Raw genomic sequence first — 115,343 nt, 5'->3', positions numbered from 1 at the left:
GACAATCAACACGTCCAGCCCACCCCGCGCGTTGAGCAGGTCAAGGGCCCCGGCGATCTCCGCCGCCGCGCCCTCGCCCTGGACCTTCACCGGAGCGACCAGGAGATACAGGTTCGGGAAACGCCGGCCGAGGATGTTCAGCATGTCCTGGATCGCCGCGCCGGTCGGCGAGGTGACGATCCCGATCCGCCGCGGCAGCATCGGCAGCCGCTTCTTCCGCGCCTCGTCAAACAGGCCCTCGGCGGCCAGCTTCTTCTTCAGCTTCTCGAAGGCCTCCTGGAGGCTGCCCTTGCCCGCCTCCTCGACCTGCTTCACGATGATTTGGTACTGGCTGCGGGCTTCATAGGCGGTGATCTCGCCGAACGCCCGGACCTTCAGCCCGTCGCGCAGCTCGAACCGCACCGCGCCGCGGGAGCCCCGGAACAGCGCGGCCTGGATCTGCGCGCTCTCGTCCTTGAGCGTGAAATACACGTGGCCGGACGAATGCACGTGGACGTTGGAAAGCTCGCCCTCGACCCAGACACTGCCGAACTCGTTCTCCAGCGCGACCCGGATCAGGCGGGTGAGCTCGGAGACCCGGTAGACCCGGCGGCCGTCCGGAGGGGGTGAGGATTCAGGGTTCAGGGTTCGGGCGCTATTCATTTCTCCACGCGCTCCCGCACGCGCTTGACCTTCTGCGCCCGGCCGGTCTCCGCGTCCACGGTGACCAGCAGGCCCTCGAGCCGCACGTCGCCGGTGGCGACGTCGAACGGGGCCGGCATGCCCGTGGTGAACCTCTTGAGCACAGGCGCCACCTCCCGGCCCAGGACGCCATCGTGCGGGCCCGTCATGCCGAGGTCGGTCAGGTAGGCCGTGCCCTTGGGCAGGATGGTTTCGTCCGAGGTCTGCACGTGGGTGTGAGTGCCGACCACCGCGCTGACCCGGCCGTCAAGGTACCGGCCCAGCGCGATCTTCTCGGACGTCGCCTCGGCGTGAACATCCACGATGATGACCTTCCCCAGCCCGGCGTCCGGCTTGAGGACCTGGTCGGCGGTCCGGAACGGGCAATCGAAGTGCGGCGCCATGAAGACACGCCCGACGACGCTAAGGACCGTAACCCGGCCGCCGGGGGTGTCCACGGTGATCCACCCGCGGCCGGGGCAGGCCGGCGCGGAGTTCGCGGGGCGCAACACGCGGGGCTCCTTTTCCAGGAACGCCGCCAGGTCCTTCTGGTCCCAGGCGTGGTCGCCGAGCGTGATGACGTCCGCCCCCGCGTCCAGGATCTCGCGCGCCAGCGCGCCGGTGATCCCGCGCCCGCCCGCCGCGTTCTCCGCGTTGGCCACGACGAAGTCCACCTCGCCCTTCTGCCGCATCAGCCCGGCCACGCGGGCAAAGGCCGTCCGGCCCGGTGATCCCACCATGTCGCCCACAATTAGGATCCGCATGGCATCTCCTTCAACAACGAAATCCGAAATACGAATATCGAAATCCGAAACAAATCCGAAGTTTCACATGACCGAAACGGCGCGAACCCTTCGTTTTCCACTGGCCTGTTTTGAACATTCGGAATTCAACCATTTGAATTTGTTTCGGATTTCGTGCTTCGAATCTCGGATTTGCCTTACTTGGCGTACTCCACGCACCGGGTCTCGCGGATCACGGTGACCTTGATCTGCCCGGGATACTTCATCTCCTGCTCGATCTGCTTGCTGATGTTGCGGGCCATCTGCATGGCCTCGTTGTCGTCGATCTTGCCGGGCTCGACGATCACGCGGATCTCGCGGCCCGCCTGCATCGCGTAGCTCTTCTCGACGCCGCGGAAGCTGCTCGCGATCTCCTCGAGCTTCTCCAGCCGCTTGAGGTAGATCGCCGTCGTCTCCGAGCGCGCCCCGGGACGGGAGGCGGAGATGGCGTCCGCCGCCGTCGCGAGGACCGCGTAGGTGTTGCCGCCGGCCTCCACCTCGCCGTGGTGCGCCGCCACGGCGTTGACCACCGCCGCCGACTCGCCGCACCGCTTGAGCAGGTCGGCCCCGATGATCGCGTGGTTGCCCTCGACCTGGTGGTCGATCGCCTTGCCGATGTCGTGGAACAGGCCGACGCGCTTGGCGACCACGGGGTCCAGCCCGAGGTCGGCGGCCATCATGCCCATGAGCTGCGCGGTCTCGACCGAGTGCCGCAGCACGTTCTGGGCGAAGCTATGCCTGAACTTCAGCCGGCCGAGCGTCCGGACCAGCTCCGGCGCCACCCCCTGCAGGCCCAGCTCGAAGATCGCCTCCTCGCCGGCCTTGCGCGTGACCTCGTCCATCTCCTCGCGGACCTTGGCGACCACCTCCTCGATCCGCGCCGGGTGGATGCGGCCGTCGGCCATCAGCCGCTCCAGGGAAACCCTGGCCACCTCCCGGCGCAGGGGATCGAAGGACGAAATCACGACGACCTCCGGCGTGTCGTCGATCAGGAAGCTGACGCCCGTCGCGGCCTCGAGCGCCCGGATGTTGCGGCCCTCGCGCCCGATGATCCGCCCCTTCATCTCGTCGTTCGGCAGGTTCAGCGTGCTGGTCGTGACCTCGGCGACCTGCTCGGAGGCGTAGCGCTGGATGGCCGTCGTAATGATCTCGCGGGCCTCCTTCTCGGCGTTCGCCTTGGCCTCCTCCTGGTATTTCCGGATCATGGCGCCCGTCTCGGCGCGGAGTTCCTCGTCCACCTTCTGCAGCAGGATCCGCCGGGCCTCCTCGTGCGAAAGGCCGGCCACCTCCTGCAGCTTGGCCTTCTCCCGGTCCACCACGGCCTGGATCTCGGCCTCGCGGGCCTTCACGGCCTCCCGGCCCTTCTCGATCTCGGCCATCCGGTCGTCGAGCGCCTGTTCCTTCTTGTCCAGCACGCCCAGCTTGCGGTCCAGGTTCCCCTCGCGCGCGGCGATCCGTTCCTCGAGCGCCATCAACTCCTGCCGCCGCGACCGGATCTCCGCTTCGAACGCGTCGCGGGCGCGGATGACCTCGTCCCGGGCCTGGATCTGCGCCTCGCGGGCGATGACCTCGGCGTCCTTCTTCGCCTGCAAGAGAGTCAACTCGGCTTTTTTCTCAATGGTATGCGCGTGGGCGCGGGCCAACAGCGCCCGGGTGTAGAAGCCCAGGACCATCAGCAGGAACGCGAAGACGGTGGGCATCCACCAGTTGGTTGTCAGTTCTTCCATGTTCAGCTCCTGCCGGCTTGAAGAAGGCGGCCGGCGGTTTTTGGTTTTTGCTTCAGGATTTCATTCATCACGTACAGCCCTTCGTCCGTCGCCACGGCGTCCATGTTCACGTCGTGCGGGGCGCGGGGCACCCGGCGCACGAGCTGCGCCTCAAACGCCACGCCGATGCGCAGGCCCGCCGTGCGCGCCAACAGGCGGTCGTAGTGCCCGCCCCCGCGCCCCAGCCGCCGGCCCTTCGCGTCGAAGGCCAGGCCCGGGACCAGGACCATCTCGATCCTCCGCGGGTCCGCCGCCCGACGCCGGGCCGGCTCGGCGATGCCGTAGCGCCCGGCCTTTTCCGCCGCGCCCGGCGTCCACCAAGCCCACGCGTAGGCGCCCTTCGCGCCGTCGAACACCGGCACACAGACCCGCGCGCCCCGCCGCGCGGCCGCGCGCAAGAGCGGACCCAGTTCCACCTCGCCCGGCGTCGCCCGGTAGGCGGCGATCACCCGCGCCGCCCGGAAGACCGGCCACGAGGCCAGCCGCCGCCGAACCCGGCCGCTTCCCGCGCGCACCTTTGCCGCCGGCCAGCGGGCCCGGCGCGCGCGCATGCGCTTTCGAAGGATTTCCTTCATTCCGCCTTTTTCCCGCGGCGCGCCTTCTTGCGCTGTTCGTTCCAGTGCTCGATCCTCCGCTTGATCGTCTCCTCGTAGCCCTGCTCCGTCGGCGCGTAGTAAATCTTCGACGTCGGCGCGTATTCCTGGTCCACGAAATGCCCCTCAAAGCTGTGGGCGTATTTATAGCCGGCGTGCCCGAATTCCTTCGCGGCCTTCTTGGACCCCGTGCTGCGCAGCGGGCGCGGGACCGGCAGGACGCGGTCGTGCGTAACGTCGTCCATCGCCGCCTCGATGCCCAGGTACGACGCGTTGCTCTTGGGCGCCGTCGCCAGGTACGTCGTCGCCTGGGCCAGGATGATCCGCGCCTCGGGCATCCCGACGAAATCCACGGCCTCCAGCGCCGACGTCGCGACCGTCAACCCGCGCGGGTCGGCGTTGCCGATGTCCTCCGACGCCAGGATCACCAACCGCCGCGCGATGAACCGCGGATCCTCGCCCGCGTAGATCATCTTCGCCAGCCAGTAGAGCGCCGCGTTGGGGTCGGAGCCGCGCACGCTCTTGATGAACGCGGAGATCGTGTCGTAGTGGCCGTCCTCGTCGTGGTCGTAGACGACGGCCTTCTTCTGGATCGAGTCCGCGGCCGCGTCGCGGGTGACGAGCACGCTCCCGTCCGGGCCCTTCGGCGTCGTGAGCGCGGCGATCTCCAAGGCGTTGAGCGCGCGCCGCGCGTCGCCCTCGCAGACCTTCGCCAGGTGGTCGAGCGCCTCCGGCTCGGCCTTCGCCGGCAGCGCACGCAGCGCCTCGTCCCGCTCCAGCGCGCGGTCGAGCAGCACCCGGACTTGGCCCGGCGCGAGGGCCTCGAGCTGGAAGATCTGCGAGCGGGACGTCAACGGCGAGTTGATGAAGAAAAAGGGATTGTGCGTTGTGGCGCCGACCAGGATCACGGCGCCGTCCTCGACGTAGGGCAGCAGCACGTCCTGCTGGGCCTTGTTGAAGCGGTGGATCTCGTCGATGAACAGGATGGTCTCGACGCCGCTGGTCGCGCGGCGATTGCGGGCCGCCTCGAGGTGCGCGCGCAGCCCGGCGACGTTCTCCAGCACGCCGCTGGTCCGGACGAACTTGCGGCGGGTGACCCGGGCGATGACCTCCGCGAGCGTGGTCTTGCCGCAGCCGGGCGGGCCGTAGAGGATCAGGCTTCCGAGCCGGTCCGCCTCGATGGCGCGGCGGAGCAGCTTGCCGGGGCCGAGCAGGTGCTCCTGCCCGACCACCTCGTCGAGGGTCCGGGGGCGCATGCGCGCGGCCAGCGGCCGCTTCTTCGCCTGCTCCGGTTTCTCCTCCTGCTCGAATAGCTCGTCCATCGATCCGCTCCGGGGGTAAAAAAATACCCCGCCATAGCCGTTGGGGCGCTCATCTCTGAACCTCGCTTAACGAGGTGGGTGCTCCGCCGATCGGTCTCCAAGTCCCCCGGGTTTAGCAGGGGCATGTGGGCGCCGCCCGGACTTCGAGCTCCCTGATGGTTAATGTTGGGTCAGAGAATTCGGCCCGATCACGAACAAGGCAGGGTATTTTTTTACCCCCGGACCCCGCGGCCCGGAGGAAATCCCTTTTCTTTGGCAAAGAACACGCCGCCGGCTATCCGGCGGTCGGCCCGGGCGCCGGTCCTCGCGGACCCGGCCCCGCTCTCGGCCGAACCCCGGGCGCCGAAGCCCTCCGGGGCCGCGCGGGTTCCGCGTACTTCGGAAGGGGCTGCCAACTGTCCATTGGATTCACAGCAGCCCGCAGTCCCGCGCCTGCGAATACGAACACTATTTCATTCCATGACGGAATCATGGGAATCTACTCTGCCTTGTTCAAATTCTTCGTTCAGCCTTCGCGGATCTCCGCGTTCAGCTCGCGCTTCAGCGCTTGCTTTATAGCTTCATGATACCCGTTGGCTTCCTCGTCCGTCAAGGTCCGCGCGGCCGACCGGTAAGTCAATGCGTAGGCGAGACTTCGGCGGCCCGCGCCGATGTTTCCACCGGAAAATATATCAAAAATTTCGATGTTTTCCAGCTCCGCCGGCGCCGCTTTCCGGATCAGCCCCACCACATCCTCGTGCCGGATTGCCGCGTCCACGATCAGCGCCACGTCGCGCCGTACCGAGGGATAGGCCGGGACCGGCCGGCACGCGGGCGTCACGTGCGCGCGCCCGAGCAGCGGCGCCAGCCGCACCTCGAGCACCGCCACCGGCTGCGTCATGCGCCACTCGCTCCGCTGCTTCGCGTCCACCAAGCCCATCCGTCCGACCGGTTCGCCGCCGATGAACAGCGCCGCGGCGCTGCCGGCCTCGAGGAACGGGCACCTGCTGTCCGCGGACAGCGTCCACTCGATGCTTTGCGCGTCGGCCAACTCTTCCCAGACGCCCTTGAGCCAGAGATACATTTCCTGCGGCTCCACCGGCCGGCGGCGGTCCAGCCCCGTCCGCCCCGCCGGGCCCATCAGCCCGATCGCGAGCCGGTCCTCCTCGAACGGCTGCCCGTCCGGCCCCACGCCGAACACCCGCCCGATCTCGAAGAGCGCCGCCTCCTCAACCTGCCGCGCCAGGTTGCGGCCCAGCGTGTCCACCATCTGCGGGATCAGCGCCGTCCGCATGACCGCGTGGTCCTGGCTCACGGGATTCGGGATCACCAGCCTCCGCGCCGCGTCGCCGGGATCGAACAGGTCCAGGAACCGGGCCGACACGAAGCTGTAATTCAGTATCTCGCGCAAGCCGAGCCCCACCAGGTGCGCGCGGCAGGCGGCCACCGCCTGCCAATCCGCATCCTTCGCCCCCTCAACGATTTGCGCGTGCGGCGCGGGCGAAGGGATCTGGTCCAGCCCATGGATGCGCGCGAATTCCTCGGCCAGGTCCACCTCGACCTCAAGGTCCGGCCGGAAGCTCGGTACCCGCACGGTGCAGCCCTGCGCGTCCGCCTTCTCTACCGGCAGGGCGAGCGACTCGAAGACCTGCTGGATCCGTTCGCCGCCCTCGTTCAGGCCGAGCAGCGCGTTGACCTTGTCGAACCGGCAGAAGATCCGGCGCGGCTCGGGCTGTTTCGCGAAGACATCCACCACGCCGCGCGCGACGGTCGCGCCGGCGAGGTCGGCCATCAGCTGCGCCGCGCGGCGGCTCGCCCATTCCGTGCGCTCGATGTCCACCCCGCGCTCGAAGCGGTAGGACGATTCCGTGGAGAGCCCGAGCCGCTTCGACGTGCGCCGGATGTCCCGCGGCCGGAAGCACGCGCTCTCGAGCAGGACCGTGTGCGTCGCGTCGCGGATCTCGCTGCCCGCGCCGCCCATGATGCCCGCCAGGGCGACCGGCCGGCGCGCGTCGCAGATCGCCAGCATGTCCGGCGTTACCGCGCGCTCGATGCCGTCCAGCGTCGCGAGCTTCTCGCCCGTGCGGAGGCGCCGGACGACGATCCGCCCCTCCTCCAGCAGTTCCTGGTCGAACGCGTGGAGCGGCTGGCCGCACTCGAGCATGACGTAGTTCGTGATGTCCACGACGTTGCTGATCGCGCGGATGCCGGCCCGTTCCAGGCGCCGCTTCATCCAGGCGGGCGATGGGCCGATCTTCACGCCGGTCATCACGCGGGCCGTGTAGCGCGGGCACCCGTCGGCGTCCTCAACCTCCACGCGCGCAAGCTGTTCCACCGCCGGATCGGACTCCACGAAATGCACCTCGGGCCACTTCACGCGACTCCCGTACAGGGCCGCGACCTCGCGGGCCATGCCGAGTACGCTCAAGCAATCCGGCCGGTTCGGCGTGACGGAAAGCTCCAGCACGGCCTCCGGCGGGCCGAGGACTTCGGAGAGCGGCGTGCCCGGCGCCCAGCGCGCGTCGAGTTCCATCAAGCCGGTATGATCCTCGGAGAGGCCCAGCTCGTCCTCGGCGCAGAGCATGCCGTGCGACTCGACGCCGCGAATCTTCGCGGCCTTGAGCTTCATGCCGTTGGGCAGCGTCACACCGACCGGGGCGAACGGAACCTTCATGCCGGCGCGCGCGTTCGGCGCGCCGCAGACCACCGTAAGTTCGCCCCGGCCGGTATTCACCGCGCAGAGCGTGAGCTTGTCCGCGTTGGGATGCCGGTCCACGCGCAGGATTTCGCCGACGACGATCCCGTCGTAGGTCGAGCCGAAGATCTCGAGGCCCTCGACCTCGGTGCCGGAAAAGGTCAGGCGGTCGGCCAGCCCCCGCGGCGTGTCCTCGAACTCGACGTATTCCTTCAACCAACTGATCGGCAATCGCATGGCGCACCTGCCTGTTTTCCAATGATTGGAAAAATCCGGGGGGCATTTTTCCAAACATTGGAAAAAGTATCGAGCCTTTTCGGAGTGCGCGGGCAAGTCCCGATCGCGAAGCGCATCGGGATGCGACCGCGCTCCGATCAAATCCCCAGGTCGGCGCGGCGGCACTGGCCTTCGATGACGGCGCCGCTGCCGGTGGTGATCTGGATCTTGAGCATGATGGGCGACAGGGCCTCGAGCACCTTGACCTGGGCGCCGCGCTGGAGGATGCCGAGCTGGCGGGAGGCGTCCTCGAGGGAGAATACGGAGACGGTCTGCGGGGTGGTCACGGTCTGCCCGACTATGTCGGCCGGCGCCGCGAGGCCGGCGAGGCGCTGCTCGACGCGGGTCAGGTTCGGCGCCCAGCCGCCCAGCTTCTGGTTCTTGGCCTGCAGCTCGAGCCCCTTGAGCCGGCGGTTGAAGGTCGAGGAGCGGACCTCCTCGGGGACGTCCTTGTCCACGCCATGGATGCGGGCCAGGCCGTTGGCGATGAGCGCCTCGGCCAGGTCCTCGCCCGCCTTGTTCTTGACGACGCCGTAGAAGCGGTCGCGGTCGCTGCGGCCGCGCGCGTCCTCGCGCATGGTCTGGATGGAGAACCCGTCGGCGAGGAATTTCTCGGTGAACTTCTTCGCGTCCCGGCCCAGTTGAACCGTCGCCGCCTCGTCAATGCCGAAGTAGGCCGCCTGTTCCTTGATCCGCTCGGGCAGGCTCCATTCCGATTCCGGCGTGTCCACGAAGTAGAGCCGGAAGATGTAGTGGCGGTTTTTCCAGCGGACGTGGAAACTGTCGCCGTCGTTGGCGGGATTGTCGATGAGGGTGCACTCCTCCATCACGCGCCATTTCTTGGCCGCCCCGGCGCCGGGCGGGAGGAGGGCCAGCGCCGCGAGGGCCGCCGCGAGCCGCTGTCGCCATCCGAAGGTCATGGGTTGATTCTTACCACAGGTCCGGCACAATGTCATCCACCCGACGAAAAGGAGACGATCCGCATGAGCGCACCCGGCCGCCTGGTCATACTGTCCGGCCCGTCCTGCGCGGGGAAGAGCCCGCTGGACAAGGCCCTGGCCCGCCTCTACCCCGAGCTGCACGCGCGGCTGCGCAAGCTGGTGCTGTACAACAGCCGCGCGCCGCGGCCCGGCGAGCGGGACGGCGTGGACTACCACTTCCGGCCCCGGGAGCAGGTCGAGGCGCTGCGGGCCGATCCGCGGTTCGCCGTGCTCGACGTGCGCGGGGACCTGCAGGCGCTGGACCTGGAGGCGCTGGCGAAGCAGTTGGAGCGCGGCGACGCGTTTTTCGAGGGCAACCCGTTCGTCGGGCGCGTGCTGCTGACGCACCCGTCGCTGGCGGGCGTACGGAGGTTGAGCGTGTTTCTCGCGCCGCTGGCTCGGGAGGAGATCCTGGAACTCAAGGACCCGGCGCGGCGCGTGGCGCTGCCGGATTTCGTCACGGACGTCATGCGGCGAAAGCTGCTGCGCCGGACGCGCAAGCAGAAGGGCGAGCTGGCGCTGCCCGACCTGGAGAACATCGAGAAGCGGGCGGGCAGCGCGTACAGGGAGTTGAAGGAGTCCTACGCCTTCGAGCACGTCATCCCGAACCACGACGGCGAGGACAGCGAGAACTGGGACGCGTTCTACTGGCCGCTGGGCGACGCGCGCCGGGCGCTGCTCACGTTCGTCGCGCTGCTGGAAGGCCGCGCCGCGCCCGCGGCGGAGCGGTGGGAAGCCGGGCTGCTGCCCTGACGGGCCCGCTACTCGGAGGCCACGCCGACTTCAAGGCGGAGCGGCTCGCCGAACCGATCGTGGCCGGCGGCCTGGGGCTGCAGGGTCCAGGTCCCGGAGGCCGGCGCCCGCCAAGTGATCCACTCCCGGTCGGCCAGCCGCAGGGGACGCACCGGTAGCGAGGCCGGGGAAGGACCGCCGGCCACGGCGACGAAGACGCGCGGCCCCGCGGATCGCTCGCCCTCCCAGGACAGGAATCCGGAGTTTATCAGTTCGGCCTTGAGAATCTGCCCGCTGCGCAAACGTACCGGTTCACCGGGCCGCCGGGGCCGCGCGCGTCCGTCCACCTCGAGCCGGCCCCATTCGGCGTTCAGGTCGGACAGGTCGCCCTGCGGGTCGCGTTCCCGGCGGAGCGGCATAGCCTGCGCCCGGCGGAATAGCGGAAGGGCCGCCTGCCAGGCCTGGCCGGCCGGCCGCCAGACTCCGTCCGCGCCGGCGAGACCGATGTCCCTTTCGCGCGCGGGGCACCACCCGCCGGGGAAGGACCAGGCCAGCATGCCGGCCGCCTCGGTCCGCATGACCAGTTCCGCGAAACGCTGAAACCAGCGCTCCTGGTTCGAGAAGTCCGGCGCGCGCGGATGGGGCCCGACATCCAGTCCGCCGCCCTGCCAGACCAACGGTTTGCCGCCGCTGCGGAGCCGGGCCGATTCCGCCGCGGCCGCGATCGCGTCCCAGTCGGGCTCCCGCGGAAAGGGGCCCGCGAGCGAAAGGGACAGGAAATCCACGTGCGCGGCGCCGGGGAGCATGGAGGGGAAGAGCGTCCGTACGTCCTCGGCGAGCACCAGCACGGTAAGCATACGGGAAAAGCCCAGGTCCTGGAGATGCCGGCGGACCCAGCCGATGCGGCGGCTCATGAAGTCCTGCAAAAATTTTCCGTACAAGGCCGGGGACTCCGTATCGCGGCCGGGGGCTTCGGCTTGCCAGGCCCGCCAGGCCGGATCCAGCCGGCGCCGCAGATCGTCTCCCGCCAGCGCCTCGCCCGCCTCGAGAGCCAGGGCGACAACGGCGGGCTGGCCGGCCAGGTCGGCGGCCCGCAGCAGGCGCTCGATCCGGGCCTCATCCGGCGCCACGGGGTCCAGCCCGGCGAGGCCGAGCACGATCATGATTTCACGGCGGCGCGCCTCTTCCAGGACATAGCGCAACGGCGCCGCCTCGTTCTCGTCCGCGTATCGCAGGAACACCGTGTTGAACCCGGCTTCATTCAGGCGGTGGAGGTCGCGGCGAACCAGGTCCGCGTCGAAGAAGGCCGGGTTCAACCAGGATTCTCCGGCAACGGCGCCGGGCTCATAGCGAAAACCCGCCATGGCAAACGGGGCGCTGCGCCATTCGAAACGTCCGCCCTCCGTCGTCAGGGGCGGCGTGACGGGCAGCGGGTCAGGGAGCACCTTGAGCCCCTGCTCCACGCGGTCGTGGAAAAGCCCGGGCCGGCGCAGATCCTCCAGCACGATCACGACGCGGTGATCCTCCGGGAGCCCGCCCGCCACGGCCGCGAGGCCCAGGCTGATTTCGAACGGGCGGCCGGGCGCCACGGCGGGAAGCATGGCGCGGCGCAGGACCTGGCCGTCGCTTTCCCGTCGAAGCTCGGCGGACACGCCCACGCCGGACACGCCGCGCGGCCCGTCCCAGCAGGCCCGCACGAGAATCTCCTCGCTTGCCCGGTACACCCATTGCGGGCAGCCCGCATACCGGAAATACAGCCCTCCCGACAGGCGGCGAATCGCGTCCGCCGCCGCTCGCGCGGCCGCCGGCCGAACCGGGCCCGCGGGATCGAAGGCCATCCAGCCCCAGCGGCGCCAGGACTCCCCCGCGCGGCCCGCCAGGAACAGGGAGACCGGCCAGCCGAGAACCCGCCCGCGCTCGTCCTCGGCGGCGCGCATCGGAATCCAACGTCCGGCGGCCGTCTCCCGGACTCCGCGCGGCCATCCCGCCGGGCTGCCGCCCGGCGCCGCCGCCAGCCGCAGCACGCCGCCCTGCTCCAGGTCCCGGAGCGCGGAGAAGACCGTTTCGTAGCGCCGGTCCGGCGGCGAAACCATGGGCAGGTCGGGCCAGCCGAAGCTCTCCCGCGCGGGACGGTCGTCCGCCACCAGCCGCACCTCGCTTAAACCGAACGCGTGGGCGCCCGGCGACTGCGGGGCGCGGGCCATGTCGAGCCCGATGCGAATCGACGACAACTGCTCCAGGCGGAACCCGTCGCCGGCCACCCCGCGCCCCCGCCCCCCGCCGAGGTATCGGAACTGATCCTGGCGCCGCAAAAACGGACTCCACGATTCGCTCACCTCGATCGCCACGCCCCACCGTGAACCGTCCCGTTCCCGGCACTCGACGAACAGGCGCGAGGTGGGCGTGTCGCCGCGGGCGTAGAAGGCCAGGCTGTTTTCCCCCGTGGCCACAACGCCGGGCCGGATGCCGCGGTAGGTGACCGCGTCCCACTCGCGAAAACCCTCCACTTCGACTTCGATGGCGGGCCAGGGCGCCTCGCCGGACTCCGCCAGTCTCAAGCCGCCGCGCAGTTCGTCGGATTCGTTTTCATGGCGCCAGGTCCGGACACTGGAAAAAGCGCCCGCGGAGCGGGCCTTCGCCATCCAGCCGTCCAGCGCGGCGGCCCCGGTGAGAACGCGGCCGTCCTCCACGCGGAGGCGGTCCTCGAACGGCGCGCGCCCGCAGAACAGAACCGCGCCGCCCGCGGCGAGATGCTCTTCCAGCGGCGCCCACCAGTGCATGGGTAGGCCGCGCGCCTCCGGGATGACCAGCACGCGGTCGGGCCCCACGAGCGGCAGCACCCGGGCCGGATCGTCCGCGGCGGAAAACCGCTCCGCGCCGGGGAACAGGTCGGGACCCCAGGACGGGTTCGGCACGAGCGGGTCGAGGACGGCCGCGCCGCCGGCCGGGGCCGGCGGCGATTCCTTTCCCGGCCCGCACCCGGCGCAGGCCAGCGCCAGCGCGGCGGCGAGGCCCCGGGCTATGGTTCGGAGGGCGGACATGGAGAAAAACGAAAACCCAACGTCGCGATCTTCTGCGCCAGTCCCGGCGAGCCGTGCGCCAGGCGCACTGTAAACAGGGGAAATTCCCGGCGGTCCGCGTAGGCATGGCGGAGACGCCGGAACCGGTCCGCCAGCGACTCGCCCGGCGCGCCCCGGCGCAGCGCGGCATCGTCGGCTTCGATGTCATACGCGCGGCGGACGAGATCGCGCAGGATCTCCTCGTCGGAGCGTCCGCGGGCATCCGCCTCCAGGACCGCGCCCGGCGGCCCGGCCGTTCCGGCCGTATTCCAGGCGGCCGTCGTCTCGAAAAAACGGCAGGCTTCCCGGTACACGGCCACGGTTCCGTTCAACCGGCCGTCGTAGGAATAGCCCGCGATGTGCGGCGTGCCCAGGGCGGCCTTCTCGAGGAGCGCGGCCGGGATGTCCGGCTCGTTTTCCCAGACATCGAGCGCCGCGGCGCGAACCGCGCCGCGGCCCAGGGCCAGCAGCAACGCATCCGTCTCCGCCACCTCGCCGCGCGAGGCATTCAGGAAACAGGCCCCCGGCCGGAGCCGGGCGAAGAAATCGCAGTGGGCCATATGACGGGTGGGGAACGGCCCCGCGTCCGTCAGCGGGACATGCAGCGTCACCAGGTCCGCCTCGCGCAGCACCTCGGAAAGCGGCAGATAGATCGCCTCCTGCGTGGCGAGTTGAAGGGGCGGATCGTTCCGCAGGACGCGCAGGCCGAGGGCCCCGGCCTTGGCGGCCACGCGGCCGCCCACCTGCCCGACGCCGATCACGCCCAGCGTCCGGCCCGCCAGTTCGAAGCCGCCGCGGCGCGCCAGGGTCAGCAGCGCGGCGACGATGTACTCCGACACGCTGTTCGCGTTGCAGCCCGGCGCCGCGCACCACGCGAGGCCGGCGGCATCGAGCCAGGCCGTGTCGAGGTGATCGAAGCCCGCGGTGGCCGTCCCGACGAAGGCGACGGACGAGCCCTCCAGGAGGGCCCGGTTCACGCGGGTCTTGGAGCGCACGATCAGCGCGTCGGCGTCGCGCACGTCGGCCGGCCCGATCCGGTCGTCAGGACGCACCACCACATCGCCCAGGCTCCCGAACGCCTCCCGGCCTGCCAGCACGCTGGCCGCGCACACGGTTTTCACAAGGTGGAGTGTGAACAAGACCGGCGCACCGGACAAGCTTCAAGTGCCCGCGGCCAGGCGTGGCATCACCCAGCGGAACTCTGCGGCGACGCTTTCGACGGCGTCCTTCGGGCCGCCCGGCAGGGCATCGAAGCTGTAGGTTTCGATCTCGAGGTGCTCCGTGGCGCCGGCCCGGACCGCGCGGAAGAAACCCGGCGTCATCGTTTCCGCCGTGGACCGCAGCCCGGCCGCGCCCCCGAAGTGCAGCGGCACGTGAAAATGAACGCGAACGAGCGGCGGTTCCGGCAGGCCCGGTAATTCGGCCAGCGCCTCGGGCAGGTCGGGCCACGTGCGGACGCGGCTGTCATCCCAGCGGGCCGCCGCCTGGTGGAGATAGACCGGTTCCGCGAAGCGCGCCAGCTCTTTCACGCCCGCGCCGGACGCTTCCAGGGCCGCGCTCAACTGGATCTTGGAGACCCGGATACCGGCCTCCCGGTACTTCCGCAAGACGGCCTCCGGCTCTTCGAAGCAGAGCGCCATGTGGCAGGTGTCCAGGCAGACGCCGATGTGGCGCCGGCGAATCTCTTCCCCCGCGCCGCCCGGCCACGGCCGCCCGCGCAGGAAGCGGACCAACTCGGCCGGCGTTTCCCAGAGGCAGCCGGGCTCCGGTTCCAGCCCGATGTGGATTTCCCGGCCTGTTCGATCCCGGAGAGCCGCCACGTGCCTCGCAACCCGGCCCAGGTTCGCCGCGATGAGATCGACGTCCGCCGGGCCGCCGATCCAGGCCTTGAAGGAGCCCGGCACGGTGCTGATGCTTCCCGCGACCCCGGCGGGGAGCAGTTCGGCCAGTTGATCCGCGAGGCGGAGCGTGTACGCGACGCGCTCTTCCGTCCGCCAGTCGGGCGCGTAGACCCGCTCCTTGACCGGGCCGCCGCGGAAGCGGCCAAAGGGAAAGCCGTTGAGCGTGAAAACGTAGAGGTCGTTGGCCGCGAGAAGGTCCTTCAGCCGCGCGAGGGCGCTTCCGGTTCCCAGTTCCCGCGACACGGCGTCGCTGATCCGCAGGCCCAGCCCGAACGGGCGTCCCGGCCCGACCCGGTCCCGGACCGCGCAGGCGTGCCGCCGGATGGAAGCCTCCAGGTCGGCCAGGGTCTCGTCCGGATGGATGCTCAACCCGTACGTCAGGTGCAGCGGGGGCTGGTCCTGCAGTTTCATTCCGCTGCCGATGTACCGCGCGCGCGGGCGGCCCACAAGGCGAAACGAACCCAAACAAATCGCTTCACGGCTGTGAAGCGATTTGTTACAGATAAAAAGCAGCCACTGGAGACACCATGACCTGGAAATCGTTTCATCATCCCGACTTGAGCCTCAAGGTCCTCCGGCGCCAGGCCGGCGCGGCCCTGCTCGATTTCCTCGCGGAGACCGGCGTGGTCCTGATGACCCGAGGCCGGGCCCTGCTATGGGGCCGGGGCTTCAAGATTCCCACCGCCTACCGCATGGCCATGTCCCGCCTGCGAAAGCAGGGCCTGATCGCCTACCGCCGGACCGGCGGGCAGGCCCCCGTGCTGCAGGTCACGACGAAGGGCGAGGAGGCCCGCGCGCTCATCGCCCGGCCGGAGACGCTGTGGCAGCGGAAATGGAAAGGCATCTGGTGCCTGTTGTCCTACGATATCCCGGAAAAAAGCCGCTCGTACCGCGACCACCTGCGGTGGTTCCTCTCGAACCAGCGCATGGGCATGCTGCAGCAGAGCCTCTGGATCTCGCCGGACGACCTCCGCGCCGAGTTCCATGATCTCGTGCAGGCCGCCGCGCTCGACCAGTATGCCTTCCTGTTCGAGGCCCGCAACGTACTGGGCCGAAGCGACCGGGAGATCGCGGCGCGCGCCTGGCCGTTCGAGCGGATCGAGAAACTGCAGGCGTGGTATCTCTCGGTGTACGAGGAGAACTTTAACCGGCTGATCGCCCGGCCGCACGCGCCCGAGGAGGTCTTCGCGCTGGGCCGCGAATCGATGAGCGCCTACGCGTCCGTCATGCGCGAGGACCCGCTGCTGCCCGAGGCCCTCTGGCCCCCCTCGTACCGCGGCCCGCAGGTCGTCGAACTGCACCGCCGCCTTCTGCGAGCCGTCGGCGAACGGCTGTAACGGCGGCGCGCACGGCCCGCGGGGACAGAGAACCAGGATCTGAAGCGCAACAAAATGCTTCACGGCCGTGATGCATTTTGTTGCGATCAACCGATTGGCTCAACGCGGGTTATGCCCGCCGCGGGCGGGGGGCGGGGCCGCGGTGCCAGCGGGCCAGTTGCCGGACGCACGCTTCGACCTGCGCGGGATCGACGACGCCGACTTCGTGGCGGCGGCCGATCCCTTTCGGATAGGTGACCCACAACTCCCCTCCGAGATGCTCGCGGAACTCGTCGAGGCCCCGCATCAGCTTCAAGGCGCCCCGCGCGTCGCGATCCGCGAGGCGCGGATGCCACAGGACCAGGCCGCTGCGGAGCAGGCCCCGGCGGATGGCCCGCAGTTCCGCCTCGGTCAACCAGCTCCTCCGCCGGGCGTAGCAGGAATCGAGCATCAGGCCGATGGCCACCGCCTGGCCATGCCCGATCCGGAACCCGGTCATCGCCTCCAGCCTGTGCGCGACCCAGTGGCCGAAGTCCAGCGGCCGCGCGCGGCCCATTTCGAACGGATCGCCGCCGGTCCGGATATGGTCCAGGTGCAGCTTCGCGCACCGCCGGATCAGCTCCTCCATGGCGCCCCGGTCCCGGGCGCGCAGCCGCGCGGCGTGGGCGCAGAGCCACCGGAAAAAGCGCGCGTCCCGGATGAGGGCGACCTTGAACGCCTCCGCGATACCGCCTATCCAGTCGCGCCCGGGCAGGCTGTCCAGGAACGCGGCATCGTTGATGACGGCGAACGGGGGGCTGAAGGTGCCCACGAGGTTCTTGACGCCGCGCCAGTTCACGGCGTTCTTCACGCCGACCCCGACGTCGTTCTGGGCCAGCACGGTGGTCGGCACGCGGACCAGGCGCAGTCCCCGGTGGAAGAGGGCCGCGGCCAGGCCGACGGCATCGAGCATCGCGCCGCCCCCAACTGCCACGACGAAGGAATGCCGGCACAGGCGCCAGGACTGGAACCGCTCCAGCAGCCGGCCCACGAGGGCGCCATCCCGCTTCGCCCGCTCGCCGCCGGGCACGATGACGGGCGCGGCGACCAGGTCGAGGGCGGCCGCGCGCGCGGCGAACCAGCGGCGAATCCGGCCCGCGAGCGCCGGCCGCGCGAGCGCCACGCCGGCATCCAGGAATACGGCCACGCGATGCACCCGGCGCTCGCGGTTCCGCGTCAGGACCCGGAGCAGGCTCTCGTGGCCGGGGGCGAACAGGCCCCGCGTGAACACGACGGGGAACTCCACGGGCACCGTGAAGGCCTGGCGGAACGCGATGTCCTTCGGCGCGCGCGTGTTCATGGGTTGAGCGCCTGGTCCAGGCGCCAGGCCACGGCGCGCGCCAGGTCCAGCAGGTCCGCCGGCCCGGGATCGATGGGAAACGAAGCGGCCCAGGCCGCGGCCACGCCCGGACGCCCGTGGGTCCCCCGGATGCGCGCCGGATTGGAGCTGACCCGGCCGGGCGGCCAGCCGAAGAACAGTTCGCAGGGGTCGTACCCGGGCTTGTTATGGATGTCCACGTGCCCGGCATAGTCGGGCGCCTGGCGCGGCGAATCCCACCATGGATAGGCGAACCAGCGGCCCTTGTCCGCCAGCAGAACGTATTCCCCGGTGCGGGCGGGCCCCAGGCCCAGTTCCGCCTGCCGCCCGCGGTCCATGACTTCCGCCACGCCCTCCATGTCCCGCAGGACTTTCTCCAGGCGGGCCTCGCCGGACCCGCCGTCGGTGAACACGTGCGCGACCTGGTGATCCGCGAGGGCGAAGGCCCCGCTGGAGAAGAAGTCCGGGTACAGCCGGCCGCGCACGGGCCGCACGGCCAGCAGGCCGGCCTCGCGCAGCGCCCGGTTCGGGAACACCGGCGGCCCGGTCACGGGCTCGATGGCGTAGTCGCCGAAGAACACGAACTCGTAGCCCGCGCGTTCGCACTCGTCCCGGAGCCGGGCGAGATGGCGCAGGGTTTGCTCCAGCGCGCGGGCGGCGGCCGGGCTGTCCGGTCCGTGGCGCTGGAGATCGTAGTCCAGGTGCGGCAGGTACCCCAGCAGGAGATCGGGCGCGAGGTCCGGCGAGTTCATCACGTGGGCCAGGGCCTCGACGATCCACTCGCTGGACTTCGCGGAGGCGAGCGGGCCCCAGTAGTGTATGAGGTTGAAGGGCGCGCCGATCGCGCGGATCAACCGGTCGTAGAGATCCGCGGGCTGGCTGTAGCAGTCCTGGATCATGCCGCCGTGGTGCTTGTGGACCGGGCGCGGCGAGAGGACGAGGTCCAGGTCCTCGCCCAGGCTCTGCTGCCAGAACATCATGCCCACGCGGCGCCCCGCGCGGCGGAAGCGCCGCCAGAGGCGGGCCCCGGCCACCAGGCCGGCGGATTGTTCCCAGAACATCACGCGGCGCAGCTCGCGGAAGAACAGCCCGTTGCCGATCATCCCGTGGTCGCACGGGCGGGTGGCGGTGCGGAAGGAGGCCTGCGCCGTGCAGGTCAGCGCGGGGAAGACCGGCTGGAGCCGGCGGAAGCCGAAGCCGGCGGCCGCCGGACCGGCCCGGGAGACCAGGTCCCAGCCCAGGGCCGCGACGTCGACGACCAGCAGTTTTTTCTGCGCGCGCACGGGCCTCCTCAACTCATGTAGAACCGCCGCCCCAGTATGCGCGAGACCGGCCAGAGCGCAAGCAAGACCGCGCCCGCCCATCCGCCGGCCGCGCCCGCGCCGGCGCCCCAGGCCAGCGCGGCCTGGAGCGGCAGGAGGGCCCGCAGCAGGACGCCGACGGCCCCGGGGATCCGGCGCGCCCGGCCGGGCGGACCGGCCAGTCGCACGGCCACGACGAAGGCCGCCGAGCCGGCCATGAACCAGGGCACCACGAACAGCCCGGCCCCGCCGGTCCCGAGGCGAAGCGCCGCGGCGCCAAACACCATGAGGCCCAGCGTCAGGGCGCCGACCGGCCAGGACTTGGCGCGGCCCACCGGGCCGGGCTCCGTCTCCCGGCGCGCGAGGTTCGTGACCGACAGGATGTACAGCCCGAGCGCCGCGGCCCCGATGACCACGAGCGGCGGCCAGCCCGCCAGGCCGGGGAACGCCGCCGCGCCCAGCAGGAGGCTCAACGCGCGGCACACGCCCATCAGCGCGGATCCGAAGAAGGGCGCCCTTTTCCCCCCGGCGTCGTAGAGGACGATCGCGGCCGCGAGCGCCAGCCCGATCTCCCGCGCGCGCGGCCCGAGCGCCGCGCTGCACCCCAGGCCGGCGAGCAGCAGGATCACGGCTGCCGCCAGGGCGCCGCGCGGGCTCGCCCGGCCGGACGGCAGCGGGCGGCCCGGCCGTTCCCGGCGATCGGTCTCCAGGTCCAGCGCGTCGTTGAGCAGGAGGCCCCCGGCATAGAAGCACAGGGACGCCGCCACCGCCGCCACGAGTCGGCCGCCCGGCGCGGCCTTCGAGCCCGCCGCCAGGAGAAAGCCGGCCAGCGGGTCGCCCGGCACGGTGAGGAGGTTCGGGGCCCGCAGCAACTGGAGCCAGGCGAGCGCGCGGCCGGCCTGGGGCGGGTTATTCATTCGGCGCGGGGGGCGGCGCGGCGGCCGGCCCGATCCGGTACGTGTCCACCACGTCCATCAGCACGGGCCGGTATCGATCGAACAGTTCGGGGGGCGCGCCGCACATGATGTGGTGGGCGACCCGATCGCGGACGAAGTCCACGGAGAAAACCCGGCTGGCCACGAGCCCGGCCGTGCGGCGGATCGCGGGGCCCCCGAGAAGGAAGATCGCCTCGGACTGCGTGCGGATGCCGGCGTCCTTCTCCTTCCGCTCGATCTCGCGCACGAGATCGGGCAGTTCGTTGTACTCCACGCGCGTGGCGATGATGCTGATGGTGGCGCCGGACGGGCCGCGGAACACCACGTCGTACGGGCGGCTCTCCGGGGGCTTGAACACGGTCCAGCCGGCGGGCCGGACGATGGAAAACAAGCCCTCCGGGTCCTCGTAGCGGGGCCCGTCCAGGCCCAGCAGGACGGCCTGCATCTCGGCGGAGGGATCCACGTAGCCGAACGGCTTGCGGACCGGCATCCGCCGCAGGTCGACGATCAGCACGATCAGCAGGAGCAGGCCGCCGGCCAGTAAAACGATCCGTATGACGTTTTTGCTCGAAGGCTTCGGCGTGGGCGGCGCCGCGCCCCGGCGGGGCGCGCGGACACGGATCGCTGTTTTTTCCGGTGTCATCGCTGGTAGGTGGCCGGGTCCACGAACGGCAGGTCCAGTTGCGGCTTGAACCGCGGATGCTGGCCGTAGAATCGCATCGGGTTCTCGAAGAGAAGCTGCCGGACCTGCTCCGCGGAAAAGCCCTGCTGCCCCATGAAGCCGGCGACCTTCGGCAGGCTGACCGGGTCGGAGACGCCCCAGTCGGCCGAGCTGTTGACCAGCGTCCGCTCCAGGCCCCATTTCCGCAGGATGCCGCACACGCGCTCGGGGTTGAGCTTGGAATACGGGTACACGGTCAGCCCCGCCCAGACGGGCCGCTTGCGGGCGAGGTCCATGGTGTCCTCGGTGTTGTGATCCAGGATGATCCGGGCGTCGTCGTAGTCGAACTCGCGCAGGATATCGAGGGTCCGTTCGACGCCCTTCCGCTTGCTGACCTCGGGGGTGTCGTGGGGGGTGTGGATCAGGACCAGCAGCCCGCGCGCCCGGGCCATCTCCAGCTGGAGCTGGAAGACCTTCTCCTCGCCGGGCGTGATGCGGTTGAACCCGATCTCGCCGATCGCCACACACCGCTCATGGTCCAGGTACGGACCCATGCCGTCGAGCACCTCGCGCGCGAGGGGCAGGTTGTCCGCCTCCTTGGGATTGACCGAAACGCAGGCGTAGTGGTCGATGCCGAAGCGCCGGGCGCGCGCGGTCTCGAAATCCAGGATGAGCTGGAAGTAGTCGAAGAACGTGCCGGCGTAGCGGCGGGAGGTCCCGAGCCAGAACGACGGCTCGACGGCGGCTCGGATACCCTGCCGGTACATCGCCGCGTAGTCGTCCGTCGTCCGCGAATACATGTGGATATGGGGATCAATGATGGTCATGGTCTCATCACTTGGTACGAATCAACGGGTTCCGCGGCCCCCCTTCAAGCACTTTTTTTCCCGGGAGGGCCTCCGAAAGGATGAAGCGCTCCGGACCGCGTCAGGGTTCACCAATGCTGCGCAGCTGGTCCCGCAGCCGGGCGGCGTCCTCGTATTTCTCCTCGGCGATGGCGCGGGCGAGTTCCTCGCGCAATTCCTCGCCGCGGCTCCGGGGGCCCTGCCGGCGGATCCGGCCCAGCAGGTCGGTGAGGGCCTCGATCTCGGGGCTGCCGGGCGGGGCTTCCCCCTCGCCGTTCCGGCTCCAGAAGGCGCGGATATCCTGCACCGCGGCCTGGAGAATGGACACCGCCTCGGTTTCGCGCTGCTCGCCCATGCACTTCTCCGCCCGGGCGCGCGCGTTCATCATCCGGATGTAGGGATAAAACTGGAGGAACGCCCACGCGGCGTCCTCGTCCGCGATGCGCTGCTCGACGAGATCGAGGATCGCCAGGTTGTGCTCCGTGTCGCGGATCACGCCGTCGAAGTACCGCAGCGCATGGAACGCCAGGTAGCGGTAGTAATACTGCATGGCCTCCTGCTGAAGCTCGCTGCAGGCGACGGGGTCCAGGGTCGCCGCTTCGGGCGGCAGGGCGCGGTGGTAGTCGAGCAGCGACGCATGGCCGCGCGGACGCTTCCCGTCGGGCCGCCCTTCCGGCTCCATCTGCAGGAGGCCCAGATCGAGCCGCAGCTGGATACGGAGGCGCCCGTCCCGGCCGATGATCCATCGGGCCGACACGCTGCCGGGATCGTAGTTCCAGCCGTTCAGGAGTGGAGTAATGTCGCTGTTCATGTTTCTGTTCCACATTCAATATACCCGAAAACCGGGCCGGCTTCAAAACAAACGGAGCGGCCCGGCCGCCGCGGGCTGGCCACCGGCCGGGAACCGGCGTATACATGGAGTTATGAAACGCACACCGCTCCACGAAGCCCACCGGCAACTCGGCGCGCGCCTCGCCCCCTTCGGCGGCTGGGACATGCCCATCCAGTATGCAGGCATTCTCCAGGAGCACGAAGAGACGCGCCAGCGGGCCACCGTGTTCGACACCTGCCACATGGGCGAGTTCGAATTGAGCGGCCCGACGGCGCAGGCCGACCTGGAGCGCCTGCTGACCCAGTCCGTGGCGACGATTCCAGCCGGCCGCTGCCGCTACGGCTTCCTCCTGCGGGACGACGGCGGCGTGCTCGACGACCTCACCTGCTACCGGCTTGGTCCCGACCGTTTCATGCTGGTGGTCAACGCGGGCACGCTGGAGCGGGACCGCGATTGGGTGCGGTCGCATCTTTCTGCCACGACGGCATTTAACGATTTATCCGAAGCCACCGCCAAGCTCGACGTCCAAGGCCCGCTGTCCCGGCAGGCCGTGGATAAGGCCTTCCAGGGCATCCTGCCCGACCTGTCGTATTTCGGGTTTGCGGAAAGCGCGCTCGCGGGCGTCCCGTGCCTCGTCAGCCGCACCGGGTACACGGGCGAGTGGGGCTACGAACTGTACTTCCCGGCGGGCCGCGCGGTCGAGTTCTGGGACCGGCTGCTCGCCGCCGGCGTCCGTCCGGCCGGCCTCGGGGCGCGCGATACACTCCGGCTGGAAATGGGCTACCCGCTCTACGGCCACGAGCTGACCGAAACCCGCACGCCGGTCGGAGCCTCCCGGGGCAAGTACATCGACCTGACCAAGGATTTCATCGGGGGCCCCGCGGTCGCCCGCGAGATCGAGCAAGGCCCCGCCCGGGTCCTGGCCGGCCTGCGGCTGGAGACCCGGCGCGCGGCGCGGGCCGGCGACCGGGTGATGAAAGACGGCCGCGCGGTCGGCGAGGTGACCAGCGGCTCGCTGGCGCCGAGCCTCGGCGTCGCCGTGGCCCTGGCCTACGTCGAGACCCCGCTGGCCGAGGAAGGCGCCGTCCTGCAGCTCGAAAGCCGCGGCGCCGCCCTGGACTCGGTCGTCACCGCGCTCCCCTTTTACACCCAGGGCACGGCCCGCCGGAAGCCCGCGCCCTGATCCCGAGTTTGCCTTGGACATGGCCGGGCCAAACGAGTACACGTACACCATGATTGCCGAAGGCCCGTGGCACCTCAACATCACCGTCTGGTCCGGCTTTGCGGCCTGGATGCTGGCGCAGTTCATCAAGCTGTTCCTCTACATCCGGCGGACCGGCCGCTTCGACCCGGCCTTCATGCTGCGGTTGGGCGGAATGCCCAGCTCGCACTCGGCCACCGTAACCGCCGTGGCCCTTTCCGTCGGCCTGCGCGCCGGGTTCGGCAGCACGCTCTTCGCCCTCGCACTGACCTTCGCGGTCATCGTCATGATCGACGCGCAGAGCGTGCGCCGGGCCGCCGGGCAGCAGGCCCGCCTGCTGAACCAGATCGTGGACGAGCTGTTCCACGAGCACCATATTTCGCAACAAAAACTGGTCGAGTTCCTGGGCCATACGCGCCTGGAGGTGCTGTTCGGGATGCTGCTCGGGGTGTTCACCACCCTGCTCATCCACGGCAAGCTGGGCGGGTAGCCGGCCGCGAGGAGGGACCATGCTGACGACACTGCGCGTCAAGAACCTGGCCCTGGTGGAGAACGTCCGGGTGGAATTCCAGCCCGGCCTGAACGTCATCACGGGCGAAACCGGCGCGGGCAAGTCCATCCTCGTCGGCGCCCTCAACCTCCTGCTCGGCGACCGCGCCGACCACGACCTGATCCGCGCCGGGGAGGACGCCTGCGGCGCGGAGGCCTGCTTCCGGCTGGCCGACGCCTCCGCGGTGGACCAGGTGCTCGAGGCCTCCGGGCTCGACCCCTGCGAGGACGGGCAGTTGATCGTGCGGCGCATCGTCCGCGCGTCCGGCGCCTCGCAGGCGACGCTCAACGACAGCCCCGTCACGCTCCAGGTCCTGAAGCGGGTCGGCGAGCTGCTCGTGGACATGCACGGCCCCCACGACCACCAGTCCCTGCTCCATCCCGAGTTCCAGACCGACCTGCTGGACGCCTTCGGCCATTCCTGGGATCTGCGTGCCGCCTACGAGGAGGCCCACGCGCAGCTCCAGGCCCTGGAAGACCGCGTCCGCGAGCTGGAGCGGGACGGCGCCACGGCCGAGCAGATCGACCTGCTGACCTACCGCATCACCGAGGTCGAGCAGGCCGCGCCGGCCGAGGGCGAGGAAGAGAAGGTCGTGGAGGAACACCGCCTCCAGGGCAACGCGCAACGAGTCCTCGAGCTGGGCGGCGCCGCGCTGAACGCCATGAGCGAGGGGGAGGGCGCCGCCTTCGACGCCCTGGCGGCCGCCCAGAAGGCCCTGGAGGAACTCTCCCGCGTCACGCCCCGCGCGGCCGATTGGAGAGAGGAGGCCGGCGCGATCGCCGGCCGCCTCCAGGAACTTTCGGCCGACGTGCGGCATTTCCTCGAAGGGATCGAGGCCGATCCCGCGCGGCTGGCCTGGCTCGACGAACGCCTGGCGACCTACCAGCGGCTCAAGCGAAAATACGCCCCCACCGTGCCGGAGGTCCTCGCGATCCTCGAGCGGGATCGGAAGCGGCTGCACGATCTCAAAACGCGCGGCGAACAGTTGGCCGCGCTGGGCAAGGAGATCGAGCAGGCCCGGGCCAAGCGAGACCGCGCGGGCGCCGCCCTGCGGGCGCGGCGGAAGGAGCACGCCGGCCGCCTGGCCGACGCCGTCACCCGCGAACTGCGCGCCCTGGGCTTTTCCCACGGCGCTTTTTCCGTGGAGGTGCGCGAGGGCGAGCCCCGGCTGTCCGGGCTCGACGACGTGGATTTCGGCTTCGCGCCGAACGCCGGCGAGCCCATGCGGCCCCTGCGGGCCATTGCCTCGAGCGGCGAGATCTCTCGCGTGATGCTGGCCACCAAGGCCGTGCTCGCCGCCCACGACCGGATCCCCGTGATGGTCTTCGACGAGATCGACGCCAACGTCGGGGGCGAGATGGGCAGCGCCGTCGGCCGCAAGCTGGCCGAGGTCGCGCGAAAGCACCAGGTGCTCTGCATCACCCACCTGCCGCAGGTGGCGGTCTGCGGGGCCACGCACCTCGCCGTCAGCAAATCCGTACGGGACGGCCGGACGACGACGGACGTGCGCCCGCTCGACCCGCGCGAGCGGGTGGAGGAGATCGCGCGGATGCTGGGCGGGCGCGACCTGACGAGCGTCACGCTTAAGCACGCCCGGGAGCTGCTGGAGAAGGCCTCTCCGTCGTCACAAATCAGTTCACACCCGTGAACGTTAGTGTGACGAAACGCCATCTCTCATACCAGGTACGGGTAAGAGGCGGTACGAACGGCGTCGCAGAGCTCCGCCCTCCAGTGGCAGGAATCATGGAGGGGCGAGCTCCTGCGAGCCCGAAATCGACCCGCCTTCACCCGGATTTGGTATCATTTTTTGCAAAGGACCGTAGCGTCGCTTGCGACGCCCGCGGGCCCTGTAGTGAAGCAAAGCGTGTGCTACAGGGCGGGCGCCGGCCAGCGACGCCCCTACAGGAGCAAGGCCTTACCGGAGCGGGAAAGGATTTCGGGCGTCAGCCGGCGGAAGGCCGGCATACCACGCGCGTGCCGCCGCCCGGCGCAGCCGCGATCTCCAGTTGCGCCCCGACCGTTTTGGCGCGGTGGCGCATGATCCGGAGCCCCAGGCCGCCCTTCTTCGGCGCGTCCGGAGGCAGACCGCACCCGTCGTCCTCGATGACCAGCTTCCACCGGCCCTCCTCCTCGCCGAGATCCAGCAGGATCCGCCGCGGCTGCCCGTGCCGGGCCGCGTTGTGCACCGCCTCGCGGGCGATGTAGTACAGCTGCTCGGCCGCGGGCCCCGTCGGGGGATGACCGCCGGACGGCTGGAACACGCAGTCTACCCCGAACGTCTGCCGGGATTCGTCGGCGAGCCGGCGCAGGGCGTCCGCCAGGCCATCCTCGCCGATGGAAACCGGCGCCAGGCCGCGGGCCATGCGCCGCACCTCGGCGACGGTGTCCTTCAACGCGTCGTGCACCTGGCGCGCCGACGCCTGCTCGTCCCGTCCCGCCTGCTCCAGTTGCCGCAGCAGTCCGCGGCTCAAGAAAAGGGCGCCGGTCAGTTTCTGGCCCAGGGAATCGTGGAGGTCCTGGCCGACGCGCTGCTGCTCACGGGCGGCCGTGGAGTGAATTTCGTCCTCCAGCCGCATCCGCTCGTCCATCTCGCGGGCGATCCGTTCGTGCGCCTCGCGCAGCGCGGCGGTGCGGACGTGGACCAGGCGCTCGATCTGGCGGGTGCGCCGCCCGACCATGGCCAACTGCCACGAGATCAAGCCCGTCAGGCCCAGCCCGATCGCCAGGAACAGCCCGGATTCGCGCAGGCCCCGGGGCCGGGGATAGGCCGGCCCCGGGCGGCAGCGGAAAAACCACTGGCGGTCCGCGACGGGAACAGGATGCTCATAGGCCATCCCTTTCTCGTCGCTCCCGGCCGCGCGGCGCTCGACCAGTTCGACTTCAAACCGGAGGGCGGGTACACCGAGCAGGACACGGTCCAGGATTTCGGCGGGCTTGAGGAGGGCCGTGACAAAGCCGACCATCCAGCCCGGCGGCGGGAACACGACATCCTCGAGGGCGACGTAGTAGATGGGCGAGAACACGTACCATCCGGGCGGCGACCCGTCCGGCCCGCCCGTGGCGACGCCGCCCAGCACGGGCCCGTCGAGGGTCTCCATCGCCTCGATCGCGCGGGCGGCGGGCGGCCACGACGCGAAGTCATAGCCCGTGGGGAGCCCGAGCCGGTCCGGCTGGGTCTGGTAGGTCAGCACAAAACACTCCTCCCTCTCGGCCGCCGGCACGTAGCCGCCCCGGCCGTCGGACCCCACCACCCGGATGCCCGGCCTTCCGGCGGCATCCGGCTGCTCGAGCGCCGCCCGCTGTTCGGGGCGGAGACGCTGGACAAACCCGAAGGCGCCGAGCACGCGCTGCTGGTGGATCATGCCCTTGAGGACGAACTCCTCGAAATCCTCGTCGCTGATGCGGGCGGCGAGCGAGTGGAGGACCCGGATGGAATTCAACACCTCCATGAAGAGGCGGATTTCGCGGTCGGTCGCCCGCCGCAGCGTCTCGGCCTCCTGCCCGAAATCCGCCTCGAGCGCGCGGGCTTCGGACAGGACCCGCTGGCGCCATACCGAGAGGCTGATCGTCACGCCGAGGATCGCGATGACGGCGGACAGCGTCCAGAAGCGGCGGGCCACGCGGCCGGTGGGAGCGTCCTGACTCATGGCCCGAGCATAGAAGGATCGTCCCGCCGGGAAAAGCGCAAAGGGGGTGTCGTCACGGCGCGGCCGCGCGGGGCCGGCCCCAGCGGTGTTCCTCGCCGCGCCGCAGGCGGGCGATGTTCGAGCGATGCCGCCAGATCACGAGCAGGCCCAGCGCGGTCAGCACGGCCGGAAGAAGCCACCCGGCCCGGCCGTACAGGAACCAGGCCGCCGCCGGCACCGCGACGGCCGCGGCAATCGAGGCCACGGAAACGAACCGGGCGGCCGCGAAGACCGCGATCCAGGCCAGGAGCCCGATCCCGACCGCGGCGGGCGCCACGCCCAGCAGCATCCCCGCGCTGGTCGCCACGCCCTTGCCGCCCTTGAACTTGAGGAACACCGGCCAGCTATGCCCAGCGATCGCCGCGCAGCCGCCGAGCAGTCCCAGCCCCGGGCCGCACTCCACGCCCCATCGCCGGGCCAGGAGCGGGAACAGCCACGCCGGCACGAAGCCCTTGAGCGCGTCCGCCGCGAACGTGGCAATCCCCCACCCCTTGCCCACGGCCCGGAACACGTTGGTCGCGCCGACGTTCCCGCTCCCGACCTTCCGGATGTCCACGCCGTTGAGGCGGGCAAAGAGAAAGGCGAACGGCACGGCGCCCAGCAGGTACCCGGCCAGGGCGAAGGCCGCGCAATGGAGCCAATTCATGCGGGCAGTATACGGGAGCGCCCGGCCGATAGCGAATCGCGAATCGGGAGTGGGCGGCCCCTCGTCAGCGCGGGCTATCCATCCAGGCGGTGTCGCGGCCCGCCGCGGCCTTGCCACCGCACTCTATTTCAGGCGAAGCGCGGCGGGAAAGAAAAAGCGCCCCGGCCGGCCGGGGCGCTTTGCTCCGTCTCCCGATCGCTTACGGGATGTTGACGCTCGACCGGAAGAACTTCCGCGGCGTGTCGTTGGTGATCAGCAGGTCCAGCGCCCCGCCGTCGATCGCCGCGGGCGCGTTCAGGTTGTAGGGCGTCCACTCCTGCGGGGCGGCCATCAGGTTCGTGCTCCACCACACGTCATAGGTGCGGCTGTTGGTGGTGTTCGGGCCGACCTGGACCGCCATGACCGTTTTGCCCGCGAGATTAAGAATCTCGTTCCGGAACGAACGGGTGGCGTCGGTCGGATCGGTGTCCCCGGCGAACTCGTCGTCGTTCGGAGAGCCGTCCACGTCGATGTCGAACGCCGCGATGCGGTTGGAGGCGGCGACGCCGTACTTGTCCCACCACGCGTTCGGGATGCCGTCCGTCGTCCCGCCGCCGCGGGTGATGAGCAGATCGTTGGCGAAGAGGGCGAAGTTCGGGCTTCCGCCGTCGTGCCCGCCGTTGTAGAAGTTGACGCGGCCCACGGGCGCGGCCAGGCCCGTGGACACGACGTTGGTGGTCAGGCCGTCATTGCGGGTCAGCGTGACGCTCAACTGGTTGCCGGCCAGCTGCTCGGCCACGACCTGCACGACCGAGGTGGCGTTGTAGGGCCAGCCCAGGTCCACGGGGGCATCCAGGCCGAAACTGACGGCGCTGATGTTCTCGTAGGACAGGTCGAAGTTGAACAGCTTGTTGCCGGACGCGTCCTGCAGGTCGGCGCCGCGGTTGCCGCCGCTCCAGTTCATGCCCAGCAGGCACTCGAACTTGTCGCCCTCCGCCAGCGCCGTGTTCAAGTCGCGGTAGGCCGAGGCGTAGTTCGAATCCGACCCGCCGAGGAAGCCGAAGGACCGGTCGTTGAACGAATTCATCCAGGCGGTGGCCGTTCTCGAATCCGCGAGTTGGATGACCGCGCCGGCCGTCAGGGCGGAGAACTGCCACGCGCCGAAGCCCGCGCCGCCGTTGGACGTGTTCGTGAAGGTCGTCGGCACGATGAGCCCCGGGATGTAGTTGCCGGCGTCGTCAAACTCGGCCGGGAAGTCGAACACGTTGACCAGCAGCGGCGCGCCGACGTAGCCGTCGGCGTCGGCATGGATCGTGGTCAGGCTCTCCGAGACGCCGTTGGCCACGAAGCTGGTGACGGCCTGGCCGTCCGCGAACGTCACCGTCGCGGGCACGGTGACCACGCTGGGCGCGGCGCTGACCAGGTCCACGGTCAGCGGACCGGTCGTATCGCTGCGCTGAATGAAGATCGTCGTCGTCCCTCCGACGTCGATATTGATCACGCCCTCCATCTCGAGCGTTTCGAACTCATTGATGCCCAGGCGGTTGACGTAGAGGTTGTTCTCGCCGCCCTGCTCGGTGTTCCAGGCGTAGAACCGGGCCCGGTCCGGCACCTGGTGGTTGAAGCTCACGCCCTCCAGCAGCATGTATTCGGGCGCCGAACCCGTGCGGGTCAGGGCGATGTCATACTTGTCCTGCCCGACGCGCGTGACCGTGACGTTGATGGCCGAATCCGCCGCATAAACCCAGCCCAGGTCCTGCAAGGTCCCACCGAGCGCGTGATTCTGCCACGCGTACTGGTCCGCGGTGACGACCACCTCGAACAGCCAGGTGCCGTCGCTCTGGAGCATCATGCCCTTCGCCCCGTTGCGGAAGTTCACACCCAGGTCCACGGTCAGGCTCTGGCCCATGGCGAGCGCCGTGAACCCGCGGGTGGCCTCCACCATCGGCTCGTTGGTCCCCGTGTCTTCGCCGGCCTGGTTGGCATAGAGACCGAAGGCGTTATTGGAGACCGAGTTGACGTCGCCGCCGCCGGAGGCGGTGGAGTCGCCGAGGAAGGCGCCGGCGAAATTGGTATAGCCGTCGTGCGGGCCGTCGTTGTGGCTGATGACCCACGCATTGAGCCCGGCGCCGCCGTTGGCGTCATTGGTAAACGTCCCCGGCCCGTAGTAGGACGAGGAATCGTAGGCCAGGTCGTAGACTTCGATATCCGCCGTCACGTCCGTGAAGCCGGTGGCGGAGGCGGTGATGGTCGCCTGGCCGCGGCCCGCGCCGACCACGTCCGCCGTCGCGGTCGTCTCGCCGGTCCCGAGCGTCACCGGCGTCTCCACGGTCACCGCGCCCGTGTTGTCGCTGACCAGGGTCACCTCCACTTCCAGGTCGGTCGAGCCCGTGCGGCTGACCGTGAGCTTGTTGGTATGGTTCACCACCATGCCCTCCTGCCCCGCGAGGGACAGGACCGGGGTCTCCGCGCCGCTCCAGATCGCCAACCGGTTGAAGAACAGGTTGTTGCCGCCGCCGCCCGCGGTGTTGAAGTTGTAGAACCGGACGCGGTCCGGCGCGCCGCCGAGGTTCACGCCGGTGAGCTTGTTCGTCGCGGCCTGCGTCCCGCCGCGGATGATGCTGACGTCGTACAGGAACGACGTCTTGCGCGCCACCTCCACGCGGATCGAGGTGTTCGCCTCGTAGGTCCAGCCCAGGCTGGTCTGCGCGCCGCCGCCGCCGTGGTTCTGGTAGACGTAATCGTCGCCGACGACCGCGACCTCGAACAGCCACGTGTCGCCGCTCTGGATCATGACGCCCTTGGCGCCGTCGCGGAAGTTGACGCCCAGGTCCACGGAGAGCGTGTGGCCCGCCGCCAGTTCCGCCGAGAAAGGCCGGATGGCCTGCGACAGGGGATCCCCGCCCGTCCCAACCTGGTTGGCGTAGAGACCGAACGCGTCGCCCGTGGGCTGGGCGTTGACGTTGCCGCCGCCGTCGGCGGTGGAATTGCCGATGAAGCTGCCGGCGTAGTTGGTGAACCCCACGCCCTCGCCGTTGTTGTTGGTGAGGATCCAGGCCGCGAAGCCGCTGCCCTGGTTCGCGCCGTTGCTCCAGCCGCCCGAGGGATAGTAGGAGGAATCGTCGTAGGCCACGTCGAAGACCGCCACGGAGAGCGCGGCCGTCGGGAATCCGGCCGCCGTGGCCTGGATCAGCGCCGTGCCCGTGTCCACGCCGACGAGCTCGACGGGCGCCGAGTTGCTGCCGATCTCGATCGTCACGTTGGTGTCCACCGCGGCCACGGCTTCGTCGCCGCTCCACGCCCTGACGTCCAGCGCGACCGCCGTCGAGCCGTTGCGCGTGACCGTGAGCGCGTTGGTGAAATTCGCCGGCATGGCCGTGCGGCCGACGAGCGTCATGATCGGCGCGTCGCTGGCTTCAATGTGGAAATTGTTGGCGTACGGATACCGCTCCACTTCGGGGTCCATGTTGCCGGCGTAGAGACGGAACGCGTCCGGCGCGCCGCCGATCGTGAAGTTCTGGTCGTACGTCTCCACCCCGTCGCGGCCGACGCCGTAGACCCGCAGCGTCGCCGCGGCCACGTACTGGAAGTAGACCGTGATGGCCGCCGTGCCGTAGTTTACAAACATGGGCGAGCCATTGATGCTGATGTCTTCGTTGTTGGGCATGTTGATGTTGATCAACTGCGTGCCGTTGTAGCCGCCCGCGTAGAGGTTGATCCCCTTGTTCGCGCTATTCGTGCTGCCCGTGTCCCAGTTGTTGCCCCACTGCAGGCTGAAGGTGTCGCCGATGTTGAGCGGAGCGGCAAAGGCCCGGTTCGCATCCACGTAGCCGTTGGTGCCGCTCATGCGGAAGGAATTGGTCGCCATGCCGGTGATGCCCGAGTCCGCCGGATTCCCGAGGCCGTACGCGGCGTTGCCGCTGGTCGAGAGCGCCCACGCCCCGAACCCGGTTCCGCCGTTGGAGCCATCGGTCCAGCCGGCCCCGTAGTTGTCGCCGGTGTCATCCGCAACCACCGCCGCCCGCGCGGGCGCACAGAAACCACACAGCATGCCAAGCAGGCACACCGCCAAGATGTTAAAACGATTAACCCGGTTCATTGCACTTCTCCTTTTTGGACTGGCTTCTGACAAGGATTACTCCGGACTGAAATGTCTGCGCAAAATAGGCTTAACCGTTCCGGCAGGCAAGAGAAAAAGCAGCGCGATCGCGCGTTTTTCTACTCGCGCTCCGGCCGGGGATCGCGGCTCATGAGGTCCTCGACGGCCCGACGGGGACTCTTGCCTCCGTGGACGACCGCGCAAACCTCTTCCGTGATAGGCACTTCCACGTTCTTCGTCCGGGCGAGGTCCCGGGCCGCGCCACAGGTCCAGACGCCCTCGGCCACCTGCTGCATGCCCTGCAGGATGGCCTCCATGGATTCGCCGCGGCCCAACCGCTCGCCCACGCCGCGGTTGCGGCTCAACCGGCTGGCGCAGGTCACGACCAGATCGCCCAGCCCGCTCAAGCCCGCGAAGGTCTGCGGGTGCGCCCCCATCGCGACGCCCAGGCGCGCGATCTCCGCCAGGCCGCGGGTGATCAGCGCCGCCTTGGCGTTGTCGCCGAACCCGATCCCGTCGCACACGCCCGCCGCGATGGCGATGACGTTCTTCAGCGCGCCGCCGAGTTCCACGCCGATCACGTCGTCCGACGTGTAGACGCGGAACCGCGGCCCGTTGAACAGTTGCTGCAGGGCGGCGGCCCGGTCCGTGTCGGCGCACGCCAGGGTCACGGCCGCGGGGACGCCGCGCGCGACCTCGGCGGCCAGGCTGGGGCCGGAAAGCGCCGCCACGGACGTTTCGCCGAGGAGTTCGCCGGTCACCTCGGTCATGCGCCGGAGCGTCCGTTCGTCCAGGCCCTTCGTGACGCTTACGATCGGCGGGCGGGGCGCCGGCAGGAAGGGCGCCAGCGACGAGACGGTGGCACGGAAATAACGCGACGGCGTCGCCAGCACCACCGCCTCCGCGTCCGCCGCGGCCTCGTCCATCGCGGCCGTCCACCGGATCGCGGGCGGCAGGGGCACGCCCGGCAGGAAGGCGGGATTCTCCGCGCGATCGCGGATCGCGCGGATGTATTCAGGAAAGGGGCCCCAGACCGTGACCGCGTGCCCGTTCCCGGCCAGGACCAGCGCCAGGGCCGTGCCCCATCCCCCATCCCCGATGACCGTGACCTTCACGGAGAATCAGTGTAGCGCGACGAGGGCGTACAGCAATCCCGTAAACGCCAGCAGCCCGGAGACCCCCCCGACGATGGCCGCGACGCCGAACGCCGGGATCAGCACGAAGCCCGCGAGGAACGTGCCCGCGATGGCCCCGACGCTGCCCCAGGCATAGACATCGCCGACGGCGCGGCCGGTCCGCCCGTCGGCCCCGACCGCCACGCGGGCGGCCACCGGCCCGATCGTCCCCAGCAGCAGGGCGGGCAGCAGGAACGTGATCAGCACGTGCAGGACGATGCGCGCCGGCCAGGCCCGGTCGCGGAGCACGGACAAGCCGCCGGCGACCTCGTTCAGCCCGCGCACCGCGAAGCAGCCCGCGGCGGCCAGCAGGAACAGGAGGGCGAGCGTCCGGCGGGGCGCCCGACGGTCCGCCAGCAACCCTCCCGCATAGTTGCCCGCCGAGATGCCGGCCAACACGACCCCGATGATCGCGGTCCAGGTGTAGAGCGACTGCCCCACGTGCCGCGAGATCACGCGCCCGGCCAGCAGTTCCACGATCATGATGCTCGCGCCGGACACGAACACCGTGGCATTGGCCAGCCACCGGGTTCGATCAAGAGCGTTCACGGACAGCGGCCCGCTCAACGGCTTTTCAGCGCGTCGCGGATTTCCGTGAGCAGCTTCACCTCGTCCGAGATCACGGGCGCCGGGGCCGGCTTGGCCTCTTCCTTCTTCTTGAGCTTGTTGATCGCCTTGACCATCATGAAGACCGCGAGGGCCACGATGACGAAATCGATCGCCGTGTTGATGAACAAGCCGTACTTGAGCTGGACGGCCGGGGCCTCGCCGACGGCCTCTTTCAAGGTGATCACCTTGTCGGAAAAGTCCACCCCGCCCATCAGCATGCCCAGCGGAGGCATCAGCACGTCGCTGACCAGCGAGGAGACGATCTTGCCGAACGCCCCGCCGATGATGATGCCGACGGCCATGTCGATCATGTTGCCCTTGACCGCGAATTCCTTGAACTCCTTGATCATGCCCATGTTCCTCTCCTTCTATTTTCTGCCGCAAACAGGCGTACAACGTACTCCTATTGCGTTCGGTGTCAATCGATCCCGTGGCCGCGGGTCCTGTGGCCGCGGTCGGCGACCGCGGCTACAAGTCCTCCGGCGTGTTCACATTGCGCAACAGCCTCGGATCTTCCACAGGGATTCGCTCCGCGCGCTGCCGCACCAGGTCGTCAAGCCGCCGGTCGCCCGGCGGAGCGCGCTGCATTTCGTCCGCCAGCGCGCGGGAGACCCACAGCAGCTTGCCGTCCTGCCCGCGCCAGGTCGGGCGGACGGCGTGCGCGGCCCCGTCGCTCGCGCACGCCAGGACGGCGCGGACGGTTTCGGCGCGCAGCCCCACGGCATCCACGGGCAGGATGACGCAACCGTCGAAATCATCCAGCGCGCGGAGCCCGGCCTGGACGGAGGTGAAGCGGCCCTGCTCCCAGTCCGGATTCCGGACCACCTCCTCGCCCGCCAGCGCCGGGGCGATCCGGTCGAATTCCGAGCCCAGCACAATGACCACGCGGCCGCAGCCGCCGGCGCGCAGCAGGGCGGCCTGGACGGCGGCGAGCGGTTTCCCGCCGTCCGCCGGGAGCAGGGCTTTCGGCCGGCCCATCCGGGACGACGCGCCCGCCGCCAACACCATGCCGACGTGTTTCATGCCCGCCATTCTGCCTTTTCCGCGTGCAGAGTCCACCCGTAACCGTTATACATCCGGGACATGGGCCGGCGGCTTTCCATTCTCATCGTGGCCTTCAACGAGGCGCGGAACCTGCCGCGGCTCCACGCCGCCATCGCCCGGCTGCGAAGGCCCCCGGGCATGGACATCGAGACCGTGGTGGTGGACGGGGGCAGCCGGGATGGGACCGTGGAGGCCGCGCGGGCGTTGGGATTCGACCGCGTGATCGAGGCGCCCGGGGCCAGCATCCCCGCCTGCCGGAACCGCGCCTTGAAGGAGTCCGCGGGCGATTGGGTCGCGTTCCTGGATGCCGACTGCGAGCCGGCGGCGGACTGGCTGGAGCGGGCGGCGCCGTTCCTGGAGCAGGAAGCGCGGGTCGTCCTGGGCTGGCCCGTCGAGCCGCCGGAACCGATGACGTGGGTGCAGGCCGCCTGGCACTTTCACTGGCAGCACAAGAACCGGGTCGTCGAGGATTCGCCCGGGGGGCCCGTGGTACGGCGCGAGGCGTTCCGCCTGATCACGACACGCAACATGTACCTGGCCCGGAGCGCGGCGGATCAGCTCAACGGCTTCGACGAGCGGCTGGCCACGGGCGAGGACACCGACTTCGCCTTCCGGGCCTACCTGGCGGGCCTCCCGGTGCTGGGCGTGCCGGCCCTGCGGGTGATGCATCACGGGGAGCCGGCCACGCTGAAGGATTTCTATCGCCAGCAGCTCTGGCATGCCAATCGTTTGAGCTACGCCCGGATTTCGGGGAGCGGGCAAGCGGCCGGCGGAAATGCGCCGCGTTTCGCGCGCCTGTTCGCGGCGGCCCTCCTGCTGCTGGCGCTCGCGGTTCCGGCCGGACTCTTCTGGCATCCGGCCGGCTGGCTCCTGGCCCTGCCGCTGCCGATCCTGGTCGCCGGTCCGGCGGCCTGGACCTGCCGCAAGGGCGGCCGCTTCCGCCCTTTCCTTCCCCTCTGCGCCCTCTACCTCGCCTATGGCCTGGCCCGCGCCCTCGACCTGGCCGGCCTGCACCGCCGGAAGAACAGTTGGAAGAGCGCCCGCTGAAGGCGCCCCTGCCGCGCCCGCTTATTTCTGGATCACGTGATACAGCCTGTAGCGCCGGTTGCTGGACTCCGGATCCTCGTAGGTCAGGTCGCCGCCAAGGGTCGAGATGAAATTGGCCTGCTGGTAGGTTCCCGTTCCCGTCGGGGCATTGGTCCAGTGGATGACGATCTCGCGCCACTTGTTGGTTCCGACCACCACGTTGGTGCCCACGAGGTTGGTGTAGATATACGAGAGCACATTCGTCGTCAGGGACACGTTGGTGGCCAACTGGACCTGGTACTCCGCGTTCCACGCCCCGCGCCAGATGATCCGGTTGAGCGGCGGCTGCCGGTATTGCCGGCTTATCGCGAACTCGCCGAAGAAGATCTGGAAAGGCTCGTTGTTGACGTCCCAGTAGTTCGTGTCGGTGATGCCCACCACACGCCAGAATCCTCCGTACGTGTTGTAATACGGCGTGGTCGGCCAGACAATGTACTCCCTGTAAGCCGGCACGTTGTTGCTGATCGTCGTCCACGTGGCGCCGCCGTCGCCGGAATACTGCACGGCCACGGTGGTGTTGGTCGGCACGTTGCGCGCGTGCCAGATCAGGGGCTGCACGCTGTTGGACTCGCCGATGAAGAGGCTTTGGTTCAGGGTCCGCGCGTACAGGGCCGGCGTATCGTCGCCCTTGCTGGCATGGACCGTGCCCCCGTACGCCCCGAGGTTGGCCCGGAAGCCGTTCGGGGTCGGTTCGTTCGTCCACGACGACACCGGGTTGGCCTTGTCGATGGCCCACGAGGATTCCGCGTCGGTCGTCCAGCCCGAACCGTCCACCCACCGCCCGGCGGCGGACTGGAGGTGGAAATCCCCCTCGCCCAGGTTGGCGAACAGGGGATTGGTGATGGCGCTGCGGAAGTCCTTGTTCACGGCCAGTTGCCAGTCCATCAGGTTCGAGTACGCGCCCGCGATAGCCCCCGGCTCGGCGCCAAAGTAATAGCTGTTGTAATCCACCGTCGAGGAGTTCAACACATTGCTGTTGGAGAAATACAGCGCCACGCCGTTGCTGGAACTGAAATAGAAGATGTTGTTCTGGAGGGTGACTCCGACGGTATTCGTGGCCTGGATGCTCCCGCTCGTTCCCGATGCGCTGACAAGCGTGCAATGCTCGACCCGGGCCGTCCTGACCCCTTCCAACCAGAATCCGCCCTGGTTGTTGTTCCAGAACCGGCTGTTCCGCACCGTCAGGCCGTCGCTGGAGACCGCCACGACACCATAGGCGTTGGACATCGCCAAGACACGCTCGACCGTGATGGCGGCATTTGTTTCCAGCAACATCCCGTTGAGATTTCGCGCGACCGTCAGGTCGCGGAACGTCATGTGCGACGCCTTGACATCCAGCCCTGGCGTCAAGGGCGCGCCCGACCTGATCAGCACGGTGCCTTTCGCGGCGTAGTTGGTGCTGCCCTGGATCGTCACGGGCCCGTAGGCGGACTCGCCGCCGCGAGACCAGATGACGCGGAGGCTGGACGTGTTGGTATAGAACCCGGTGTCCATGTACACCACATCGCCCCCCTCCGTGTCATACGTGTTCAGGAGGGTCGCCAGCGAGGCCATGGGCGTCGCGGGCGAAAGCCCGTTGTTGGTGTCCGATCCCCGCTGGGTGGTGTACACGTCGTTCAGCGTATTGGAGTCGTTCACGTAGAACGGCAGGGGCGTGTTGCGGACGGCGAACGACTGTTCGGTGCGGCCCTCTACCGCCGTGTTGGTCTCCAGGACCACGCGCCACCACGCGAACAAGCTGGAGGGCACCAAGGTGGTATCCCAGCTATACTGGCCCTCGCTCGAGGGGATGCTGGCGGCAATGGTCACCGACGAAGCAAAGTTATTGGTGGAATATTCCAGGCGCACGAGGTCTCCAGGCCCCAGGTTGACCGAGGTCCAGCGGATGATATTGGTGCCCTTGAGCACCCCGCCGTCCCCGACAGTCAGCGCCATGAGCTGGGCCCCCGGGGGGCTCTTGCTGGCCTGCTCGGTGCCGCCGTAGGCGCCGAGGTTCACCCGGTCGCCGGCGGGGATCGGCTCGTTGGTCCAACTCGCCGTGAACGGATCGCCCATGTCGATGCAGGGCGAGTAATCGGCGTCGTTCGTCCAGCCGGAGGGAGTCCACCGCCCCATGGCCGACTGGAGATGGTAGTCGCCGCCCGCCTCATCGGCAAAGAGAGGATCGACGGACAGGCTGTGCGCGTCCAACCCGGTCGCCCGCTGCCAGTACAACAACTTTTCCCACCAGCCGATCCGGTTGCCGATCCAGGCCCCGTTACGCGCGACCAGGTTGTTGTAATCGGACTGGATCAACCCCTCCAGCCACTGGATGCAGAATCGATCGACCCCATCCGCCACCACGATGTTGTTCGTGAGAAACGCGTTGCCCAGGCCGGTCTTGCGGATCTGCGTGCCCGTGCCCACCAGCGTGTTATTCTGAACCTTCATTTCGCCGCCGGCCAGGGACACGGCGGGATTGGCCGAGCCGGCCACGAGGGAATTCAGCAGCCACACATTCGTTCCGCTCAAGGAGACCGAGCCCTGCTTCACGCTCAACCGGGTCAGGGTGTTGTACAACCCGGCGGCCGAGACAGTTCCGTTCTCCACCCGCAGAACCTCCGCCGTCTGGCCGTTGCCGGACAGGGAGACGTTGCCGTTGGTCGCGAACAGGTTCAGCAGTTGCACCCCGCCGCCGCTGACTTGCAACGGACTCTGCTGCAACACCAGGTCCCTCATCCGGACATACCGGGCTTCAACCGTGAACGGGTTGGGATCCCCGCTGACATTATGGATCACGGTCGCCAGGCTGTTGGTATTCCCGCGGAGTTCCACGGGCGCGCTCCGCAACCCCTGGTCCGCGGTCGTCCACTGCACCAGGTCGTTCGTGGTCAGGGAGTAGAGCCCCGTGTCCATCCAGATGATGTCGCCGCCCTCCAGGTCATAGGTCTCCAGCAGGTGGCGCAGCGTTGCCATCGGGATGCTGAAGTAGATCCCGAGGTTCGTGTCGCTGCCGGGCGCCGTGGTATAGATATCGCCCACCGGATTGGTGTCGTTGAGGTAAAAGTTGAAGGGCCCGTTGATGGCGAAGGAGGAATCCGTGGCATCCCACACGTTGGTGTCCGATTCCAGGACGATTCGCCAGCGCGCGATCGGGGAGAACGGCCAGCTCAAGCTGTTCCAGAAGTAGCCGCCCTCGGCCAACAGGACGTTGTTCGCCATGGGGCTCCAGGTGCCGCCGTTGTCGAAGGAGTAGTCCAGTCGGACCGTGTTCGTGGGGGTGTCGGCCAGACCGGCCCAGGTCAGCAGCACCAGACCTTCGCCGCGGCCGCCGGAGGACCCGGTCAACGCCAGCAGCCACTGGTTGGTCAGGCCCTTGCTCGCCTCGCCGGTGTTCCCGTACAGCCCGATGTTCCGGCGGCTCCCGTTGGGCTCCGGCTCCAGCGCATACGGGGAATCCGGGGCGCCCGTGTCAATGAGAAGCGAATGCTCGAGGTCGTTGGTCCAGCCTGCGCCCGGCACCCAGCGCCCCGCCACGCTGCGCAAGTGATAATCATCCCCTGCGGCATCGGCAAACAGCGGGTCCACCGACAGCGAGTTCAAGTCCTGCAGCGTACGCTGGTTCCACTGGAACAGCTTTTCGTAGACCGTGTCCTCGTACTCGGCCAGCGAGGCATCGTTGGCGAGGTAGTAGTTGTTGTAGTTGGCCAGGATGACGGAGCCGGTACTGACCATCAGGCAGACATTGGTAATGCCGTCCACGGACAGGACCGAGTTGCTGATCATCAGGGTGCCTTTTTCCAGCACCACGGCGGGCGCCCCGTTGGACCACAGCACGCACCCCTCGACCACGGTCTCGGCCAGGACATTGTTCAGCACCGAGCCGGACCCGCGGGTCACCACGCAGTTCTCGATGCGCGTGCCGGCCGTCTGCAGGAAGAAGCCGTACTGCCCGCCGCCGCGAAGCTGCAGGTTGCGGAAGAGATTGCCGCTGCTGAACAACGTGCTTTCTATGGACGTATCCAGATTCTCCAGCACGAAATTGCTCAACTCAATGTAGTTGGCCAGGACGAAGGTCATCCCCACGCCGCCCGCGAAAGGAGCGAACTGCCCGCGAAAGACCGTGCCGGTGCCGTCGCCATACGTGCTGCCCACCACCCGGACACGGGACGTCGCCGCCCCGGAATGAAGCGACGTGAACTCAATCGTGTTCGTGACGGGATACAGCCCCGTGTCCACGTAGAGGGTGTCGCCGCCTTCCAGGTCATACTGGAGGACGGCGTGCAGCGTATCCAGCGGGGTGGAGGCCGACAGGCCCGTATTCGTCGGATGGCCCGGCGCCGTGCAATACACATCGTTGTTCGTATCGGCGTCGTTCACGTAAAACGGGATGGGCCCGTTGCGGAGAATGAACGGCTTCGCGTTGACATCGAACAGGTTCGTATCGGACTGGAGCACCACGCGCCACCGCGCGAGGGGCGTCGAGGGCAACTCCGTGGCATCCCAGTAGTAGCCCGCCTGGGTCGCCGGCAGGTTGGAGACCACCGTGTTCCACGCGCCCCCGTTGTCCGGCGAGTATTCGAGCGTCACCAGGTCGGCCGCCGTCAAGCCGCGGCTCAACCAGTACAACTCCTTGGTCCCGGGCACCAGGCCGCCGTCGTCCAGGCTGGCGATCAGGAGGGCCCGGTCCGCCGCGTTGGTATTGCTCTTGCTCGCCTGCCCGCTGTTGGCGTACCGCCCGGCGTTCATCCGCCCGCCGTTCGGATTGAGCTCGTTGCCGAACGGCCCGTTGGCGGCACCGGCATCAATGGCCCAGGACGTCTGGGCGTCGTTGATCCACGTCGCCAGGGTGGGCGACCACCGGCCCGCCTGGCTCTGCAAGTGGAAATCCCCCATCCCGCCGGCGGCCAGGAGGGGATCGACGCGAACGCTGTGCGCATCCGCGTTCATCGTCCGCTGCCAGCTCTGGAGGGTGAGATGGTCGTACTCCCCATAGGCATCGCGGGCGAGAACCGCGGCCCCCTCGTTCCACAACACGTTGAAGTCAGCATTGACCGGGGAAAGGCTGACGCTGTAGAGCACGCTGGTCCCCGCGCCGTACAGGATGGAATTCGAAATCGCCACGGATCCCACGTTGGCCTGTATGGCGCCCGACCGGTTCTCCGAGAACACGCTGCGATCCCACGCGGCGTCGCTCTGGCCCTCGAGAATGAATCCCCAGGTCCGGTTGCTCCAGACCAGGCACCGATCGAAAAACGCGCCCTGCATGCCGGACGCGTCAATGCCCGTGCGGTTCTTGTAACTCTCCAGCCGGCGGAAGGTGATCTGCTCCACGTTCTCCACCTCCACCCCCTCCCCGGCAACCGTGATTTTCAGATCGCTGATCTCGATGTAGCGCGTGTCGTTCACGACCAGGCCCGAGCGGAAGTTGTTGTTGCGAACCAGCAGGCTTCCGTTGGTGCTGCCCAGGATGCGGATGGACATCGACGCCAACCCGCGGTTCAATTCGCCGAGAAACAGGTTGGTCGAGAGGTTGTACTCGCCCGTGTCAATGTACAGCGTGTCTCCCGCGGTCAGGGGATAGGTGGACATGGCGGCGACCGGATCATTCAAGGGCGAGTTGCTGCTCAAGCCGGAGTGGGCCGGGCTTCCCGGGGCCTTGCAGTACACGTCATTGAGCAGGCTGGCGTCGTTCACGTAGATCTTCAACACCTCGTTCTTGATGATGAACGGAGTGTCGCAGGCGTCCGCCACGTTGGTGTCCGCCTGGTATATCACGCGCCACCCGCCCTGCACGGTCACCGGCTGGGCGGACAAATCCCACGCGTATCGCCCCGTCCCGTTGACCACGTTGCTGGCAATAAGAAACCACTCCACCCCGTTATTCCGGGTGTATTCCAGCCGGACCAAGGCCCCGGTGGAGAGATTCCCGGAGGCCCAGACCAAGTCGCTGGTTCCCCGGACAATGCCTCCGGCATTCAGCGAGATGGCCAGCAGCCACGGATTGGTCGGGCTCAAGCTGGCCAGCGGGGTGTTCCCGTACGCGCCGATATTGATCCGCTGGCCGTTGGGATCGAGTTCGTTGGTCCACGCGGACGCCGGATCCCCGGTGTCGATCATCGGGGAGGTGACCGTGTCGTTGGTGATGGTTCCGTCCAGGCGGAAACGACCCGCCTTGCTTCTCAACCGGAAGTCGCCGTTGTCAGGATCGGCGAACAGGGGATCGTGGCTCAAGCTCTCGGGGTCCAAGCCCGCGGCCTGCCACTCGGTCAGGTTGCCGTAGAGATCGCTCCCGCCCACCAGCGTTTCCTTTTCCGCCAGGATGGCGCTGTCCTCGATCTGGTAGTTGTTGTAGTTCGCGGTCATGGAGGACGGCGATGTCGTGGGGTCCATCTGGAATACCCGCCGCCCGTACCCACTGGCCTGGAACACGCTGTTGCGCCACTCGTGCGAGCCCGCCGACGACAGGTCCACCGCATTGGCATTGCCCCAGATCACGCCGTTGATCCACAGGAGATCCGACTTTTCACTTTCGATGCCCACGCCGCCGGAGCCGCCGTTCTGCCACACGGTACACCCGCTGAATTCGAATCCGCTGGCCTCTTCCAGGCGCATTCCCTTGGACCCGTTGGCGATAAAGCGGACATTCTGGAAAGTGCAATCCTCGGACTGGAGCGCTTCCATTCCCGTCGCCGCGCTCCGCAAGGTCAGGTCGCGAAGATTGATGCCGGCCGCCGCCTTGAGGCGAATCACCGCGGTGTTGCCGCCGGAAATCTGGCGATTCAGAACCGTGCCCCCGGCCAGCCAGTTCGTGCTGCCCTGGATGGTTACCCGATTGGTGCCCGAGCCCGAATCCAGATCGTTGATGCCAATGTCGTCGGTCAGCAGGTACTCGCCCGTGTCCACGAAAATGATGTCCCACGGCTCAAGACGATACGTGTTGAGCACGTCCTGAATGGAGGCCTTGGGCCAGTACGGCGTGGTGCCGCGAAGACTGGCGTGCCCCGGCACCGTGGTATAGATGTTCCCGTTCGTCGAGGAGTCGTTTACAAAGTACCATATCGAACCCGAGGCGTCGCGAAGGGTGAACGGGACCCGGGAGGTTACCACGAGATCGGGATCCAGGGCGCTGATCAAGCGCCATTCGCCGGCGGCCGTTCTCTCGAACGGCGCCAGGTCCCACACGTAGGCCCCGGAGGAACCCAGCAGGTTCGTGGCAATGTTTGTCCAGTAGTTCAGGCCGCTCAACCGGTTGTAGTCGATGTACAACGAATGCCCCGCGGCGGCGCCCCCAGCCACCCAGTACAGGGTCTGGGTGCCCTGGATGGACCCGCCGTCGTTCAGTGTAATGAGCGTCAGCCAGGCATTGGTCGGGGTCTGGCTGGCTTGCCAGGTGTTGCCGTACAAGCCGATATTGATCCGGGCCCCGCTCGGTATCGGCTCGTTGAAATAGGACGAGGAAGGATTGCCGGAATCGATCAACTTGGAGAAGTCGTTGTCGTTCGTCCAGGTCCCGAGCAGGGGATCGTATCGGCCGCTCGGGCGCGTGGTGCGAAGGTGGAAATCGCCCTGGCCGGCATTGGCGAATTTCGGATCCTCGGTCAGGGTATGAGGCTCCGTCCGCGTGAAGGCGCCCCAGGCGTGAACGGATTCATAGCGCGACGTGCGGCCGCCACCTGTGAGAAGCCCGCCGGCCAGCGCGTTTTCCGCCAGGTAGATGTTGTTGTAGTCGGAGGACACCACCACACCTTGCTTGTACACGTGGGCGAGGGCGTCCTGCCCAAAGACCCCGATAACGCTGTTCTCCAGCGTCATCACGTGGATTCCGATATCCGCCGAATCCACGTACGTGCCGAGGTTGTTGGACCAGAGCACTCCGCTTCGCCAGGCCACGCCCCGGGTGTCGGCCAGGGCCAGGCCACGCCCGGCGTTGTTCCGGCTAACGCAGTGCCGCATGTCGAAATAGTCTGTTTCCTGCAGTTCGAATCCGTCGGCGCCGTTCTCCGCGTACACCCACTCGGCCCTCCCGTAATGGGCCCGGTAGGCCGAAAGGCCCGTGGCGCCCTCCCTCAAAGTGAAATGGCGCAACCAGGTCCCCGGCGCCGAATCGAGGTAGAAAAGATCCCCGGCGCCGAATCGCGTGAACACCGACCCGCTCGCCGCCTCGTTGGTGCTGCCATGGAACACGACGAAGTTGGTTTCGATCCCCTGGGCCAGCAGGGCTAGATTCGTGCCGTCGAAGGCGTCCAACCGGCCGATCCTTATCGCGTCCGACACCGTGTACTCCCCGGTATCCACGAAGACCGTGTCACCGGGCTCCAGATCCCACATGTCCAGCACCGCCTGGACCGCGTTCAACGGCGACGACGGCAGGGTGCCGGTGTTCAACGCGCTTCCCCGGGCCGCGGTGTAGACATCCCCGTTGGTCACCGGATCGTTGACGTAGAAGTTCAGCCGCTCATTCCGGAGCGCGAAGAGCGCCGCCGTCTGGTCCCACGCGGAGAGATCCTGTTCGCTCCAGACCCGCCACACGCCGCGAATGGAGGACGTATAGGACTGGCTGTCCCACACGTATACGCCGGATGCCGCGGGCACGTTACTGGCGATCAGGGACCATGAGGCGCCCGCATCGGCGGAGTAGTCCAGGCGCACGGTGTGACCCGTGGCGACGCCGCGCGCCAGCCAGAACAAGGGGATCACACCCTCCGCCCGGCCGCCGTCATTCAGGGAGATGACGGTCAGGACGGCGTTGGTCGGAGTGCGGCTGGCCTGGGCGGCATCGCCGTACAGCCCGATGTTGCGGCGGAACCCGTTCGGCGCGGTCTCGTTGGTCCAGGTCGACGACGGGTCCCCGGCATCGAGGAGCGGCGAGCTTTCTGCATCCGGGACCCAGTTGGTCAGCGCCACGCTGTATCTTCCGGCCTGGCTCTTCAGGTGGAAATCGCCCGTCCCGGCGTCCACGAAGAGGGGATCGCGGGTCAGGGTGGCCTGATCCTGGCCGGTGGCCCGGGTCCAGCGGGACACGGAATCGTAGATGGCCGGCAGGGGGGAGGCCGAGAGATAGGCGGCCTGCGCCCCATCGCCCAAGTACAGGGCGTTGTAGTCGGCGCTCACATTCCCGCCCACGGGATCATAGGAGTACACGTAGCTGTTGCTGCCGAACGCCCCGGCTACCGTCTCCATCATGGAGGCGCTGCCCGACGCGACGTACAGGGCCGTGGCGTTGGACCAGAGGATCCCGCTCTCCCAATCCACGCCGGGCGACGCCACGCTCAACCCGGCGCCGCTCAAGCCGCGGGCCACGCAATGCCGGAAGTCGGCTTCGGAAGACTCGCTCACCTGGAACCCCGTGGTCCCGTCCTCCACGCGCACCCATTCCGTCGAACACCTTCGGGCCGTGGTCAGGCGGACCCCTGTGATATAACCCCGCAACAGCAGATGGCGGAGGGATACGGCGTCGGTCTCATAGAGGTGGAAGCCGTTGGTGCCCCCGTTGCCGACAAACACGGAACCGCCAGCGGCCTCGTTGGTGCTTCCCTGAATCACTACGGGAATACTGTTGGAATAATTGCCGGCGTCGAGCTGTCCTATCACGGTCCCATTGCGGCTGGTATAGAATCCGGTATCCACGTAGACCACGTCGCCTTCTTCCAGGTCCCAGGCGTCCAGCACGGTCTGCAGCGAGAGCTGCGGCGCCTCGGCGGAGAGACCGGAATTAGTGGCATGGCCGGGCCCGGCGGCATACACGTCGCCGTTCGTCGAGGCGTCGTTGACGTAGAAGGAGAACGGTGCGTTGCGCAGGGCAAAGACCGTTTGCGAACGCGCCCATACGTTGGTGTTGGCCTCGCTGCGAACCTCCCACACGCCCAGCATAGTCGAGGGCTGCAACGTCGTATCCCAGGAAAACACGCCGGCGGCGGCCGGCAGTCCGTTGGTCAGCACGACCCAGGTCTGACCGCCGTTCCAGGAGAAGGAGATCTTCACGGTATGCCCGGTCGCCTCCCCGCCGGCGAGCCAGTACAACGGCTGGGCCGTTCCCTGGGCGCGCCCGCCGTCGTTCAGGCTGACGACCGTCAGGCGGGCATTGGTGGGCGTGAGGCTGGCCTCGGCGCTGTTCCCGTGCAGGCCGATGTTCAACCGTAAACCGTTCGGGGCCGGCTCGACGGAGAAATCGTCGCCCGGCCCGCCGGCGTCAATAAGCACGGATGTATTGGTGTCGCTGTAGACGTAGTTCGTCGTGGCCCGCGAGAAGCGGCCGCCCTGGCTGCGCGGGTGGAAATCCCCGGCGACCGGGTCCGCGAAAAGGGGCTCGTGCGACAGGCTATGCGCGTCGAGGCCGGTGAGCCAGGCCCATCGCGACGCGGTATCCACGATCTCCGGGATCCACAGGGTCGGCCGCAGCGCCGCGCGCGCGCCCTCGCGAAGCACAATGTCGTTGTAGTCCGCCCGCAGGGCGGCGTCGTTGCCTTGGTAGGCATAGCTGGACGGCCCCCAGGCCGCGATGACGCTGTTGGATACCGCCAGGCTGTTGATCAGTGTGCTGCCCAACCAGCTTGACAGGAGCACCCCAACGCGGTTCGACCAGAGAACACCGCCCGTCCACAGCGTGTTGCTGGAAGACCCGTTGAACAGGCCCACGGAGGTCATATCCGACGCCGCGCAGTTCCGCAGCGTCGTGTCTGCCGCCCCGCCCGCCAGGAATCCCACCGCTCCTCCACGGGCGATCACGCGCTCCAGGCGGACATCCTTGGCCTGCGCGACCAGCACGTTGGTTCGGGCCCCGCCGTCCAGGAACAGGTCCTGCAACTTCACGCCCGCCGCGGATGTCACGCGTACGCCTGCCGGCTGCCCGGCCACCTGCAGCACCGTCCCGCCCGCCCCGTAGTTCGTGCTGCCCCGGACCTCGAGCAGCAGCGGATCGTCGCGCCGCCCGCCGTCGGCCTGCCCGATCGACACCACGGCCGCGCTCCCCGTGTACACGCCGGTGTCCACATAGACCGTGTCGCCGGCCTCAAGGTCATACGCGTCAACAATCGACTGCACCGAGGGCTTCGGCTGTCCCTCGCGCAAGCCCGAATTGGTAGAGGAACCCGTCGCCGAGGTGTACACGTCGCCCGTGGGATTCGTGTCGTTGACGTAGAACAGGAAGTTCGTGTTGCGCAGGGCGAACGGGGTATCGTTGCGGCCCCACACGGCCGGCTGAATCTCGCTCTGCACGCGCCAGACGCCGAACAGCGAGGACGTGAAGCCCGTCGTGTTCCAGGTGTAGATCCCGTTCGTGGCGGGCAGGCCGGTGGCGATGACCTGCCAGTTGGTCCCCGAGTTCCATGAAAAATCCAGCCTCACGGTATGGCCCGTGGCATCGCCCCCGGCGAGCCAGCGCAAGGGAACCGCCGCCCCGGAGGCCACGCCGCCGTCGTTCAGGCTGATCACCTTCAGCACGCTGGCGGTCGGCGTCTTGCTCGCCCACGCGGTGTTGGCGTACAACCCGATGTTGACCCGCCGCCCGTTGGGATCGGGCTCCTCCACGTACGGCGCCGTGGCCAACCCGGCGTCCAGCAGGCGCGACGACTCCGTGTCCCCGGTCACGAACACGCCGGCCGACGGATCGTAACGGCCGGCCACGCTCTTGAGATGGAAATCGCCCGCGCCCGCGTCAAAGAAGCCCGGGTCGCCGGACAGGCTGTTGACATCCTGCGTGCTTCCAACCCTCCAGCGTTCCACCGAGTCGAACAGGTCATTGAAGATCGGCATGGTCCGCTCGGCCACGTAGGCGCCTCCCGCCAGGTGGATCCCATTATAATCGGCCGCCAGAGCGCCGGATTGGATGGAGTAGAGGCGCGCGGCAGACCCCCAGACGCTCGCAATGCTGTTCGACATCACCACGCGATTCTGCGGCGGCGGAATGTCCAGATTCCCGCGGGGACTTGAAGCCAGCAGCACGCCCACCCGGTTGGACCACAACACGCCGTTCTGCCACACGGTGTTCGTGGAACGCACGTTGTGCAGGCCACAGGTCGTCGCGTTCATGGCCACCGCGTGATCCAGCAGCACGTTGCGGGACGCCTCCACCTCGTACCCGTACCCCCCCGCCTCCACCCTGGTCCACTCGGCGAAGCAGTTGGTCACCACGTAGAAGAAAATCCCCGAGCCCGCCCTTCGCACGGTCAGGCGCTTCAGTTCGATCCCGGCGGTGTTCTCCACGCGAATCCCGGTGGCCTTGCCCTGAAAATCCATCACGGTGCCGCCGGCGGCCTCGTTGGTGCTGCCCTGGATGAGCACCGTGTTCGTGGCCGCGCCCACGATGGACGCCCCGATGGTGATCGTGCTCGGGGGATAATACGTCCCGGTGTCCACGAACACGCGGTCGCCCTCCTTGAAGTAGTACCGGGAGAGCAGCGTGCTCAAGCTGTCCAGGGGATAGTCCGGGCTGATGCCGTCGTGGGCCGACGAACCGGGCGCGTTGCAGTAGACGTCGCCGTTGGTGCTCGCGTCGTTGATGTAGTACGTCAGGGGCGCGTTGTTGACCGTGAAGAAGACGGCGTTGGAGGCCGTAATGGACGTGTCGGTTTCGTCCACGAAACGCAATCCCCCGCGCGGCGTGGACGGCACGAGGTCCGTGGCCCAATTCCATACCCCCGCCGCCGCGGACACGTTGGTGGCCAGGTTGGTCCAGGTCATGCCGCCATCCCACGAGTACTGGATGGTCACCAGGCGCCCCGTCGTCGCGCCGCCGGCCAGCCAGTAAATGTCGTTCGTCCCGCGGATGCTACCCCCGTCGTTCAGCGAAAGCACCAGGAGCCAGCCGTTGGTCGGACTCAAGCTCGCCTGCGGGTGGTGGCCGTACGGCCCGATATTGATCCGGCTGCCGTTCGGGACCGGTTCCTGGCTGAAAGCCCATGAGGGATTTCCCGCGTCCAGCAGCGGCGAGGTCTGGCCGTCCAGGATATCGAAGGCGCCCGTCGAGGGATTGTAGCGGCCCGCCTTGCTCCGGGGCCGGAAATTGCCCAGCAGCGGGTCGGCAAACAGCGGAGGATGGGTCAGGCTGAACAGGTCGTTGGTGGAGATCTCGCGCCAGCGGGCCATGTCGCGGGCCGTGTACAGGCCCGCGATCCCCAGGGTGGCCCCGGCATGCGCCAGGACGTCGTTGTAGTTCGCCTTCAACAAGGCGTTGGAGGCCAGGGTGTAGACAACCTTCCCCGAACCGGAGGCTTCGATGACGCTGTTGGTGATCGCGGCATCGCCGGCCGCGAGGTACACCCCGCCCGCCGTGTTGGACCAGACAACCGACTGATGCCATTGCAGGCCATCGGCTTGCTGGCCGAGCAGTCCGAGGCCCGTGTTGTGATGAGAGGCCGAGTGGCGGAACGTGACATTGGTGGAGTACCGCACCTCGACGCCCGCACCGCTGTGTCCCGAACTGCGGAGCCCGCTGAAGAAGACGTTGGCCGACTGCTCAATGCGGGCTCCCGTCTCGGCGCCCTGTAACGCCAGGTTCGACACCGCCGTCCACCGCGCGTAGAACGCGGACAGGGCGATGCGCGAGGAGCCCGAGCCGCCCCGGACCAGCAGGCTGCCGCCGGCCGCGTCGTTCGTACTGCCCAGGATGCGCAGGGCCGCGGCTTCCGAGCCGGAACGCTTTCGCGAGATCACGGCATCTACCAGGCTGGTATAGGTGCCTGTGTCCAGCCGTACCTGGTCGCCCGGCTCCAGGTCATAGCGGGCCAGGGCGGAGGCCAGATCGATCATCGGGGCGGAGACCGAGGCCTCCCAGTTGGTGGCATTCCCGGGGGCCGTGCAGTAGACGTCCCCGTTGGTCGAACTGTCGTTCAGGTAGATCGTCAGGGGCAGGTTGCGCACGGAGAAGAAATTCGTCGCCTGGTCCGAAAGCGCGGGTTCCGTGACGCTGACCACCCGCCAGAGCCCGGCGGGCGTGTCGGCCGAGGCCCGGGTGTTCCAGGCAAACAGCTCGGTGGCCGCGGGCACGCCGTTGGTCAGCGTCGTCCAGGTCCGCCCCCCGTTGCCGGAGAATTCGACCTTCAGCAGATGGCCCGTCGCCGCGCCGCCGGCCACCCAGTGCAGCGTGCTGGTGCCGCGCACCCAGCCGCCCTCCCGCAGGCTGGCGGCGTACAGCCAGTTGCTCGCGCTGCGCTTGCTCGCTTCGGCCGTGTTCCCGTACAGGCCGATGTTGATGCGCAAGCCGTTGTAGGCGGTCTCGTTGGTGAACGCCGCCGCCGGATCGCCCGCGTCAATCAACGGCGAGGTCACGGTGTCGAAACCCGGATTCCAGCCCACGCCCGGGATCCATCGGCCGTCGCGCTGGTTGGTCTGCGGATGGAAATCCCCATCGCCCGGATCGGCGAAGCGCGGATCGGCTTCAAGGCTTCGGCTTTCCTGCCCGCTCTCCGCCGTCCAGTCGGCCAGGGAGTCCAGGTTGCGGTTCAGGGTCCCGATATACCCGATCACCGCATTGCTTGCGGCATGAAGGGCATTGTAATTCCCCCAGATATTAGTGGCCGTGGCCGCGTGGTAGGCATAGGCGTCGGGCGCCTGGACCGCCACGGCGCTGTTGCTCAACACCACCCGGCCGGCCGTCACGCGCACCCCGAACCGGTTGGCCCAGAGCACGCCGCGCCCGAACTGGACCAGGGAGGACTCCCCGCCTACGGCCACCCCGTTGCTCGAGCAGTTCGCCGCAACGCACTGATCCAGCCACACGCCCGCCGAGCCTTGGATGTCAAAGCCGGTGCCCGCCCGGCGCACGGACACGCGGGACAGCCGGGTTCCCGTGGACCCCGCCAGTTGAATCCCCGCGCCCACGTTGGTGATCACCAGGTCACGGATAGCGTACCACGCCGCGTTGTTGAGCCGCAGCCCGGACCGCGTGATCACCGTCCCCCCCGCCAGCTCGTTCGTGCTGCCCTGGATCTCCACGGGCGCGTTGCTGACCCCGGAATACAGGGCGCCGATCTCCTGCACGCTGTTGAACACGTACGTCCCCGTATCCATGAAGATGATGTCCCCGGCCTGAACTTCATGCGCCGCCAAGAGGGACTGCAGGGTCAGCTTGGGCGCGCCCGCGGAGGTCCCCGCGTTGGCGTCGCTGCCCGGCGCCGAACAGTACACATCGCCGTCCTGGGACGGGTCGTTCAGGTAGTACTCGTACCGGCCGTACTGGTAGGTGAAGTTCGTCCGCGTCGTGGCGCTGATGACGTTGGTGTCGGCCTCGTATACCACGCGCCAGCGCGACAGCCGGCTGGAGGCGAAGTTCGTGCTGGCCCAGTCGTAGTAGCCCGTCGCGGCGGAGACATTGGTCTCCACCACTTCCCAGGAGGTCCCGCCGTCCCGGGACAACTCGATGCGCACCGTGGCGCCGGCCGCCATGTTGCCCGCCCGCCAGTACACCCGGTCGCCCAGCTCGGCGTTCAGCACGCCGCCGTCGTTGTAGCTCAAGGCCAGCAGCCAGGCGTTGGTCCGGCTCTTGCTCGCTTCCGCCGTGTTGCCGTACACCCCGATGTTCACGTTGGTGCCGTTCGGCCAGGGCTCGTTCGCGTACGGGGCCGAGGGCGGGCCGAAATCAATCATGGGGCTGTGGTTGGTGTAGACGACCCACACGCCGTTGGACCGCGTGCCGGTGACGCTGCGCGGATGAAAGTTCGTCCGGGCCGGGTCGGCGAACAGCGGGTCGCGGACGGTACAGTTCCACCAGCCGCTCAACCCGTCCTGCATCAGGGCCAGGTTGGGATAGGAGGCGTGCAGGACCGTGTTCCAGAAGATATTGTAATCGCCGGCCCCGGGCGGCGTGGCGCCGGCGAAGGCCGTGCCGCCCACAATGACGGTGTTGCTCACGCTCCACTGCGCGGGCGTGGACGGGAAGAACGCGGTCGTGTTGCTCCAGCACACGCCGTAGTCCCACGCAATGCGATCCACGAATCCGTTCACGCCGACGGTATTGTGCGCCGCGGCGCAGCGCAGGAAGGTGTGGTCGCTGGCGGAATTGCCCTGGAACCCGTTCACGTTTCCCCGGGCCGTCACGCGCTCCAGCGTGGCCCGGCTGGCGCCGACCAACCAAACCCCATACCGCCCGCCGGCGACCGTCAGGTCCCGCACGCGAACCCAGTTGGCCCCTTGCAATACCAGCACATCCGAGGCCGCGCTCCTCCGGTCCAGCACCGTGCCGCCCGCCGCGGCGTTGGTGCTCCCCTGGATCGTCATCACGAGGTTGGACCGTCCGCCGTACGACGAGGACACGGTCGCCGTCTGGCCCGTGTAGGTCCCGGTGTCCACGTAGATGATGTGGTCCGCGGACACGGGATACGCAGCTAAAACGCCCTGGATGCTGTTCTTGGGCGTGGCCGGGGTCAATCCGTCCTGACCCTCCGCCCCCGCCGCGGTGGTGTAGACATCGCCGTTGGTCACCGCGTCGTTGACGTAGTACATGACCGGGGTCAGGCCCCGGAGGGCGAAATTGGTCGGGCACGCGTCGAAGACGTTGGTGTTCGCCTCGCGGACCACGCGCCACCAGGCCACCGGCGTCGAGGTCGCCGACGAGGCGTTCCAGAGGTACGTCCGGTTGGTGACGGCCAGGTTGGTCACGATGTTCACCCAGGTGGCCCGGTTGTCGGGCGAATACTGGAGGCGGACGGTCTCCGAGGTCGGGATGTTGCCGTACGTCCACGTGAGCCGCCCCGTCTGGTAGAGGGTTCCGGCATCGGGATAGGACAGGGTCAGCAGCCAGGCGTTCGTCTGCGACTTGCTGGCCCAAGACGAGTTCCCATAGGCCCCCGCGTTCACACGCTGGCCGTTGGGATCGGGCTCGTCAGCGTAAGCGGAGGCCGGGTCGCCGAAATCAACCAGCGGGGAATGCGCGGAATCGTTCGTGTATCCGCCGATTCCCGGGTCGTACCGCCCGCCCAGGCTGCGGGGATGGAAATCCCCCGCACCGGGATTGGCCAGCAGCGGATCGCGCACGGTCGAGTTCCAGTACGATGTCACCCCCCCCTGCAAGGCCGACAGAAAACGGTAGTCGCCGTGGGGAATCCCGCCCCAGAAAATGTTGTAGTCGCCCATCGGGATGAATTGCGAGAAAGCGGTCCCGGCGCCCATCATGCTGTTGCTGACGCCGCCGGATGCACTCTGCTGCGTCTCGAGCTGGAAGTGGGTGGGTTGGCCGTACATCACGCCGCGATCCCAGAAGATGGTCGACAGGAACGAACGCATGCCCGCCGTCGTGTTGGAAAAAGCCACGCAGTTGCGATACACGGCATCGCCGGACCCCGAGTGGTGAAAGCCATACAGGGAGTTGTATTGAGCGCGCACGAAACGCACCTGGTGCCCGATGGGCGCCCCGTCAAACTGGACTCCGCTCCGGCCCTTGGTCAGCGTCAAATGCCGGAGATCGATGTAGTTGACGGCGACCAGGAAAACGTCCGCCCCCGAATGATTTCGCTCGAACACCGAGCCGCCGTACGCGTAATTCGTGCTGCCCTGGAAAATGATCGGATTCCCGGACGCGCCGGAGTTGGTGATGGTGACGGTGTAGTTGGAGTAGGTGCCCGTATCGATGTACACGATGTCGCCGGCGGCCAGCGACCGGGTCGCCAGCAGGTTGGTGACGGTCAACTTCGGGGCGGCGGGCGTGTTTCCAGAAAAGGCATCGCTGCCCGCCACGGAACAATAGACGTCGCCGTTCGTCGAGCCGTCATTCACGTAGTACGACGCGCCGAAGACCGCCCACCCGCCGTGAAACAGGATGGCCGTGGAGAGTAACACCCGCGCGAATCCGGACCGTCCCCTTGCGCGCCCGACTGCCTGAATGGCTTTCATGACTGCACCGCCTTCCTGTGCACAAGCCTTGGCCGAAGACACCGAAGCCCCCGCTGGCGCCAAGCTTAAATCGCTTTACTCGCCGCGGACGGGCCTTGCCTGATCATGGTTCTAGAACTACTAATTCTTATTGTTAAGTATACCCAAGGCCCATGCAATGTAAATGCCATCCGGAAAGCCATTTGGAAGCTTCTTGCGCGACGGACATTGCACCGGAGGTTTCGCGCGGGGGGGCTGCCGCGCAACCGGGCGTTTCAACGAAACTGATTCACCCACCAGGCCGGCGGGCGGGGGTCTTGATACCCGAGAAGACGGGAGAAAGGCTATTCCACAGGCGCCGGTGGCTCGCGGCGGAAGATCAGGTACTTGTCTTCCTGCGGCCCCCACACCGGGTGATCCCGCCGGAAGGTCTCCTCCTTGACCAGCGTCCAGTTCGCCGGAGGCGGCTCGCCGCGAATAATCCCGTGAACCGGCCAGTGCTGATGCTCCCGGTTGTTCAGGAGGATGTAGGTCGCGCCCCGCTCCCCGGCCCAGTAGTCCACCCGTTCGGACGTCCCGTACGGCAGGAAGATCCTCCGCTCCGGATGGTCGAGGTCGAACTCCAGGGACAGCGAAAGCGAATTGGCCATGACCACCGCATCCGTCGGGAGGTTCTGGCGCAGCCAGCGGGCCATCGCGCGCTGGTTGTCCCATATCCATGCCTCGTCCCGGTGAGTCCGGAACTCTCCCCGGGCCGACATCCCCGCCAGCAGCACGAGCAGGCCCGTCCATCCCAGCTTCCGCCAGGGCCCGGACCACAGGCCGGGGGAGAGCACCACAAAGGCGCAGAGGAGGATCAACAGGAAGGGCAACTGCGCGACAAGCCACTTGGGATAGATGTAGCTGATGCTCACGCCCAGCGGGAACGCCGACAGGATCAGCAGGAGAAATAAGGCCGCTCTCCAATGCGCGCCGCGAAGGCCGACCCAGGCCGCGACGAGCAGGAGCGCCGCGAACCACGCGTTACCGAGCCGGAACGCCTGGGGGAAGGCAAACTCGCTGTAGGCGCGCAGCACGGCCAGGAGGTTCGGGACATAGCGCCGACCCATCTCCGCCCGGTGGGTCCAGAGCCAGCGCGCCGCGCCCACCCGCCGGAACTCCTGGATGGCCTCCTCGTAACCTGAATCCAGGCTGTAAAGAAACTTCGAGTCGAAGGCCCGGGGACCGAGCACTACGTTGCTCATGCGCGGGTTGATCCACTTCATGCCGCCGCCGCCGGACTCCTGCAGGGCGAAATGCGGGACCAGCAGCGCCACATACACGAGCAACCCGACCGCGATCTTCCCCGCCGCCGGCTTCCAGGTCCGCCCATGAACCAAAAACACCCACCCCGTGAACGCCGCCGCGGCCACCATGGCTTCGAGCGGCCGGAAGTAAACGCCCAAGGCCAGCAGCGTGAAGGCCGCCAGCAACCGGCCCCACCGGATTCCCGATCCGCAGAGCATGGGCGCGCCGACCGCGCAGGCGCCGACCAGACAAGCACCAAACACGGGCTCCGGCTGCGAACTGACCGCCCAATTCAACATGGCCGGATTGGCCGCCATCCAGAGACCGGCCAGCCACGCGATTTCATCCCGGCCGAACAGGCGGCGCGCCAGGACCATGCCCAGTGCCACGATCAGGCTCCCGGCCGCCACGGTGAACCACTGCAGCGTCTGCGCGGGATCGAGCCCGTGCCGATAGGCCAGCCCGGCCAGCAGGACGGGTATCTCCGGCCAGATAGACGATAGCGCGCCCGGCACCCCCTTTGCCCAGTAGACCCCCTGGTGCACGATATGGCCGACATCCGAGCGCGCCGGATAGGCCTCCCGGGCCAGTTGAATACGCAAGCCAAGCCCGAGGCCAAACAGGAGCACGTACACCAGCCATCGCCAAGCCCTGGACGGCGCCCTGCCCCCGTCCTCCGCCCCGGACGATACGACATCCTGCATTTGCGACATGACCATGTCCCCGTTCGATGCTTCAGGTCCACGCTCCTCGCGCACCCGGCCAAGCCGCCGGATATATAAGGCATGAAGGGGCCGCGGTCAACCACCCGCGACCCACCCAAATCCGCGCGTAAGCATGGCGTTCGCTCGGGCATGCCCTGTGCACGCCGCTGTGTCTTTGCGGCTCGCGTGGACGCTCGCCCTCCAAACCGGTTTCTATACGATGCAGGGGGATTCCCCTCCTGGGTAACAGCAAGGAGAACCTGTGCGGCATCATCAACGTCCAGATCCTTACGCGCGGATTTTGGACCCACGGAGCCCGCGCTTGACCGGAGGGGCAGGGTCTGCCAGTCTACGCCGCCGGCAGGAAACGCTTGCGGGGCGGCAAGCCGGGCAGACGGTCCAGCCGCATGGAATCCTGAAGGGAATCAACGGTCATGAAGGCAGCACACGCGCCGGAGACAGCGCCTTCCTTCCCCTGCCCCGGCTGCGAGGCGACGGCCTGGAAATCCTGGCGACAGGTGGGCGCCTTCCCGCTGTTCCGCTGCGACCGCTGCGGCCTGGTGACCTGGAATTTCACGGACCGCGATCTCCTGGCCATCTATCGCCAGGGCTATTTCAATTCGCCGGTGGAAAGCCAGGGGTACGCCGACTACCTCTCCATGGAAGAAGCCATCCGGATGAATGCCGTCCGGCGGCTGCGAAGGCTGGCGGCCTTTTTGCCGGAGCGCCTCCCGCGGCCCGGCATGCCCGCAGCGACGCCGCCCGGCGCGGGCCCACGCCTGGTCGAGCTCGGCTGCGCGCACGGCTTCTTTCTCGATGAAGCCCGGAAATGCGGCTACCGCGTATGGGGCGTCGAGCCCGCGGAAGACGCGTCCGAACACGCCCGTGCCCGGCTCGGGTTGGACGTCGCCACGGGCACCCTGGCGGATCACGAGCTCGAACCGGGCGCCGCGGACGCCATCGCGCTGTGGGACGTGATCGAACACGTGGACCGGCCGGGCGCGCTGCTCGACCAGTGCTTCCAGCTCCTGCGCCCGGGCGGGGTCCTGGCCCTGTCCACCGGGAATGTGCGGTCCCTGGCCTCCCGCCTGTCCGGCCGCTCCTGGCACCTGTACAACCTGCCCGAACACCTGTTCTTCTTCTCGCCGCCGGTCCTGCGCCACATGCTGGCCAGGAGCGGATTCCAACGCATGACCGTCCGGCATCCCGCCAGCGTGTATCCGTTGAAGTACCTGGAGGAGCGGCTGCGCCGGACGGCCTGGCCGCGCTGGTTCTGGACCCGCTTCCGCCTCCCGCGCCGCCTGCACGGCCTGCCGGTCGCGGTAAACCTGTGGGATGTCAGCGAGGTGCTGGCCGAGCGCCCCGCGGCCCCGCGCTGACGCGCGCGGTTACGAAGCCGGACCGGACGGGGAAGAGTCCCCGTCCGCCTCGCCGCTGAAGTAGATTTCGTCCACGAGATACAGCGGACGATTCTTGGTTTCGGTGAAGACCTGCCCGAGATACTCGCCCAGCACGCCCATCATGACCAGTTGAATCCCGGACACGAACAGGATGAGCGTAAGCGTCGGTAGGTTGGCCGGCGAGCGCTGCTGGCTGAAAAAGACGTAGTAGAGGATGCGCAGGAAGTAGAGGAAGCTGATGCCCGACACCGCGAGCCCGACCAGGCTGATCATCCGGATCGGCACGACGGAGAAGGACAGAATCCCGTCGAGCGCGAACTTGAAGAGCTTCCGCGGCGAGTACTTCGACCGCCCCCTCTCCCGTTCCGTGCTCGTGAACGGGATGCCGATCTTCCGGTAGCCCATCCAGCCCACGATCCCGCGGATAAACCGGGCGCTCTCGCGCACCTGCTTGAAGCCCTCCACCGCCCGCCGGCTCATCAGGCGGAAGTCGGCACAGTGGATGTCCATGTCCACCTCCGTGATGCGGGTCATCAGGGCGTAAAACAGCCGGGACGCGGACCGCCGCATGGGCGAGATGCCCTTCGTCTCCTGGCGAATTGTGTAGACGATGTCGTATCCCTCCCGCCATTTCCCGATCAGCGTGGGGATCAGTTCCGGCGGGTGCTGCAGGTCGCCGTCCAGCATCACCACGGCCGCGCCCCGCGCCAGGTCTATGCCGGCGGTCAGGGCCACCTGGTGGCCGAAATTGCGCGATAAACTCACGACTTTCACCCGGCCGTCGCCGTCCGCGATCTTTTTCAGGAGGGTCACCGTGGGCCCGTCGGATTGGTCGTCCACGTACAGGATCTCGAACGCCAGGCCCGTGGTTTCGAGAACGGCGTTCAGGCGGCGGTGGAATTCGCCGATGATCTCCTCTTCCCGGAACACCGGGACGACGACGGACAGCTCGATGGTTTTCATGGCTCGGAATCCTCCCGGTCGGCGGCGGCCCCGGCCGCCCAGGTTTGCGCGAGGCCCTCGGCCAGCGACGTGACGGGCCGCCAGCCCAGGCGCCGCCGGGCCTTCCGGACGTCCGCGACGACGTCCCTCACCTCGCCGCGGCGGGACCGGCGCCGGCTGGCCAGGCGCAGGACCTTGCCGGCGGCCCGGCCGGCCGCCTCGGCGATCTCGCGCACGGAATGGCTGACCCCGGCCCCGAGATTGAAGACCTCGACGCCGGGCCCCTCGAACCGCGCCGCCCGGAACAGCGCCTCCACGAGGTCGTCCACGTACAGGAGGTCCCGGCGCGGCGTCAGGCTGTCGAGCGTGACCGTCCCGCCCCTCCGTACCTGGTCGAGGATGGCGGGCACCAGGAACCGCGGATCCTGGCCCGGCCCGTAGATGTTGAACGGGCGCACGATGACGACCCGCAGGCCGTACAGGTGCGCGTAGGTCCGGCAGAGCTGCTCGCCGAGATGCTTGCTCCACGCGTACGGGTTGGCCGGCGCGACCGGGTGCTTTTCGTCGATCGGCAGGTACCGTGGCGGCCCGTAAATGCAGGAACTGACGAAGACCAGGCGCGGGATGCCGCGCCGGCGGCAGACCTCGAGGACGTGGAGCGTGCTGTCGAGGTTGGTCCGGAGCATGGCTTGCGGATCGGCCCAGGCGGCGGGGACGTAGCTCACCGCGGCGAGGTGGAAGGCCGCGTCCAGCCCGCGCGGCAGCCGCCGGGTCCGCACGGCGTCCCAGTCGCACAGGTCCAGGCCGGCCCGGGCGTCCCATTCCACGACGCGCGCGCCTTCCGCGCGCAGGCGGCGGACGAGCCGCCGGCCCACGAAGCCCCGGGCGCCCGTGACGAGCGCGCCGAACGGACGCCGGGATCCGGCCGGCTTACCGGCGGAGGAGCCTGCCCTTGATCTTTTCATACTCCGCCTGGGCCTTCGCGTAATCGTCGTGCCGCCCGATATCGAGCCAGTAGTCGCGGCTGACGTAGGCCGCCACCTTCTCGCCGGCGCGCAGGAGCCGCCGCACCAGCTCCGGCAGGTCCAGCGGCTCGCCGGCCCGGATGTGTTTCCGCACGGACGGCTCGAGGAAGTAGATGCCCATGCTCACGTCGTAGTCGAGCCGCGGCTTCTCGATGTAGTCCGTCACCGCCTTCGCGCGGTCGAACTTGATCACGCCGTAGTTCACCGGCTGCACGCGGTGGCTGACCGCGACGGTGGCCGCGGCCTTCTGCTCCCGGTGGAACGCGAGCATCCGGCCGAGCGGCAGCGTGGTGAGCACGTCGCCGTTCATGACGAGGAACGTCCGGCGGAGCCCGCGGATCAGCGAGAGCGGACCGGCGGTGCCCAGGGGCTTCGCCTCCTTCGAGTACGCGATCTTGAGCCCCCACTTGCGCCCGTCGCCGAAGTAGGAACGGATCAGCGCCTCCAGGTACCCGACGGCGAGGACGACCTCGGTGAAGCCCGCGCGCTGGAGCTGGCGCAGGATGATTTCCAGGATCGGCGTCTCGCCCAGCGGCATGAGCGGCTTGGGGAACACCGTGGTAAACGGCGCCAGCCGCGCGCCCTTGCCCCCGGCCAGGATGACGGCTTTCATGGGCAGCCTTCTTCCTCCGCCGCGCGGGAAACAACCCACCCCCGGCCCCTCCGAAGGAGGGGAGATGAAAGGAGGCCCCTCGATCGTAGGGGAGCATTAAAGCAAACGTCCCCTCCCGGGAGGGGGCCGCCGAGTGCGCCACGCCTCGGCGGGGGGTGGGTTCGGCCCTTATACATGATAGAGTTCCGCCTTGTAATCCGCGACGTGGTCGCGCAGCCATGCGATGGTTTCCTCCAGCCCGCGGTCCAGGTCGTAGGCCGGCGCCCAGCCGGTCCGTTCGCGCAGCTTCGCGTTCGCGCACCGCAGGCGCTCGACCTCGCTGGCCTCCGGGCGGACCCGGGCCTCCTCGGCGACGATCTCGACCTCGCGGCCCGCGACGAGCCGGCTGATCCGCCGGGCCAGGTCGCCCATCGAGATCTCCGTGTCCATCCCGACGTTCGTCGCCTCGCCCGCCAGGTCCGGCGCGCGGGCGATCGCGAGGAAGCCCTCGACCGTGTCCTTGACGTAGGTGAGGTCCCGGGTCGGCGCCAGATTACCCAGGCGCAGGGTCTCCGCGCCGCCGAGCAACTGGATGATCACCGCCGGGATGAACGCGCGCGCGGACTGCCGCGGCCCGAACGTGTTGAACGGGCGGACGATCTTCACGGGCAGGCCGAAGGACCGGTGAAAGCTCAACGCCAGCTGGTCGGCCGCGATCTTGGTCGCCGCGTAGGGCGACTGTCCGACGGCCGGGTGCCGCTCGTCGATCGGGACGTACTGCGCGGTGCCGTACGTTTCGCTTGTCGAGGTCACGAGCACCTCGACGCCGCCGAGGTCGCGCGCCGCCTGGAGCACGTTATAGGTGCCCTCGATGTTCGTGCGGATGTAGGCCAGCGGCGAGACGTAAGAGTACGGGATGCCGATCAGGGCGGCCAGGTGGAAGACCGTGTCCACGCCCTGCACCGCGCGCCGCACGGAGTCCAGGTCGCGGATGTCGCCGCTGATCACCTCGACGCCCGCGCCGCGCGGCCGGCGGTCCAGCCAGCCCCAGCGGCCTTGCGAGTTGTAGCGCACGAAGGCCCGCACCTCGTGCCCGAGCGCCGCGCACCGCTCGACCAGGTGGGAGCCGATGAACCCGCCGGCGCCGGTGATAAGGACCTTTTTCATGTCATGAAAAGCTGTGCCAACGGTCCGGCGAAGTCAAGAGGTATGTCGCCGCCCGGTCACGGGGCCCGCCACCACTCCAGGAACGCCTCTTTCCGCCACCAGAAAACGTCGAACAGCGCCTGCCGGTCCAGGCCGTAGGGATCCAGTTCCAGGCGAAGGAGCAGGGTCAGCAGGAACAGCGCCCACGCCACGGCCGCGACGGTGAAGACGGCCGCCAGGACGCGGCACCACCGCGCCCGCAGGCCCGCGTAGAAGGCCGCCAGGGGAAAGGCCAGGAACGGCGTCATGTCCACCAGGTACCGGTTGCCGAACCCGCCGGCCATTTCCCAGATGCGCAAGCTGGAAATCACGAGGGCGTACAGGACACAAAGGACCGCCACGGGCGTGCGGCAGGCGCGCGCCTCGCCCTTCAGGAACCAGAACCCGGGCAGCGCCAGCGCGAAAACCGGAAACCAGGGGAACATCCCCTTGCGAAGTCCGAAGAAAAAGGCCGGCAGTTGCGGCCACCCGAAACTGGAGGCGCCGACATGCTGGTAGGCCTTCACCAGAAAATGGCCGGTCGAATATTTCCACGCCAGGAACTGGGGAATCAGCCATACGAACGCCACGGCGCCCATCCAGGCCACGGCGCCCCGCTGTCGCCAGAAAAAACGAAGCCGCTCCGCCGCCCCGCGAACGGAGGACACGCCGTACAGCGGAACCCACAGCAGCAGGAGAACATTCAACGGGCGGACCAGGTACAACAAGGCCGCCGTGGTGCCCAGGCCCACCGCCAGCGCCCGCCGGTCCGGGGCCTCGTACCAGCGCCGGGTGCACTCCATCAGGACGGCGGTCAGGAAGAATGTGAACGGATGCGCATTCACCGTGAACACGGCCCCGTAGTGAAGCAGGTTGGTTCCCAGCAGGAGCGCGGTCATCGCCGCCAGCACGGCGCCCCGGGAAAAATACCGCGCCAGGATCCTCTTCAGCAGGGCGAAGCCCAGCAGAAAATAGAACACGCCGGCCAGGCCCGCGCCGTGCTGGTAGAAGAAGGAATACCCATCGGGGGCATACCGCAGTTGGAGAAACTCCGGGCCGCCCTTCCAGGGGAAACCGAACCACAGGGTGAGGGCATGCGCCGCCAGGAAGAAAGGCGCCGTCATCAGCGAGACGCCGATGTTGATCGCGTTCAGGTACCGTCCGGTCGGCGGGTACCGCCGCACGTAGGTCCAGTACGGGAACTCCCCGCCGTACCGGACGTCGGCGTCCGTTTCAAAGCTGGGGTCCCCGTACAGAAGCAGCGATGGGAGGTAGGCGTAGTAGCCCGCCCCGTCGGACCGGATGGGGTCTCCGTGGGGCCCGGCGGCGCCCACCAGGCCGTACGCCCACAGCACGAACACGGTCACGATGAACAGGTAGTGCCGGTCCATCCACTCCAGGAGTCGCTCGCCTTCTTGCTTCATGTCACTCCACGATATCCGTGCGGCGAAAGACTTGCCGGACCACGCAGCCCGCGCGGAACAGCGAGGCCAGCGGCTGGTAGACCAGGAACAGCGGAACGCACAGCGCCGCCAGGGGCGCCGACACCCAGGCCCAGAACCGCTCGAGCGGACCGATCCGGCATCCGCGAATCCAATGGTACAAGGCATCCCGCTGGAACGGCATCAACGCGTTGACCAGGGTCTGGGCAAAGACCAGGAAGGAATACCGGGATGAAGTGCCGTTCGCCCAGCAGCCGGTAATTGCGAAGGCCCATCTGGTCCGCCAGGGCCTGGGCGTCAATCACGTGGCGGTGATGGGGCGGGTCGTATCCAAACCACCGCCAGCGGAACAGCCGCTTCAACCAGGAACGGCTGTTGGGATACTCGATCATCACCCAGCCCCCGGGCTCGACGCTCCGGTCCAGGGCCTCCAGGGCCTCCGCGGTTTCCCGAACATGCTCGAACACGTGGAACAGCGCCAGGATGCCGTACCGCCGCCCCTCCTCCGGACCCCGGGCCAGCCACTCCCCGAGGGTGCTCGTCCGCACGTCCGCGGCGGGCGCCAGGCGCGCCGTCTCCACGTCCTGCGCCCCGTGCCGCGACACCACGAACAGCGAGGCCGGCCGGGGCGCGCGCCGGCACAACGCCTCCAGGCGCCGGGTACGCCACCGGCGCAACAGGACCCCGCCCGGCCCGGGCATCGGGCCCGCGGGGGAAGGCGGCGGGGCGGACGCATCGTCCGTTTCGGGCAGAATCTGTTCCGTCCGGCAGTAGGAGCACCGCTGAAGGCTGTAGCGCTGGAAGAAACGATGATAGGAAAAGCGCCCGTGGCCGCACACGCCGCACGCCGGGGAGGACCGCCGCCGCTGGCAGACGACGAACAGCTCGAAGCCCTTGTACACGGACTCGAAATACAAATCGAACTTGCGGATGAGACGCCACGGCATGACGCCGTACGACAGCACCCGCTGCATCACCCCGCCGGTATCCCAGGCGCTCTGCCGCGAGGACGCGAGGGTCCGCTGCAGGTCGTTGCCCGTCGGCCCGTCGTGGCCCGGCACGGGCAGTTTCATGAAGCGCCGCGTCCACAGGTAGACCCGGCGGATCAGCCAGAAGGTCGGAAAGGAGGGATCGAGCACGCGGATCACGCTCCACCCGCTCTGCTCGAGCATGGACACGATGCCCCGCATGCTCAATCTACGCAGGTGCCCGTAGAAATCGTCGTCCACGCCCCACTCATGCGGGTTATACGGGACGGTCACCACCAGCCACCCGCCCGGCCGGACGCGCCGCTCGATCTCCCGCAGCAGGGCCCCGGGCACCGGGACATGCTCGATGACGTCGAACAACAGCGCCAGGTCCAGGCCGGTCTCCTCCTCGGATAACCGGGAGGCATACTTCAGCGTCTTGCCGCCCTCGCGCGCGCCCGAACGCTTCTGCTGCTCCGCGTCGACGGCCAGGTCGTACGCGGTGCCGCCGGCCATGGCCGGTTCGCGGATCAGCACCTCGGAGACGTCGCCCCGTCCGCACCCGAAATCCAGGAACCGCCCCCCCACCCCCAGCAGGGCGACGTTCTCGCGCAGGACCATCAGGAACCGGTCCTTCATGGGCTGGAAGTTCGCCATCGTTCTCCTTGCCTTATTGCTTCACGCTCTTTTACCGCGGCCGGCAGACCACCCGCAACACCGCGCCGCGACCGCCGGCCGCCTCCAGCATCGTAAAGACCGTCGCCGGCACGACCAGGACCGGGGCCCACGCCACGGACGCCGCCTTGGCGCCCGTCGATCCCGGGCAGGAAAACCGCGAGCGCAGCAGGTCGAACAGCAAATCCCGGGGCGCAAGCCAGTGATTCAGCAGCGTCTGCATCGCGCCCATGACACCCATTTCCAAGGACAGGGTTTCGCGACGTTCGACGGAAAAACCGGTTTCTTCGACCAACCGGTCGAGCGCGCTCGGGGGCAACTGGTGCAGGTGCCGCGGCGGATCCAGGTTGAACGCCCCCGCCCCGCCGAGCCGGCTCTGCCAGCTGTCCAGGTTCGGCACCTCGACCACCAGCCGCCCGTCGTCCTTCAGCAGGGCGCGGCAGGTCGCCAGGAGTTCCCGCGGATCGACGACGTGTTCGAGGACATGCCAGATCGTGATGAGGTCGAACGAGCGGTCGGGGAACATGCCGGGCGCGAGCGGCCCCTCGCGCAGCGGCGCGCCCGTCCGCTTCCGGGCCCGTTCCAGGGCGATCCCCGGCAGCTCGAGGCCCATGATCTCGAACCCCAGCGCCTGCATGTGGGCCAGGAACCGGCCGTCCCCGCAACCCACGTCGAGGATCCGGCCGCGCCGCCCCAACCATCGGGCAACCCGGGCGGCCCGGCGCCGCAGGGCCAGGTTGCGCACGGCGTCCAGCAGGGCGGGGAGCTTGCGCTCCCCGGAGCCGTAGTACGCCTCGTCGTACATCGCGGCCAGCTCGCCGGGCGAGGGCAGGGGGTCCAGGCTGTACCCCCCGCAGGCCGCACAATACCGGTAGGATCGCATCACGCCCCGGCTGTCCCGGCATTCGAGGGCCTCCACTCCGCGCGGCTGCGCGCACAGGGGACAGGGACTGGCCTCCGAGGGGGCGTTCACGGGACAAGCTTTCTCCCGCGGGGCCCGAACAGCCGCTCGTCCTTCACCCCGTGCCGGTGGAGAAACAGTTGCAGCGTGCTGCGCACGACGCCCAGGCCGTAAATCACGGAACGCCTGAAGTTGATCGAGGACGCCTCCGCGAAGTACTTCGTGGGGCACGACAGCTCTCCCAGGCGGAACCCGAAGGCCGCCGCCTGGCACAGCATCTGGTTGTCGAACACGAAGTCGTTCGAGTTCTCCTCCAGCGGCAGGGTCTCGAGGACCTTCCGCGAAAACGCCCGGTAGCCCGTGTGGTACTCGGAGAGCTTCTGGCCGGTCAGGATGTTCTGGAACGCGGTCAGCATCCGGTTCGCGACGTACTTGTGCAGGGGCATGCCCCCCGCCAGGGTCCCGCCGCCCAGGATCCGCGAGCCCAGCACCACGTCGTACAGGTCCGAGGCGATCATGTGCGCCATGGCCGGCACGAGGCGCGGGTCGTACTGGTAGTCCGGATGAACCATCACGACGATATCCGCGCCGCGCCCGAGCGCCAGCCGGTAGCAGCTCTTCTGGTTGCCGCCGTAGCCCAGGTTCCGGTCGTGGCGGCGCACAAACAGGCCAAGCTCCTTCGCCCGCGCGACCGTCTCGTCGGTGCTGCAGTCGTCCACGACGATGATGTCGTCCACGACCGCCCGGTCGAGCGCCCGGACCGTCTGCTCCAGCGTCCGCGCCGCGTTGTACGCGGGCATGACGACCGTCACTTTTTTTCCGCTGATCATGCGTCGCTCCGCGAATTCCGGGGACAGCATGCCCCGGCCCGCCGGATTGTCAACCGCGCTATTCCCCCAGCCGCCCCGCAACCATTAAACAAGAGCCGTTTAACCACGAATGGACACCTATACGGAGGACGCTTCGGCAACCGGCGCCCTCACCAAACGAGTGAATGCCGGCCAAGAAGAACCTCGTCGGCATTCGTGTCTGCTCGTGTTCATTCGCGGTTTCATTCGCCGCGTCCTGGATCAAAGGAGCGCACCGCCTCGATGACCTGGTCCTGGTCGGACGCGGCCAGGCTGTTGTAGAAGGGCAGGCGCAGCAGCCGGTCGCTGATGTCCTCGGTGACCGGGCAAGCGCCCGGCCGGCCCCCGAAGCGCCGGCCCATCGGCGACAGGTGCAGCGGCAGGTAGTGAAACACGCTCATGATGCCGCGCTGCTTGAGGTGCGCGATCAGCCGCTGTCGCGCCGCCAGCGAAGGCATCAGGAGATAAAACATGTGCCAGGCCTGCCGGCAATGATCCGGGATGACGGGCAAGCGAGCGCCGACCGATGCGGACCAATCCGCCAGATTCGTCCGATAGGTCTCCCAAATGGCCTTTCGCCTGGCCTGGATTTCCTCGCGCCGCTCCAACTGGGCGAAGAGGAACGCCGCCAGCAGGTCCGACAGCAGGTAGCTGGAGCCGATGTCCACCCAGGAGTACTTGTCCACCTGCCCGCGGAAAAACCTGCTGCGATCGGTGCCCTTCTCGCGGATAATCTCCGCCCGCTCGATGTAGCGCTCGTCGTTGATCAGCAGGGCCCCGCCCTCGCCGCAGGAGAAGTTCTTGGTCTCGTGGAAGCTCTGGGTCGCCAGCGCGCCCAGCGTGCCCAGCCCGCGTCCCCGGTACTGGCCGAAGAGACCGTGCGCGTTGTCCTCGATGACCGGCAAGCCGCGTTCCCGCGCGAGGGCCAGGATCGCGTCCATCTCGCAGCCGACGCCCGCGTAGTGCACGACCACGAGGGCCCGGGTCCGCGGAGTGATCAGCGCCGGCAGCGCGCGCTCGTCCAGGTTGAGCGTGTCGGGCCGGATGTCGGCGAACACCGGCTTCGCGCCGCGCAGGACGAAGGCGTTGACGGTGGACACGAAGGTGAACGACGGCACGATGACCTCGTCGCCCGGCCGGATGTCCAGGAGCAGCGCCGCCATTTCCAGCGCGTGGGTGCAGGAGGTGGTCAGGAGCGCCTTTTTCGCGCCCGGTTCGCGCTCCAGCAGCGCGTGGCAACGGCGCGTGAACGACCCGTCCCCGGAAATCTGGCCCGACCGGGCCGCTTCAGCCAGGTACTCCAGTTCGGCGCCGATCGGATCGGGGCGGTTGAACAGTATTCGATAGGGCGTCATCGTCACACCTTCCGATCCAGATCGGCCATCCACAAATGATGCCAGGCCTGCGCCCGGCCGGTTTTAAAGCCGCAGCCCTGGTACAGGCGCTGGGCCGGGATATTGCGGCCCTGGGTCACCACGGAAACCTGGCGGCATCCCTGCGCGCCGAACCAGCGCAGGGCCGCCCGCACCAGGCCCCGGCCGCCGCCGCGGCCGCGGGCCTGCGCGCCGACGCCCAGCAGGCCGATCTGCCCCTCCCCGGCGCTTCGCAGGTGGCAGGAGACGTAGCCGGCCGCGCGGCCTTCGTGCTCGAAAACCAGGACAGCCTCGGCGCCGCCCGAAAAGCCCTGTCTCAACCAGGTCTCGTAGAGGGCCGCGCAGCGCTCGCGCTCGAAATGCGGGTCGGCGAAAAACCGCGTGTCGGTATGCGCCCCGCGCGCGATCGGCACCAGCGCGTCCAGGTCGGAGGCCCGGCCGGGACGCACGGCCGGCCCGCCCGCCTCGCCGGCCTCGGTGGGCCGCCGCTCGACCTCGCGGTCCAGGGTGACCCGGATATCCACGCAGCGGAACCCGTGGTCCTCCGCAACGGCCAGGCTCGCGGCATCCGCCGTGTCGGCCAGGAAGTAGAGGCAGGCGATCCGCTCCGCCCGCGCCCACGCCAGGACGGCTTTCGCGCCGGCGGCGTCGAGCCGCTCCGGCACGACCCGGGCCACGCGGCAACCGAAGAAGGCCGTGTCCCATTCCAGGAACCGGCACAAGGGTTGTTCGTCGCCGGGCATGGTTACTCCTCCGCCCCCTGCTCCGCCGCCGCGACGGCCTCCAGCAGCGGGCGCACGGCCTTCCAGGTTTCCTCCGCCGCCAGCGCGATGCCCCGCTCGTTCCAGTGCGTGTCGTCCGGCCAGTACAGCAGCTCGCCCTCCGCGGCATGCGCGCGGAACAGGGGCAGCAGGTTGACCGCCGGGATCCCCTCGGCCCGCACGCGCTCCTCGAGTTCGCCCAGGCAGGACGGCGGCAACTCGCGGCCGTCCCGCACGTGCGCCGGGACGAGTTCGCGGTAGACCTGCTCCTTGTCGGGAATCAGCACGACCACCAGCCGGATGCCCCGCCGCGCCATGAAATCGCCCGCGTACCGGATCGCCCCGGCGACCTCCACCAGGTTCCGTTCCGCCGGGTCGCCGATCATGATCTCGACGGCGGGGCGGTACATCAGCATCGGGCGCCCCGCCACTTTCCCCGCGGCGACGAAGACTTCCGGGTTGATCATCCCCAGCAGCGCGTAGCGCAGCCGGTTCCAGGCGCGGCGGGCGAAATGCGCCATCGCCGAGGTGTCGGGCAGCGCGGTTTTCAACTGCGACGGCGCCAGCTCCTGCCAGACCAGGCGCGTCCGGGTCGCTGACCGTTCATAATGATCCGCGGGCCGGATCCCTTTCTCCCGGATGTCCAACTGGTACATCATGCCGGAGAAGGCGTGCCGGATGACGGAGCGCTCGATGAAACCCCAAACCAGGACCCGGGGCGCCCGGCTGACAAACCGCTCGCTGTCCACGAAGCGGACCAGGCTCAAGAACGGCCCCACGCCCAGCATGGCGCGGTTGTACACCGGCAGGCCGGAAATCCCGGCCAGCCGGACGGCGAACATGTTCGTCATCGGATAGCCCGAGGCCATGAAGCTGTCGCCCGCGACGACGACCGGGTGGGCCAGCTCCGGCGGCGCGGGGACATTGCGGAAGCCCGCGGCATCGAGGCTCTCGAATCGGCCGGGCCGCGGCTGCTCAAAACGGCCGGCGAAGGAAGGGATGCCCGCGAGGCGCGTGAGGTCGCCGCCCCGGCTTTCCGCCATCCAGTTGGTCACGAACCGTTCGTCCCCGACGGCCAGCGCCTGGATCGTTGCGGGCCTGAAGATCAGCCGCTGTTGCCAGCGGAACCGCTGGAAGCGCAGGCTCCAGTCGGCCGCGCAGGCGGCCAGCCAGAGCAGGCCCACGACGGCGGCCACGACCCAGGCCCGGCCCGGCCCCGGCGCGAACGCCCGCTCTTTTTCTTCAAGATGCTGCATGCGGTTCTTTTCCTGCCACCGCCTTACGGCGGCGGCTACCCGGCGGCGGCTACGTAGCCGCGCGCGTCAGCGCGTGGCCTTCGCGGCTCCACGCTCCATGTCTACCCGTGTCCATTCGTGGTTCAAAATTGGAAGTACAGGAACGGCGAACTGGTATTGACCAGGATCGCGGCCACCGAGGCCGCGAACAACGCGGCCAGGAACAAGGCCAGGGTCCAGCCGTTCCGCCACTGGATCTCCCACGTGTTCCGGAACCCGAAGGCCAGCAGCAGCGTGACGGCCAGCATCAGGTACGGCAGCGGGTTCGCCGCCATCGCCGCCCGGACGTGCGCCTCCGCGCCGTTCGCCCCGAACAGGCCCCGGAACATCGTCCGGACCTGCCCCGGCGTGGCGGCGCGGAACAGGACCCAGCCGAACATCGCGAGTCCAAAAGTGACCAGCTGTTGCGCCGCGGCCGGCGCCCACGCCAGCAGGCCCTTCTTCCCCGCCGCCCGCTCGATCGCCAGCAGAATGCCGTGGTAGGCGCCCCACAGGACGAAGGTCCAGTTCGCCCCGTGCCACAAGCCGCCCAGCAGCATCGTGAGGAACAGGTTGAAGTACGTCCGGACGGGCCCCAGCCTGTTGCCGCCCAGCGGAATATAGAGGTAATCGCGCAGCCAGCTCGACAGGGTGATGTGCCAGCGCCGCCAGAAGTCGGTGATCGAGACCGCCTTGTAGGGCGAATCGAAATTCTGCGGCATGCGGAACCCGAGCATCAGCCCGAGGCCGACCGCCATGTCCGAGTAGCCGCTGAAGTCGAAGTAAATCTGCATCGTGTACGCCAGCAGACCGGTCCACGCGGTGAACAGGCCCGGCGCGGCCGCCTCGAAGGCCGGGCCGACCAGGGGCGCCACGCCGTCCGCGAGGATCACCTTCTTGGCCAGGCCCAGCACGAAGAACGTGATCCCCAGCGCGAACTTCGCGACCGTGTGCGAGCGTTCGATCAACTGCTCGGCCAGGTCGCGATACCGCACGATCGGGCCGGCGATCAACTGGGGATAGAGCGCCACGAAACAGGCGAAATCGACGAAGGACCTCGCCGGCCGGGCCGCGCCGAGATAGATGTCGATCGAGTAGCTCATGCTCTGGAACGTGTAGAAGGATATCCCGACCGGCAGGATGATGTGGAGCAGCGGGAGCAGCGGATCCGGAGCGCCGAAAAATGAAAGGGCCTGGTTCACCGTGCGGGCCGCGAGATCGTAGTACTTGAAAAAACCGAGCAGCGAGAGATTCGACACAATCGAGGCTATCATCCACCGCCGGCGGATTCGCGGATCGGCCGAGCCTCCGATCCCTTTTCCCGCCGCGTAATCGATCAGCGTCGAGATCAGCATCAGCGAGCAGAACCGGTAGTCCCACCAGCCGTAGAAGAAGTAGCTCGCCAGCGTCAGCAGCAGCAGGCGCGCGCGCCGGGGCACCAGCGCGTAGTACCCGAGCAGGACCAGGGGCAGGAAGAGGAACAGGAACTCGTAGCTGTTGAAGAGCATGGGTGGAGAGGGATGAAACCTGAAATCGGAAAAGGTCGGCCTGAAGTTTAGTCCCTGTAGATCACGATAGTCCGCGCGATGGTTCGCGATGGCGCTTCATCCGGCGAGGTTCATCACCCGTGTACATTTCCCGTATCATACGCTTTTCCAAGGGCCTTGTCTTCCCGGATGAGCGCGGCGACCCGGCGCCACGCCTTGCGCGGCATGGGTCGGCGGCGCCTCATCGCGGCGAAGCCCTGGGAAAACCCCTGGAAGAAAAAGCGCCACTGCTTGTCCTCCGCGGCCTCTCGCGCAAAATGCATGCTCCGGGAGACGGCACGCAGAAGGTTATGGGGGAAGGGAAATAGTTCAAGCGGAATCCACAGCCCGTTCCGCACGACCATGGCAAACTGCTCGCCCTGCCGGCCCACCGGGTTGAAGGCATGAACGACCTTGATGGCGGGCACGTACACCACGCGAAAGCCGGCCCCCAGCACCTGGAACGCGTAGTAATGATCCTCCTGGCCGTACGGCGAGAAATGCTCGGCGAAGCCCCCGATGCGCTCGAACAGCTCGCGGCGCGTGGCAAACGCGCAGCCGTCCAGGCGGATGGTGTCGAACCGGCGCTCGCGCCACTCGGAGGCCGGCCGCGCGAACGGCCACATGAGATGGCGGTCCGGGCGGAGCACCTCGGCCCCCACGACCCCGACGCCGGGCTCGTTCTCGAAAACGGCGGCAACGAGGTCCAGTCCGTCCCGGGTTTCGATGACGGCATCGCTGTCCAGCGAAAAGAGAATCCGTCCCCGGGCCGCGGCAAAGGCCCGGTTGCGGCCGCCGGCCACGCCGTAGTTGCGCTCGCTCCACACCAGGCGGACCCGGGGATCGGACGCGAAGGCGTCGGTCAACACCTCGCGGGACCCGTCCGTCGAGGCGTTGTCCCACACGACCACCTCGAGGTCGGCACAGGACTGGCCGAGCACGGAACGCACCGCCTGCAGGGTGTCTTCCGGCCTGTTCCAGTTCAGGATGACGACACTGATATGGGGCGATTCCGCCGGCATGGGTGAGACATGTAGCAGGGCGAAGGGAGAAAGACAACACGGTCGCTCGGCGCCACCGGCTTACGCCGGCGGCTACCGGGACGGCGGCCCCGGGAAAGAAAAAAGGGGCTTCCCTCGCGGAAACGGCCTGTATATCGTGGCCCACATTCGCCGTGGCGCGGAGCGCCGGCCCAGTGAAGCAGGGCCCGTTAAGGCAACATGAAACACATCGTGACCATCGTCGGGGCCCGGCCGCAGTTCATCAAGGCCGCGCCCGTCTGCTGGGCCCTGCGCCAGACATGCCGGGAAACCCTGGTCCATACCGGGCAGCACTATGACGACAACATGTCGCGCCGCTTCTTCGAGGAACTGCGCATCCCGGCGCCCGAGTACAACCTGCGGGTGGGCTCCGGCCCGCACGGCGCGCAGACCGCGGCCATGCTCCAGGGCATCGAGGAGGTTCTACTCCGGGAGAAGCCGGATCTCGTCCTGGTCTACGGCGACACGAACAGCACGCTGGCCGGCGCCCTGGCCGCGTGCAAGCTCCGCGTGCCCCTGGCGCACGTGGAGGCCGGCCTGCGCTCGTACAACCGGGCCATGCCGGAGGAACACAACCGCGTGCTGACGGACCACTGCGCGGACCTGCTTTTCTGCCCGACCGAAACCGCGCGGGCCAACCTGGAACGGGAAGGCGTCACCCGGGGCGTCCACGTGGTGGGCGACACCATGTACGACGCCGTTCTTCATTTCGCCGAGGCCGCGCGCCGGCGCCCCTCCGTGGCCGGGACGCTGGGCCTGCGCGACACGTCGTTCGCGCTGGTCACGCTGCATCGGGCCGGCAACGTGGATGATGAACCCACGCTCACCCGCCTGCTCCAGGCCCTGGCCCGGATCGAGCGGCCCGTGATATTCCCGGTCCACCCGCGAACGCGGGAGCGCATGCGGGCGCTCCACGACCGGGTCTTCCCCTCCGGCGCCCCCTCGCACCTGCACGTCATCGACCCCGTCGGGTACCTGGACATGCTGAAGCTCGAACAGGACGCCTCGGTCGTTCTCACGGATTCCGGCGGCATTCAAAAAGAGGCTTTCTTCCTCGAAACCCCCTGTATAACGTTGCGCCGGGAAACGGAATGGACGGAGACCGTCGCGACCGGCTGGAACCGGCTGGCCGGGGACACCCTCGCCGAGTTGCCGGAACTCGTCGCGTCCGCGCGGCGTCCCGCCGCGAGGCCGCCGGCCCTGTTCGGCGACGGCCGCGCCGCGGAACGCATCGCGGAGCGGCTGCAGTCCGCGACGCCGGGCGAGACCCGGCGGACGGGTTCGGATTGACATGAAGATTCTGATCACAGGCGCGGCCGGATTCATCGGCTCCAACCTGACGCTGGCCCTGCTGAAGCGGGGTTACTCGGTCATCGGGCTGGACAACCTTTCCCAGGGCCGGATGGACCATCTCGCCGCGTGCCGGGACGATCCGCGCTTCAAGTTTGTCCAGGGCGACGTCCGCGACGGAGCGGCGGTCCGGGAACAGGTGGGGGCCGCCGATGCCGTCTTCCATCTCGCGGCGTACAAGATTCCCCGCTACGGCAACGCGATGGACACGCTGCGGATCAACACCCACGGCACGCGCCAGATCCTGGAGGCCGCGGCGCAGCGGGGCTGCCGCGTGATCTTCGCCTCCACGTCCGACTGCTACGGCCGGAACCCGCACATCCCCTTCCATGAGCACAGCGACTTGTGGATGGGGCCGAGCACCGTGAAGCGATGGGCGTATGCCATCTCGAAAATGTACGACGAGCACCTCTGCCACGCCCTGATGGACGAAAAAAAACTGCGCTTCACCGTCGTCCGTTTCTTCGGCGGGTACGGCCCCCACCAGCACCTGTCCTGGTGGGGCGGCCCCCAGTCGGTCTTCATTGACGCCGCCCTGCGCGGCCACCCCATGGACATCCACGGGGACGGACAGCAGACGCGCAGCTTCACGTACATTGACGACCACGTGAACGGGCTGATCCTGTGCCTCGAGCGCGAGGAGGCGTGCCACCAGGTCTTCAACCTGGGCAACACGCGGGAGATCAGCATCCAGGACCTGGCCCTCCTGGTCTGGCGCCTGGCCGGCTCGGGGGAGCCGCAGTTGAAGCGCATTTCCTACCGGAGCTTCGGCAAGTACGAGGACGTCATGCGGCGCGTGCCGGACATCTCCAAGGCCCGCGCGCTGCTCGGGTTCGAGCCGAAGACGGACTTGGAGGAGGGACTGCGCGTCACGATTGACTGGCAGCGGCGCGTGACGCGCGACCTCCCGCGAAAGGAGCCGGCATGAGCGCGGCCACCGCCTGCATCACCGGCGTGGCCGGGTTCCTCGGCTCGCGCCTGGCCGCCCGCCTGCTGGCCGACGGCTTCGCGGTGACCGGTCTGGACAACCTTTCGCACGGCGTCCGGGACCGGTTGGCGCCGCTGGCGGCGCGCCCGGCGTTCACCTTCGTCGAAGGCGATGTCCGCGACCCGGCGGCCATGGCCCGGGCGGCGGCCGGCGCCCGCCACCTCCTTCATTTCGCCGAGGTGAAAATCCCTCGCTTCGGGGGCGCCCTGGAAACGCTGGAGGTTAATCTCGAGGGAACCGAACAGGCCCTGGAAGCGGCCCGGCGGGAAGGCGCCCGCTTTGTCTTCGGCTCGACCGACGAGGTCTACGGGAAGAACCCGGACGAGACCCTGCACGAGGAAAGCGCGCTCGTCATGGGCCGGACCGATTCGCGGCGGTGGAGCTACGGGACGTCCAAGTTGATGGGCGAGCAACTGGCGCTGGCCTTCGCCGACGAGCACCAGGTCCCGGTGTCCATCCTTCGCTACTTCGGGTTGTACGGCCCGGGACAATCCGCTGGGCTCGGAGGCGGGCCCCAATCGATCTTCGTCGCGGCGGCCCTGGCCGGGGAGGTCCTCCCGATCCACGGCGACGGGCTCCAGGTCCGGACATTCACGCACATCGACGACGCGGTCGAAGGCACACGGCTGGCCATGGAGAGCGAGTATCCCCGCGGGGAAATCCTGAACATCGCCGGCACGGAACACATCAGCATCATCAATCTGGCCTACATGGTCTGGCGGTTGAGCGGGCGCCGCGATAAGCCCCGGCTCGAGTTCGTGCCCTACACCGACTTCTCCGCGCACTACGAGGACGTGCCGCGTCGCGTCGCCGACATCGCCAAGGCCCGCTACCTGCTGGGCTTCAACCCCAGGATCTCCATGGAGGCCGGCTTCGCCGAGACCGTGCGCGCCGCGCCCCGTCACCCGGAGCCCTCCCTGTGACCCCCGCCCCTCCACCCACCCTGTGGTTCGCGACCCTCGCATTCAACGAGGAAGAAAACATCGGCCGCCTGCTGGACAACCTTGCCGGCCTTGCGCCGACGGGGTACGCGCCGCGGGTGCTGCTGGTCAACGACGGCAGCACGGACCGCACCCGGGAAACGGCCCTCTCCCGCGCCGACCGCCTCCCGGTCGAGGTCGTGGACCATCCCCGGAACCTGGGCGTCGGCCAGGGGTTCCGCACGGCCTTCGACGCCGCGCTGGCCCGGGGCCGCGAGGGCGATGTCATCGTCACGCTGGAGGCGGACAACACCAGCGCCCTGGAGGTCCTGCCCGCGATGCTCGACCAGCTCCGGGCCGGCAGCGACGTGGCCCTCGCCTCGTGCTACGCGCCGGGCGGCGGGATCAAGGGCACCACGCCGCTGCGCATGGCCTTGAGCAAGACCGCCAATTGGATCATCCGGACGGTCTACCGGGTCTCGGAAGTGAACACCTACAGTTCGTTCTACCGCGCCTACCGGTACCGCGCGCTGGAGGCGGCGACAAGAACCTACGGGGACCGCCTGATCGAGGAGCCGGGGTTCGTCTGCATGGTCGAACTCCTGGTCAAGCTCCACCGGATGGGCCTGAAAATCACCGAGGTGCCGATGGTGCTCGACGGGGCCCAACGGAAGGGCGCCAGCAAGATGAAGATCGCGCGCACCCTGAAAGGCTACGCACGCTTTGCCCTCCGGGACCTGTTCCGGCGGCGGAAACCGCGCTGACCAACCCACCCCTACCTTCCCTCCGAAGGAGGGGGCTTTCCGATCTCCCCTCCCTCGGAGGGGTCGGGGGCGGGTTCTCCCCGACGTATCGCCCAATCCACCCACCCCTCTATCCCCTCCGAAGGAGGGGACGTATTCTTGCTCCCCTGCCGGGAGGGGACGGGTAAGAAACGTGCAACACGCGGTGGGAACATGCTATCACTTGGTCTCGGATGACTGTATCGTAGCGGGCACAGACCATGCGCATCGTATTGGCAGACCAGTACTATCCCCACCATAGCCGCCGGAGCGGGTACGGGGCGCTGGCAGCCTACGTTCCCGCGCGCGCGCTCCGGGCCGACCTCGTGCCCTGGGGGCGCGCCGCGGAAGGTTCACGCCGCTGGTGGATCAGCCGGAAACTGTTCGACGCCCGCGTGTTCCTGGCCGCCCTGCGCGCGGACGTGCTGCACCTGCTGTACTTCGAAAACCATCTCCGGGCGCTGCCCCGGCTGCTGCGGCGGCTCCGGCCGCGGCTGCGCCTGGTGGGCACGCTGCACCAGCCGGTGGAAGCGGAAGATCCCATCCGGGGCTGGGCGCGGCTTCGCCTCCTGGACGACATCATCACGCTCACGTCGGGCCAGGCGGAGGAAATCCGCGCGCGGCTGCCGGCCGCGCGCGTGCATTTCATCCCGCACGGCTTCGTGCCGCGTCCCGAGACCGGGACCGCGGGCGCGTGGCGAACGGAGCCGGCCCTCCAGGCGGTGACGGTGGGCGCCAACTACCGGGACTGGGACGCGCTGAAACAAATCATGGCCCTGGCCGCCGCTCGACGCGCCGACTGGCGTTTTCACCTGGTCGGCCTGCCGGAAACACAAAAGGCCTTGTTCCGTTCCCTGCCCAACGCCGTGGTCCACCCCCGGCTGGCGGAGGACGCGTACTTCGACCTGCTGGACCGCTGCCGCGCCCTGCTGTTGCCGATGGTGTTCGCCACCGCGAACAACGCCCTGCTGGAAGCCCATGCCGCCGGCCTGCCGGCCGTCTGCTCCGCCCTGCCCGGCGTCGCGGATTACGCGACGTCCACCACGCGCACGTTCACCACGCCGGAGGAGGCTGTCGCCCTGCTGGGCGCGGCGGCGGACGCGCCGCCGCCGGCGCACGAGGAAACAAGGAAGCGCACGGCCGCCGAAGGCCAACGGTTTTCCTGGGCAGCCCTCGCGCCGCGGATCCTGCAGGTTTACCGGACGGAGGACGAGAGCCGGCGACGGTAGGCCCGTTCGAAGCGGGCCAAGTGCCGCGCCAGGGCGGGCTCGGCCTCCGCCTCCACGGCGAAAAGATTCCCCGTCGAATCCGGGTCGGCGGGCCGGTCGCCGTAGCGGCGAAATCCCCGCCAGGCCGGCGGCACGCTGTAATCCGGGATGGGATCGAACTCGGACACCCACACCTTGTAGCCCTGCCGCGCGAGGTAATCCGCCATGTCGGTCATGCGGTATCCGAGCGGCACCGACTTGTGGTCGTCGTACTCGCACAGGATCAGGCGCGGCCGCATCCGCTCCCACGGCACGCCCTTGAGCACGAAGAGGTCGTAGCCTTCCGTATCGATCTTCAGGAAGTCCGGCGCGAGCGGCTCGGGGAACAGGTCGCCGAGCGTCCGCACGTCCACCGTAAACGCCGGCTCGTGGCCCGCGCCGAAGGGCGTCAGGCTTCCCAAGCCGGCGGACACCGTGCTGGCATAGAAGACCGCGCCGTCGCGGCGCTCGTTCGACACGGCATACGGCAGCACCGTCACCTGCGGAAATCCGGCCGTGACCCGTTCAAGAACCGTCCGGTTGGCGGGATTGGGCTCGAAAGCCCACACGCGCCAGCCGTCCCCCGCGAACACCCGCAGCGTGCTGCCGTGCGCGGCGCCGACATCGATCATCGTGCGCGTCCGCCCGTGGCGCTGGAGGAAATGGTAGGCGAGGACCGCCTCGCTGACGCCGCGCACGCGGGCCAGGAAAATCCCGTAGCGCACCGCGGCGGGCAGCCACCGCTTGTGCCGGTTGTACCAGTCCATCGGCAATTTCATATCCTGATCTCTCGAACACGTTACCGTTTGTGACCGAGCCGGGAACAACGCGGCTCCGGCCGTCCCGACCGCTTTCATCCCCGTTTTTTCAAGGCATGACGACACGGTAAAAGCGCGCGGGGTGGTTCGTCCACTCCTCGTCGTTGAAGACCTGGACGGCGCCGGCGGAAAAGACGTTGGTCCGGATCGGCGTCCACGGGCCGGAGGCCGGATCGGTGAGGGCTTCCACGACATAGGTCTCGCCCTCGAAGGCGGCCGCCGTGAAGGCCAGGCCATTGGAGGGTTCCGGCATGGCGGCGATCTCCCAGGCGGCGGCCGGGCGGCCGGAGTACGTATCGCCCCATCCGCCGGCCCCGGCCGGGTAGTAGATGTTGGGCGTGGAGTTCGAGAACAGGCCGTCGGAGAACAGGTCCCCGTACTCCGTCGGCGCGTCACCCCGGAAAAGCACGTTGGTCAGGCGCGCGCAGTCCACGAACACCTCATGGCCGAAAGAGCTGACGCTAGCGGGAATGACCACGCTGGGCAACCGGGCGCAGTTGGCGAACACGCCCTCGCCGAGCCAGGTCACGTTCGTCGAGAGCTTCACGCGCGTCAGGTTGATGCAGCTCGCAAACACGCCCGCGGGAAGCCGAGTCACGCCGTCGGGCACGACGGCGTTGGTCAGTTTATAGCAGAAATGGAACACAAAATTCCCCATGGTGGTCACGTTGCTGGGGATGTCGGCGCGGGCCAGGTTGCGGCAGTCCCAGAACGCCCCCTCCTCCAGGTTGGTGACGGTGTCCGGGATCGAGACACCGGTCAGTCTCCGGCAGTCAAAGAACGAATACCACCCGATGGCGGTCACAGGATACCCCTCGATCGTCGCCGGGATCTCGAGGAATCCCTCCGCATTGGTGGCGCACTCGGTAATGGTGACTTTGTTGTCGGCGATGGTGTATGACAACTGGCCGAACGAGCCGGCGGCCATCCAGAGCAACCACACTCCTGCCCCCAACCACCCGGCTCTTTTCGTTTTTTTCTGCATGTCATCCGGCCGCCGGGCCCGGCGCCGCGCCCGCCGGACCGGTCCGATTTTTTTTGGCGAGGACATAGTAGAACACCGCCAGGGCCGCCGGCGGCTCGCGTCGCTCCGCGTCCGACCGGCCGAGCAGGTTATTCCAAACCATGAACGGCGAAACCAGCGCCCGCAGCCGGGGATGCCGCTCCTGCCAGCGGCGCAGGTACAGGTTGCGCAGCAGGAAGTAGTTCATCCACGGCCCGCCGAGCTGCACCACGCGCGTCTCGGCGAAGGCGCGGAAGGTTTCGCGCAGGCCGTGCGGCGTCCAGCGCCAATAGTCGTGCGGCTCGCCGTGCAATTCCCACACGCCGTGCGTGCCGAGCAGCACCAGCCCTTCCGGCTTGACCACGCGGAACATCTCCGCGACGGCCGCGCGGTAGTCCCGGACGTGCTCCAGCATCGCGTTGGAGAACACGAGATCGAACTGGTCATCCGCGAAAGGCATCGCCTCCGCCGAGGCCACGACCTGCACCGCCGGGCCGGGCTTCAAGTCCAGGCCCACGTAGTCCCGGGCATGGCCTTCCAGGACCGGGCGCCAGGCTCCGGTGCCGCTGCCGACATCCAGCACCCGCCGCGCGGCGCGCGGCGGCCCCAGCTCCTCCTCCAGCAGCCGCGCCACCAGGCGGCGGCCGAAGCGCTGCCCGAGATAATCGAAACGGTACAGATGAAAGCTGTCGTTTAGGTCGGTCATACATCCTTACACCCGCCACGTAGCCGCCGCCGTAAGGCGGTGGCCGGCTCGCGCGCGGGCATGTAATCACATTCCGTCAGACCCTGTCATCGTTTTTCGCCACGCGCTCGTACACGGCCCGCAGTTTCCGGGCGCTGTTTTCCCAGCCGGCGGCGGCCAGGACGGCGCGGCGATTCCACGCCCCCAGCTCCCGGCGGAGCGCGGGATCCCGCGCGAGCGCCAGCAGGGCCGCGGCCATCGCGTCGGCGTCGCCGATCGGCACGACGAGGCCGCCGGGAGCGATACGGGATGCGAGGTTCGGGATGCGAGGTTCGGGATACGGGGAGCCCGGCACGAAGTCCCCTAACTCGTCTTCCGATCGCGCATCCCGCATCGTGTATCCCGTATCCGGCATTCCGCACGTGTCCCGGCGAAGCCCGGCGAAGCCGGATCCCGCATCCCCGATCAGCCCCGGCACCCATTCCGTGTCCGTCACGACCAGGGGCAGGCCCGCGGCCATGGCCTCCAGGGCGGCGAAGCAGTAGGACTCGTACACGCTGGAAATCACCTTGATGTCGGCGGCGGCGTAGACCGCGGGCAGGTCGTTATGCCGCACCTCGCCCAGGAACAGCGTCCGATCCTGGGCCCCCTCCTGCCGGCACTGGCGACGGGTCGCCTGCTCCAGCGGGCCGCTGCCGGCCAGCACCAGGAAGGCGCGGGGCTCCTGCGCCAGGACACGGCCGAAGGCGCGGATCAGCATGGCGTGATCCTTGACGGCCTGGTAACGGGCGACGAGGAGAATGACCAGGTCGTCGTCGGACAAGCCGTGCTGCCGCCGGAAGCCCGACGGCCGCGGGGCAAAGAACTCCGTGTCCACCGCGTTGGGCACATCCACGGCGTCGGGGCGGGGCCCCAAGGCCAGCTTCGCAAGCGTCGTGCCGCTGGCCACCACGGCATCGGCGTACCGGATGCCGTCGAAGGGATCGTAGTAATCCGGGGCGGTCAGGCGCAGCACCATCGGCTTCGGGAAGCCCCGCTCCTTGGCGTCCCGGACGAGGCCCGGCAGTTCGCAGAGCTGGATGACGTCGTACGCGGCGCCCTCGCGGAGCAGCCAGCGCAGGGCCGCGCGTTCGAACAGGCGGATATCCGCCATGCGCACCCGCCAGCCGGCGCGGACCCTGTCCCAGGGGAACCAGCCCAGCCAGGGCGTGCGGACGTGATGCAGTCGGCGCGGCGCGAGGTTTTCGGCGGCAAGGCCGGTGCGGACGCCCCCGAGCAGGGGAAGCCCGGCCAAGTAGTCCACCCGGCAGTCCATGGCGGCGAGGTGCCGCCCGATTTCGAGATCGAACGTCTCCCCGCCCCCGCGGACGAGGGACAGCATGCGGTTGATCAAGAGGATGCGCATCGGGGAAGAGGGTTCGGGGTTCAGGATGCGGGATCGATCCCGAACGCGTTCACTGCCGGTCCATGGTCTGTGGTCTACGGTCTGTGGTCTTTAGTCTCGGGATGCGGAGAGTTGTTTTAGAGGGAAGGGAATCCAGCCCCGGGCATGGGGCGGTCGAAACACCACCGCGTGTTCAATCCCCAAGGCCATCTTATTTCCTGTACGCGCTGTCTTCCATGGCTTCATGGCACCTCCGGCCGCAGGCGGGGCCAGGGGACAACACCAAAGCCGACGGGACACGCGCCGGGTCCGCGCTCTCACTTGGACCCGACGGCCGCCGCCCACACGTCCAGCACGTAGACCCGGTCCAGGGGCGCGTCGTGGACGACATCGGGCGCGCCGCGGTCGTGCCAGACCAGGCGGTCTCCCTCGATCCGGGCGCCGTTTTCGACATCGTGAACCACCAGGAGCGGCGGGTTCCACTCGCCCACGAGCCTCCAGACCATGCCGCGCGGCACCATGCTGCGCAGCAGCAGGGCGTTCTGATAAAGGGCCCACGTATGCACTTCGGCGCCGATCGGAGCCAGCAAGCCACGGGTCAGGCGCTGGCGAAGCGCCCGCGTGTCCACCAGCACGGCGGCCTGGTCTTTCCACTCGGGCTGGGTTTGTTGGAGATGCTGGTAAATCCGTCGGTCAAAGACGCCGACCTGGCGGAAGCTCTCCGTGGTTCCCTGGTTCGCCGCCATGGCGAGCAGCGCGGGAAGGAACAATACCGGCCCCCACTGGCGGATCGGCCAGCGATTCAGGCCCACCGCCAGCGCCAGGGTCAGGCCGAAGGCCGGCAGGATGTTCAGCCGCGAATCCACGTAGGCGATCAGGCAGACGGTGTACGCAGCGGCCGCCCAGAGCAGACCAAACGCCGCGGCCCGAACCGGCGGCACGCCGGCACGATCCGTCGCTTCCTCCTCCCCCGCCCGCCGCTTGAGCAACGCCCCCGCCGCCGCCAGCATCGCCACGCCCAGCATGACCAGCAGCCGCCGCGTCCAGGGCGCCAGCATCGCGAATCCGCGCAGCCCGTCCAGCCAGGCCCCGAACAGGTTGTCGCCCATCCACCAGTGCATGATCTGGCGAAGGTTCCACAGGGGCAACGTCCAGGAGGCGGAGGCCGTCATCTGCGGCGGGTAGCCCCAGAACGTGTTCAGGCCGAAGGAGTTGGTTACGCGCCAGGCCGCATAGAGCACGGCGATGACGCCCATCGGCGCCAAGCCGGTCAGGACGCGGCGAAGCTCCCGGCGATCGGACAGGAGGGTCAGGCCGGCCGCGGGCAGCAGAATGCCCTGCTCGTAGGAGAACAGGCCGACGGCATAGGCTACCGCGGACAGGGCGGCCCGCCACGCGCCGCCACGCCGGACGTAGGCCACCCCCATCCAGCCGCTCAAGGCATAAGGCAGCATCGCGCACGTCACCTGGTTGAGGATCTGCGTGGACCAGTGCCAGGTCTCCGTCAGGTTGGGCAACAGGACCAACAGGACGCCCTGGATCGCCGCCGTCCGCCAGCTCCGGGTCAGCTCCCACCCCATGAGCATGACGCACAGGATCATCAGGGAATGCGAGACCAGCGAGAGCGCCGTCCAGAGGCCGGAGCGGTCACCGAAGACGCGGTACACGATTTCCACGGCGGCCATGCTCAACGGCCGGTTGGGATCCGTCAACGCGGTCCGCACGGCATCCCCGTGCGTCGCGTAAAAGGAACTGCGGGCGTAATTGAACCAATCGTCCGCCACGAACACCGCTCGGGGCGACGGCAGGTAGCGGGATACGAACATGAGCGCCAGGACGGCCAGGACCACGGACGCGCCCCGGCGGTATTGGGGATGAGTTGTTGATTGGTTCATTGGAGGATTGGTTTATTGCTGAAGGCCGCAGACCACAGACCGTAGACTACAAACCAGAGACTGGCAGCGAACTCCGAATCCCGCATCTCGCATCCCATATCTTGTATCCCGCCCCTTCAGGTTTCAGGTTTCATCCCTCCGCCCTCATTCAGCCCTCCGTCCTGCAATCCCTTCAGACTAAGGCCTTTTTGAGCGAGGAAAAAGGAGCCCGCCACCACGTTGGCCAGCATGTTCAGCGCATGAGTCACGAGGGCATAGGCCAGGGCCGGTTCCTTCGCCACCCAGTGCGTCAGCGCCCAGACCGCCGCCCCGTGGTACACGCCGACATAGCCCGGCGAGGACGGGATGGCCGATCCCAGGTTGACGGACACGAGCACGAGGAGGCCCGCCACCCAGGGCGCATCAAGATGGAAGGCCCTGATCCAGATCAACGTCGCCAACCCGCCGCAAGTCCAGAGAGCCGCCGAGAGGCCGGCCACGGCGGCCAATCCGGCGGGCCGCCGGACCACCCCGGCCCCGCTGGCGAAGCCCAGGGCCAGGCCGACGACCCGCTCGACCAGCGGGCGCGGCAGCCAGCGCGCGAAGAAATCGGTGAGGCGATGGAGCCGGTCCTGGTTGAACGACAGGATCAACAGGCCTCCGAAAGCGACGAAGGCCAGGCCGATCATGACGGTCAAGGCCGTCTTCGTGGTCTCCGGGATCTCGACCAGCCGCGTCAGCGTCAGGGCCAGGACAATGGCGGCCAGCAGGTCGAACACCCGCTCCACGGCAATGCTGCCCATCGCGCGGCCGACGCCGAGGCCCTTCTGCCGTCCAATAAACGTGGCACGCGCCAGCTCCCCAAGCCGGAAGGGCAGCACCGTGTTGGCCAGGAAGCCGATGCAGATGTAGGCGAAGGTATCCCGCACGCGCAATCCCGGCGCCGGGTCCAGGAGCACGCGCCACCTCACCGCGGCGGCCACCCAGGCGCCCACCAGGACCGGCAGGCCGGCCAGCAAGCCGAGCGGGCTGGCCAGGCGCAAGGCCTGAAGCACTTCGGCCCATTCCACGTTGCGAAGGGCCAGCCAGAGAAAGACGGCGCTGATCAGCAAACCGAGGCCGAGGCGAATCTGGAAGCGAAGTCTGCTCATGGCGAAAAACAAGGCGGCCGGGGGAACCCGAGGTCCATCATTGACTTGGCCCGGGGGTCCGAATAGGTTTGTCCCTCTTTGTAAAAGCCGGGTCGGGATCGCTCCCGTGACAGGATTCAAGCATACCAGTTAGAGTACACGCAAAGGCCCATGCTTTTCAATTCGTTCATCTTCGTGTTCTTTTTCCTGGGCGTGTACACCCTGTACCGCCTGCTGCCTTTCCGGGCCCAGAACCTCCTGCTGCTGGCCGCCAGCTACTTTTTCTACGGCTACTGGGACTGGCGCTTCCTGATCCTGATCTGGCTGTCCTCCTCGATGGACTTCCTGGTCGCGCAGGCCGTCCACGACACGCCGGACCCGCGCCGCCGGCGGCGCCTGTTGATGGTGAGCGTCTGCGTCAACCTGGGCATCCTGTTCGTCTTCAAGTACTACGGATTCTTTTCGGAGAGCTTGCAGGCCCTGCTCTCCGCCTTCGGGCTGCACGTGTCCTGGAGCACGCTGCACATCGTGCTCCCGGTGGGCATCTCCTTCTACACGTTCCAGACCATGAGCTACACGCTCGACGTGTATCGCGGCCAGCTGGCGCCCACCCGCCACTACCTGAACTACCTCCTGTTCGTCTCTTTCTTCCCGCAACTGGTGGCCGGCCCCATCGAACGGGCCGGCAACCTGCTCGGCCAGGTCGAGCGGCCGCGCACGATTTCCCGGGACCACTGGCGCGAGGGCGCGTGGCTGATCCTTCTCGGCTACTACAAGAAAGTGGTCCTGGCGGACAACCTCGCCCCGTTTGCCAACGAGGTCTTCAACGCCCCCGGCGAGGCGTGCGGCCTGCAGGTGCTCGCCGGCCTGCTCGCGTTCGCCTTCCAGATCTACGGCGATTTTTCCGGCTATTCCGACATCGCGCGCGGCGTGGCCCGGCTCATGGGCTTCGACCTGATGCTGAATTTCCGCATGCCGTACTTCGCCGTCAACCCGAGCGACTTCTGGCGGCGCTGGCACATCAGCCTCTCCACCTGGCTGCGGGACTACCTCTATATCCCGCTCGGCGGCAACCGCGGCGGGGAGGTGCGGATGTACCGCAACCTGGCCCTGACCATGCTGCTCGGCGGATTATGGCACGGCGCGGCCTGGCATTTTGTCGCGTGGGGCGCGTACCACGGCCTGCTCCTGATCGCCTTCCGCGTCGCCGGGGTCCGCGAAACCCCGCGCAGCCGTCCCGCGCAGCTTTTCTCCATGGCGGGCTTCTTCGTGCTGACCCTGATCGGCTGGCTGCTCTTCCGGGCGAACCGGCTGGCGGATGTTCCGCTGCTGCTGCACCGGATGGTTCAGCCCTGGGCCTGGAACGGCAAGCTGATCCTGTTCTCGATCCTGTTGTTCGCCGGGCCGCTGCTGGTCCTGGAGTACTTCCAGGAGCGGAGCCGGGACATGCTGGCCGTCCTGCGGTGGCCGGTTGCGGTCCGGTGGCTGGTGTTTGCCGGGTTGCTGCTGGCCCTGGTTGTCTCCGGCGCCATGGAAACCTATGAATTCATCTACTTCCAGTTCTGACGCGCGCGGCGGCCTTCGCGGGCTGGCCCTCCCCGCCGCGGTGTTCCTTGCCGTGCTGGCGGCGGGCTCGCTTCTGCTGCGCGCAGTCTACACCGACTTCCCGGCGCCGTCCGTGTATGCCGAGGCCCGGCGCGCGATCGGGACGAATACCGAGTTGCTCGTGATCGGCAATTCGCTGACTACCATGGGGGTCCAGCCCTCGCGGTTGAGCCGGCGCGCCGTCAACCTCGCCGTGGACGGCGGGCACTACGAGATCATCGAGCTGATCCTCCGCCGCAACATCGACCGCGCCCCGAACGCCCGCTGGGCGCTGATCCAGCTCGATAACCTCTGCTACCTGTACGACCGGATGACCGAGGAGCGCGATTTCCGGCAACTCTACGAGATGGGCGTGCGGCGCCAGGACCTGGTGAAAGGCCCCGCGGCGTACGTCCGGCAATTCCTGACGGACAACTGGCTGCTCTACCCCATCTTCTTCCTGGACCGGCTCACACCCGCGAACCCGCCGGAGCGGCCGGGCCTTCGCCGCGAGCCCGGGTTCCAGAGTCGGACCTTCCGGCTGACCGACGCCATCCTGGCCGAGCGCAACCTGCTGGAGGACGAGTTCCTGCTCGAGTCGAAACGCAAGCCGCAGAACCGGGCGGCCCTGTTCCGCCTCATCGAGCGGGTCAAGGCCCGCGGGATGCAGCCCGTCTTCTTCCGGATGCCGCGCATGCCGGCGTACACCCGGGCGCGTTCGGCCGAATGGCTGGCCCGCGAGGAAGCGATGATCCAGTCCGTGCGCGAGCACGAGGGCGACGGGATGATCCTGCTCGACTTCCGGGACCGGCCCGGCCTGGACACCACGCACTTCAGCGATACCCGGCACCTGAACTACGTCGGCGCCGAGATTTTCACGCGGCGGCTGGACGAGGAGCTGTCTTCGCGCGTGCCGGGCTATGCCCGCGAACCCTCCGCGCCGCCGCCGGGAGAAGCCGCGCGCTGATCGTACACTTCCATGCCGGCGTGACGAAACGCACTTCCTGTTCGTGGCGCGGCCGGCAGGCCGCCGGGGGCCAAGCGAACCCGGCTTCGCCCGAGTCTACGCCGGGGCCGGCGCGGGCGGCGGCGGATCAAGGACGACGTTCAACCGAACCACAAGCGCCAGCGCAGGGCGAAGACCTGCCCCAGGTTGGACAGGATGGCCCGAAGGTTGTTGACCTTGGAATGCCCGCTCGCCCGCGGCCGAATGCCGGTTGGCTCGTTGACAATCCGGTATCCCTTGCGCAGGAAGCGCAGGATCAACTCCATCTGGACCATCCAGCCCCGGCCCGCGGACGTCAGCGGAAGGCCTTCCAGCAGCGCCCGCCGGAACATCATGATGCCCTGGAATTCCGGGAACCGGCCGAACAGCACCTTGTACAGCATTCGCTCCCCCCAGGAAAAGAAACGCGCCGCGAAAGAGCGGCTCTTCTTGTACTCGGGGATGCAGCCCAGGACCATGTCCGCGCGGTCGAAGAGGCGGACGAACTGCGGGATGATCCGCGCGTCGAACTGCCCGTCGGCGGGGAACAGGGTGACCAGATCCAGCGTCCCGCACGTGTAGCCATGCCGGTATACCGCGCCCAGGCCCAGATTGGTCGGATGCCGCAGCACGCGAACCCCGGCGATTTCCACGGCCAGCCGGTCGGCGATCGGCCCGCTGCCGTCCGTGCTGCCGTCGTCAATGATGACGATTTCAAACGGGTTCCCCATCCCCCGCAGCACGCCGTGGATCTCCCGCACGACCGACTCGAGGCTCGCCGCCTCGTTGTAGGTCATGATCGCGACCGTGACGCCCGGGGGCCGGGCCGCGCTCTCGGCGGCATCAGGCATTCCGGTAGTACTCCGCCGTGCGCGCGATGCCCTCGTCGAGGTCCACTTCCGCCTCGAAGCCGACCAGGTCGCGGGCCTTGCTCACGTTGGGGATGCGCAGTTCGACATCGGCGTAGTCCTTGTAGACAAACTCGATCTTCGACTTCGAGCCGAGCACGCGGATCACGGTGTTGGCCAGGCCGTAGATTGTCGTCACCGCGCGCTGGTTGCCGATGTTGAACGACTCGCCGATGGCCTTGGGATGCTCCAGGCAAAGCAGCGTGCCCCGGACCATGTCGTCCACGTAGCACCAGGCGCGGATCTGGGTGCCGTCGCCGTTGATCTGGATCGTCTCGTTTTTCAGCGCGCGGATCACGAACGTGCGCAGGGCTCCCTCGCCCACCTGGCCCGGCCCGTACACGTTGAACGGCCGCACGACGGTGACGGGCAGCCACTGGTCCTGGTAGTAGGCGATGGCCAGGTGCTCCTCGGCCAGCTTGCTCACGGCGTACGTCCACCGCGCTTCGCCGACCTTGCCGATGGAGGTCTTGTCCAGCTCCGACGACCGGAAGGCGTTGGTCCCGAACACCTCGCTCGTGGAGAAACAGACCACGCGGTCGCAATGCTCGAGCTTCGAGGCCGCCTCCAGCACGTTGGCGGAGCCGACCATGTTGACCCGCATCGTCTTGACCGTGTTCTTGACCACCGTGTCGATGCCGGCGATCGCCGCGCAGTGGACGACAAGGTCCGCGCCGGCCATGGCCTTCGCCAGGCTGTCGTAATCGAGCACGTCGCCGACGATGAGTTGGAGGTTCGGATGGTTCTTGTACGCCTGGGTCTGCAGCGCGTTGCGCGCCAGGTTGTCGTAGGCGACGATCTCGTTCTGCTCCACGAGGCGCCCGATCAGCGTCGAGCCGATGAAGCCCGCCCCGCCCGTGATGAAGATCTTTTTGCCTTTAATCATGATGCCGCTCCATGCCTGAAGTTCCGCCGCCGACCGGAAAAACCACCGGAGTTAACCACGAATGGACACCAATGGACACGAATATTTACACTGCATTCTTTTCATTTTTGCGTTCATTCTTGTCCCTTCGTGGTTGAACGGCATGGGCGTCCAACGCGGGACTGGACGCCATGAGCCCCAGTTCCACGAGCTGCCGCCAGTCCCGAAAGCGCTGCGAGCGATCGTTGGCCATCACGAAGGAGGGATGCTGCTCGATCATCCGCGCATAGGCCTTGTATTCCACCGCGCCGTTCCAGTGCACGCCGCGGGCCGCCTCGCGGACGGCGTTGGCATGGAAGTCCTGTAAAAACTTGAAGTGCATGAGCACGCCCTGCTCGGGGGCGATCCGCAAGCCCTCCACCGTGTGCAGCCCGAGCCGCAGGAAAACACCCTTGTGGTAGCGGAAAAAGGGATACTTCGAACACCCGAATTCCTCCCCGAACACCCGCTGCCGCACACCCCCGCACAGGACATGGGCAGGGGCCCGGTCGCTGAAAATTCCCCGGAAGGGCATTCGGGAATAGTTATCCGCGTCGAAACACATGGCGTGGGCCAGCAGGTCGTCGCCGGGCCGATACCGAAGCTCGTTGAGCGGGCCCGGGGGATACATGTCCAGGAACAGGCAGTGCAGGGCCTCGAACCCTTGCGCATCCAGGTACGCGGCGAAGCCGGGCAGGTCCAGGGTGTCCATGTGCGGGTACGCCAACAGCTCGTCCGCGTCCAGGACCAGGCACCACTGCCCGCACCCGAAGCGGCGCAGCAGGACTTCCAGCCACGCCAGGGCGCCGTGAAAATGCTCGTTCGTGGAAAACAGGTGGACCCGCTTGTCCTTGAGCAGGAATTCCACGGTGCCGTCGGTCGAGCCGTTGTCCACGATGAACGCCCGGCTCGCTCCCTTCGAGAAATGGTCATCCAGGACCGCGGGCAGCCGCAGGCTCTCGTTGCGCACCTCCATGAACAGGAGCACCTCGTCCTTGCGCGAGGCCGGGATCGGCGTGCCGGACCGGTAGCGAAGGCGCAGCGAGGAGACCGCCCGGCGCACGACCCGGTTCAGGCGGATTTTCGCTCTTTCAAGGAGGGCGCTCATTTCTCCGGGGCCACCCCGTCCGGCTCCCGGCGCAGCGTCCACACCCGCGTGACGGGCGCCTCCGTTTCATGGGCCAGGACCAGGTCATCGCGGTGCGAGTCAAACAACGCGCGGAACGCCCAGTGCCCTCCGCCGTAGGAGAACGACGTGCCCTCGTAGACCTTGAAGGCATCCTCCACCAGGGCCACCGGTCGGTCCTCGCTCAAGGCCGACAGGTGCCCCCACAAATCCATGCCGGGAAGAAACCCGGCATCATATCGCCAGCCTTGTCGACCGGTAATCAGGTACACGTGGGCCGGCGCCCGGCTGGCCACGAGCGTGTCCGGCGGCATGTTGGATGCCACCCAGAAGGCGGCCTCCACCATCCGGCCCCAGGCGTCGAAGTACTCGTTCTTGTAGGTGAAGTAGCGCTCCGGGGCCCAGGGGGCCATGCCCGCGCGCCCGCGCTCGCGGGAAAACTGCACGGCCGCCCCGTAGCCCGCGGTGGCGAGGGTGTATACGGCCAGCCACGCGGCCGGCAGCAGGGCCCAACGCAACCGGTCGGGGGCGGCCGCCGCGCGTCGCGCGCGCTGGATCACAACGACCCACAGGCCGAACCCCGTCGCCGTATACCAGGCCGCAAGCGGAAGGACGGGATAGATGTACCAGTGGCCTTGCGGCGGGAATGGCGGCGAGCAGATGATCAGCCAGTAGAAAAGGAAATACAGGGCCCGGAATCGCCACCGGAGCAGGTCCGCGACGAAGCCCGTCAGCAACGCCGCCAGCAGCAGCCATTGCAGCGGCAGGGCCAGGAACCCGAGTCGAAGCCACGACAGGACCCCGTCCTCTCCCCAGAAGCGGTACAAGAGGTTGGCGGGGACGAACCGGACAAAGTAGACGGGGAAAGCGTTCGCGATATCCGCCGGGATCCGGAGCCACGGGTAGGAGCCTCCGCCGTCGTGCCCGACGAGATTCGCCTCGAACCCGACGTACGCGTCCGCGTGCCCAGTCAGGACAAGGCTTCGAACCGTCCACGGCGCCGCGACCAGGACAAAGCCAAGGCCAAACACCAGCAGCGGCGCCCATCGCCGCCGCGGCAGCAGGACCAGGCCGCCCGCCGCCAACAGGGCCAATCCTGTTGCCCGAACCAAGTAGACGTACCCGGCCAGCATCCCGATCGCCAGGGCCCGTTTCCATGACCAGGTAGCCTCCTCCCGTTCCGCGACGGCCAGCGTCAGAAAGGAGAACGCGATGAACGTCATCTCCACCATGTACCAGCAGGACATCGTCAGGATGCCCGAGGTGAACATGGACGCGGCGGTCACGAGCCACGCCAGCAGGCGGCGTTGCCCGCCGGCCCGGTACGCCCAGGCAAACACCGCGACGCACCCGGCAACGAACATGAGCGAACCGAACACCTTCGCGGGCCCGACGCCCGCGCCGAACAGGAGCATCACCAGCGCCAGCCACAAGGGCTGTGCAGGCGGCGTCAGGGTTTCCGGGGGCGCATCGGGCAGAAACGCCTGCGTATACCCCCGGCCCTCTACCAGCGCCCTGGCCGTGCCGAAATAGCGCGCGTCGTCGCCGGTCCGCCACGTCATGCTGAAAAACCCGGCGGCCAGGAGCCCGGCCGCCAGAACCAGGAGCCACACGGGAAACCAAACGCTTTTGACGAATGCACGCATCACGATACGAATGTAGCCGCCGCCGCAAGGCGGTGGAAAGTCAGATCTGTCGGCAAGGGCCACGCCGTTACTGGCGCGGCTACACCCCCTTCGCCGGATCGGAAAGCCTGCCAGCCCCCAGGTCTCTTATCGCCGCCACCAGCGCCTGCTCCGTCACGGCCCGGCTGTACAAACGAATGCACTTCTCGCGGGCGGCCTCGCCCATCCGCCGCGCCTCGGCGGGATGATCGAGCACGTCGGCAATGGCCGCGGCCAGGGCGGCGGGGTCGTCGGGCGGGACCACCCGCCCGCAGCCTTCCAACACCAGCGGCAGGTCCGAGACCGCCGACCCGATCACCGGGCGCCCCATCGCCAGGGCCTCGAAGCTCTTGCACGGCATCTGCGTGCGGGCCAACAGATTGTCCTTGAGCGGGAGAACGATCAGGTCGGCCAGGCTCAAGAACTCCGGCATGCGCGCGGCGGGCTGGGGGCCCAGAGCGGTCAGATAGGTCCGATACGCCGGATCCGACTGAAGTTGTCGCACATGCTCGTTGACCGGACCCACGATCACGAACCGCGCGTCCGGGCGCCCCAACCGGACCAGGGCGTCCAGGATGACCTCGATCCCCTTGTGCGGCCGCACGACGCCGCCGAACACGATGCAGCGCAGGCCCTCGAGCCCGCATTCCTTTTTTAATGCCGCGGCCTGTTCCGGCGGGGAGGGCCTGAAGAAGTCCGTGTCCACGCCCATATGCACAATCCGCCCGCCGAACTTCCGCTGCAGCCACGTGCTGGTGGAGATCACCAGGTCGGCCCGGCGTATCATCCGCTCGATCCACGGGTGCCAGGGCTCCTCGAGCGGAAACCGCAGGTTGCGCAGCACGGATTTCCAGCGCGCGGCCTTCGGCAACTGGTAGAATAGCGCGCCGTCCCACTCGTCGAGATACACGACCACCTTCGCCCCGCGCCGCCGTTTTTCCCGCAGGGCCACGGGCACGGTATCGGCGAAGGCCTTCACGGCGACGATCACGTCGCCCGTCAGCGCGGCGCCCAGCCGGCGGGACTCCCACAGGAAATCGGGCAGGCGGTACAGGCGCGGCGCCGGCACGACCGTGTAGTCGAACGCCCCGCGGTACATCGGACAGACGCCATGCCCGAAGTCCGGCCCGACGATCTGTACCGGCAGGTGCCGCTGCAGCGTGCGGGCCAGGACAGTGACCGGCCCGAGCACGGGGCCGGAAATGTCGGGAACGAGAAAAGAGACGGTCATGAAGGGGGCCGCCGGCTATACCCATGAAACAGCCATCCATCCACCCACCCCCATATCCCTTCCGGAGGAGGGAGCTTACTCCTCTCCCCTCCCCGGGAGGGGCCGGGGGTGGGTCGCTTCGAAACAGCGTTCAATCCACCCACCCCTATATCCCCTCCGGAGGAGGGGACTTACTCATCTCCCCTCCCCGGGAAAGGCCGGGGGCGGGTTGAAAAAACCGTGGACGAATCCGGGTCATTCCTGCTTGCGCGCCAGCGCCCACACGCTGGCCGGGAAGGACGGATCGTTGCGCAGGGAATGCAGAACACCCCAGTACCCCCAGAACTTCCGGAAGTTCGCCAGGACGCATCGCTTGTTGCCCCAGCTCCCGGTGCGGATCGCGGCCAGGTCGAACCCGCATTCCTCCAGGAAGTACTTCATCCCCGTTTCCGTCCAGCGCGTGCAGTCGATCGGGCATTCGTGGATCTTGATGAGGAAGGGGGTCGTGATGAGGAAGTACCCGCCGGGTTTGAGCATCTGGTACACGTGGCGGCCGGCCCGGTACGGGTAGCGCAGGTGCTCGAAGACCTGCTCCGAGATGATCAGGTCAAAGCGCTCGGGCAGGATCCCCTCGCAGACGTCGAACTCGGGATAGTCTGCGGAACGGTAACTCTTGCAGGGAAGCTTGCGCCAGCCCCGCCCGGATATCTCCAGGACGTCCATAGAGGGCGTGTCGAGTTCGCCGATCCATTTTGCTGTCGTCTGGTTCATGACGTGGCGCACCCAGTGCTCGTCGCCGCCGCCGAATACTCGCCGCAGGATCGATTTCAGCCACTCCGCCGCCGATTTTCTTCCGCTCATGCTTTCCTCCGCCCAGCCGGACCCCGCCACGGCGTGGCGGCATTCGGGATTGGCTTGAACCGGCCGGGTTTGTATGATGCGCGTCCTGACGAGGACAAAGACGCATGCGCATTGTGATCATCGGGGCCGGCCCCTGCGGGCTCGGCGCGGCCCACCGGCTGCTGGAAAAGGGGCACGGCGACTTCGCCGTCTACGAACGGCGCCCGTACGTCGGCGGCCTGGCCGCGTCTTTCCGCGACGCCCGGGGCTTCACCTGGGATTTCGCCGTACACGTCGCGCATTCCCACTACCACTACATTGACCGGCTGATGGCCGGACTCCTGCCGGACGGCTTCTACCACCACGAACGCCGCTCCTGGGTGCGGGAATACCAGACCTTCATCCCCTACCCCTTCCAGTACAACATCCGGCACCTGCCCGCCGCCGCGCGTGACGAATGCCTCGCCGGCCTGCGGGAATTGAACACCGAACACCGAACACTGAACACTTCCGCTCCCAACAATTTCGAAGACTGGATCCTCGCCGGCTTCGGCCGCGGCATCGCGAAGCACTTCATGATCCCGTACAACCGGAAAATCTGGTCCACCGAGCCGCGCGACATGGGCTACCAGTGGATCGGCGACCGCGTGCCGACCCTCGACCTGGCCCGCGTCGAGCGCAACATCGCCGAGGGGCGCGACGACGTGTCGTGGGGCCCGAACCACACGTTCCAGTTCCCGAAGGAGGGCGGCACGGGCGCCATCTGGAACGCGCTGGCCGCGCGCATCCCGGCCGACCGGCTGCACCTTTCCCGCGGCCTGGTCCGCCTGGATCCGGATCGGCAACTCGCCTTCTTCGAGGACGGCACGGAGGAACGCTACGATGCGCTGATCTCCACCATGCCCCTCGTCCGCCTTGCCGGGCTCGTAGGCGACGCAGCCCTGGCCCGGCGGGCACGGCAGCTGCGGCACACGCACGTCCACGTCGTCGGCGCCGCGCCGTCCTTCCCCATCCCGGACAGCCTGCGGGACAAGACCTGGATCTATGTCCCCGAGGAGCAGCACGCCTTCTACCGCGTCACGCCCTTCTCCATCTTCTCGCCCGCGCACGTCCCCGACCCGACCCGCACCTGCTCGTTCCTGTGCGAAATCTCGCACCCGGGCGACGCCCCGATGAACTATCCCGACCCGGCCCCGGCGACCCTTCGCGGCTTGCGCGAAAGCGGCCTGCTGGAGGCCGACCCGGCGACCGCGCACCTCTTTCACATGCGCGAGGAATTCGGCTATCCCGTGCCCACGCTCGACCGCGACGCGATCCTGGACGACGTGCTTCCGGCCCTGGAGCAGCGGAACCTCTACAGCCGCGGCCGGTTCGGCGGCTGGAAGTACGAGGCGGCCAACATGGACCATTCCGTCATGCAGGGCGTCGAGGTCGTGGACCGGCTGCTCGAGGGCGTCCCCGAAGTCACGCTGCCCACGCCCAACGTCGTGAACGCGGGGAAGCGATGAGAGGAGAAAGAGGGTTCAGGGTTCAGGGTTCAGGATGTCGGGAGTCGAAATCATGATGACTACAAAACTATCGGTTTATTAGCAGCGCAAAGCGATCCTGAACCCTGACAACCGAACCCTGATCACTCCATGACTAAAATCCTCATGATCCTGACCAGCCACCGGCTGGACTGCTTCCGCCTGTGCATGGACCTGCTGGTCCGGGGCGGCTCGATCCGCTTTTTCGACCGCGTGGTCCTGCTGCTCAACGGCGTCGCCGGCCGCCACCTCCGCTACGTCGAGGCCCTCCAAACCGCGCACCCGGAAATCCCCTGGGATATCATCGCCGGGCCGCGCGGGCGGGGGTGGCGGATCTCCAACCTGCAAAACGACTGCGTGCGCCGCCATCCCGGCTCGCTCTACTTCAAGATCGACGAGGACACCTTCGTCTCGGCCGACTGGCCGCAGAAACTGCTGGCCGCCTACGAGGCCCACCGGGACGATCCCGCGCTCTCGCTGATCACCCCCGTGATCCCCAACAACGCACTCGGGACCTTTTACCTGCTGCACGCCTTCCCGGAGTTGGCGGAGGAATACACGCGTCGCTTCAACCAGCCGCTCACCCCCGACTTCAACGGCCCCGTGTGGTTCAATCCGCGTATCGCCGACTGGATCACCCGCGCGTTCCTCGACTTGCGCGAGGCCAACGACCGCCTCCGCCGCGCCGGGATTCCGGCCGTGAACGAGGCGGGGCTCGCGATCCCGCGCGGCGGGCCCTACGGCCGCTTCGCCTTCCGCTTCAGCATCAACTGCCTCTGCTACGACTACCGCCACTGGCAGGAGCTGGGCGGCATCCCGGAGTTCGACGAGATCGGCTGGGGCGACTGGATCGCGGCGCACCGGAAATACGCCGTTCTGGTTCCCGATGCCCTTGTGCACCACTACTCGTTCTTCGTCCAGCAGGATTGGCTCGACCGCACACCGCTGCTCGAAGACCTGCGCCGGGCCCAGCTGCCCGATACCCTGCGATGGACCGATCGCGGCCCGGCGCGCTGGGGCCGCATCGCGCGGCAGGTGCCCGGCGCCGTGGGACGGCGCCTGCGCGGCCGCGCGAAGTAGGCCCCGTTAGGGGTTCCGCCGGTTATTCACCACGTCCGGCGTGAACAACGTCGGCTCATATTCCGCGCCGCCGTCGGCCGCCAGTCGCTCGACGCACTCGTATCCCTGCGCGAAGCAATGATCCTGGTTGGCCACCTCGTACTTCCAGGCGCCGAACCGGCCGCGGCTGTAGATCCCGCGCGCCTCGAAGGCCCGCAGCAGCGGGTCTGCCACGGCGTCGCGGCCGAGGAACGGCGTGGGATAGGCCTGGGGCAGATACCGGTGGGCGGTGGATACAATCGCCGTGCGGTCCGGAAGCAGGCCGTCCTCGACCAGGGCGCGGAGGGTATCCTCGACCAGCGTCTCGCGCCGCACCGGCTTCGTCGCGCTCTCGGAAGTTTCGGTCATCAGGGACCACTGCTCCCCGGGGCGCGGCGCATTGTTCGGGCTGTAGTTGGTGAACACGGTCACGCGGTAGTAGGGATTGTGCGGCTCGGGGAAGTACATCCAGCACTTCGTCCGGAGGTGCTCCGGGACGTTCCCGGTCATACCGACGCCGACGACGTGTGTGCCCGAAAAGACCAGGCGGTCGGCTGCCGCGGCCTCCGCCACGCCGGGCGCCATCCGGACCAGGCGGTTGAGCGGCAGGGTCGAGATCAGCCGCTCGTACGACCATACGCGCCCGTCCGCCGTCGTCACCTGCCGCAGGTCCGGATCCAGGGCCGCGACCCGCGCGCCCAGGGTCACGCGCTCCGGCGGCAACCGCCGGCCCAGCGCCTCCCAGACGGCGCCCGTACCGCCGTACTTCGGGAACCGGAACGTCCGGTTCGGGCCCCAGGATACCTGGTCCTGCCCCGTCTCGATGGAGCGCATCACCGCCTTCAAATCGGGAACGGCCACCCGTTCGCCGATCCAGTGGTAATCCATCTGTTCCGGCGGCGTGGCCCAGACCTTGAAGTTGTACGGCAACAGGAACAGCCGCGCGATGCCCTCGCCGAACGTCGTGAGGATCCAGTCCCGGAAGGAGGAGGGCGGAGGGCGGAAACCTGAATCCTGAACCCCGAACCCTGAACGCTCTTCCCTTGCGGCTTTGCGCAGCCCCTCCACGCAGGCCTCCCGGTCCGCGGGGTCGAGGCGGTGCAGGTTGTTCTGGAACGGGTACGGGATGAATCGATTCTGCATCCAGACCCAGCTTTCCCGCTCGTGGCTGTACCAGCCGTCGGGGCCGAGGGCAAGGTCCATGTAGCGGTCGAAGGTCTCGTAGTGGGAGAACTGGACATGCCCGCCGAGGTCCCAGGTGAATCCCTGCTCGTCCACCCACGAGGAGGCCAGGCCGCCGAAACGGGGCTCCGCCTCGAGCAGGCGCCAGTCGAGGCCTTTTTCTTCAAGGCGCAACGACGCCCCCAGGCCGGTCGGACCGCCGCCAAGGATCAGGATATCGGATTGATTGCTCATGAATCCACTATGGATAGGAGAGAGAGGGTTCAGGGTTCAGGGTTCAGGGTCATGCGTTTTAGTACCGCGCGCGCCACCCACGCAGGGAACCGCAGGTCAAAGGGTCGGTGTCGCCAGCCCTGGACCGCAAAGTAGCCCACGCGTCCGGCCGCGCCCTGGTGGTAGTGGTGCTCGGCATTGATCCGGCAGGCCCGCGCGATCGCGCCGCGCATTTCCCGCCGGGACACCAGGCCTTCCCACAGCCCGCTCCGTTCAAGATCCAGCAGCGCGGGGACGTCTTCCGGGGTCCATTTCCACCGGCCCCGGCTCATGCCCTGCGGCCAGCGGCGGTACGAAGCCAGCGGCTCGGACAGGAAACCGAACCCGGCGGGATACGTACGCAGGATCGCGAAGTAATAGGGGTAATCGCTGTTCGCGGCCTTCAACGCCTTGGCGTCGCCGGCGTCCAGCCACACCCGGCCGCGTACCATGATGGTGCTGACGGTGATAAAGCAATGATGCAGCAGCTCGCGGGCACAGGGGCCCGTCGGCGGAATGGCCCCTTCGTGCCGGACCCCCTCTCGGCGCCCCTCGCCGTCTATGACCCACGCGGCGGTGTGGCTCAAGGGCAACTCCGGATGGGCCTCCATGAAGGCGACCTGCCGCTCCAGTTTGGCCGGCGCCCAGAGGTCATCCTGGTCAATAAGCGCCATGTACCGGCCCCGCGCCAGCGCCAGGCCCTCCGAGCGAGCCACCTCGCAGATGCCCGAGTTTGTGGACCGGCGCACCAGCTTCACCCGGCCCGAGAACGCTTGAATGACCTCGACCGAGGCATCCGTGGAGGCGTCGTCCACGATGATGAACTCGAAGTCCGCGCAGGTTTGCGCCAACACGCTTTCGATGGACTCCCGGATCGTCGCCGCACCGTTGTACACGGGCATGACGACACTGACGAGGGGCGTGGTTGTGGAATGAGATGACATTGGATTAGCGCCGATTCAACCCACCCCTATATCCCCTCCGGTGGAGGGGACTTCCTCACCTCCCCTCCCTGGGAGGGGCCGGGGGTGGGCCCTCTGGCGCTGGCCACCGTGCGCAAGAATCCATTCTTCTATACTTTGCAACACCCCGACCAGATCGTTTTTTACTTCCGAGTCCCAGAAGCGCAGGAAACGGACTCCCAGCGCTTCAAGCGCGTGCTGTCGACGGTCGTCCTCGCGCTCCTTGCAGTCATGACTGCATCCGTCCACTTCTATGGCCAGACATAAATCCTTGCAGAAGAAATCCACAATGTAATCCCCGAGGGGACGCTGCCGGTCAAAATCATGCCCGAGCATCTGCCCGGATTTAAGAGCTTTCCAGAGCTTGATCTCCGCCAGCGTCATGTTTCGACGAAGCTGCCGGGCGCGTTCCTTGAGCTTGGGATTGTAGGGGATGATGCGTCTCATGGCGTAAGATTACCCACCCCTATATCCCCTCCGGTGGAGGGGACTTCCGGATCTCCCCTCCCTGGGAGGGGCCGGGGGTGGGTCTCCCCGAAGCATCGTCCGATCCACCCACCCCTGAATCCCCTCCGGTGGAGGGGACTTCCGGATCTCCCCTCCCTGGGAGGGGCCGGGGGTGGGTCTCTCCGGATCCTTTTATCCCGCCCCCAGCACATCCTGGTACAACCGGACATAGTGACCCGCCAGCGACGGCCAATCGAACCGCTCGGCCCACGCGCGCACAGCGGGACGCATGACGGCCAGCCCTGCGGGGTCATCAGCCAAGGCCTCCAGCCTACCCGCCCACTGGTCCACGTCCTTGCCCGGCATGAGGACGTTACAGGCGGGGTCCACGTACTCGGGAATACCCCCGACGCGATTCGTCATCACCGGCGTCCCGCAGGCCATGGCCTCGAGCAGGACGTTGTTGGCCGTGCTGTCGAGCATGGGCATGAACAGCAGGTCGGCCTCCCGGTAGGCGCGTCGCAAGTCGTCGTCGGCCATTCGGGGAAGAATCTCCACACCCGGACTGTCGCGATAGCCGGCCTGGCACTCGGGCGGGACCGCGATGAACAGGCGCAGGGTGTCCGGCGACAGGGCGGCCATGACGCTCCGCGCGAATTCGTGGTCCCGCTCCGTCCCGCCGACCAGCAGGGCGCGAATCGGTCGTCCCGCTCCGCCCCCGCGCGGCCCGGGCGAGAAATAGCGCGCATCCACGCCGTGCGGCGTGACGCGCAACCGCTCGCGCGGCACGCCGGCCTCCAGGAAATACGGCTCCTGGCAACGCGCCACGACCGTCACCCAGTCGAAGGCCGAAAAATCTCCGCGACGCCCGGCCAGGACACGATCCGCCCGCCGCACGGAGCAGTGAAACGTGCCGATCGTCCGCAGGCCCCGGCGACGGAAGACGCCGCCCCGCCGGGGGCCGGCAAACTCCGCAAAAAGAAAATGCGCCGCATCGGCCCCGCCCCGTCGCAGCTCCCTGGCGAGCCGCCATTCGTCGAGGAGCGGCACGAGGGCATTCCATTCGCTCCCGTAATACCACTGCCCCGCGCGGCGCAGCCCGTGGCCGAGCGTCCAACTCCGGCGCGCCCACCGTTGCCAGGCCACGTCGTGCACGATCGCGCGGATGCCCAGCGCCTCGGCCAGGGGGAGGAGGCCCGACCGGGCCGAAAACGCCTCCGGCCGGAAGGCTATGGCGGCGACCCTCTTCTGACCAGCCCATTCCATGCCATGCCGCCGACCACGCGCGCGCGCGGCTACAGCTCCCCCAGGAAGCGCTCCAACTTTTCCGGCTCGAACGGCGCCGTCTCGATGCAAGGCGGCTGGCCCGTGCACGCTGCGCGCGGATGCCAGTAGATACACCCGGCGCAAGGCGAAGCGGAACGGACGACAAGATGCCGGGGCCCGCGCGGCGCCCATTTCTCCGGGAACGTGGGCCCCCAGAACGTGATCGTCGGCGTTCCGACGGCCGCCGCGATATGCATCGGGCCGCTGTCGTTGCCCGCGAACACCGCGGCCCGCTCCAGGACGGCGGCCAGTTCGTCGAGACTCGTTCGCCCGGCAAGGTTCAGCGCGCCGGCCTTCATCAGGCCGCGCACCCGCTCGCACAGGCCGTGTTCGCCGGGTGACCCGGCGAGCACGATCCGCCATCCTTTTTTCCCGGCCAGCCAATCGGCCAGTTCGGCGAACCGTTCCGGCGGCCATTGCTTGCCCGGCCAGCCGGCGCCCGGGGCCAGCACGGCATAGGGCGCGCCGGCCGCGACACCCGAATCCGCCAGGAGCTTCACGGCCTGCCGGCGGGCGGCGTCCTCCAGCGGATACTCGAGCGCGTACGGCGCGCCGGACGCGGCCCCGGGTTCCAGGCACGCGGCGATCCAGTCCGCCTCGCGCATGCGGCTGTCGAAGGGGAGCGCGCCGGCGGCGTCCCACGACGGCGGGTACAACGGAAAGTCCGGGACCACCCCGCGAAATTCGCGGGGCCGCGCGGCGAGCACCACGGCCAACTCGGCAAAATGGAGCGGGCCCGCGCTGACCACGACCCGGTACCTCCTCGCGGCCACGCGCCGCAGGGAAGCGAGCTCGGCGCGGAATCCCGGCCGCGTTCCCTGGCCGCGGTTGAACTGCGCCACGCGCGGGTTGTAGACGAGGATGTCGTCGAAGCAGCCCATCCGCGCGGCCAACCGCTCGCTCCATGGCCCCACCAGGACATCCACGGCGGTCTCCGGCCGCCGTTTCCGAAATGCCCGCACGCCCGGCGCGGCGTGCAGCACGTCGCCGATATGGCCCAGGCAGAGCAGGAGCATGCGGTCCATGGCCGCCCGGCCGCCGGCCGGCGGCATCAGCGCGGCGCACTCCGCCAGCAGCGCGTAGCGCCACAGGCACGCCGGGGTCTCCAACTGCGCCTGGATCCACCACGTGGCCCGGTAGTCGCGCAGGCCCCGGACCAAGAGCCGCCGCCACCGGGGCCAGGCCCGGCGGACGGCGGCACCGCCCCTGCGCGCGGCGCACCAGCCGAAAAACGGAAGCAGCAGCGCGACCGCGAGCCCTTCGAGACGCTCGCGGACAAAACGCAGGAGGGCGCGGCCCATGGGGATTCCGTGAAGGATCACGCGCCGAGAATCTTGTCCGCCACCTCGCGCACGGCGCCGAATCCGCCGGGACGCCGGGTGACGTAGGCCGCAACTTTCAGGACAGCGGGCTCGGCATCCGCCACGGCGACGGGCAAGCCGACCCAGCCCAGACACTCCAGGTCGTTGATGTCGTTCCCGACGAACGCCACATCGCGGGGCTTCAGCCCGCGCGCCGCGGCGAGCTGCTGGAGCGCCTTGAGTTTCTTGTCGCAGTTCTGGATGCAGTCGATCTTCAGCTTGCGGCAGCGCGCGGAGACCACCGGGTTGGGCTCCATGGAGATCACGACCACCTCGACACCGGCCTTCTTGAGCAGACCGACACCCATCCCGTCGCCCCGGTGGCACAGGACAGATTCCTTCCCATCCTGGTCCACCAGGACGCGGTTGTCCGTCATCACGCCGTCGAAATCCAGGGCCAGGAGTTTCACGCCCGCCCAGTTGACCGCCTTGCTCATAACCCGTCCTTTCCGTCTTGATCCGTCATGAGGCCGCCGGGAGCCTGTCCAATCCCGGCAGCACGCGGATAAACATCTTGGCCAGTTCGGCGTCGGAGCGCTTGAGCCAGCATTCCGGGCCGATCAGGCCGGCCGCCGTGTACGCGGGATAACCGTACAGGCCCTTGAGGGTGAACAGCGAAGTGGAGGAGACCGAGGCCACCGCGGCGAGGTCCCAACCGGCGACGAGGCATTCGACCGGCATCTGCTGCCGGACGCGCAGGCCCCGGATCCGGTCGCTTCCGAATTCCTCCTGCAAGCGCGGCGCCAGCGGCGTGATCTCGCGCGGATGGTCCTTCCAGAGCATCGTGTAGCCCTTGCCCAGGATCTCCGCCGCGGCGGCGCGGTACAGCGCGTACTCGTTCTCCGGGGTCAGGAAGAGGTCGGCAAACGGCTGCGGAAGAAACAGGACGACTTGTTCCCCGGGCTTGCGCCCGGGCTGCCGGCGGTGCGCGGGATCGTAGAGCGGGGACAAGGCCTCCAGCCGGCCCTTGAGGGCATCGGCCTGCACCGGCGTCACCGGGACCCCGTCAAGGTGAGCCGGCCGACCGAGCTGGGGCGCCAGGAAGGAGTACATCGTGGAAACGCGGCGGCGATCCCGCACGCAGACCCCCTCGATCCCGAGGCACTCGGGATTGCCGGTCCAATGCGACAGTTCCCGCCGCAGCGCGCCCGGCCAGCGCGACGGCGGAAGCCGCTTCCACCGGGGCGCCCCGCACAGGACCTCCTGCGGAATGAACTCCTCGGCGCCGTCCTCGAAGATCACCACCCGGCTGTCCGGGCAGGCATGGAGCGCGAGTTTCGTCGCCTCCCAACCGATCTTGGAGACCCAGATCTCGTCCGGCGCCGGGCCCAACCGCTCCCGCAGGACGGCCCGGGCGATAGGCGCAAACCGCCGCGTCGGGAAATGCGAAACCAGCACGTCCTCCGCCCACACAACGGTTTTCCACGTCCAGAGGCAGCGGGCCGACTGCTCCATGGCCCGGGCCCACTCCGTGTAGCGCCCGATGCTGAACAGGACGAGTACGTCCTCCGCGCCGGCGACGCCGGCCTGGGTCAACGCCGCCGCGGCATTCACGATCTGGCCGACGCCGGGGGTAAATACGATGCGCTTCATGCGGTCAGGCCCCGAGCCGTTTTTCGATTTCCGCCAGCTTCCATAATCCCAGCGCGCGGTCGGGGCGCCGTTCCGGTTCGGGATCCGGGAACAGCGCCAGGGGTTCCGGAAATGAAAAAGGCGGCAGGGCCAAATGGAGCGGGCGCCAGTCGCCCAGGGCCCCGTCCCAGTTGCCGTTCAGCAACGGGTACGTCGTGGTGAGCAGGCAGGCGCTGCCGCTTCGCGCCATCGTCCGCAGCGCCTCCCGGATGCCGCGATCATCCAGGTATGTGAAGAAGTTGCGACAGACCACCAGGTCCGCCCGGGGCCACCGGGAGTACGCCGGGTTCAGGAAACGAAACGCGGCGCCGCCGGCCCGCGCCCGCTTCCCGTTTTGGCGCAAGACCGCGCGGTCCAGGTCCGCGCCGACATACTTCAGCCCCGCAAGGCCGTCCAGTCCGCGGCCCGCCGCGTCTCCGCAGGGAAACTCCAGGACCGACCGGATGCCGTAGGCGTCCGCGAGCCGGCCCAGGATCGGCCCGAGGTCAAACGACGCGCTCGCTTCGTCCATGCGCGACGGGTTCCGGGGGCCCGCCAGCACCTGCTCGTAGGGATGTGTCCGCACGAGCCGGAAAAAGCCCGGCAACGACTTGACCCGTCGCCGGAAAAAGGCCGCGGCGCGCGAACCGCCGGACGGGGCCGCGTCCTTCTCTCCGGGTCGGTTCACGCGCCACGTGCCCTTGTACTGGACACGCAGAAGACGCCGCGTCTCGGCGCGCGAAAGCAACTCGAGCGAGGGATCCGTCCGCCCGAACCGGGCCCAGGCTGTGCTGACCGCCGCGTTGGCGCAGATGTACAGGATGTCGTAATCCCTCCGGGGCGTCAGGGCCGTCGCCCGCTCGAGGATCAGGTCGAGGACGGCCTTGATGAACCGGTGCCGGGGCACGGCGGAGAAGGCCTGGTTCATCACTCGGGCCGCCTCCTCCGGCTCTCCCCGCCGGATGGGCTCATCGGCCATGCGCCGGCATTCCTCCGGCGACAGGACGAACTCGGTAAAGAGGCGCGCTTCCCTGCCCGAGCCCGGCACCATCCGCGCCATCGGCGCCAGGGGGTTCATGTCGTACTGCCAGTACACCCCCCCGAAATGATAGACCACCAGCCACCGCAGCACGTCCACCATCATCGTGGGCCGCGCCAGGCCCTCCATGCAGGCCCAGATCGCCGGGTAGTTCGCCCGGCACCATTCCCGGGCGCGGGGATAGGTCCACAGCCGCACCTCGAAATCCGGCGCGTATCGCCGCATGTTTTCGTACGGCCGATGGTCGAAGGCGTCCGGATCGGCCAACAGGCGCTGATCCCGATCCCACGGGAAGTAGACCATATGAATCAGACGGGGCGTCATGCCGGTCGAAACCACCACCGCGGCATCAGGTCTCGGGATACAGGGCCGAAAGCCCGCGCAGGGCGCGCGTCTCGGCCTCGAAGCGCCGGTTCCGCACGACCCTTGGCGGGGCGTCCCGCCGGCTCCCCTTCCGGACCAGGATCGTGAAGCAGTCGATGAGCAGCCGCCGGGTGTGCCAGGGGACGATCTCCTGGCTGACCGCGGTCAGCCCGTTCTCCTCCGCCATGCGGGCTACTTTGCCGGCGTCTACCGTCTTGTCGCGCCAATGCAGCGTTTTTTCCGGCAGGCCCAGGCAGGCCAACAGGCCGGGGAGCTTGGGAACCTTCCAGATGCGCGCGTAGAGCGGTTCATATTCCGCGAGATTGGAGTGATGGATGAAGGCCGCCCCTTCGTCCGTCAGGATGCGTGCGAGTTCGCGAACGTAGGAGGCCATCACGCCCTCGTCGGCGTGCACCAGCGAGTCGTAGCTGAAGACAAAGTCCACGGACCGGTCAGCCACCATGCCCAGCGACCGGCCGTCCGTCACGTGGCACTCCACGTTCGAGCAGTGCTCGAACCGCTTCCGGCAGGCCTCGATGCACTGCCCGGAGAGGTCCACCGCCACCAGGCGCTCGCACAGGTCCTTCAGGTACTGCGTGAAGCGGCCGTAGCCGCAGGCGATCTCCAGGATGCACGGCGCCGGCACGTGGGCGCGGATCCGCGGCAGGATCGCGCCGAACCACTGCATGGACACGCCGCCCCACGGCGCGGACCACTCCTCGCCCCCGTCCTTCCAGTGGTACTTGCCGTCCCACGCCCGCTTGTTTTCATCCACTTTCACGGCGACGACTCCACCGCGGAGGGGAACGCCAGGCCGAAAGGCCGGCCCAGCCCCTGCAAGTCCTCGGCCACCGCCGGCTGGAGCAGGACACCGAGCCGCAGGCTCTCCTGCTTGTTGCGGTGGCTCTGCTCGCCGTGCACGCGGACGTGTTCGACGTCCTCGGTATGCGCGAGCGCGTGCAGATCGCCGATCATTTTCCGCATGTTCTCGCGGAACCGAGACAGATCGCTGAACCGAGCGATGTCAACGGCCACGAAAAAGTGGCCCAGCTTGCGCGGCCGGTCCATCTGGCCGTACATGTCCGCCACGTACTTCCCGAACGGGATGCCCGTAAGCAGGGCGCACAGCACCTCGATGATCAGCGCCAGGCCGAAACCCTTGTGCTCGGCCGCCGTGCAGAGATACTCCACCTGCGCCGGATCGCGCGTCCACTGGCCCTTCGCGTCGAGGGCGCAGTGCTCGGGCAGTTGGATGCCCTTGGCCTTGGCCTCGTACACCTTGCCGAAGGAAATCTTGGCGCAGCAGAAATCGATGGTCATCGGGTAGTCCAGGCCCGTCGGCGCGGAGAACGACAGCGCGTTCGAGCCGAAGTAGGGCTCGTTCGACCCGAAGGGGACGGTGTTCGCGTCGGTATGAGTGAACGCCAGCCCCAGGGTCTCCCGCGCCGCCGCCAGCTCGGTGTAGTACCCCGCGAAACCGAAATGGCTGGAGTTGATCACCGAGACCGCCGCGATCCCCGTGTCCTTGGACAGGTCCACGGCATGTTCCATCGCCCGAATGCTGGCGAGATGTCCGAGCCCATCGTCCGCGTCCATGATCGCCGCGGCCGGCGCCACGGCCTTGAAGCGCAGGTCGGGCCGGGTCTTGATCGTGCCGTTGCGAAGCCGCTCGATGTAGTGCCCCAGCCGCAGCAGGCCGTGCGACCCCTTGCCGCGCAGGTCGGCCTCGAGCAGGACATCCGTCAACAGGGCGGCATCCGCCGGAACCAGTCCTTCGCGGGCCAGGCAGGCTTCGCAGTAACTTCGAACGTTATCCACGGGATATCGCGGCATGGTGGTTCCTTTTTTCTGGCCACCGCCTTACGGCGGCGGCTACGTAGCCGCGCGCGTAAGCGCGTGGTGCGCGGCTAATCCTTCACATTCCTCGTCAGCAGATGCTTCATCACCGCCTCGGCGGCGATGGCCTCGATGGGCGTGTCGATCTCGTAGTGGTACCAGGGCTCCACCTCGACGTTCACCCGCCGCTCGCCGACCCAGTAGCCCTGGAGAAGGTCCTTGCGGCTCAAGATATAGAGGTTCCCGTCGTCGTAAAAATAGCCGGGGTCCACCTGGCGCGGCAGGTTGACCCGCCGGCTTCCCCATTCCCACATGCGGCACAGGAACCCGCTCGCGGCGGAGTCGGGCTCCCCCGCCGCCTGCCAGGCGGCGATGACCCGGTCGATCAGCCCGTCCACCCGGATCGGGCTCGTGGGCTGCAGCAGCAGGATGGCGTGGGCCTCGGGAACCTTGTTCAGGATGTCCTTCAGCACATCGATGATCTGGGTCTGGTCACCGGCCAGTTCCGGAGGGCGCGGCAGGACCTCCGCGCCGCACTCGCGGGCGAACGCGGCGATCTTGTCGTCCTCGGTGGAGACCACGAAGCGCGGCAGGAGCGTCGCCTGCAGCGCGTCGCGGATGCTCCAGTAGATCAGCGGATGCCCCGCGAAGGGCATCAGGTTCTTGTACGGGATTCCCTTGCTCCCGCCGCGGGCGGGGATGACGCCGAGTAACATGGTTTCCCTCCTGAATCGGCCACCGGCTTACGCCGGCGGCTACGTTACGCCGGCGGCTACGTAGCCGCGCCCGTGAGGGCGTGGCCCGCGTGCGTAAGCGTAGCCGCGTGCGTAAGCGTAGCCGCGTGCGTAAGCACGTGGCTAGAACAGCACCAGTGTTTTAATATGCTCCGGATCCTTCCGGCTGGCGTTCTGGAAGGCCTCGTGCAACTGGTCAAATGAAAACGTGTGCGTGACCAGCTCCTTCAGCGAGATGAGGCCCTCTCCCAGGGCCCACATGCCCCGCGCCAGGTCGTCGTGCAGGTCCTTCGAGTAGGCCGGGTGGGCCGGGATCATCAGCGGCCCCTTGCGCATCAGGAACCCGCCGATGGTGAAGGCGGTCTTGCTCGTGTAGAAGGAGGGAATGACCAGCTTGCCGCGCCGGCTCTTGACCAGCCAGGCCGCCGTTTCCAGGGCCTTCGCGTTGCCCGCCAGCTCGATCACCGCCTGCGCGCCACGCTCCTGCAGCACCCCGGAATATAACTCCTGCATCGCCGCGGGATCGTCCGCCCGGAACGTCCGGTGCGCGCCGTACTCCCGCGCGCGCCGGAGCTTGTCGTCCACCAACCCCACCACGCTCAAGGACCGCAAGGGCCATCGGGACAGCAACTGGACCATCAGCAGGCCCATGAAGCCCTCGCCGATCACCACGACGTCGTCGCCGATTTCCGGGGCGGTGCTGCGTAGGATATTGACGGCACAGGTGATCGGCTCGCCCAGCGCGTAGCGCGGGTCCGCGCCGGGCGGAATAAGCGCCAGGTTCTCCTCCTTTTCCACGAAATGCGTCGCGAAACCGGACCCGTAGATGGTGAAGCCCGTGACGAGGTCGCCCGCCTTGAACCGGGTCACCCCGGGCCCGGCGGCCACCACCCTCCCCGAGAGTTCGTGGCCCAGGTCGAGCGGGTAGCGCGCGTACTTGATAAAGGCCTTCGGGTCGGCCACGGCGTCGCCCGTGAAAAAAGGCACCTCGGATGAGCAGATACCCGAGGCGATGAGCTGGAGGACGACGTCCCGGTCCCCCGGCTCGCGGACCGGTTCCTCGGTGAATTCGAACCGCCCGGGCGCGGCCAGGCGGGCGACTCTATTAAGCATCGTCATGGGTATCTCATTTCTGCCACCGGCTTACGCCGGCGGCTACCTTACGCCGGCGAAGGCGTTGCCGCGCGCGTAACCGTAGCCGCGTGCGTAAGCACGTGGCGTCCTTCACACGCCGCCTTATACAACCGCCAGAATAAATCCCAATACCCCTTGTCGAACACGTCCAGATCCGGATAGCCGGGGACCACGGACCCGGCCCAGGGATACTGCTCCGCGCTTGAACACAGCCCTTCGCGCACGGGATTTTCCAGGATGTATCCTGCCGTCTTCCGGAAGGCGTTGCGCTCGCGGTCTTTCTCGCGAAGCACGTTGTCGTAGGGCTGCTTCTGAAAGCGGAAGGGCGAAAGAATCGTGTTGACGTGCTTCCGGAAGAACTCCGACGCCTTGAGTTGATCCGTTTCGGTCGCGACGCCGACCCACAGGAAATGCATGTGATCCGGCATGAGACAGTAAACGGGAACTAGAAATCGATACCGGACAGCAGCATGAAGGAGGGCCTCTCTCATGCGCGCATGCCGGACCTCGTCCAGCCAGCCCGTCTTCCGTCCCTGGAGGCTCATGCTCCAGTGAACAAAGGCCAGGCCTTGATAGGCTTCCCGGCTCAAGCGCGGTAAATGGGCATGCATGGCCTGTCTCTTTGCCACCGGCTTACGCCGGCGGCTACGTTACGCCGGCGGTTGCGTAGCCGCGTGCGTAAGCACGTGGCTACGGCAGGTACGCCTCCAGCAGCGTGCACGGCCCCGAGGGTACAAAGACATCCGCGTCCGCCTGCGCCGGGACCAGGAAGGTGTCCAACGCGGAGATTGCGGCCTCTCCGCCCTTCGCCCACGACACGCGGCCGCGGCCCTCGATCAGGGTGTAAAGGCGGAACCGTCCTTCCGTCTGGTCCAGCGCCACCGGAACCCCGGTGCTCACGCGATCGAGGACGAAATGCTCGTTGCCGCAGCACCGCTCCCGCCGCATGCCCGCCGGCGCGGACACCGGCTCCGTCGGCACCCGGCCGCTCTCGTGAAGCTCCGGCCGGATGGCTTTTCGCAACTGGTCCCGGTCGCTCTGCCGGCGCGCCTCGTCCTTGTCCCAGTCCATCCAGTCCAGGGCAAAGATGGCGTTGCTGGTGGTATGCACCTCGTACAGCACGTTACCAGCGCCCCAGGCGTGCAATTGGCCCGGCGGCACGTAGTAGGTCTCGCCGACGGCGACCGGCCAGGCGTTCATGGTCGAAAAGGACTGGCCGGCGAGCGTCATGCGCACGACCTCGTCCGTATCCAACCCAGCGCGGACCCCGCTATACAGGCGCGCCCCGGGATCGGTTTCCAGTACGTAGGCCGCCTCGTACTTGGCCCCGTCGGGGCTTCCGCCGGGCCCCGGATGCACGGCGGGCGGCAGGTTTTCGCGAACGTCCAGCAGGCGGATCATCAGGGGGAACCGCTCGATGCCGGGCTGGAAATGCCGGCCGAGCAGCGCGGGGCCCTCGGCGGCCAGCAGCTCGCGCAGCGTCTTTCCGGCGGCCGGCCCGGCGCGGACGATCGAGCTGTGCACGCGGTGGTCGCTGGCCATCCACACCTCGGCCAGCTTCCCGTCGCGGCGGTCCTCCGGACGCAGCGGGACGCGCGACTTCAAGGTCTCGCCGCCGAAACGCAGGTACTGCGGGAACGGATGAAATAACAGGGTTTGCATAGGGTTTTCCCGGGCTATGGCCACCGGCTTACGCCGGCGGCTACCTTACGCCGGCGGCCACGTAGCTGCGCCCGTCAGCGTAGCCGCGTGCGTTAGCACGTGGCTATATCCTCTTCGCGATGTCGTTGATGATCGTCAGCGCCTGGTCGATGTCCGCGTCGGTATGCTCGGTCGACAGGTACCAGATATCGCGCAGTTCGGGCCGCACCATGATCCCGTGGCGGTACAACTCGACCTTGTACTTCTTCAGCAGGTCCGTGTTGATCTTGAAGGTGTCGGCGAAGTTGCGCACCTCCTGGTCCACGAACATGACGGCGAACAGCGACTCCGTGCCCTGGACGCGGATGGGATATCCCTTGGGGGCAAAGGCCTCCCGGATCCCGTTCTGCAGCCGCAGGCCCAGGCGCTTCATCCGCGGGTAGACCTCGGCCTCGCGCGCCGTCAGGTAGTCCAGCGTCGCGTTGGCCGCGGCCACGGCGAGCGGGTTGGAGTTGTACGTGCCGAGGTGGATGGCCCCGTCCTTGTGGATGACCGACATGATCTCCTTCGAGGCGCCGATGCAGCTGATCGGGATGCCGCCGCCCAGCGCCTTGCCGAAGACCGTGATATCCGGCGTGACGCCGAAGTAGCCCGCGCCGCCCCGCAGGTCGATCCGGAACCCGCTGACGACCTCGTCGTAGATCAGCAGCGCCCCGTGGGCGTGGGCCAGATCCTTGAGCCCCTGCAGGAAGCCGGGCTGCGGCGGGATGATCTGCGCGTTGCTCATCATCGGCTCGGTGATGATCGCGGCGACCTCGCCCGCGTGCTTCTTCAGCATGCGCTCGACCTGGTCGAGATCGTTGAAGTGGCAGACCAGCACGTCCTCGAGGACGCTGGGCGGCTGCCCCTTGGAAATGATGACCGCGTTCGGCGCGTCGTACGGCCCCATCTGGGCCTCCTTCGTCGCCGCGCCGGAGACCAGCACGTTGTCCATCCAGCCGTGGTACTGGCCCATGAACTTCAGGATCTTGTTCCGCTTCGTGTACGTGCGCGCCACGCGGATCGCGGCCTGGTCGGCCTCCGAGCCGCTGATGTTGAACCGGACCTGCTCCATGTGGGGGAGCAGCGAGACAATTTTTCGCGCCAGGATGCCCTCCCCCTCGTGGAGATGGCCGTTCACCAGCGCCTTCGCGGCCTGTTCCTGGACGGCCTTTACGATGGCGGGATGGCTGTGGCCCATGATCAGCGGGCCGTAGGCCAGCATGAAGTCAATGAACTCGTTCCCGTCGATGTCCCAGACGCGCGAGCCCTTCCCGTGCGTCAGGCAGATGGGAAACAGCCAGGTGCGACCCTGCGACCCTTCGCCGCCGGTGAAGACCTTGCAGCTTTCCTTCCAGACGGATGTTGATTTGTCGAATGAGTACATGGGGTTCCTTTCGGGATGCGGGATACAAGATACGGGATGCGGGATGCAAGAATTATTGAGATTCAGAGCCGTATGCTTCGGCATTCTCGCGAAGCGATTGATGGTGAGCTTCGACACCCTGGATGAAGCAATTGAGCTTACGCCCCAGCTCATCGAGTTCGGCATGAAGCTGTGTATAGAGATTCTTATCCGTAAGCGATCCGGTTTCGTAGAGCGTTTCCAAATGGTCTATTGTTTCGTCACACGAGGCGTGGGCATACGTCAGAAAATGAAGATATTCCTGCTTGTATCGTCGCCGGCCATATCCTTCCACGATATTCGATTTGACGGACTTGATTGATCGGCGTATCTGCCCCCCCTCTTCATACATTTCAAACTTCGGCAGCTCCTGTAGCGTCATCTTGTGAATCTTGACCACAAGACCTCTTGCCAACACCCAAATCTCCAAATTACGATAGCTCATCATTCACCCCGCATCCCGTATCCTGCATCTCGCATCCCGCGCCCCGCACCCTGCATCACGCTTCCCAGCTCACCGGCAAATACGCGCGCAGTTTCCGGGCCTGCGGCAATTCTTCGGGGGTGATGCCGATGCGCCCGTCGCCAAGGGCTTTCTCGATCTTCCGCGCGGCGCCGACAAGCATGCGGAATCCGTTGGGCTCCACGGAGGCCGCCTGGTCGGACCCGTACATGGCGCGATCGAGCGTAATGTGGCGCTCCAGCGACGTCGCGCCGAGGGCGACGGCCGCGTACGACACGGCCAGCCCGACCTCGTGCCCGCTGTACCCGACGTGGCAGCCGTACCGCTCCCGCAAGGTCACGATGCCGCGCAGGTTGGCCTTCTCGTCCTCGAGGGGATACGTGGACTTGCAATACATCAGCTCGAAGGGGCATTTCGCCGCGCGGAAAATCTCCACGGCGCGGTCGATGTGCCGGAACTCGCTCATCCCGGTGGAGATGAACGTGTACCGCTTCTCCGAGGCGACCTCCTTGAGGAAGTCCTCCCACACGAGGAGGGCCGACGCGATCTTGTTGTGCTTGAGATTGAATTGCCGCAGGAACTTCTGGCTCTCCAGGTCCCACGCGGAGGCGAACCACTCGATGCCCTTCTCCCGGCAGTACGCGTCGATCTCGCGGTACTGCTCCAAGCCGAACTCCAGCCCCTCCTTCTGCGCGCGCTGCGTCGTCCCCCAGGGGCTCTCGCGCGGCGAGGCCAGCAGTTCCTTCGTGTAGACCAGGTCAATGGTCCGCTTCTGGAACTTGACCGCGTCGCAGCCGCAGTCCTTGGCGACATCGATCAACTGCTTCGCGATCTTGAGGTCGCCGTTATGGTTGATGCCGATCTCGGCGATAATGAACAGACTCATGGGAGCTCCAAGGGTTCAGGGTTCAGGGTTCGGGAGTCGGACGGGGCATTTCGCCGGCTGGCGGGACCATGCCCGCGTGCCGGCACAGCATGGCAATATACCTCTTGCGAAACTCGGCCGGGGAAAAATGCCCGGCAAAAACGCGGCGGTTTTGCTCTCCCAGATCACGCAGATCGGCGGAGGCCAGCCGCCTCGCCGCCGATTCCGCCTCGCCCCCCCGCACCAGGAGGACGTTTTCCCGGACGTTCACCTCGCGGTTTCCGCCCTCGTCGGAAAGCACGAGGGCGCATCCGGCCCGCATGGCCTCGAGGGTGGCGAAATCGAAAATCGAACGCCGGTGGAGCATAATATAAACATCGGCTTTTTCCAGCAGCTTCAGCACGAAGGCGTGGGACGCGCCGTCGAAGATCATCACGCTCCCGTCCAGGCCCCGGGCCCGGACTTCCTGTTCCAACGACTCGCGCCCCCGGCCCGAGCCCACGACCACCCACGCGAACGGGCGGGCGCTGACGCCGGCAAACCGGGCCAGGAATTCCGGCACCCGGTCCAGCCCCTTGGCCTCGCTGTACGCGCCGATGGAGACGAAGACGGTTCGATCCGAGGGGATACGGGCCAGGGCCTTCGCGTCCGCCTCCCCCGGGCGGGCATCGTCCTCCAAGATGGTATTGTGAAGGATTCCGCCGTGCCGGAAGCTCCCGGCTTTCAGCCACTTGGTGGTCGCCAGGAACGCTTCTTCCGCGCCGCGGCTGGGGAAATACACGTGCTCGGCCCGCCGGAACGCGAGGCACTCGATTGCGTGCTCCCATCCTCGCTCGCGCCTCGACAGGGCCTGCCGGAAGCTGTCCTTTTCCGCCGCCAGGGCTCCCTGCTGGTGGTAGACCAGCACATATCGCTGCCTCATCAAGGCCAGGACAAACGCGCTCCACGGCTCGTGCGCCACGAAGAACGTCCGCCGTCCGCCGAGCCGGCGGATCACGCGGCGCGCCCAGACGAAATGATCGAAATAGGCGTGCCCGAGGTTGAGCCAGCGCCAAGCCCACTGCTGAAGCCGCGCGGCCCCGCGCCCCTTCTCCAACCGGTCCGGCTGGTATTCGTAGTCCAGGGCAAGCCCATCCAGCTCGCGGCCGAGCAGGGCCTCCTGGACGTAGAGAACGCCCCCGGCGCCGCCCGTCGGCCCCTCCCGGCGGCGATAGGCCATGGAAACGCATCGGGAGGCCGGGGTTTTCGACACGGTACGCATGGCGCGGTCAGGATGCCGCCGCTTCCGCCGGACCGGTCTGGTCGAGCCGCCACCATTCCCGGCCGTCCAGGATCAATGAGCAAACCGCTTCCAGGCCCGCAAGCTTCCCCGAGAACACCTGGCGGGGCTTGATTTTCCGGCAGCGAAGGTAGCTTTCTCTCCGGCCCAGTTCGAGGGGTTCGAATTCCACCAGGCGCACGTAGATCAACCAGGCGATGTACCGCTCCACGGCGGACACCATGTCGTCCGTCACCGCCTGGCGCTCCGCCAGGTAACGGTCGAGGGCGCGGTGATACGCCGCCTCGTCTTCCGGATCGCAGGAGAAACCCCGGCCGACATAATGGCAGTGTCCCGCCGTAATCACCGGGACCCCCTGCCAGGCCAGTTCCATGGCGATGGTGGAGACGTAGGTCAGCGCCACGCGGGCGCTATAGGCAAGCTCGTATGAAGAAACAGGGGATTCCGGCGGAATGATGGTTACGTTCTCCGGCCAATCCCGGACGTAGTCCTTCATGCGGTCCAGGTACCATTCCCCCACCCGGTACTCGTCCTTGACGGCCTCCGCCGGATGCACACGGATGATCAACCGGTATTCGGGATGGCGGCGGAAGTATTCCACGAGCGACACCGACCACTCGAACTGGTCGTTCCATATGCGCTTTTTCCGAAGGATACCGGTCTCAAAGGTCGTGTTGGTATAGGCCACCGCGAACGGGCGCGGATCGCCGCGTATGACTTGGCCGGCATCGGAGGCCTGCCGATTTTGTTTTTCCCAGAAGATGAACCCCTGGTATCCATGCTTCTTTTTCCAGAACGCGAGGAGGTCGCGCCCTTTCTGCAGGATTTCCGCTGGAATCTGCGCTTTCGCGAGGTCGAACCGCTCCAGGTCGAGCGAGGCCCAGGTGGACTTGTCCTGGGCGGCGATGAACAACTCGTTCCACGTCTGGGCCCAGGTCACGGAGCGGACGCCGCGGCGGCGGCAGAGTTCCACGACCACGGCTTCCGTGAAATGCGCGCCGCCGTACAGCAGTACAACATCCGGCCTGTTCGTCTCCAGGAAAACGTCAAAGCAGTCCGCCACGTGCACGGCGGTCTTCAGGAACTGGCGCAAGGTGGCGACATCAGCCTCCGTGAAATGCGTCCGCCGGAAGTACCAGAACATCGAGGACGCGCACAACGAGCCGATGGCGAGCCCGCGCCAGGCGTACGATTCCCAATCCTCCAGCCCGAGAGCGTCAATCCGCCGGCACTGGTCGGCCGCTTCCGCGGACATCGGCCCCAGCGAATGGAGCGGGAACCGGGAGTCCATCCATCGTTTTTTGGCCAGGCATTGCGCGCCATGGCAGACCCGGATGGACTCCGGCGCGTTCATGTTGTGCCGCATGCAGAAGGTCAGATCGTGCAGGCAGGTGTAGTAGGACACGTGATGCCCCGCGTAGCGGAGGCGCGCCGCCAGGATCCCCTCGTGCGCCAAATGGGTGTACCAGGGGCGGAGATTGAAGATGAGAATGTGCCGGCCGTCCTCCCGGAGCGGCCTCGCGTGGGCCACGTCGTGGAGCCTTTGCAGGGCGCGCTCGATCTTCTTCACGTCGCTGTTCTCGA

At 67.8% G+C, this 115,343-nt stretch carries 85 protein-coding genes and 1 other RNA gene (1 of these 86 running past the window's edge); 16 read left to right on the top strand and 70 right to left on the bottom strand.

Annotated elements, in window-relative coordinates:
* The 8 genes from xseA to KA248_01660 form a co-directional block, all read right to left on the bottom strand.
* Positions 1-642, bottom strand: the 5' portion of a protein-coding gene (gene xseA / locus KA248_01695) for an exodeoxyribonuclease VII large subunit (protein ID MBP7828610.1). Its footprint begins 678 nt before the window's first position; 642 of the gene's 1,320 nt are visible here — the first part of the coding sequence; its start codon is at positions 640-642; its stop codon lies beyond the left edge, outside the window.
* Entirely contained in the window at positions 639-1,424 is a 786-nt protein-coding gene (locus tag KA248_01690) for a TIGR00282 family metallophosphoesterase (protein MBP7828609.1), read from the bottom strand. Before KA248_01690 ends, xseA begins: the two co-directional genes overlap by 4 nt.
* Before the next feature lie 176 nt (positions 1,425-1,600).
* On the bottom strand, positions 1,601-3,169 hold the full coding sequence (gene rny, locus KA248_01685) for a ribonuclease Y (GenBank protein ID MBP7828608.1): 1,569 nt from the start codon (positions 3,167-3,169) through the stop codon (positions 1,601-1,603).
* Positions 3,170-3,171: 2 nt separating this feature from the next.
* Positions 3,172-3,783, bottom strand: a complete 612-nt coding sequence (locus KA248_01680; GenBank protein ID MBP7828607.1) for a 5-formyltetrahydrofolate cyclo-ligase — start codon at positions 3,781-3,783, stop codon at positions 3,172-3,174.
* Complete coding sequence (locus tag KA248_01675) at positions 3,780-5,123, bottom strand: replication-associated recombination protein A (GenBank protein ID MBP7828606.1); 1,344 nt, start codon at positions 5,121-5,123, stop codon at positions 3,780-3,782. Before KA248_01675 ends, KA248_01680 begins: the two co-directional genes overlap by 4 nt.
* A gap of 21 nt (positions 5,124-5,144) precedes the next feature.
* Positions 5,145-5,332: non-coding RNA, 6S RNA (gene ssrS / locus KA248_01670), on the bottom strand.
* 296 nt (positions 5,333-5,628) lie between these two features.
* Complete coding sequence (locus KA248_01665; GenBank protein MBP7828605.1) at positions 5,629-8,034, bottom strand: phenylalanine--tRNA ligase subunit beta; 2,406 nt, start codon at positions 8,032-8,034, stop codon at positions 5,629-5,631.
* A gap of 137 nt (positions 8,035-8,171) precedes the next feature.
* Positions 8,172-8,993, bottom strand: coding sequence for a thermonuclease family protein (locus tag KA248_01660; GenBank protein ID MBP7828604.1), 822 nt, complete (start codon positions 8,991-8,993; stop codon positions 8,172-8,174).
* Between the two features lie 63 nt (positions 8,994-9,056).
* On the opposite strand from KA248_01660, the gene KA248_01655 reads away from it, so the two are divergent.
* Positions 9,057-9,806, top strand: a complete 750-nt coding sequence (locus KA248_01655; GenBank protein ID MBP7828603.1) for a hypothetical protein — start codon at positions 9,057-9,059, stop codon at positions 9,804-9,806.
* Between the two features lie 8 nt (positions 9,807-9,814).
* Here KA248_01655 and KA248_01650 read toward each other — a convergent pair whose 3' ends face one another.
* From KA248_01650 to eboE, 3 genes are read right to left on the bottom strand one after another with little or no spacing between them, the layout of a single operon-like run.
* Positions 9,815-12,826 carry a hypothetical protein gene (locus KA248_01650; protein MBP7828602.1) on the bottom strand — a complete coding sequence of 1,004 codons (3,012 nt, stop codon included), beginning with the start codon at positions 12,824-12,826 and terminating at the stop codon, positions 9,815-9,817.
* Positions 12,805-13,965, bottom strand: a complete 1,161-nt coding sequence (locus KA248_01645) for a 4-phosphoerythronate dehydrogenase (GenBank protein ID MBP7828601.1) — start codon at positions 13,963-13,965, stop codon at positions 12,805-12,807. Before KA248_01645 ends, KA248_01650 begins: the two co-directional genes overlap by 22 nt.
* A gap of 39 nt (positions 13,966-14,004) precedes the next feature.
* Complete coding sequence (gene eboE, locus KA248_01640; protein MBP7828600.1) at positions 14,005-15,156, bottom strand: metabolite traffic protein EboE; 1,152 nt, start codon at positions 15,154-15,156, stop codon at positions 14,005-14,007.
* 116 nt (positions 15,157-15,272) lie between these two features.
* Between eboE and KA248_01635 the strand changes: the two genes are divergently transcribed.
* The gene (locus KA248_01635) at positions 15,273-16,082 is read left to right on the top strand and encodes a hypothetical protein (GenBank protein MBP7828599.1); all 810 of its coding nucleotides are present in this window, start codon (positions 15,273-15,275) and stop codon (positions 16,080-16,082) included.
* A 109-nt stretch (positions 16,083-16,191) separates the two neighbouring features.
* Here KA248_01635 and KA248_01630 read toward each other — a convergent pair whose 3' ends face one another.
* The 6 genes from KA248_01630 to KA248_01605 all read right to left on the bottom strand — a co-directional run bounded on the left by KA248_01630 (position 16,192) and on the right by KA248_01605 (position 21,971).
* A complete protein-coding gene (locus KA248_01630; protein ID MBP7828598.1) occupies positions 16,192-17,400 on the bottom strand; it encodes a 3-dehydroquinate synthase in 1,209 nt (402 codons plus the stop codon).
* On the bottom strand, positions 17,397-18,701 hold the full coding sequence (locus KA248_01625; protein MBP7828597.1) for an alkaline phosphatase family protein: 1,305 nt from the start codon (positions 18,699-18,701) through the stop codon (positions 17,397-17,399). Before KA248_01625 ends, KA248_01630 begins: the two co-directional genes overlap by 4 nt.
* Before the next feature lie 8 nt (positions 18,702-18,709).
* Positions 18,710-19,636: a UbiA family prenyltransferase gene (locus KA248_01620; GenBank protein MBP7828596.1), complete on the bottom strand. Its 927-nt coding sequence runs from the start codon at positions 19,634-19,636 to the stop codon at positions 18,710-18,712.
* Positions 19,629-20,297, bottom strand: a complete 669-nt coding sequence (locus tag KA248_01615) for a hypothetical protein (protein ID MBP7828595.1) — start codon at positions 20,295-20,297, stop codon at positions 19,629-19,631. The genes KA248_01620 and KA248_01615 overlap by 8 nt, the downstream gene beginning before the upstream one ends.
* Positions 20,294-21,142, bottom strand: a complete 849-nt coding sequence (locus KA248_01610; GenBank protein ID MBP7828594.1) for a TatD family hydrolase — start codon at positions 21,140-21,142, stop codon at positions 20,294-20,296. The genes KA248_01615 and KA248_01610 overlap by 4 nt, the downstream gene beginning before the upstream one ends.
* Positions 21,143-21,242: 100 nt before the next feature.
* Positions 21,243-21,971 carry a UvrB/UvrC motif-containing protein gene (locus KA248_01605; GenBank protein MBP7828593.1) on the bottom strand — a complete coding sequence of 243 codons (729 nt, stop codon included), beginning with the start codon at positions 21,969-21,971 and terminating at the stop codon, positions 21,243-21,245.
* Positions 21,972-22,083: 112 nt separating this feature from the next.
* Between KA248_01605 and gcvT the strand changes: the two genes are divergently transcribed.
* Genes gcvT through recN form a run of 3 tightly spaced genes read left to right on the top strand, consistent with a single transcriptional unit; the run spans position 22,084 to position 25,391 of the window.
* Positions 22,084-23,175, top strand: coding sequence for a glycine cleavage system aminomethyltransferase GcvT (gene gcvT / locus KA248_01600; protein MBP7828592.1), 1,092 nt, complete (start codon positions 22,084-22,086; stop codon positions 23,173-23,175).
* Between the two features lie 49 nt (positions 23,176-23,224).
* The gene (locus KA248_01595; GenBank protein MBP7828591.1) at positions 23,225-23,683 is read left to right on the top strand and encodes a divergent PAP2 family protein; all 459 of its coding nucleotides are present in this window, start codon (positions 23,225-23,227) and stop codon (positions 23,681-23,683) included.
* Positions 23,684-23,702: 19 nt separating this feature from the next.
* A complete protein-coding gene (recN, locus tag KA248_01590; GenBank protein MBP7828590.1) occupies positions 23,703-25,391 on the top strand; it encodes a DNA repair protein RecN in 1,689 nt (562 codons plus the stop codon).
* A gap of 295 nt (positions 25,392-25,686) precedes the next feature.
* On the opposite strand, the gene KA248_01585 is transcribed toward recN, so the two are convergent.
* From KA248_01585 to KA248_01555, 7 genes are all read right to left on the bottom strand, one after another.
* A complete protein-coding gene (locus KA248_01585; protein MBP7828589.1) occupies positions 25,687-27,390 on the bottom strand; it encodes a CHASE domain-containing protein in 1,704 nt (567 codons plus the stop codon).
* A 52-nt stretch (positions 27,391-27,442) separates the two neighbouring features.
* Entirely contained in the window at positions 27,443-28,075 is a 633-nt protein-coding gene (gene plsY / locus KA248_01580; protein MBP7828588.1) for a glycerol-3-phosphate 1-O-acyltransferase PlsY, read from the bottom strand.
* A 199-nt stretch (positions 28,076-28,274) separates the two neighbouring features.
* Complete coding sequence (locus tag KA248_01575) at positions 28,275-32,153, bottom strand: hypothetical protein (protein MBP7828587.1); 3,879 nt, start codon at positions 32,151-32,153, stop codon at positions 28,275-28,277.
* 119 nt (positions 32,154-32,272) lie between these two features.
* The gene (locus KA248_01570; protein ID MBP7828586.1) at positions 32,273-33,268 is read right to left on the bottom strand and encodes an NAD(P)-dependent glycerol-3-phosphate dehydrogenase; all 996 of its coding nucleotides are present in this window, start codon (positions 33,266-33,268) and stop codon (positions 32,273-32,275) included.
* Between the two features lie 6 nt (positions 33,269-33,274).
* Positions 33,275-33,877 carry a fused MFS/spermidine synthase gene (locus tag KA248_01565; GenBank protein ID MBP7828585.1) on the bottom strand — a complete coding sequence of 201 codons (603 nt, stop codon included), beginning with the start codon at positions 33,875-33,877 and terminating at the stop codon, positions 33,275-33,277.
* A 14-nt stretch (positions 33,878-33,891) separates the two neighbouring features.
* Positions 33,892-34,287, bottom strand: a complete 396-nt coding sequence (gene mscL / locus KA248_01560; protein ID MBP7828584.1) for a large-conductance mechanosensitive channel protein MscL — start codon at positions 34,285-34,287, stop codon at positions 33,892-33,894.
* A gap of 118 nt (positions 34,288-34,405) precedes the next feature.
* Positions 34,406-34,969 carry a nucleotidyltransferase family protein gene (locus tag KA248_01555; GenBank protein ID MBP7828583.1) on the bottom strand — a complete coding sequence of 188 codons (564 nt, stop codon included), beginning with the start codon at positions 34,967-34,969 and terminating at the stop codon, positions 34,406-34,408.
* 51 nt (positions 34,970-35,020) lie between these two features.
* Between KA248_01555 and KA248_01550 the strand changes: the two genes are divergently transcribed.
* Positions 35,021-36,028, top strand: coding sequence for a glycosyltransferase (locus tag KA248_01550; protein MBP7828582.1), 1,008 nt, complete (start codon positions 35,021-35,023; stop codon positions 36,026-36,028).
* A gap of 21 nt (positions 36,029-36,049) precedes the next feature.
* On the opposite strand, the gene KA248_01545 is transcribed toward KA248_01550, so the two are convergent.
* Entirely contained in the window at positions 36,050-53,872 is a 17,823-nt protein-coding gene (locus KA248_01545; GenBank protein ID MBP7828581.1) for a right-handed parallel beta-helix repeat-containing protein, read from the bottom strand.
* Between the two features lie 323 nt (positions 53,873-54,195).
* A complete protein-coding gene (locus KA248_01540) occupies positions 54,196-55,851 on the bottom strand; it encodes a hypothetical protein (protein ID MBP7828580.1) in 1,656 nt (551 codons plus the stop codon).
* Between the two features lie 425 nt (positions 55,852-56,276).
* Here KA248_01540 and KA248_01535 point away from each other — a divergent pair, with 425 nt between their 5' ends.
* Positions 56,277-57,221 carry a class I SAM-dependent methyltransferase gene (locus KA248_01535; protein MBP7828579.1) on the top strand — a complete coding sequence of 315 codons (945 nt, stop codon included), beginning with the start codon at positions 56,277-56,279 and terminating at the stop codon, positions 57,219-57,221.
* 9 nt (positions 57,222-57,230) lie between these two features.
* Here the strand turns inward: KA248_01535 and KA248_01530 are convergent, their stop codons facing one another.
* From KA248_01530 to KA248_01470, 13 genes are all read right to left on the bottom strand, one after another.
* Positions 57,231-58,205: a glycosyltransferase family 2 protein gene (locus KA248_01530; protein MBP7828578.1), complete on the bottom strand. Its 975-nt coding sequence runs from the start codon at positions 58,203-58,205 to the stop codon at positions 57,231-57,233.
* Positions 58,202-59,149: an NAD-dependent epimerase/dehydratase family protein gene (locus KA248_01525; GenBank protein MBP7828577.1), complete on the bottom strand. Its 948-nt coding sequence runs from the start codon at positions 59,147-59,149 to the stop codon at positions 58,202-58,204. Before KA248_01525 ends, KA248_01530 begins: the two co-directional genes overlap by 4 nt.
* Positions 59,115-59,822 carry an NTP transferase domain-containing protein gene (locus tag KA248_01520; protein ID MBP7828576.1) on the bottom strand — a complete coding sequence of 236 codons (708 nt, stop codon included), beginning with the start codon at positions 59,820-59,822 and terminating at the stop codon, positions 59,115-59,117. The genes KA248_01525 and KA248_01520 overlap by 35 nt, the downstream gene beginning before the upstream one ends.
* Before the next feature lie 168 nt (positions 59,823-59,990).
* Positions 59,991-60,968, bottom strand: coding sequence for a GDP-mannose 4,6-dehydratase (locus KA248_01515; GenBank protein MBP7828575.1), 978 nt, complete (start codon positions 60,966-60,968; stop codon positions 59,991-59,993).
* A 56-nt stretch (positions 60,969-61,024) separates the two neighbouring features.
* Complete coding sequence (locus KA248_01510) at positions 61,025-62,410, bottom strand: hypothetical protein (protein ID MBP7828574.1); 1,386 nt, start codon at positions 62,408-62,410, stop codon at positions 61,025-61,027.
* A complete protein-coding gene (locus tag KA248_01505) occupies positions 62,407-64,053 on the bottom strand; it encodes a methyltransferase domain-containing protein (protein ID MBP7828573.1) in 1,647 nt (548 codons plus the stop codon). Before KA248_01505 ends, KA248_01510 begins: the two co-directional genes overlap by 4 nt.
* 31 nt (positions 64,054-64,084) lie before the next feature.
* Positions 64,085-65,044: a class I SAM-dependent methyltransferase gene (locus tag KA248_01500; protein MBP7828572.1), complete on the bottom strand. Its 960-nt coding sequence runs from the start codon at positions 65,042-65,044 to the stop codon at positions 64,085-64,087.
* Positions 65,041-65,802 carry a glycosyltransferase family 2 protein gene (locus tag KA248_01495; protein ID MBP7828571.1) on the bottom strand — a complete coding sequence of 254 codons (762 nt, stop codon included), beginning with the start codon at positions 65,800-65,802 and terminating at the stop codon, positions 65,041-65,043. Before KA248_01495 ends, KA248_01500 begins: the two co-directional genes overlap by 4 nt.
* A gap of 221 nt (positions 65,803-66,023) precedes the next feature.
* Complete coding sequence (gene rffA / locus KA248_01490) at positions 66,024-67,175, bottom strand: dTDP-4-amino-4,6-dideoxygalactose transaminase (protein ID MBP7828570.1); 1,152 nt, start codon at positions 67,173-67,175, stop codon at positions 66,024-66,026.
* Positions 67,176-67,177: 2 nt separating this feature from the next.
* Complete coding sequence (locus KA248_01485) at positions 67,178-67,936, bottom strand: GNAT family N-acetyltransferase (GenBank protein MBP7828569.1); 759 nt, start codon at positions 67,934-67,936, stop codon at positions 67,178-67,180.
* 2 nt (positions 67,937-67,938) lie between these two features.
* Positions 67,939-69,210 (bottom strand): hypothetical protein, encoded by a 1,272-nt coding sequence (locus KA248_01480; GenBank protein ID MBP7828568.1) that lies wholly within the window; start codon positions 69,208-69,210, stop codon positions 67,939-67,941.
* 122 nt (positions 69,211-69,332) lie between these two features.
* Positions 69,333-70,736 (bottom strand): MBOAT family protein, encoded by a 1,404-nt coding sequence (locus tag KA248_01475; protein ID MBP7828567.1) that lies wholly within the window; start codon positions 70,734-70,736, stop codon positions 69,333-69,335.
* A gap of 113 nt (positions 70,737-70,849) precedes the next feature.
* Positions 70,850-71,776 carry a glycosyltransferase family 2 protein gene (locus tag KA248_01470; protein MBP7828566.1) on the bottom strand — a complete coding sequence of 309 codons (927 nt, stop codon included), beginning with the start codon at positions 71,774-71,776 and terminating at the stop codon, positions 70,850-70,852.
* A gap of 198 nt (positions 71,777-71,974) precedes the next feature.
* On the opposite strand from KA248_01470, the gene wecB reads away from it, so the two are divergent.
* From wecB to KA248_01445, 5 genes are all read left to right on the top strand, one after another.
* Positions 71,975-73,084 (top strand): UDP-N-acetylglucosamine 2-epimerase (non-hydrolyzing), encoded by a 1,110-nt coding sequence (gene wecB, locus KA248_01465; protein MBP7828565.1) that lies wholly within the window; start codon positions 71,975-71,977, stop codon positions 73,082-73,084.
* Position 73,085: 1 nt separating this feature from the next.
* Positions 73,086-74,072 (top strand): GDP-mannose 4,6-dehydratase, encoded by a 987-nt coding sequence (locus KA248_01460; GenBank protein MBP7828564.1) that lies wholly within the window; start codon positions 73,086-73,088, stop codon positions 74,070-74,072.
* Positions 74,069-75,055: an NAD-dependent epimerase/dehydratase family protein gene (locus KA248_01455; GenBank protein MBP7828563.1), complete on the top strand. Its 987-nt coding sequence runs from the start codon at positions 74,069-74,071 to the stop codon at positions 75,053-75,055. The genes KA248_01460 and KA248_01455 overlap by 4 nt, the downstream gene beginning before the upstream one ends.
* Entirely contained in the window at positions 75,052-75,816 is a 765-nt protein-coding gene (locus tag KA248_01450) for a glycosyltransferase family 2 protein (protein ID MBP7828562.1), read from the top strand. Before KA248_01455 ends, KA248_01450 begins: the two co-directional genes overlap by 4 nt.
* Before the next feature lie 239 nt (positions 75,817-76,055).
* Complete coding sequence (locus KA248_01445; protein MBP7828561.1) at positions 76,056-77,063, top strand: glycosyltransferase family 4 protein; 1,008 nt, start codon at positions 76,056-76,058, stop codon at positions 77,061-77,063.
* On the opposite strand, the gene KA248_01440 is transcribed toward KA248_01445, so the two are convergent.
* The 6 genes from KA248_01440 to KA248_01415 form a co-directional block, all read right to left on the bottom strand.
* On the bottom strand, positions 77,030-77,860 hold the full coding sequence (locus tag KA248_01440) for an FkbM family methyltransferase (GenBank protein MBP7828560.1): 831 nt from the start codon (positions 77,858-77,860) through the stop codon (positions 77,030-77,032). The genes KA248_01445 and KA248_01440 overlap by 34 nt on opposite strands.
* 88 nt (positions 77,861-77,948) lie before the next feature.
* Positions 77,949-78,842: a leucine-rich repeat domain-containing protein gene (locus KA248_01435; protein ID MBP7828559.1), complete on the bottom strand. Its 894-nt coding sequence runs from the start codon at positions 78,840-78,842 to the stop codon at positions 77,949-77,951.
* 43 nt (positions 78,843-78,885) lie between these two features.
* A complete protein-coding gene (locus KA248_01430; protein MBP7828558.1) occupies positions 78,886-79,608 on the bottom strand; it encodes a class I SAM-dependent methyltransferase in 723 nt (240 codons plus the stop codon).
* Positions 79,609-79,684: 76 nt separating this feature from the next.
* Complete coding sequence (locus KA248_01425) at positions 79,685-80,992, bottom strand: glycosyltransferase family 4 protein (GenBank protein MBP7828557.1); 1,308 nt, start codon at positions 80,990-80,992, stop codon at positions 79,685-79,687.
* Between the two features lie 296 nt (positions 80,993-81,288).
* Positions 81,289-82,866, bottom strand: coding sequence for a hypothetical protein (locus tag KA248_01420; protein ID MBP7828556.1), 1,578 nt, complete (start codon positions 82,864-82,866; stop codon positions 81,289-81,291).
* 116 nt (positions 82,867-82,982) lie between these two features.
* Positions 82,983-83,996 carry a flippase-like domain-containing protein gene (locus KA248_01415; protein ID MBP7828555.1) on the bottom strand — a complete coding sequence of 338 codons (1,014 nt, stop codon included), beginning with the start codon at positions 83,994-83,996 and terminating at the stop codon, positions 82,983-82,985.
* A gap of 150 nt (positions 83,997-84,146) precedes the next feature.
* Here KA248_01415 and KA248_01410 point away from each other — a divergent pair, with 150 nt between their 5' ends.
* Both KA248_01410 and KA248_01405 read left to right on the top strand, forming a co-directional pair.
* Positions 84,147-85,541, top strand: coding sequence for an MBOAT family protein (locus KA248_01410; protein ID MBP7828554.1), 1,395 nt, complete (start codon positions 84,147-84,149; stop codon positions 85,539-85,541).
* A complete protein-coding gene (locus KA248_01405) occupies positions 85,516-86,526 on the top strand; it encodes a hypothetical protein (GenBank protein MBP7828553.1) in 1,011 nt (336 codons plus the stop codon). The genes KA248_01410 and KA248_01405 overlap by 26 nt, the downstream gene beginning before the upstream one ends.
* A gap of 140 nt (positions 86,527-86,666) precedes the next feature.
* On the opposite strand, the gene KA248_01400 is transcribed toward KA248_01405, so the two are convergent.
* The 6 genes from KA248_01400 to KA248_01375 all read right to left on the bottom strand — a co-directional run bounded on the left by KA248_01400 (position 86,667) and on the right by KA248_01375 (position 93,217).
* On the bottom strand, positions 86,667-87,395 hold the full coding sequence (locus tag KA248_01400) for a glycosyltransferase family 2 protein (protein MBP7828552.1): 729 nt from the start codon (positions 87,393-87,395) through the stop codon (positions 86,667-86,669).
* The gene (locus KA248_01395; protein MBP7828551.1) at positions 87,388-88,338 is read right to left on the bottom strand and encodes an NAD-dependent epimerase/dehydratase family protein; all 951 of its coding nucleotides are present in this window, start codon (positions 88,336-88,338) and stop codon (positions 87,388-87,390) included. Before KA248_01395 ends, KA248_01400 begins: the two co-directional genes overlap by 8 nt.
* 85 nt (positions 88,339-88,423) lie before the next feature.
* Positions 88,424-89,464, bottom strand: a complete 1,041-nt coding sequence (locus KA248_01390) for a glycosyltransferase family 2 protein (protein MBP7828550.1) — start codon at positions 89,462-89,464, stop codon at positions 88,424-88,426.
* Positions 89,461-91,095, bottom strand: coding sequence for a hypothetical protein (locus KA248_01385; GenBank protein MBP7828549.1), 1,635 nt, complete (start codon positions 91,093-91,095; stop codon positions 89,461-89,463). Before KA248_01385 ends, KA248_01390 begins: the two co-directional genes overlap by 4 nt.
* Before the next feature lie 112 nt (positions 91,096-91,207).
* Positions 91,208-92,377 (bottom strand): glycosyltransferase, encoded by a 1,170-nt coding sequence (locus KA248_01380; GenBank protein ID MBP7828548.1) that lies wholly within the window; start codon positions 92,375-92,377, stop codon positions 91,208-91,210.
* A gap of 234 nt (positions 92,378-92,611) precedes the next feature.
* On the bottom strand, positions 92,612-93,217 hold the full coding sequence (locus KA248_01375; protein MBP7828547.1) for a methyltransferase domain-containing protein: 606 nt from the start codon (positions 93,215-93,217) through the stop codon (positions 92,612-92,614).
* A gap of 104 nt (positions 93,218-93,321) precedes the next feature.
* Here KA248_01375 and KA248_01370 point away from each other — a divergent pair, with 104 nt between their 5' ends.
* Positions 93,322-94,704, top strand: coding sequence for an FAD-dependent oxidoreductase (locus KA248_01370; protein ID MBP7828546.1), 1,383 nt, complete (start codon positions 93,322-93,324; stop codon positions 94,702-94,704).
* 129 nt (positions 94,705-94,833) lie between these two features.
* Positions 94,834-95,802 carry a hypothetical protein gene (locus KA248_01365; GenBank protein MBP7828545.1) on the top strand — a complete coding sequence of 323 codons (969 nt, stop codon included), beginning with the start codon at positions 94,834-94,836 and terminating at the stop codon, positions 95,800-95,802.
* A gap of 6 nt (positions 95,803-95,808) precedes the next feature.
* Here KA248_01365 and KA248_01360 read toward each other — a convergent pair whose 3' ends face one another.
* The 19 genes from KA248_01360 to KA248_01270 all read right to left on the bottom strand — a co-directional run.
* The gene (locus tag KA248_01360; protein ID MBP7828544.1) at positions 95,809-97,236 is read right to left on the bottom strand and encodes an FAD-dependent oxidoreductase; all 1,428 of its coding nucleotides are present in this window, start codon (positions 97,234-97,236) and stop codon (positions 95,809-95,811) included.
* A gap of 29 nt (positions 97,237-97,265) precedes the next feature.
* Positions 97,266-98,198, bottom strand: coding sequence for a glycosyltransferase (locus KA248_01355; GenBank protein ID MBP7828543.1), 933 nt, complete (start codon positions 98,196-98,198; stop codon positions 97,266-97,268).
* A 15-nt stretch (positions 98,199-98,213) separates the two neighbouring features.
* Positions 98,214-98,663, bottom strand: coding sequence for an endonuclease domain-containing protein (locus KA248_01350; protein ID MBP7828542.1), 450 nt, complete (start codon positions 98,661-98,663; stop codon positions 98,214-98,216).
* Positions 98,664-98,855: 192 nt separating this feature from the next.
* The gene (locus KA248_01345; protein ID MBP7828541.1) at positions 98,856-99,929 is read right to left on the bottom strand and encodes a glycosyltransferase family 4 protein; all 1,074 of its coding nucleotides are present in this window, start codon (positions 99,927-99,929) and stop codon (positions 98,856-98,858) included.
* Between the two features lie 29 nt (positions 99,930-99,958).
* Complete coding sequence (locus KA248_01340) at positions 99,959-101,290, bottom strand: glycosyltransferase family 9 protein (GenBank protein MBP7828540.1); 1,332 nt, start codon at positions 101,288-101,290, stop codon at positions 99,959-99,961.
* A gap of 17 nt (positions 101,291-101,307) precedes the next feature.
* Entirely contained in the window at positions 101,308-101,787 is a 480-nt protein-coding gene (locus KA248_01335; GenBank protein ID MBP7828539.1) for an HAD hydrolase family protein, read from the bottom strand.
* 25 nt (positions 101,788-101,812) lie between these two features.
* Positions 101,813-102,943 carry a hypothetical protein gene (locus tag KA248_01330; GenBank protein MBP7828538.1) on the bottom strand — a complete coding sequence of 377 codons (1,131 nt, stop codon included), beginning with the start codon at positions 102,941-102,943 and terminating at the stop codon, positions 101,813-101,815.
* 4 nt (positions 102,944-102,947) lie between these two features.
* Positions 102,948-104,324, bottom strand: coding sequence for a hypothetical protein (locus KA248_01325; protein ID MBP7828537.1), 1,377 nt, complete (start codon positions 104,322-104,324; stop codon positions 102,948-102,950).
* A gap of 25 nt (positions 104,325-104,349) precedes the next feature.
* Positions 104,350-105,144, bottom strand: coding sequence for a class I SAM-dependent methyltransferase (locus KA248_01320; protein MBP7828536.1), 795 nt, complete (start codon positions 105,142-105,144; stop codon positions 104,350-104,352).
* Positions 105,141-106,196 carry an Ldh family oxidoreductase gene (locus KA248_01315; GenBank protein ID MBP7828535.1) on the bottom strand — a complete coding sequence of 352 codons (1,056 nt, stop codon included), beginning with the start codon at positions 106,194-106,196 and terminating at the stop codon, positions 105,141-105,143. Before KA248_01315 ends, KA248_01320 begins: the two co-directional genes overlap by 4 nt.
* 74 nt (positions 106,197-106,270) lie before the next feature.
* On the bottom strand, positions 106,271-106,915 hold the full coding sequence (locus tag KA248_01310; protein MBP7828534.1) for an acylneuraminate cytidylyltransferase family protein: 645 nt from the start codon (positions 106,913-106,915) through the stop codon (positions 106,271-106,273).
* Between the two features lie 141 nt (positions 106,916-107,056).
* Entirely contained in the window at positions 107,057-108,052 is a 996-nt protein-coding gene (locus KA248_01305; protein MBP7828533.1) for an alcohol dehydrogenase catalytic domain-containing protein, read from the bottom strand.
* Positions 108,053-108,093: 41 nt separating this feature from the next.
* Positions 108,094-108,678 carry a hypothetical protein gene (locus KA248_01300; protein MBP7828532.1) on the bottom strand — a complete coding sequence of 195 codons (585 nt, stop codon included), beginning with the start codon at positions 108,676-108,678 and terminating at the stop codon, positions 108,094-108,096.
* Between the two features lie 79 nt (positions 108,679-108,757).
* Complete coding sequence (locus tag KA248_01295; protein ID MBP7828531.1) at positions 108,758-109,729, bottom strand: hypothetical protein; 972 nt, start codon at positions 109,727-109,729, stop codon at positions 108,758-108,760.
* Between the two features lie 103 nt (positions 109,730-109,832).
* Positions 109,833-111,134, bottom strand: a complete 1,302-nt coding sequence (locus tag KA248_01290) for an aspartate aminotransferase family protein (protein MBP7828530.1) — start codon at positions 111,132-111,134, stop codon at positions 109,833-109,835.
* A gap of 52 nt (positions 111,135-111,186) precedes the next feature.
* Positions 111,187-111,597 carry a four helix bundle protein gene (locus KA248_01285; GenBank protein MBP7828529.1) on the bottom strand — a complete coding sequence of 137 codons (411 nt, stop codon included), beginning with the start codon at positions 111,595-111,597 and terminating at the stop codon, positions 111,187-111,189.
* Between the two features lie 55 nt (positions 111,598-111,652).
* Positions 111,653-112,501 carry an N-acetylneuraminate synthase family protein gene (locus KA248_01280; GenBank protein MBP7828528.1) on the bottom strand — a complete coding sequence of 283 codons (849 nt, stop codon included), beginning with the start codon at positions 112,499-112,501 and terminating at the stop codon, positions 111,653-111,655.
* 22 nt (positions 112,502-112,523) lie between these two features.
* Complete coding sequence (locus KA248_01275) at positions 112,524-113,699, bottom strand: glycosyltransferase (protein ID MBP7828527.1); 1,176 nt, start codon at positions 113,697-113,699, stop codon at positions 112,524-112,526.
* 49 nt (positions 113,700-113,748) lie between these two features.
* On the bottom strand, positions 113,749-115,343 hold a 1,595-nt coding region (locus KA248_01270), incomplete at its 5' end, for a hypothetical protein (GenBank protein ID MBP7828526.1).

The organism is Kiritimatiellia bacterium (assembly GCA_018001225.1).
GTDB lineage: Bacteria > Verrucomicrobiota > Kiritimatiellia > CAIQIC01 > JAGNIJ01 > JAGNIJ01.
The sequence above is the reverse complement of the archived record's forward strand: the minus strand, read 5'-3'. Positions and strand labels throughout refer to the sequence as shown.

Bases quoted from the DNA above. Each gene is read 5' to 3' on its own strand.
- KA248_01425 (MBP7828557.1), bottom strand. From the start codon at position 80,992: ATGCGCATCCTCTTGATCAACCGCATGCTGTCCCTCGTCCGCGGGGGC.
- KA248_01460 (MBP7828564.1), top strand. From the start codon at position 73,086: ATGAAGATTCTGATCACAGGCGCGGCCGGATTCATCGGCTCCAACCTG.
- KA248_01390 (MBP7828550.1), bottom strand. From the start codon at position 89,464: ATGAGCGCCCTCCTTGAAAGAGCGAAAATCCGCCTGAACCGGGTCGTG.
- KA248_01595 (MBP7828591.1), top strand. From the start codon at position 23,225: ATGATTGCCGAAGGCCCGTGGCACCTCAACATCACCGTCTGGTCCGGC.
- KA248_01515 (MBP7828575.1), bottom strand. From the start codon at position 60,968: ATGAAAAAGGTCCTTATCACCGGCGCCGGCGGGTTCATCGGCTCCCAC.
- KA248_01615 (MBP7828595.1), bottom strand. From the start codon at position 20,297: ATGACACCGGAAAAAACAGCGATCCGTGTCCGCGCGCCCCGCCGGGGC.
- KA248_01440 (MBP7828560.1), bottom strand. From the start codon at position 77,860: ATGAAATTGCCGATGGACTGGTACAACCGGCACAAGCGGTGGCTGCCC.
- KA248_01550 (MBP7828582.1), top strand. From the start codon at position 35,021: ATGGGCCGGCGGCTTTCCATTCTCATCGTGGCCTTCAACGAGGCGCGG.
- KA248_01300 (MBP7828532.1), bottom strand. From the start codon at position 108,678: ATGCATGCCCATTTACCGCGCTTGAGCCGGGAAGCCTATCAAGGCCTG.
- KA248_01535 (MBP7828579.1), top strand. From the start codon at position 56,277: ATGAAGGCAGCACACGCGCCGGAGACAGCGCCTTCCTTCCCCTGCCCC.
- KA248_01375 (MBP7828547.1), bottom strand. From the start codon at position 93,217: ATGAGCGGAAGAAAATCGGCGGCGGAGTGGCTGAAATCGATCCTGCGG.
- KA248_01350 (MBP7828542.1), bottom strand. From the start codon at position 98,663: ATGAGACGCATCATCCCCTACAATCCCAAGCTCAAGGAACGCGCCCGG.
- eboE (MBP7828600.1), bottom strand. From the start codon at position 15,156: ATGAAACTGCAGGACCAGCCCCCGCTGCACCTGACGTACGGGTTGAGC.
- KA248_01335 (MBP7828539.1), bottom strand. From the start codon at position 101,787: ATGAGCAAGGCGGTCAACTGGGCGGGCGTGAAACTCCTGGCCCTGGAT.
- rny (MBP7828608.1), bottom strand. From the start codon at position 3,169: ATGGAAGAACTGACAACCAACTGGTGGATGCCCACCGTCTTCGCGTTC.
- KA248_01445 (MBP7828561.1), top strand. From the start codon at position 76,056: ATGCGCATCGTATTGGCAGACCAGTACTATCCCCACCATAGCCGCCGG.
- KA248_01620 (MBP7828596.1), bottom strand. From the start codon at position 19,636: ATGAATAACCCGCCCCAGGCCGGCCGCGCGCTCGCCTGGCTCCAGTTG.
- KA248_01630 (MBP7828598.1), bottom strand. From the start codon at position 17,400: ATGAACACGCGCGCGCCGAAGGACATCGCGTTCCGCCAGGCCTTCACG.
- KA248_01430 (MBP7828558.1), bottom strand. From the start codon at position 79,608: ATGACCGACCTAAACGACAGCTTTCATCTGTACCGTTTCGATTATCTC.
- KA248_01405 (MBP7828553.1), top strand. From the start codon at position 85,516: ATGAATTCATCTACTTCCAGTTCTGACGCGCGCGGCGGCCTTCGCGGG.
- KA248_01555 (MBP7828583.1), bottom strand. From the start codon at position 34,969: ATGGCGGGCATGAAACACGTCGGCATGGTGTTGGCGGCGGGCGCGTCG.
- KA248_01275 (MBP7828527.1), bottom strand. From the start codon at position 113,699: ATGGCCTATCGCCGCCGGGAGGGGCCGACGGGCGGCGCCGGGGGCGTT.
- KA248_01395 (MBP7828551.1), bottom strand. From the start codon at position 88,338: ATGATTAAAGGCAAAAAGATCTTCATCACGGGCGGGGCGGGCTTCATC.
- KA248_01635 (MBP7828599.1), top strand. From the start codon at position 15,273: ATGACCTGGAAATCGTTTCATCATCCCGACTTGAGCCTCAAGGTCCTC.
- KA248_01470 (MBP7828566.1), bottom strand. From the start codon at position 71,776: ATGCCGGCGGAATCGCCCCATATCAGTGTCGTCATCCTGAACTGGAAC.
- recN (MBP7828590.1), top strand. From the start codon at position 23,703: ATGCTGACGACACTGCGCGTCAAGAACCTGGCCCTGGTGGAGAACGTC.
- KA248_01655 (MBP7828603.1), top strand. From the start codon at position 9,057: ATGAGCGCACCCGGCCGCCTGGTCATACTGTCCGGCCCGTCCTGCGCG.
- KA248_01605 (MBP7828593.1), bottom strand. From the start codon at position 21,971: ATGAACAGCGACATTACTCCACTCCTGAACGGCTGGAACTACGATCCC.
- KA248_01530 (MBP7828578.1), bottom strand. From the start codon at position 58,205: ATGAAAACCATCGAGCTGTCCGTCGTCGTCCCGGTGTTCCGGGAAGAG.
- KA248_01380 (MBP7828548.1), bottom strand. From the start codon at position 92,377: ATGACCGTCTCTTTTCTCGTTCCCGACATTTCCGGCCCCGTGCTCGGG.
- KA248_01545 (MBP7828581.1), bottom strand. From the start codon at position 53,872: ATGAAAGCCATTCAGGCAGTCGGGCGCGCAAGGGGACGGTCCGGATTC.
- KA248_01495 (MBP7828571.1), bottom strand. From the start codon at position 65,802: ATGATCAGCGGAAAAAAAGTGACGGTCGTCATGCCCGCGTACAACGCG.
- KA248_01340 (MBP7828540.1), bottom strand. From the start codon at position 101,290: ATGGGCCGCGCCCTCCTGCGTTTTGTCCGCGAGCGTCTCGAAGGGCTC.
- KA248_01650 (MBP7828602.1), bottom strand. From the start codon at position 12,826: ATGTCCGCCCTCCGAACCATAGCCCGGGGCCTCGCCGCCGCGCTGGCG.
- gcvT (MBP7828592.1), top strand. From the start codon at position 22,084: ATGAAACGCACACCGCTCCACGAAGCCCACCGGCAACTCGGCGCGCGC.
- KA248_01410 (MBP7828554.1), top strand. From the start codon at position 84,147: ATGCTTTTCAATTCGTTCATCTTCGTGTTCTTTTTCCTGGGCGTGTAC.
- KA248_01420 (MBP7828556.1), bottom strand. From the start codon at position 82,866: ATGAACCAATCAACAACTCATCCCCAATACCGCCGGGGCGCGTCCGTG.
- KA248_01345 (MBP7828541.1), bottom strand. From the start codon at position 99,929: ATGGAATGGGCTGGTCAGAAGAGGGTCGCCGCCATAGCCTTCCGGCCG.
- KA248_01540 (MBP7828580.1), bottom strand. From the start codon at position 55,851: ATGTCGCAAATGCAGGATGTCGTATCGTCCGGGGCGGAGGACGGGGGC.
- plsY (MBP7828588.1), bottom strand. From the start codon at position 28,075: ATGAATTGGCTCCATTGCGCGGCCTTCGCCCTGGCCGGGTACCTGCTG.
- KA248_01660 (MBP7828604.1), bottom strand. From the start codon at position 8,993: ATGACCTTCGGATGGCGACAGCGGCTCGCGGCGGCCCTCGCGGCGCTG.
- KA248_01325 (MBP7828537.1), bottom strand. From the start codon at position 104,324: ATGACGCCCCGTCTGATTCATATGGTCTACTTCCCGTGGGATCGGGAT.
- KA248_01295 (MBP7828531.1), bottom strand. From the start codon at position 109,729: ATGCAAACCCTGTTATTTCATCCGTTCCCGCAGTACCTGCGTTTCGGC.
- KA248_01355 (MBP7828543.1), bottom strand. From the start codon at position 98,198: ATGTCATCTCATTCCACAACCACGCCCCTCGTCAGTGTCGTCATGCCC.
- KA248_01585 (MBP7828589.1), bottom strand. From the start codon at position 27,390: ATGAGTCAGGACGCTCCCACCGGCCGCGTGGCCCGCCGCTTCTGGACG.
- wecB (MBP7828565.1), top strand. From the start codon at position 71,975: ATGAAACACATCGTGACCATCGTCGGGGCCCGGCCGCAGTTCATCAAG.
- KA248_01680 (MBP7828607.1), bottom strand. From the start codon at position 3,783: ATGAAGGAAATCCTTCGAAAGCGCATGCGCGCGCGCCGGGCCCGCTGG.
- KA248_01525 (MBP7828577.1), bottom strand. From the start codon at position 59,149: ATGAAAAGATCAAGGGCAGGCTCCTCCGCCGGTAAGCCGGCCGGATCC.
- KA248_01365 (MBP7828545.1), top strand. From the start codon at position 94,834: ATGACTAAAATCCTCATGATCCTGACCAGCCACCGGCTGGACTGCTTC.
- rffA (MBP7828570.1), bottom strand. From the start codon at position 67,175: ATGACGCCCTATCGAATACTGTTCAACCGCCCCGATCCGATCGGCGCC.
- KA248_01675 (MBP7828606.1), bottom strand. From the start codon at position 5,123: ATGGACGAGCTATTCGAGCAGGAGGAGAAACCGGAGCAGGCGAAGAAG.
- KA248_01475 (MBP7828567.1), bottom strand. From the start codon at position 70,736: ATGCTCTTCAACAGCTACGAGTTCCTGTTCCTCTTCCTGCCCCTGGTC.
- KA248_01520 (MBP7828576.1), bottom strand. From the start codon at position 59,822: ATGAAAGCCGTCATCCTGGCCGGGGGCAAGGGCGCGCGGCTGGCGCCG.
- KA248_01415 (MBP7828555.1), bottom strand. From the start codon at position 83,996: ATGAGCAGACTTCGCTTCCAGATTCGCCTCGGCCTCGGTTTGCTGATC.
- KA248_01400 (MBP7828552.1), bottom strand. From the start codon at position 87,395: ATGCCTGATGCCGCCGAGAGCGCGGCCCGGCCCCCGGGCGTCACGGTC.
- KA248_01485 (MBP7828569.1), bottom strand. From the start codon at position 67,936: ATGCCCGGCGACGAACAACCCTTGTGCCGGTTCCTGGAATGGGACACG.
- KA248_01510 (MBP7828574.1), bottom strand. From the start codon at position 62,410: ATGAAGCAAGAAGGCGAGCGACTCCTGGAGTGGATGGACCGGCACTAC.
- KA248_01610 (MBP7828594.1), bottom strand. From the start codon at position 21,142: ATGACCATCATTGATCCCCATATCCACATGTATTCGCGGACGACGGAC.
- KA248_01285 (MBP7828529.1), bottom strand. From the start codon at position 111,597: ATGAGCTATCGTAATTTGGAGATTTGGGTGTTGGCAAGAGGTCTTGTG.
- KA248_01665 (MBP7828605.1), bottom strand. From the start codon at position 8,034: ATGCGATTGCCGATCAGTTGGTTGAAGGAATACGTCGAGTTCGAGGAC.
- KA248_01310 (MBP7828534.1), bottom strand. From the start codon at position 106,915: ATGTTACTCGGCGTCATCCCCGCCCGCGGCGGGAGCAAGGGAATCCCG.
- KA248_01575 (MBP7828587.1), bottom strand. From the start codon at position 32,153: ATGAACCGGGTTAATCGTTTTAACATCTTGGCGGTGTGCCTGCTTGGC.
- KA248_01370 (MBP7828546.1), top strand. From the start codon at position 93,322: ATGCGCATTGTGATCATCGGGGCCGGCCCCTGCGGGCTCGGCGCGGCC.
- KA248_01480 (MBP7828568.1), bottom strand. From the start codon at position 69,210: ATGCAGCATCTTGAAGAAAAAGAGCGGGCGTTCGCGCCGGGGCCGGGC.
- KA248_01315 (MBP7828535.1), bottom strand. From the start codon at position 106,196: ATGCCGCGATATCCCGTGGATAACGTTCGAAGTTACTGCGAAGCCTGC.
- KA248_01305 (MBP7828533.1), bottom strand. From the start codon at position 108,052: ATGACGATGCTTAATAGAGTCGCCCGCCTGGCCGCGCCCGGGCGGTTC.
- KA248_01280 (MBP7828528.1), bottom strand. From the start codon at position 112,501: ATGAGTCTGTTCATTATCGCCGAGATCGGCATCAACCATAACGGCGAC.
- KA248_01455 (MBP7828563.1), top strand. From the start codon at position 74,069: ATGAGCGCGGCCACCGCCTGCATCACCGGCGTGGCCGGGTTCCTCGGC.
- KA248_01505 (MBP7828573.1), bottom strand. From the start codon at position 64,053: ATGGCGAACTTCCAGCCCATGAAGGACCGGTTCCTGATGGTCCTGCGC.
- KA248_01360 (MBP7828544.1), bottom strand. From the start codon at position 97,236: ATGAGCAATCAATCCGATATCCTGATCCTTGGCGGCGGTCCGACCGGC.
- KA248_01290 (MBP7828530.1), bottom strand. From the start codon at position 111,134: ATGTACTCATTCGACAAATCAACATCCGTCTGGAAGGAAAGCTGCAAG.
- mscL (MBP7828584.1), bottom strand. From the start codon at position 34,287: ATGATCAAGGAGTTCAAGGAATTCGCGGTCAAGGGCAACATGATCGAC.
- KA248_01690 (MBP7828609.1), bottom strand. From the start codon at position 1,424: ATGCGGATCCTAATTGTGGGCGACATGGTGGGATCACCGGGCCGGACG.
- KA248_01330 (MBP7828538.1), bottom strand. From the start codon at position 102,943: ATGAAGCGCATCGTATTTACCCCCGGCGTCGGCCAGATCGTGAATGCC.